The organism is Flavobacterium artemisiae (assembly GCF_042678225.1).
GTDB classification, from domain to species: Bacteria; Bacteroidota; Bacteroidia; order Flavobacteriales; family Flavobacteriaceae; genus Flavobacterium; species Flavobacterium artemisiae.
The window spans coordinates 70,610-158,242 of sequence record NZ_JBHUDZ010000017.1; the positions used below are offsets into that span (position 1 = coordinate 70,610).

Annotated in this window: 66 protein-coding genes (1 of these 66 running past the window's edge); 48 read left to right on the top strand and 18 right to left on the bottom strand. The window is 33.0% G+C overall.

Annotation, left to right across the window (positions count from 1 at the left end; genetic code table 11):
• Positions 1 to 514 carry the 5' portion of a hypothetical protein gene (locus ACFSC2_RS19265; RefSeq protein ID WP_379813925.1) on the bottom strand. It extends 14 nt beyond the left edge of the window, so only the first 514 of its 528 coding nucleotides appear in the window; it begins with the start codon at positions 512 to 514; its stop codon lies off the left edge, out of view.
• A gap of 287 nt (positions 515 to 801) precedes the next feature.
• Here ACFSC2_RS19265 and guaA point away from each other — a divergent pair, with 287 nt between their 5' ends.
• From guaA to ACFSC2_RS19330, 13 genes are all read left to right on the top strand, one after another.
• Positions 802 to 2,331, top strand: coding sequence for a glutamine-hydrolyzing GMP synthase (gene guaA, locus ACFSC2_RS19270; protein WP_179007369.1), 1,530 nt, complete (start codon positions 802 to 804; stop codon positions 2,329 to 2,331).
• A gap of 200 nt (positions 2,332 to 2,531) precedes the next feature.
• A complete protein-coding gene (locus ACFSC2_RS19275) occupies positions 2,532 to 4,439 on the top strand; it encodes a lytic transglycosylase (RefSeq protein ID WP_379813924.1) in 1,908 nt (635 codons plus the stop codon).
• Positions 4,440 to 4,533: 94 nt separating this feature from the next.
• Complete coding sequence (locus ACFSC2_RS19280; RefSeq protein WP_379813923.1) at positions 4,534 to 6,609, top strand: LysM peptidoglycan-binding domain-containing protein; 2,076 nt, start codon at positions 4,534 to 4,536, stop codon at positions 6,607 to 6,609.
• On the top strand, positions 6,609 to 7,010 hold the full coding sequence (locus ACFSC2_RS19285) for an OsmC family protein (RefSeq protein ID WP_379813922.1): 402 nt from the start codon (positions 6,609 to 6,611) through the stop codon (positions 7,008 to 7,010). The genes ACFSC2_RS19280 and ACFSC2_RS19285 overlap by 1 nt, the downstream gene beginning before the upstream one ends.
• Positions 7,011 to 7,427: 417 nt before the next feature.
• Positions 7,428 to 9,356, top strand: a complete 1,929-nt coding sequence (gene nagB, locus ACFSC2_RS19290; RefSeq protein WP_379813921.1) for a glucosamine-6-phosphate deaminase — start codon at positions 7,428 to 7,430, stop codon at positions 9,354 to 9,356.
• Between the two features lie 197 nt (positions 9,357 to 9,553).
• Positions 9,554 to 9,784, top strand: coding sequence for a DUF3820 family protein (locus ACFSC2_RS19295; RefSeq protein WP_379813920.1), 231 nt, complete (start codon positions 9,554 to 9,556; stop codon positions 9,782 to 9,784).
• Positions 9,785 to 9,860: 76 nt separating this feature from the next.
• The gene (locus ACFSC2_RS19300; RefSeq protein WP_379813919.1) at positions 9,861 to 10,157 is read left to right on the top strand and encodes a hypothetical protein; all 297 of its coding nucleotides are present in this window, start codon (positions 9,861 to 9,863) and stop codon (positions 10,155 to 10,157) included.
• 495 nt (positions 10,158 to 10,652) lie between these two features.
• Positions 10,653 to 10,943 carry a hypothetical protein gene (locus ACFSC2_RS19305; protein ID WP_379813918.1) on the top strand — a complete coding sequence of 97 codons (291 nt, stop codon included), beginning with the start codon at positions 10,653 to 10,655 and terminating at the stop codon, positions 10,941 to 10,943.
• A 198-nt stretch (positions 10,944 to 11,141) separates the two neighbouring features.
• The gene (locus ACFSC2_RS19310) at positions 11,142 to 11,534 is read left to right on the top strand and encodes a DUF4190 domain-containing protein (protein ID WP_379813917.1); all 393 of its coding nucleotides are present in this window, start codon (positions 11,142 to 11,144) and stop codon (positions 11,532 to 11,534) included.
• 652 nt (positions 11,535 to 12,186) lie between these two features.
• Positions 12,187 to 13,800 carry a CTP synthase gene (locus tag ACFSC2_RS19315; protein ID WP_379813916.1) on the top strand — a complete coding sequence of 538 codons (1,614 nt, stop codon included), beginning with the start codon at positions 12,187 to 12,189 and terminating at the stop codon, positions 13,798 to 13,800.
• Between the two features lie 81 nt (positions 13,801 to 13,881).
• Positions 13,882 to 15,792, top strand: a complete 1,911-nt coding sequence (gene yidC / locus ACFSC2_RS19320) for a membrane protein insertase YidC (RefSeq protein WP_379813915.1) — start codon at positions 13,882 to 13,884, stop codon at positions 15,790 to 15,792.
• A 92-nt stretch (positions 15,793 to 15,884) separates the two neighbouring features.
• Positions 15,885 to 16,604, top strand: coding sequence for a toxin-antitoxin system YwqK family antitoxin (locus ACFSC2_RS19325; protein WP_379813914.1), 720 nt, complete (start codon positions 15,885 to 15,887; stop codon positions 16,602 to 16,604).
• A gap of 109 nt (positions 16,605 to 16,713) precedes the next feature.
• Positions 16,714 to 17,271: a DUF4956 domain-containing protein gene (locus tag ACFSC2_RS19330; RefSeq protein ID WP_379813913.1), complete on the top strand. Its 558-nt coding sequence runs from the start codon at positions 16,714 to 16,716 to the stop codon at positions 17,269 to 17,271.
• Here the strand turns inward: ACFSC2_RS19330 and ACFSC2_RS19335 are convergent.
• Complete coding sequence (locus ACFSC2_RS19335) at positions 17,268 to 19,145, bottom strand: PEP/pyruvate-binding domain-containing protein (RefSeq protein ID WP_379813912.1); 1,878 nt, start codon at positions 19,143 to 19,145, stop codon at positions 17,268 to 17,270. The two genes, ACFSC2_RS19330 and ACFSC2_RS19335, sit on opposite strands and share 4 nt — an antisense overlap.
• A gap of 141 nt (positions 19,146 to 19,286) precedes the next feature.
• Between ACFSC2_RS19335 and mnmA the strand changes: the two genes are divergently transcribed.
• The 4 genes from mnmA to ACFSC2_RS19355 are packed head-to-tail and all read left to right on the top strand — an operon-like array spanning position 19,287 to position 23,505.
• The gene (mnmA, locus tag ACFSC2_RS19340) at positions 19,287 to 20,474 is read left to right on the top strand and encodes a tRNA 2-thiouridine(34) synthase MnmA (protein ID WP_379813911.1); all 1,188 of its coding nucleotides are present in this window, start codon (positions 19,287 to 19,289) and stop codon (positions 20,472 to 20,474) included.
• 41 nt (positions 20,475 to 20,515) lie between these two features.
• A complete protein-coding gene (locus ACFSC2_RS19345; protein WP_379813910.1) occupies positions 20,516 to 22,123 on the top strand; it encodes a S8 family serine peptidase in 1,608 nt (535 codons plus the stop codon).
• 8 nt (positions 22,124 to 22,131) lie between these two features.
• Positions 22,132 to 23,076 (top strand): NAD(P)H-dependent flavin oxidoreductase, encoded by a 945-nt coding sequence (locus tag ACFSC2_RS19350; RefSeq protein WP_379813909.1) that lies wholly within the window; start codon positions 22,132 to 22,134, stop codon positions 23,074 to 23,076.
• Positions 23,077 to 23,094: 18 nt separating this feature from the next.
• On the top strand, positions 23,095 to 23,505 hold the full coding sequence (locus ACFSC2_RS19355; protein WP_379813908.1) for a hypothetical protein: 411 nt from the start codon (positions 23,095 to 23,097) through the stop codon (positions 23,503 to 23,505).
• A gap of 89 nt (positions 23,506 to 23,594) precedes the next feature.
• On the opposite strand, the gene ACFSC2_RS19360 is transcribed toward ACFSC2_RS19355, so the two are convergent.
• From ACFSC2_RS19360 to ACFSC2_RS19375, 4 genes are all read right to left on the bottom strand, one after another.
• Entirely contained in the window at positions 23,595 to 25,565 is a 1,971-nt protein-coding gene (locus ACFSC2_RS19360) for a DUF3857 domain-containing protein (protein ID WP_379813907.1), read from the bottom strand.
• Positions 25,565 to 27,499, bottom strand: a complete 1,935-nt coding sequence (locus ACFSC2_RS19365; protein ID WP_379813906.1) for a DUF3857 domain-containing protein — start codon at positions 27,497 to 27,499, stop codon at positions 25,565 to 25,567. The genes ACFSC2_RS19360 and ACFSC2_RS19365 overlap by 1 nt, the downstream gene beginning before the upstream one ends.
• Positions 27,474 to 30,725, bottom strand: coding sequence for a hypothetical protein (locus ACFSC2_RS19370; protein WP_379813904.1), 3,252 nt, complete (start codon positions 30,723 to 30,725; stop codon positions 27,474 to 27,476). The genes ACFSC2_RS19365 and ACFSC2_RS19370 overlap by 26 nt, the downstream gene beginning before the upstream one ends.
• A 204-nt stretch (positions 30,726 to 30,929) precedes the next feature.
• Positions 30,930 to 31,364, bottom strand: a complete 435-nt coding sequence (locus ACFSC2_RS19375) for a DUF4268 domain-containing protein (protein ID WP_379813903.1) — start codon at positions 31,362 to 31,364, stop codon at positions 30,930 to 30,932.
• 92 nt (positions 31,365 to 31,456) lie between these two features.
• On the opposite strand from ACFSC2_RS19375, the gene ACFSC2_RS19380 reads away from it, so the two are divergent.
• Together ACFSC2_RS19380 and ACFSC2_RS19385 are read left to right on the top strand one after the other, a co-directional pair.
• Positions 31,457 to 32,107 (top strand): NUDIX hydrolase, encoded by a 651-nt coding sequence (locus ACFSC2_RS19380; RefSeq protein WP_379813902.1) that lies wholly within the window; start codon positions 31,457 to 31,459, stop codon positions 32,105 to 32,107.
• A 127-nt stretch (positions 32,108 to 32,234) separates the two neighbouring features.
• The gene (locus ACFSC2_RS19385; protein ID WP_379813901.1) at positions 32,235 to 33,044 is read left to right on the top strand and encodes a lysophospholipid acyltransferase family protein; all 810 of its coding nucleotides are present in this window, start codon (positions 32,235 to 32,237) and stop codon (positions 33,042 to 33,044) included.
• 91 nt (positions 33,045 to 33,135) lie between these two features.
• Here ACFSC2_RS19385 and ACFSC2_RS19390 read toward each other — a convergent pair whose 3' ends face one another.
• Together ACFSC2_RS19390 and ACFSC2_RS19395 are read right to left on the bottom strand one after the other, a co-directional pair.
• Positions 33,136 to 33,768, bottom strand: a complete 633-nt coding sequence (locus ACFSC2_RS19390; RefSeq protein ID WP_379813900.1) for a hypothetical protein — start codon at positions 33,766 to 33,768, stop codon at positions 33,136 to 33,138.
• A gap of 9 nt (positions 33,769 to 33,777) precedes the next feature.
• Positions 33,778 to 34,272 carry an RNA polymerase sigma factor gene (locus ACFSC2_RS19395; protein WP_379814306.1) on the bottom strand — a complete coding sequence of 165 codons (495 nt, stop codon included), beginning with the start codon at positions 34,270 to 34,272 and terminating at the stop codon, positions 33,778 to 33,780.
• A 149-nt stretch (positions 34,273 to 34,421) separates the two neighbouring features.
• Between ACFSC2_RS19395 and ACFSC2_RS19400 the strand changes: the two genes are divergently transcribed.
• Entirely contained in the window at positions 34,422 to 37,187 is a 2,766-nt protein-coding gene (locus ACFSC2_RS19400; protein WP_379813899.1) for a carboxypeptidase-like regulatory domain-containing protein, read from the top strand.
• A gap of 4 nt (positions 37,188 to 37,191) precedes the next feature.
• Complete coding sequence (locus ACFSC2_RS19405; protein WP_379813898.1) at positions 37,192 to 41,715, top strand: TonB-dependent receptor plug domain-containing protein; 4,524 nt, start codon at positions 37,192 to 37,194, stop codon at positions 41,713 to 41,715.
• 63 nt (positions 41,716 to 41,778) lie between these two features.
• On the opposite strand, the gene ACFSC2_RS19410 is transcribed toward ACFSC2_RS19405, so the two are convergent.
• Positions 41,779 to 42,840 carry a DUF3810 domain-containing protein gene (locus ACFSC2_RS19410; protein ID WP_379813897.1) on the bottom strand — a complete coding sequence of 354 codons (1,062 nt, stop codon included), beginning with the start codon at positions 42,838 to 42,840 and terminating at the stop codon, positions 41,779 to 41,781.
• Between the two features lie 189 nt (positions 42,841 to 43,029).
• Between ACFSC2_RS19410 and ACFSC2_RS19415 the strand changes: the two genes are divergently transcribed.
• Positions 43,030 to 44,490 carry an aminoacyl-histidine dipeptidase gene (locus ACFSC2_RS19415; protein ID WP_379813896.1) on the top strand — a complete coding sequence of 487 codons (1,461 nt, stop codon included), beginning with the start codon at positions 43,030 to 43,032 and terminating at the stop codon, positions 44,488 to 44,490.
• A 177-nt stretch (positions 44,491 to 44,667) separates the two neighbouring features.
• Here ACFSC2_RS19415 and ACFSC2_RS19420 read toward each other — a convergent pair whose 3' ends face one another.
• The 4 genes from ACFSC2_RS19420 to ACFSC2_RS19435 form a co-directional block, all read right to left on the bottom strand.
• On the bottom strand, positions 44,668 to 45,441 hold the full coding sequence (locus tag ACFSC2_RS19420; RefSeq protein WP_379813895.1) for a carboxypeptidase-like regulatory domain-containing protein: 774 nt from the start codon (positions 45,439 to 45,441) through the stop codon (positions 44,668 to 44,670).
• 205 nt (positions 45,442 to 45,646) lie between these two features.
• Complete coding sequence (locus ACFSC2_RS19425) at positions 45,647 to 47,560, bottom strand: DEAD/DEAH box helicase (RefSeq protein WP_379813894.1); 1,914 nt, start codon at positions 47,558 to 47,560, stop codon at positions 45,647 to 45,649.
• Positions 47,561 to 47,764: 204 nt separating this feature from the next.
• Positions 47,765 to 48,343 carry a non-canonical purine NTP diphosphatase gene (locus tag ACFSC2_RS19430; protein WP_379813893.1) on the bottom strand — a complete coding sequence of 193 codons (579 nt, stop codon included), beginning with the start codon at positions 48,341 to 48,343 and terminating at the stop codon, positions 47,765 to 47,767.
• A complete protein-coding gene (locus tag ACFSC2_RS19435) occupies positions 48,309 to 48,773 on the bottom strand; it encodes a ribosomal maturation YjgA family protein (RefSeq protein WP_379813892.1) in 465 nt (154 codons plus the stop codon). The genes ACFSC2_RS19430 and ACFSC2_RS19435 overlap by 35 nt, the downstream gene beginning before the upstream one ends.
• A 59-nt stretch (positions 48,774 to 48,832) precedes the next feature.
• On the opposite strand from ACFSC2_RS19435, the gene ACFSC2_RS19440 reads away from it, so the two are divergent.
• The 3 genes from ACFSC2_RS19440 (at position 48,833) to ACFSC2_RS19450 (ending at position 51,115) form a co-directional block, all read left to right on the top strand.
• The gene (locus tag ACFSC2_RS19440; RefSeq protein ID WP_379813891.1) at positions 48,833 to 50,011 is read left to right on the top strand and encodes a glycoside hydrolase family 88 protein; all 1,179 of its coding nucleotides are present in this window, start codon (positions 48,833 to 48,835) and stop codon (positions 50,009 to 50,011) included.
• Between the two features lie 11 nt (positions 50,012 to 50,022).
• Positions 50,023 to 50,424 (top strand): hypothetical protein, encoded by a 402-nt coding sequence (locus ACFSC2_RS19445; protein ID WP_379813890.1) that lies wholly within the window; start codon positions 50,023 to 50,025, stop codon positions 50,422 to 50,424.
• 256 nt (positions 50,425 to 50,680) lie between these two features.
• Positions 50,681 to 51,115 (top strand): hypothetical protein, encoded by a 435-nt coding sequence (locus ACFSC2_RS19450; RefSeq protein ID WP_379813888.1) that lies wholly within the window; start codon positions 50,681 to 50,683, stop codon positions 51,113 to 51,115.
• A 73-nt stretch (positions 51,116 to 51,188) separates the two neighbouring features.
• On the opposite strand, the gene ACFSC2_RS19455 is transcribed toward ACFSC2_RS19450, so the two are convergent.
• Both ACFSC2_RS19455 and ACFSC2_RS19460 read right to left on the bottom strand, forming a co-directional pair.
• Positions 51,189 to 52,703, bottom strand: a complete 1,515-nt coding sequence (locus ACFSC2_RS19455; protein ID WP_379813887.1) for an FMN-binding glutamate synthase family protein — start codon at positions 52,701 to 52,703, stop codon at positions 51,189 to 51,191.
• Positions 52,704 to 52,738: 35 nt separating this feature from the next.
• Complete coding sequence (locus tag ACFSC2_RS19460; RefSeq protein WP_379813886.1) at positions 52,739 to 53,515, bottom strand: NYN domain-containing protein; 777 nt, start codon at positions 53,513 to 53,515, stop codon at positions 52,739 to 52,741.
• A gap of 192 nt (positions 53,516 to 53,707) precedes the next feature.
• On the opposite strand from ACFSC2_RS19460, the gene ACFSC2_RS19465 reads away from it, so the two are divergent.
• The 6 genes from ACFSC2_RS19465 (at position 53,708) to ACFSC2_RS19490 (ending at position 58,962) form a co-directional block, all read left to right on the top strand.
• Positions 53,708 to 54,157, top strand: coding sequence for an RrF2 family transcriptional regulator (locus ACFSC2_RS19465; protein WP_379813885.1), 450 nt, complete (start codon positions 53,708 to 53,710; stop codon positions 54,155 to 54,157).
• An 18-nt stretch (positions 54,158 to 54,175) separates the two neighbouring features.
• Entirely contained in the window at positions 54,176 to 54,703 is a 528-nt protein-coding gene (gene azu / locus ACFSC2_RS19470) for an azurin (protein WP_379813884.1), read from the top strand.
• 100 nt (positions 54,704 to 54,803) lie between these two features.
• Positions 54,804 to 55,535: an iron-sulfur cluster repair di-iron protein gene (ric, locus tag ACFSC2_RS19475; RefSeq protein WP_379813883.1), complete on the top strand. Its 732-nt coding sequence runs from the start codon at positions 54,804 to 54,806 to the stop codon at positions 55,533 to 55,535.
• A gap of 200 nt (positions 55,536 to 55,735) precedes the next feature.
• Positions 55,736 to 56,962 carry a hypothetical protein gene (locus tag ACFSC2_RS19480; protein ID WP_379813881.1) on the top strand — a complete coding sequence of 409 codons (1,227 nt, stop codon included), beginning with the start codon at positions 55,736 to 55,738 and terminating at the stop codon, positions 56,960 to 56,962.
• 145 nt (positions 56,963 to 57,107) lie between these two features.
• Complete coding sequence (locus ACFSC2_RS19485; protein WP_379813879.1) at positions 57,108 to 58,367, top strand: aminotransferase class I/II-fold pyridoxal phosphate-dependent enzyme; 1,260 nt, start codon at positions 57,108 to 57,110, stop codon at positions 58,365 to 58,367.
• A gap of 121 nt (positions 58,368 to 58,488) precedes the next feature.
• The gene (locus ACFSC2_RS19490) at positions 58,489 to 58,962 is read left to right on the top strand and encodes a hypothetical protein (protein WP_379813877.1); all 474 of its coding nucleotides are present in this window, start codon (positions 58,489 to 58,491) and stop codon (positions 58,960 to 58,962) included.
• Between the two features lie 113 nt (positions 58,963 to 59,075).
• Here the strand turns inward: ACFSC2_RS19490 and ACFSC2_RS19495 are convergent, their stop codons facing one another.
• Both ACFSC2_RS19495 and ACFSC2_RS19500 read right to left on the bottom strand, forming a co-directional pair.
• Positions 59,076 to 60,194 carry a GTP cyclohydrolase gene (locus tag ACFSC2_RS19495; RefSeq protein ID WP_379813876.1) on the bottom strand — a complete coding sequence of 373 codons (1,119 nt, stop codon included), beginning with the start codon at positions 60,192 to 60,194 and terminating at the stop codon, positions 59,076 to 59,078.
• A 45-nt stretch (positions 60,195 to 60,239) separates the two neighbouring features.
• Positions 60,240 to 61,208 (bottom strand): transporter, encoded by a 969-nt coding sequence (locus tag ACFSC2_RS19500; RefSeq protein ID WP_379813875.1) that lies wholly within the window; start codon positions 61,206 to 61,208, stop codon positions 60,240 to 60,242.
• Between the two features lie 123 nt (positions 61,209 to 61,331).
• Between ACFSC2_RS19500 and ACFSC2_RS19505 the strand changes: the two genes are divergently transcribed.
• From ACFSC2_RS19505 to ACFSC2_RS19540, 8 genes are all read left to right on the top strand, one after another.
• On the top strand, positions 61,332 to 61,631 hold the full coding sequence (locus ACFSC2_RS19505; RefSeq protein WP_379813873.1) for a DUF4834 family protein: 300 nt from the start codon (positions 61,332 to 61,334) through the stop codon (positions 61,629 to 61,631).
• A gap of 49 nt (positions 61,632 to 61,680) precedes the next feature.
• Positions 61,681 to 64,140 carry a YfhO family protein gene (locus tag ACFSC2_RS19510; RefSeq protein WP_379813872.1) on the top strand — a complete coding sequence of 820 codons (2,460 nt, stop codon included), beginning with the start codon at positions 61,681 to 61,683 and terminating at the stop codon, positions 64,138 to 64,140.
• A 99-nt stretch (positions 64,141 to 64,239) separates the two neighbouring features.
• Complete coding sequence (locus ACFSC2_RS19515) at positions 64,240 to 64,407, top strand: hypothetical protein (protein ID WP_379813871.1); 168 nt, start codon at positions 64,240 to 64,242, stop codon at positions 64,405 to 64,407.
• On the top strand, positions 64,404 to 64,865 hold the full coding sequence (locus ACFSC2_RS19520) for a nucleotidyltransferase (RefSeq protein WP_379813870.1): 462 nt from the start codon (positions 64,404 to 64,406) through the stop codon (positions 64,863 to 64,865). Before ACFSC2_RS19515 ends, ACFSC2_RS19520 begins: the two co-directional genes overlap by 4 nt.
• Before the next feature lie 34 nt (positions 64,866 to 64,899).
• Positions 64,900 to 66,180 (top strand): glycosyltransferase family 4 protein, encoded by a 1,281-nt coding sequence (locus ACFSC2_RS19525; protein ID WP_379813869.1) that lies wholly within the window; start codon positions 64,900 to 64,902, stop codon positions 66,178 to 66,180.
• Between the two features lie 77 nt (positions 66,181 to 66,257).
• Positions 66,258 to 67,727, top strand: a complete 1,470-nt coding sequence (locus tag ACFSC2_RS19530; RefSeq protein WP_379813868.1) for an oligosaccharide flippase family protein — start codon at positions 66,258 to 66,260, stop codon at positions 67,725 to 67,727.
• Between the two features lie 94 nt (positions 67,728 to 67,821).
• A complete protein-coding gene (locus ACFSC2_RS19535; RefSeq protein ID WP_379813867.1) occupies positions 67,822 to 69,474 on the top strand; it encodes a mechanosensitive ion channel family protein in 1,653 nt (550 codons plus the stop codon).
• Between the two features lie 236 nt (positions 69,475 to 69,710).
• On the top strand, positions 69,711 to 70,010 hold the full coding sequence (locus ACFSC2_RS19540; RefSeq protein ID WP_379818693.1) for a hypothetical protein: 300 nt from the start codon (positions 69,711 to 69,713) through the stop codon (positions 70,008 to 70,010).
• A gap of 81 nt (positions 70,011 to 70,091) precedes the next feature.
• On the opposite strand, the gene uvrA is transcribed toward ACFSC2_RS19540, so the two are convergent.
• Positions 70,092 to 72,887, bottom strand: a complete 2,796-nt coding sequence (gene uvrA, locus ACFSC2_RS19545) for an excinuclease ABC subunit UvrA (RefSeq protein ID WP_379813864.1) — start codon at positions 72,885 to 72,887, stop codon at positions 70,092 to 70,094.
• A 192-nt stretch (positions 72,888 to 73,079) separates the two neighbouring features.
• Between uvrA and ACFSC2_RS19550 the strand changes: the two genes are divergently transcribed.
• From ACFSC2_RS19550 to ACFSC2_RS19590, 9 genes are all read left to right on the top strand, one after another.
• Positions 73,080 to 75,881, top strand: coding sequence for a triple tyrosine motif-containing protein (locus tag ACFSC2_RS19550; RefSeq protein ID WP_379813863.1), 2,802 nt, complete (start codon positions 73,080 to 73,082; stop codon positions 75,879 to 75,881).
• A gap of 241 nt (positions 75,882 to 76,122) precedes the next feature.
• Positions 76,123 to 79,185, top strand: a complete 3,063-nt coding sequence (locus ACFSC2_RS19555) for a SusC/RagA family TonB-linked outer membrane protein (RefSeq protein ID WP_379813861.1) — start codon at positions 76,123 to 76,125, stop codon at positions 79,183 to 79,185.
• Between the two features lie 11 nt (positions 79,186 to 79,196).
• Positions 79,197 to 80,693, top strand: a complete 1,497-nt coding sequence (locus ACFSC2_RS19560; RefSeq protein ID WP_379813860.1) for a RagB/SusD family nutrient uptake outer membrane protein — start codon at positions 79,197 to 79,199, stop codon at positions 80,691 to 80,693.
• Between the two features lie 12 nt (positions 80,694 to 80,705).
• Positions 80,706 to 82,307 carry a hypothetical protein gene (locus ACFSC2_RS19565; RefSeq protein ID WP_379813858.1) on the top strand — a complete coding sequence of 534 codons (1,602 nt, stop codon included), beginning with the start codon at positions 80,706 to 80,708 and terminating at the stop codon, positions 82,305 to 82,307.
• Between the two features lie 11 nt (positions 82,308 to 82,318).
• Positions 82,319 to 83,983 (top strand): family 16 glycosylhydrolase, encoded by a 1,665-nt coding sequence (locus ACFSC2_RS19570; protein ID WP_379813857.1) that lies wholly within the window; start codon positions 82,319 to 82,321, stop codon positions 83,981 to 83,983.
• A gap of 68 nt (positions 83,984 to 84,051) precedes the next feature.
• Positions 84,052 to 84,810, top strand: a complete 759-nt coding sequence (locus tag ACFSC2_RS19575) for a glycoside hydrolase family 16 protein (protein ID WP_379813856.1) — start codon at positions 84,052 to 84,054, stop codon at positions 84,808 to 84,810.
• A gap of 325 nt (positions 84,811 to 85,135) precedes the next feature.
• Positions 85,136 to 85,720, top strand: coding sequence for an RNA polymerase sigma factor (locus ACFSC2_RS19580; RefSeq protein ID WP_379813855.1), 585 nt, complete (start codon positions 85,136 to 85,138; stop codon positions 85,718 to 85,720).
• A 49-nt stretch (positions 85,721 to 85,769) separates the two neighbouring features.
• Complete coding sequence (locus ACFSC2_RS19585) at positions 85,770 to 85,913, top strand: hypothetical protein (protein ID WP_379813853.1); 144 nt, start codon at positions 85,770 to 85,772, stop codon at positions 85,911 to 85,913.
• 543 nt (positions 85,914 to 86,456) lie between these two features.
• The gene (locus ACFSC2_RS19590) at positions 86,457 to 87,521 is read left to right on the top strand and encodes a tetratricopeptide repeat protein (RefSeq protein WP_379813852.1); all 1,065 of its coding nucleotides are present in this window, start codon (positions 86,457 to 86,459) and stop codon (positions 87,519 to 87,521) included.
• Positions 87,522 to 87,633: the final 112 nt, after the last annotated feature.

The following is an 87,633-nucleotide window of genomic DNA, read 5'->3' on the forward strand; positions in this document are numbered from 1 at the left end:
CAGTAACCTTAAACTTCATATCAGCTTTTACAGTAACATCTTTAGTCAAAGTTTCTTTTAAAGTTACTTTAGTTCTAATTTTATAACTATTCGCTTTAATATATTCATCCAGTTTTTTATCCGTACAAATCAAATCAATAGAGTTTGAAGTTGAATTGATATTGTCTTGATAAGCCAATTCGATTTCATTAGAATCTGTGGTAGAAATATACAAATGAATTGATTTTAAAAACGTAAAAGTTTTATCAGAAGGATCAGAAATAGACAATTTTAGCGATCTGATTTTCACATCTTTTACCAGACTAGCCTTTGTTTTGTTATTTTCAAATTCAGAAGAAGAATTTGTAGTTACTTCAGGTGTAATAATCTCTGCAGGAAGATTGATTGGTGATGTACTTTTAATTTTGATCGAAGCATTATTCGAAATAGTAAAAGACAACAGATCATCAACAGCATCGCATGAAGTTAAAAACAGCGACAAAAACATCGTAAGGGCAATTAATTTTGATTTCATAGTTTTTTAATAGTTGCAAAGTTACAAAGGTTCAAATGTACAGAGTGAAAAATGAAACTTAGACTTTTAGGGTTAATTTAAATTTGTTTTCTCTAATTACGAAGTTTTCCAGAAAATGGTTTTTGTTTTTTAGGTACAAAGTTGCAAAGGCTCAAAGTGACAAAGTTTTTAAAACCTTTGAACCTTTGTAACTCAGTACCTTTGTGCCTAAAAATCGGAAATAGAAAAAAAATATTTTTTTTCTATTTCCGATTTTTCATTTTAAAATATAAAAAGTACTTTTGCGCATGCAACACAACGTACTTATTTTAGATTTCGGATCGCAATATACTCAGCTTATTGCGCGTAGAGTTCGCGAATTAAATATATTCTGCGAAATTTTTCCTTACAATCACATTCCAAGTGATTTATCAAGTTATAAAGCCGTAATTTTAGGAGGAAGCCCTTTCTCTGTTCGTGGAGAAGACGCACCGCATCCTGATTTATCGCAAATCAGAGGTAAAATGCCTTTACTTGCTGTTTGTTACGGAGCACAATATTTAGCACACTTTAGCGGTGGAGAAGTTGCTGCTTCAAACACAAGAGAATACGGTAGAGCAAATTTATCTTATATTAAAGAAGGTGAAACTTTCTTTGATGGAGTTTCAGAAAACAGCCAAGTTTGGATGTCTCACAGTGACAGTATCAAAGCTTTGCCAACAAATGCTGTAAAATTAGCAAGTACACATGATGTAGAATATGCAGCTTACAAAATTGAAGGCGAAACTACTTATGCAATCCAATACCATCCAGAAGTTTACCATTCAACAGACGGAAAAAAGATGTTGGAGAATTTCTTAGTAAAAATTGCAGAAGTTCCTCAAAACTTTACTCCAAATGCTTTCGTTGACGAAATGGTAGCAGAATTAAAAGAAAAACTAGGAAACGATAAAGTAGTCCTTGGTCTTTCTGGAGGAGTAGATTCTACTGTAGCAGCAGTTTTATTAAACAAAGCAATCGGACAAAATTTATATTGCATCTTCGTTAATAACGGACTTTTACGTAAAAACGAGTTCCAAAATGTATTAGATCAGTACAAAGGAATGGGATTAAACGTAAAGGGTGTAGATGCTGGAGATCGTTTCCTTGGCGAATTAGCTGGAATCAGTGATCCTGAAACAAAACGTAAAACTATCGGGCGTGTATTTATCGAAGTTTTTGATGATGAATCGCACCTTTTAGAAGACGTAAAATGGTTGGCACAAGGAACTATTTATCCAGACGTAATTGAGTCTGTTTCTGTAAAAGGACCTTCTGCTACAATTAAATCACACCATAACGTTGGTGGATTGCCAGATTATATGAAATTAAAAATTGTAGAACCGCTTAGAATGCTTTTCAAAGACGAAGTAAGACGAGTTGGGGCTACTTTAGGAATAGATCCAGAATTGTTAGGAAGACATCCTTTCCCGGGACCAGGATTATCAATCAGGATTTTAGGAGACATTACGCCGGAGAAAGTTCAGATTTTACAAGACGTAGATTCTGTTTTCATCGAAGGATTAAAATCTTGGGGATTATACGATAAAGTTTGGCAGGCTGGAGCAATTTTGCTTCCTGTAAACAGTGTTGGTGTAATGGGTGACGAGCGTACGTACGAAAAAGTGGTAGCGCTTAGAGCCGTAGAATCTACAGACGGTATGACTGCTGACTGGGTTCACTTACCATATGATTTCTTGATGAAAGTTTCTAATGATATCATCAATAAAGTAAAAGGGGTAAATCGTGTAGTTTACGATATTAGTTCAAAACCACCAGCAACAATTGAGTGGGAATAATTTTAATTATCCTTTGAAATATACCAAAAATGCCCATATTTTTATGGGCATTTTTTTGTTTATGAATGATAGAAATACACCATAACACTATAAAGTGAAATTTTTAATGTTCCAAGTTGTAACAAACATATAAGTAAGAATAGTGTCATTTTTAAAATTAAGTTACATTTGTAAGGCCTTAATTTTTTAACCTACTATTTATGAGAGAACTTTTAATGATTTCTCTTGTGTTTATTTTGCCTTTTAACAAAATAACTGCACAAGATTCAATTATTGAATACCAAATTCAAAAAGGAGAAACTGCTTATTTTATAGCCCAAAAGTATAAGGTTTCTGTAGATGAGATTTTTAAACTCAATCCCGAATCTCAAAATGGGATTAAGGAAAACCAGATTTTAAAAATTCCTGTTCACGCCCAAGCCAATCCAAATCCAAAAACGCAGGTAACGCATATTGTACAGCCAAAAGAAACACTCTTTGGACTTTCCAAGCACTATCATATTTCTGTTGAAGCGCTTCAGAATGCCAATCAGGAAATTCTTGCCGGCGGACTTCAGATTGGTCAAGAACTTGTAATTCCTCAAAATTCAGACAATACCACAAAAATAGTTTCGTCAAAAGTGACGCATCAGGTTGCGGCAAAAGAATCGTTGTTTGGTATTGCCAGACAGTACAATGTTTCTGTACAGGATTTAGAAACTTTGAATAAAGAAATTCTTCAAAATGGTTTACAAATTGGTCAGACAATTTCGATTCCAAATAAGAGAAAAACTTTAGACGGAAGAGTTCGTGTAATTAATCAGGAAACCGTTTTTCATATTGTAGAACCAAAAGAAACTAAATTTTCTATTGCAAAGAAATACGGAATTTCGATTGATCAGCTTGAATCTCAAAATCCAGAAATTGTAAACGGATTGATTGTTGGAAATAAATTAGCAATCAATACATCGGCAATAAAACCAGCAAACGAAAGTGAAGAATTAATGCTGGCTTTAGCAGAGAAACAAGTGGTGGTTGAAAAGACAAAAGCCAAAACAGTTGAAATTGAAGATTTGAAAGATCGTTTGGTGGTTCAGAAAGAAATGAACCAGAAAATCATAAAAATTAATGATTTGAAAGTGAATCTGAATAATATGAATGGTTCTAATGAAAACTCAGTCGAAAAACTTCGATTGGTTTTAGAAGCAAATAAAAATGTTCAGGATATTTTAATGGCAAAATTAGATTCGCTGGTTATTTCGATGAACAACGATTTGAAAGAATTAAAACGAATGGATATTTTAAATGTTGAGGAATCGAAAAGACTAGAAAAACAATCTTTTGAAGGAATTAATAAAACGAATGAATTGTCCTCTCAATTAAAAAAAGAACTGGCAGAAAACAGAAAAGCATATGCTGGTTTGATGAATAAAGTGGAAAGAATTGCAGTCGAAGAAAATCAGGAATACAAGAAAAAAATCCGCGAAAGCGAAAAAAATAAGAACACAACAACATTACAGCAGCGTTTATCTTTAGAAGAAATAAAGCGTTACAAAATCGAGCAGGAGCAAGGCGATGCGCAGAATCAGCTTTTAATTGCTAAAATTGACTCACTGGATATTCAGAAAAAAATTGAAGTAAAAAGACATATCAGTAAAGCGTCTTTTTATAGTATGGAAGCACGAAAATTTGATGATAAACTGGCTTTGGTTAAATTAAAAAAATACCAGGACGAAGCTGTGAAAAAACAAAAGAATACCCATTCTGTAGAAAATTCAAAAACACTTTCTTTAGAAGAAATGAGACAAGAACTGAAAGACAATCCGTTAAAGGCTGGCAAGACGGTTAAAGTAGAAGTTTATGATAATCTTAAAGAAGTTTCAAACGGGTATTACTTAGTTTTAGGTATATTTACAGCCGCGGTTGAGCGAGATCAGTTTATTATGAAACTCATTGATTCTGGCAATTTTAATGCTAGCTTCTTTTTTAATATTAACAGCCTTTCGTATTTTGTTTATTCAGATAAGTTCGAAAACATGGAAGAAGTGCTGTATGAATGCAAGAAAAAAGAAGAAGATGAGTTATATAAAGATATTATAATTGCCAAAGTCGAAATAGATTTGAGGTAATTTTTGCTTCAAAGCACAAACGGCTTGAATTTTGCTTTTGGTTAGAATATGAGTTGTTTTTAAATTAGAAATTAAATTGTTTTAAGTCCTATTTATGAAATATTATTTAACATTATTGTCTCTTGTTTTTTTTATGACTTCTAATGCTTTTTCGCAGGAAAAAGTCGTGAAGTATAGAGTGTCAAGCGGTGAAACTATTAACCAGATTGCACAAAAATTTAAGGTAACGCCTTTTGATATTTACCAATTAAATCCAGACGCAAGAACGAGTTTACCTCCAAATACAGTATTATTGATTCCGTCTAAAACGGGAGAAGCAAAAAAAGAAACTTCAGAAACCAAATCGGCAGTATCTTCTGGAAAAGAAATTATTCACGAAGTACAGCCAAAAGAAACTTTTTGGAGCATCGAGCATAAATACGGAATCTCTGATGAAGCATTAAAAGCAGCGAATCCATTTTTAGAGAAAGATGGCGTTCAAATAGGTCAGAAATTGGTAATTCCAGGAAAAGGAACTGCGTCGAAAACAACAGCGAAACCTGCCAAAGAAAAAGGTGCTGAAAAATATGTTTATCATGAAGTTCAGGCAAAAGAAACCAAATATTCTATTGCCAAACAATATAATACAACGGTCGAAGATTTAGAAAAAAGAAATCCAGAGATTGTTTCCAGTCTTCCTGTTGGTTACCGTGTCACTATAAAAGGAACAGCTCCTAAAACTGAAAACGCTCCAGCCGAATCTGCAAAACCAGTAGAAACTAAAAAAGCAGAGACTTCTAAAAAAGCGGTTACTTATATGGAGTATCAGGTAAAACCAAAAGAAACTTTGTACAGTCTGTCTAGAACTTTTCATTTGACACAAGACGAATTAACTGCATTAAATCCTTCACTTTCTACAGGAGTGAAAGAAGGAATGGTTTTAAAAGTTCCTGCGGGATATGTTGCGCCTGTTGCAATAGTTCCGGTACAGCAGCCAGCTGATAAAACGCCAGCAATTGCAAATGAAAAGCCTGCCGAAAACAAAGGCGGCGGTATCAAAATTGTGGAGCGAGTAGAGTCTGAAGAAAATGATGCTGAAGTTGCAGCATTAACTACATTGACTAAGAAAAAAACAAACGAACGTAAAAAAGTAGTTTTGTTACTGCCTTTCAATTTGTCAAAAATGCAAAGCGATACTACTAGTTTCGCGGCAAAATTAAAAACAGATAAGTTTTTAAACATGACATTAGATTTTTATTCTGGTGCGATGTTGGCAATTGATTCTGCTAAAACATTAAAACTGCCAATTGATGTTGCAATTTATGATTCTCAGGAAACCAAAACGACTTCGAATGTTTCTGGTATGATCAATAAACTTCAAGATGCTGATGCAGTTATTGGACCATTTTATCAAAATAATGCAGAAGCAACGGCAAATTCACTTCGTTTGTATAATGTTCCTGTTATTTCTCCATTATCAAAAGATGCTGCAAATCCGATTGATAATTTGTACCAATCTATACCGGCAAATGATGTGATCAGAAATTCGGTTTTTGATTATATGCGTTCTAAAAACGGAAATATCGTAGCAGTTGTAGACAAGAAAAAAGAATCGGTTATTAATTATATAAAACAAAATCAGCGAGGTGTTGCTTTTGCTTCTTTAACTGAAACCGGCGGATTGGATGTCGCTAATTTAAAAAGCTTGTTAATGCCAAACCGAATGAATTATGTAGTAATGGAAACCGCAAATACGGCAATGGTTAAAACTACGATTAAGGCATTATTAGATTCACAAAAAACATGTCAGGTGCAGTTGGTTATTTTAGAGCCAAACAGCACATTAGATACAGATGAAATCAGTTTTGAGAACTTGGTTAAATTAAAATTAATGTATCCTTCAATAACTCGTGAGAGTGAAGATCCGGCAGTTTTACTATATGACAAGCAATATCGTCTGAAAAACAAAATGAATCCGACGACGTATGCAACCAGAGGATTTGATGTTACATTTGATACCATGATGCGTTTGGTACAAGGCAAAACATTTCAGGAAACTGCTGATCTAATGACAACACAACAAGTTGATAATAAATTTCAATATTATAAAAAAGAAGACGGCGGTCATGCAAACAAAGGTGTTTACATCTTGTATTATGACAGCGATTTAACTTTAAAAGTAGCAAATTAATGACATCAAAAGTAACCTATTTAGGCGATTTAAGAACAAGTTCTATTCATGTGCAGTCAGGAAGCGAAATCATTTCTGATGCGCCATTAGATAATAACGGAAAAGGAGAAGCATTTTCTCCAACAGATACAGTGGCAAATGCTTTAGCAAGCTGCATGATGACTATTATGGGAATCAAAGCACGTGATTTGGAAGTTGATTTTGTAGGTTCAACTGCAGAAGTAACCAAAATTATGAATGCTGAACCAAGAAGAATTGGTGCTATAGAAATTGTTTTTCAGATGAAAAGCAACGCTGACGAAAAAGGCAGAACTATCTTAGAACGTGCTGCAATGACTTGTCCAGTATTTTTAAGTTTAAGCAGTGAAATTGAGAAAAAAATCACTTTTAACTGGAGTTAATATCTTAAAATTATACTTTATATAAAAACCATCAGGAAACTGGTGGTTTTTTTATGGAATATGTTTTTCTTGTTTGAGTAAAATTTGCAAAAAACCGATCTCGTTACAAATTTTTTGCAAAATTTAATATTTGTTTTGCAGTTCGGATTTCATTAAAGATTATATTTGCAAAAAAAATGCATGATAATGCTTGAAAATTGCAATAAGATTTTTGTGTAAAATGCTGAAGTTTAATCTGTCTGAGTAATTGTAGTTAGATAAAAATAAGCAACATCACTCAAAGGAATTATATTTAGGTTGTTGATTTTTAAATGTTTGTATTTTTTTTTGTAAATTAATGACTTTTATATTTCTTATTTCGTGATCGTTATTTTTATAAGAGATTGAAGTTTAAAACCAAATAAAAATTAAAATATCATGTTAAAAAGTAAAATCGATAAAGCAACTGGTTTCGAAAAACGCTTCGAAAACATAAATACGGTTGTTTTTGAAAACTCAACAGATGCTTCAAAAGAAGTAGCAAAAGAAATTGCAGCTTTAATTCAGGAAAAACAAAAAGAAAACAAGCCTTGTATTTTAGGATTAGCTACAGGATCTTCTCCAAAAGGTTTGTACGCAGAATTAGTACGTCTTCATAAAGAAGAAGGTTTGAGTTTTAAAAACGTAATCAGTTTTAATTTGGATGAATACTATCCGATGGAGCCAAACTCAATCAATAGTTATGTTCGTTTTATGAAAGAACTTTTGTTTGATCACGTTGATATTTTACCTGAAAATGCTCACGTGCCAGACGGACTTTTGACGAAAGAACAAATTGCAGATTATTGCCACGAATATGAAGCGAAAATTGAGGCTTTAGGAGGAATCGATCTTCAGATTCTTGGAATTGGAGGTAACGGACATATTGGTTTTAACGAATCGGGTTCACTTCAAAACTCAAAAACTCGTTTAGTAGCTTTAGATCACATTACTAGAGTTGCTGCAAGTAAAGATTTCTACGGTTTAAATAATACGCCAAGAACAGCAATTACACTTGGAGTAAAAAAAATCATGGAAGCTAAGAGAGTAATTTTATTAGCTTGGGGAGAAGGGAAAGCAAATGTTGTAAAAAGATCTGTTGAAGATGAAGTTACAAACAGAGTTCCTGCATCATTCTTGCAAGAGCATGACAATGCGGTTTTTATCTTAGATAAAGAAGCTTCTTCAAAATTAACGAGAATCAATAAACCTTGGTTGGTAGAGAAAATTGTTTGGACAGAAAAATTAACTCGTAAAGCAGTTTTAGGATTGGCATTAGATCTTAAAAAACCAATTTTAATGCTTACTGATGCAGACTATATCGAAAACGGTATGAGTGATTTGTTGGCAGATTCGGGTCCAGCGTATGATATCAATATTAAGATTTTCAATAAATTACAAAATACAATTACAGGTTGGCCAGGCGGAAAACCAAATGCTGACGATTCAAACCGTCCAGAAAGAGCAGAGCCGGCTAAAAAACGTGTATTAATTTTCTCTCCGCATCCAGATGACGATATTATTAGTATGGGAGGAACATTTATGCGTTTGCAAGAGCAGGGGCATGAGGTGCACGTTGCTTACCAAACTTCTGGAAATATTGCAGTCGCTGATGATGAAGCATTGCGTTTTGCAAGATTCGTGATTGATTACAATGAAAAATTCGGGATAAAAAGCCCAGAAGCAGATGATATTTATAAAAAAGCAGAAGCTTTCTTAGAGAATAAAAAGAACAGTGAAATTGATATTCCTGAGGTAAGATATATTAAAGGATTAATTAGAAAAGGAGAGGCAAGAGCAACAAGTTATTTTGTTGGATTGCCAGATGAGCAGATTCATTTTATGGAACTGCCTTTCTATGAAACAGGTACAATTGAGAAAAAACCAATCGGACCAGAAGATATTCAATTAACAGTTGATTTAATTGAGAAAATTAAACCGCACCAAATTTATGCGGCAGGAGATTTAGCAGATCCGCACGGAACACATAAAGTTTGTCTAGATGCTATTTTTGAAGCAGTAAAAGTTTTAAAACCAAAATCATTTATGGATGATTGCTGGTTGTGGTTGTACCGTGGTGCTTGGCAGGAATGGGGAATTGATGAAGTAGAAATGGCCGTGCCAATGAGTCCAGATCAGGTTTTGGCAAAACGTCATGGAATCTTCAAACATCAATCTCAAAAAGACGGTGTTGTTTTTCAAGGAACTGATGCTCGTGAATTCTGGCAGAGAGCCGAAGACAGAAATAGCGAAACGGCAGCTTTGTATCAGCAATTAGGTCTAGCGACTTATGCGGCAATGGAAGCTTTCGTGAGATGGCATTACTAAGTCGCTAAGTTTTTTTAGATGCTGAGATTCTAAGTTTTGAATTTAGAGTTTAGCAGATTAATAGATTAAAAGATTTTTTAAATAATCTGTGTAAATCATTTTAATCTGTGGTAAATAAATAATAGCTTTGCATATAATTGAAGCAAGAAGAGAGAATAAATCTATATTCTTTTTTCTTGCTTCTTTTTATTTTAAACATGGAATCAGACAAAAAACAACTCATAAAATTAGCCCACGCCAAAATGCCTTTCGGAAAATACGAAGGCCGATATTTAATTGATCTTCCAGAATATTATGTGGTTTGGTATCATAATAAAGGTTTTCCTAAAGGAGAATTAGGGCAGCAATTGCAATTGATTTATGAATTGAAATTGAATGGTTTGGAAGAATTGATTCGAAATATCAAGAAGCAATATCCTAAGCCTTAAAAAAAGTCTTAGTTTAGCATCGGCAAATTTAACTCTTTAAGGTTGTATTTTCCTCAAACTAATCACTAAAACCTAAATGGATACTAAAACAAATTCTTCAAACGCAGGAATAAGCTGGGGAACAGCATCTTTGATATTTGGAATTACAGCATTAATTCTCTCATTTATACCCTGTGTTGGTTTTCTAGCAGTGATTTTAGATACGCCTGCAATCATTTTTGCTGTAATTGGTATCACAAAGGCGAAAGCTGAAAATGCGCCGACTGGTTTGCTTAAAACAGCTTTAGTAGTTAGTCTAGTAGCATCAGTAGTAATTATGATTAATATAATATTGGTGTTTGGCCTTTACGGACTTTTAGTATTTTGGGATTAAAAGATTCATATAATTTAAGTGCATACAAAATGATCAATTTTGTATTTGCTATTCTAATTAGCAGCATTTTTATCTATTGCTATTTTTCCATTTTCTTGAATTTTGGATTCCGTTCAGCTTGCGAGGGAATGCCTTTGCAATACTGTAAAAGCCGTGGATTAACGCGTGCTTTTTCACAGATTCTTCGTTTTAATTTTCAACAAGCTCTAATTTTAAATCCTTACAGCATAAAGATTTTTTTATTCTTTCTTCTTCAGTTGTCTGTCCGTTTGATAATCAATAAAATTATTCAAATTTCAAATTTTAAAATAGTATTGAAAATTGATATTATGTTGAGTTCTGCTTTCTTTCTTTTTTCATTTTACAATCTGATATATACATTTTGATATTTAGGTGTTTGAGAAAATCGTTGTTTATTTTGAAGTAAATTCTGATAATTTTCGTGCAGAATAATTTTAAATTTTTATTTTTGAAAGAAAAAACTTAAAATTTTTTATGAAAAATAATTTACAACAATCAATTATTGCTCAAGGAATGGGTATTATTTCCTTAATATTAGGAATTGTAGATACTGTTATAACAGTAATTTTTGGCATTAGTTTAATCTCATTTTTTCTAGGAGTTCTTTCGATAACTATTGGTACAATTGGTTTCTTTCATGCAAAAAATGTAAATGGCTCAATCATAATACCTAGGATAGGTTTGATTTCAGGGATAGTTTCAATTGTCTTTCTAGTCATTTGGTTGTTTGCTATTGCAGGTGTTTATGCAATAGTCGGTATTTAAAACGAACTACATAAGAGTTTCATTTCTATTCTATAACTGTATTGTCTCGTTTATTAATAAAATTTATTAGTCCAAATTGTAAAATATGTGCATTTAAATAATTTACAAGAAGAAAACTTGTTAATAATTTAATTGTTTTGTAAGTTTAATATTGTTTTATTTTAATAATTTTGACAGTATTATCTTAAAATAATTAAAATGAATAATGAATTAAGTTCTTCGAGCGCAGGACAAGGAATGGGGATTTCGTCATTGGTGTTAGGGATTGTTGCGATAATTTGCGCATTTATACCTTGTTTTGGTTTAATTGCTGTTATTTTCGGAGTTCTCGCAATAATTTTTGGAGCAATTGGAATGTCTCAAGCAAAGAGAGGAAAGGCTCCTAATACAATGCCGAAAGCTGGATTAATTTTGGGTATAGTTGCAACTGCATTTGTTGTTATTTGGGTTTCGGTTGTAATAGGAAGTATTGGATCGTCAATTTTGACTCAAAAAGACGATTTTATTAAATCAGCAGATTCTATAAAGTTACAAGACTCTTTAAATAAGATTGAAATTGACTCGACTCGTGATAAAAAAATGGAGAAATAGTTTTTGTGGAAATTTATTCTTATAAAATTAAATCTTATAAAAAGATAAACGTAATTTTTATGGTACTAATTATGTTTATCTTTTTTTATAGCTATCTATCACAATATTTAAATTTTGGACTCCACTCTTCCTGTGAAGGATTACCTGTTTCATATTGTAAAAGCCGTGGACTTACAAGGGCTTTTTTACAAATTCTCCAACTTAATTTGAAGGTGGCACTTTTGTTAAATCCTTACAGCTTAAAGATTTTTTTATTTTTTTTGGTTCAATTTTTTGCACGTATAGTGATCAACAAGTATCTTCAAGTTTCTAATTTTAGAAAAGTATTAAATCTGGATATTACTTTGAGTATTGTTTTTTTTCTTTTTTCGTTTTATAATCTCATTTGTATCTTTTGAGATAGATAAAAATCTCTATAAATGTTATAGGTCTTTATTTTTAAATTATCACACTTATAATCTATTAGCTACGATTTTTTATCTAAAAATCTAAAAACGTTTCATTTTCTAAGCATAGATCTGCAAACCAGTATTTAAATTGAAATAACTCTAAAAATTTTAAAAATTATCTCATTCTGGAATTGATAAATTGTCTAATTAAATTTGTACTTTTGCCAAGTTTTTTACACAACTACTTACAAACAAACAACAGAATGAATCAAACAAAATATATTTTTGTTACAGGAGGTGTGACCTCTTCATTAGGAAAAGGGATTATCGCGGCATCTTTGGCAAAATTGTTACAAGGAAGAGGATACCGCACAACTATTCAGAAATTTGACCCATACATTAACGTAGATCCGGGGACACTAAACCCTTATGAGCATGGAGAGTGTTATGTGACAGATGATGGAGCTGAAACTGACTTAGACTTAGGACACTACGAGCGTTTCTTGAACGTTCCTACATCTCAGGCTAATAACGTTACTACAGGAAGAGTATATCTTTCGGTTATTGAAAAAGAAAGAAGAGGAGAATTTTTAGGAAAAACAGTTCAAGTTGTTCCTCATATTACAAACGAAATCAAAGACAGAATGCAATTGCTGGGTAAATCTGGCGATTATGATATTGTAATTACTGAAATTGGTGGAACTGTAGGTGATATCGAATCTTTACCTTATATAGAATCTGTTCGTCAGTTGGTTTGGGAGTTAGGTGAAAATAACGGAATTGTAATTCATTTGACATTAGTTCCATTTTTGGCTGCTGCAGGAGAGTTAAAAACAAAACCAACACAGCACTCTGTTAAAACTTTAATGGAGAGCGGTATTAAAGCCGATATATTAGTTTGTAGAACAGAGCATGAATTGTCTCAGGAATTACGCCAAAAATTAGCTTTATTCTGTAATGTGAAAAAAGAAGCTGTAATTCAATCAATTGATGCTTCTACGATATATGAAGTTCCAAATTTAATGCTTGAAGAAGGATTGGATGTTGTGGCTTTAAAGAAATTAGATTTGCCTAAAAAAGCATCTCCAGATCTTAAAAACTGGAATACTTTCTTAAAAAGATTAAAAAGTCCGAAACAAACTGTAAACATTGGTTTGGTTGGAAAATATGTAGAAATGCAGGATTGTTACAAATCTATTTTAGAGGCGTTTATTCATGCAGGTGCTGCAAACGAAACAAAAGTAAACGTAATTTCGATTCACTCAGAACATATCAATGCTGATAATGTTGAAGAGAAATTAGGAACTCTTGATGGAGTTTTAGTGGCACCAGGTTTTGGAGAAAGAGGTATCGAAGGAAAAATCGAGGCAGTTCGTTTTGTTCGTGAAAACAACATTCCGTTTTTCGGAATCTGTTTAGGAATGCAAATGTCTGTTATCGAATATTCTAGAAATATTTTAGGTTATGCTGAAGCAAATTCAACAGAGATGAACGAGAAAACGTCTCATCCGGTTGTAAGTTTAATGGAAGAGCAGAAAAACGTAACCGATAAAGGAGGAACAATGCGTCTAGGTGCTTGGAAATGTGATATTAAACCAGACACTTTAGCATACAAAATTTACGGTCAAAAAACTATTTCGGAGCGTCACCGCCACCGTTATGAGTATAACAATAAATATGCAGACGAATTGCAGAAAGCAGGTTTAAAAGCGTCTGGAGTTAACCCTGATACAGGATTAGTGGAGATTGTGGAGTTAGAAAATCACCCATTCTTTATCGGTGTTCAATACCACCCAGAATACAAAAGTACAGTTGCTAACCCGCACCCGATTTTTGTAAACTTTGTAGCCGCTGCGGTTAATGCGCATAAAAAATAATAATTATATTCTAAGAGGATGTAACATTTGAGAAGGTCTCACAACTAATAACCTCAAACGAATAACTTTTTTAAATTAATAATGGAAGAAAAAAAATTTGACTTTAATTCAATCATTGGTTTTGTATTGATATTTGGAATTTTGATTTGGATTATGTACCAAAATCAGCCTTCTGAAAAAGAAATTGCTGCTGAAAAAGCCAAGAAAGAATTAGTTGCTAAACAAGAAGCACAAGCAAAAGCTGATAAAGCTAAAACTGCGGCATTACCAGCTGCGACAACACCTGGAGATACAGTTCAACTAGCGAACTTGCAAAAAACTTTAGGTGGTTTTGCTTATTCTGCAACACTTCCTTCTGCAAAAGAAGCTTTTACAACAATCGAAAATGATAAATTAAGATTGAAAATCGCTAACAAAGGCGGTTACATTGCTGAAGCAACTTTAAAAGGATATGAAAAATTTAGAAAAGGTTCTGGTCAATTAGTTGAGTTGATTAAAAACAATAACTCTAATTTAAACATCCAATTACAAACTACAGACAATAGAACTTTAAACTCTAAAGATTTATTTTTTGAGCCGACTTTGACTAAAAACGGTACAGATCAAATTCTGACAATGCGTTTAAAAGCAGGTGCAAATGAATTCTTGGAATATAAATATGTTTTAAAAGCTGATGACTATTTAGTTGGTTTTGATATTCGTTCTCAAGGATTAAGCAGAGTTTTAAATGCTGCTAAACCTTTAGATTTACAATGGGATTTAAAAACGTACAGAAACGAGAAAAGTGTTTCGTATGAAAACCGTTATGCTCAGATCGATTACAAATACGAAGAGTCAAAATACAATAATGTAAGTCCAAACGGAGATGGTAAAGAAGAAACTCCTGCAAAAGTTAGCTTTGTAGCTTTTAAACAGCACTTTTTTGCTACAATCTTAGCGACAGAAAAGCCTTTTGAAACTTCAAAATTACAATCAGATAATTTAGTTAAAGACGATAAAATTGATACTGTTTTTACAAAGCAGTTTAGAGCAAATCTTCCTTTAGCGTTTTCAAATGGAGAGATCGATTACAAAATGAGTTTGTATATGGGGCCTGCAGATTACAAAACTCTAAAGGCATACGATAAAAATTTCGAGAAAATTATTCCACTAGGATGGGGGATCTTTGGATGGATTAACAAACTTATCTTTATTCCATTATTCGGATTTTTAAGTTCTACAATTGGACTTTCTTTAGGAATTGCGATTATTATTTTTACGATCATTATCAAATTGGCTATGTCGCCAATTACCTATAAATCATTCCTGTCTCAGGCTAAAATGAAAGTTTTAAGACCCGATATTACAGAGTTGGGGGAAAAATACAAAAAAGACCCAATGAAGAAACAGCAGGAAACAATGAAACTGTATAACAAAGCAGGAGTAAACCCGATGGCAGGATGTATCCCGGCATTGATTCAGCTTCCATTTATGTATGCGTCGTTCCAGTTTTTCCCTGCAGCATTTGAGTTAAGACAAAAAAGCTTCCTTTGGGCAGACGATTTATCATCTTTTGACTCTGTTGTAAAATTACCATTTCATATTCCATTGTATGGAGATCATATCAGTTTGTTCCCAATTTTGGCAGCAATTGCGATTTTCTTCTACATGAAAATGACTTCTGGAGATCAGCAAATGGCAGCGCCTCAGCAAGAAGGTATGCCAGATATGGCAAAAATGATGAAAATCATGATTTATGTTTCGCCATTAATGATGTTAATTTTCTTCAACAGCTACGGCGCAGGTTTGAGTTTGTATAACTTTATCTCAAACTTAATTACAATCGGAATTATGTTTGTGATTAAAAACTACATTGTAGACAGTGAAAAAATTCACGCTCAGATTCAAGAAAACAAATTAAAAGAGCCGAAAAAACCAAGCAAATTCCAACAGCGTCTTCAAGATGTAATGGAACAGCAAGAAGCGGCAAAAGCTCAGAATAAAAAGAAATAATTCTCAATAAAAAAAATCTCGATTTATCGGGATTTTTTTATATCAACATAATTTATAATTTAGATTTTCGTTTAGTTAAAAAATAGAAATATATGATCTCTAAAAAAATCATACTTGCATTACTGTTCTTAAATGCATTGGCTGTAAATGCTCAGACAGATATTAATAAGGTAGATGCCAATGGTAAAAAAGACGGGCCTTGGAAAGGTACTTACACAGAATCTAAACGTCCGCGTTATGAAGGAACTTTCAGCCACGGAAAAGAAACAGGTATTTTTAAATTTTTTGATGATACAAAAAAGGGCGATGTTGTGGCTACGAGAGATTTTAGTGCAAACGACGGCAGTTCGTACACTATTTTTTATGATCAGAAAAAAAATATAGTAAGCGAAGGAAAAGAAGTTGGAAAACTAAGAGAAGGACAATGGAAATATTATCATAAGGCTTCTAAAGTTTTAATGAGTGTGGAGAATTATAAGAATGGGAAATTAGAAGGTTTAAAAACAGTCTATTACCCAAATGCAAAAGTTGCTGAAGAAATGACCTATAAAAATGGTTTAAAAGAAGGCGCTTATAAAAAGATTGGGCAAGATGGAACACTTCAGGAAGAATCTAATTATAAAAATAACGAATATAGCGGCGACGCTGTTTTTTATGAATCTGACGGTACAGTTGCTTCAAAAGGAAAATTTGTGAACGGAAAAAAAGCAGGAATTTGGCAGTTTTATCAAAAAGGTAAATTACTGAAGGAAGTGAACATGAGTGATCCAAAAAGCAGTTATCAAGCCGATTCGAAACCAAAGAATAAATAAAAATTCCCATATATTTTTCAGACGCGAATTCACGAATTAATTTGACTTCTATTAATTTGTGAATTCGTGGCTGATTTTTTTACTTTTGAAAGTGCTAAAACTTTGACGAATGGATTTAAATGAACTGATTGGACGCTTTTTACTGCTGTTTTTTTCAATTTTAGTTTTGTATTTTTTCTCTAACCGAAAAGATAACGAAACCATAAATCCGTTAATGGTTATTGTCGGGCTTTGTACTTTTTCACTTTGTTATCTTTTTACAAAAATTGAAATCGGTGTTGGAATTGGTTTTGGTTTGTTTGCCATTTTTTCTATTCTGAGATTCAGAACGCAGTCTTTTACCGTAAATGCGATTATTTTTCTTTTCGCTACAATTACACTGTCTATTTTAGATATTATGTATCCGTTTGAGAAAATGGAATTACTGCTGTTTTTTCAATTGATAATCATTGGATTTTATGTTGTGGCATCGATGATTGTCAACAAAAAAGCTTCAAAATATATAAATACAGTAGATGTGAAAATGCTGCTAGACGGAAATTTTACTCTAAATCAAGAGTATATTCGAAAAACAATTCAGCACAAATTAAACATTCAAGACTTTGATTTCAAAATTATCCTGATTAATACATCAAGTAACGAAATAGATGTTCAGGTGTTTTATTAATCGTTAAATGGGCGAACTTGTTTGATATATAAATCGCGATTTTCATTCACAATTTTAAACTCAATATCTACAGGATTAAATGAGCTTTTTCGCCAGTAACGAGACATTTTCTTTTCGATAGTTTTACTGATTTTGTAAAGAAGTGTAATTTCTTTTTCGCTGAGAAGCGGTTGATTGTTGTTTAAATTAGAGTTAGAAGTATAATCAATATCCAGATCTAATTCTTTATTTTCTTCATCAATTTGGTACGCTGTAAATTGCTCGCATATTTCACCTTTTTCGGGTTTAACGACAGAGTTTTCACCTTTTTGAATGTTGACGGTAATTCCGGGGAAATTTTTTCTAAAAACATTCTTTGTAATCACAACTCCATTGGCTAATTCGTCTGGAAAAGAGCGATGAACCAAAACTCCCATTGCAATATTTTGCTGATCGATTCCGAAAAGCTCTCTTTCGTTATACGAAGCTTCATTCCAAACACTTGCCCAAACTTGTTTTATCGCTTTTTCAAAACTTTTAATGCTGTCGCCTAAAATTCCGGTTTTCGAATCATATAATCCAGCGCCATTGAAATCGTCTAAATCTTCGGCATTTGTAGAAGATCTGAATCTGAAATTTTTGAAAGAAGCATTTTTAAACGTCTGATTTAGTTTTGCAATGAGTTCAGGATCAATTTTTTCTTTTTTTATGGCATCGCGAATTTCTTTCAATTTTTTATTGATCCAAATTATAGAATCTTTATTCGGATTGGCTAATAATTCATTTATTAAAGGAGAAATTGATGGTTTCTGAATGTGTTTTGTATAAAAATAAAAGGGAATTGCATGCGCATTTTCTGGAGTTTTAAACGAAATCTCTTTCGATATCGCAATCAAATAGGCCATATTCTGCGCTTTAGAACCAATAAAATTGACGCCTTTTTTGGGAATTGAAGAAAGATCAACCAATTCTGTAACGCTGTTATCTATTGTTAGTTTTTTCTTTTTAGAGGATTTTTTTTCTGCAATTTTTTTAGTCGTTTCTTTGATGTAAAAAGAATCAATTTCGACTTTAAATTCTACTTTTTTAGAAAGCAGTTTTTTGATATTATTATCTTTATCAACAACGATATACGCCATTATTGGAATTTTTCGGTTTTTTCCGAGAAGCACCAAATGACTTAAAGGTGTTTGAAGTTCGTTTACGATTATTCCCTTAACATCTGGAAGAATATTTGGAGTTCCGTCCAGAATTATAATTTCATCAGAATTTGGTTTAATTTTGTCTAAATCCTTGATTTTATATTGTTTTAAAGTTCCAATTGCAGTGCCGGAAACAACTTGCTGGTATTTTATTTCATTAAAAATATAATCTGATTTTACACAGGGAATTTTAAACTTGTTCTGCTGAAACAATTCTAATTTTTCTGGATCGTTGAGATAAAACTTGAGATCATCACCAATAAAAGAAGTACTTTTTACTTGATTGTAAAACCATTCGATTTGAGAAGCCTGCATATGGTCTGAAGCGGCAAGTTCAAAAATCCATTTGTTAGTATCTTTTATATGATTTAGATTTCCGAGAAGAAAGTCACGGTCTTTTAAACTATTACTGTAGTTTTCAGTATTAAAAACTTCAACACCTTTGTCATAACCAAGATATTCCGTTGCGAAATCGTAATGATGCAGAATGATTCGGCTGTTGAAATAATACATTTTCTGTTTTCTTAAATCATACACAATTTTAACTGATTCGATATTCGAGAATTTATCAGACAAAGGTTTTCCTTTAAAGGCCTTAAACGCTTCATAATCTTTTAGAGATGGCAAAAATCTTTGAGCATTTAAAGTGCTAAACACGAATAATGAAAACAAGATGTAAATGTATTTTTTCATGTTTTAGAATTGGTGATTAAATGTACTTAAAAAAGCAATAAGTTTTATCTACTGCGGGATTACTTAAAGTAATGAAAACGAATGCTGAGAATTCTATTATTTGGCTTACCTTTGCAACCTTAAAAAATTAAACATTTCAAAATGAAACGAGTAGTTGTTGGACTTTCTGGCGGAGTAGATTCTAGTGTTGCGGCTTATTTATTGCAGCAGCAGGGATACGAAGTAATTGGCCTTTTTATGAAGAATTGGCACGATGATTCGGTTACTATTTCTAACGAATGTCCTTGGCTTGAGGACAGTAACGATGCTTTATTGGTTGCTGAAAAACTCGGAATCCCGTTTCAAACTGTTGATTTAAGCGAAGAATACAAAGAAAAAATCGTTGATTATATGTTTAACGAATATGAAAAAGGAAGAACTCCAAATCCTGACGTGCTTTGTAACCGCGAAATCAAATTTGATGTGTTTATGAAAATCGCTTTAAGTCTTGGTGCTGATTATGTTGCAACTGGACATTACTGTCAAAAAAGTGAAATTGAAGTTGACGGAAAACCTGTTTATCAATTAATTGCAGGAAATGATGTCAACAAAGATCAATCATATTTCTTATGTCAATTGTCACAAGATCAATTGTCTAAAGCTTTGTTTCCGATTGGTGCTTTAACGAAACCAGAAGTGCGTGAAATCGCTGCTGAAATGGAATTGGTAACGGCTGAAAAGAAAGATTCTCAAGGTTTGTGTTTTATTGGAAAAGTTCGTCTTCCAGAATTTTTACAGCAAAAACTACAGCCAAAAGACGGTAAAATTGTTCAGATTGATAAAAACGATCCGATTTATACTATTGAAAAAACTGCTGGAATTTCGTTAGAAGAAGAGCTAAAATTAGAAGCACGCAAATTAGATTATCTTCCAACAATGGGAAAAGTGGTTGGAAAACATCAAGGCGCGCATTATTTTACTGTAGGACAGCGAAAAGGCTTGAATGTTGGAGGAACAACAGATCCGTTATTTGTAATTGAAACAGATGTTGAAACCAATACCATTTACACAGGTTTATCTAGTAATCATCCTGGATTGTTTAAAAAAGCTTTGTTTGTAGGTAAATCCGAAGTACACTGGGTTAGAGAAGACTTAGCATTAAAAGCAGGCGAGAAGATGGAAGTGATGGCGAGAATTCGTTACCGTCAGCCATTGCAGAAAGCAATTCTACATCAGTTTGAAGACGGAATGTACGTTCAGTTTGAAGAACCACAGTCTGCTATTACAGAAGGACAATTTGTGGCTTGGTATTTAGGAAATGAATTAGCTGGTTCGGGAGTAATTTCTTAGCTTTATACTTTCTTAGGAAGAATTCCGCTAAAAAGTATAATATGAGATACAACTTTACTTTTCTTCTATTATTTATTTCGTTTGCTGTATTTTCTCAGGAAGATGCTTGGGTTTACTTTAGTGCTAAACCAAATTCACAGGCTTTTTTCAATAATCCGCTTGCAGAACTTTCTCAAAAAGCTTTAGACCGCAGGACAAATCAAAATATAGCTTTAGATTTTACAGATGTTCCTCTGGAAACCTCCTATGTAGATCAGGTAAAAACGAGTACTGGAATTACAGTTTTAGCGCAGTCAAAATGGCTCAATGCATTGCATATCCGTGGTACTCAAACCAATATAAATGCCTTAAAAACATTGTCTTTTGTTGCAAAAGTTGATTTTGCGAATAAGAGTTTAAATACCACTGCAAAGCGATTCTTAGAAACAAAAGAAAATCAGACAAAGGATAAGCTTAAAACTGCAATCGATTATTCTTACGGTACTTCTGCCAATCAGATTCAGATGCTTAATGGTCAGGTTTTGCACCAGCAGAATTTTACGGGAGAAGGAAAAACTATAGCAGTTCTAGATGCTGGATTTCCAGGTGTGAATACAGCGCAGCCTTTTGCAAATCTTAGAAATAACGGAAAAATTTTAGGCGGCTACGACTTTACGAATCGCAGCAGCAATTTTTATACAGGAGACAATCACGGCACATTGGTTCTTTCTACTATGGGCGGTTACAAAGAAAACGCTTTGGTTGGCACGGCTCCAAATGCTTCTTATTATCTTTTTATAACTGAAATTGCCGCTGTAGAAATTCCGTTAGAAGAATCTTTGTGGGTTGAAGCAGCAGAACAGGCAGATGCTTTAGGAGTAGATATTATTACAACTTCTCTGGGGTATTTTGGCGATCGAAATAATGCACTTTATAACCACACATACAGCGATATGGATGGAAAAACGACCTTTATTTCGCGTGCTGCGGAAATTGCATTTAACAAAGGTATTTTAGTTTTGGCTTCTGCGGGAAATGAAGGCAATCAAACCGAAAAACATATAGGTTCGCCGGCAGATGCAGTTTCTGTTTTGGCAATTGGTTCGGTTACAGCTTCTAAAGTAAAATCAACTTTCAGTTCTATTGGGCCAAGTTTTGATGGAAGAATTAAACCGGATATTATGGCGCAGGGAACTGCTTCTGTAATCTCTGATGAAAATGGAAATATTGGTATTGCAGACGGAACTTCGTTTTCATGCCCGATTATGGCAGGTATGGCAGCTTCTTTATGGCAGGCTTTTCCGTCTAAAACTAATAAAGAAATAAGACAAATGATTTTGGCTTCTGCTGACAGATATACCAATCCAGACAACAATTACGGCTACGGAATTCCGAATTTTGGATCGACTTTAAGCGTTGATAATTTTGTAACAGAAACCGCTTTTTCTGTTTATCCAAATCCAGTGGAGACTTCGGTTACTTTTTCTTTTTTGAATGAAAATAATACAGCTTTGGTTACTATTTATTCTGTTTTAGGACAAAAAGTAATCGAAACACAAATTGACAATACAAATCCAATTCTTTCTTTGCAGACTTTAGCGAGCGGCCTTTATTTCTATACTTTTGATGCTGGAAATCTGCATAAAACAGGAAAGATAATCAAGCAATAATTTTTTTGATGAACAAAATCACACAGCTTTTTAATATAAAATATCCAATCATCCAAGGCGGAATGATTTGGAACAGCGGTTATAAATTGGCTTCGGCAGTTAGCAATGCTGGAGGTTTAGGCCTTATTGGCGCTGGCTCAATGTATCCAGAAGTTTTAAGAGAGCATATTCAGAAATGTAAAAAAGCTACCGATAAACCTTTTGGGGTTAATATTCCGATGTTGTATCCAAATATTCAGGAAATAATGGATATTGTTGTAGAAGAAGGCGTAAAGATCGTTTTTACTTCTGCTGGAAATCCAAAGACATGGACTTTATTTTTAAAAGAAAAAGGTATTACTGTTGTTCATGTTGTGAGCAGCAGTGTTTTTGCATTAAAAGCACAAGAAGCCGGAGTAGACGCTGTTGTAGCAGAAGGTTTTGAAGCCGGCGGACACAACGGACGTGAAGAAACGACAACATTAACATTGATTCCGATGGTGAAAGAAAAGATTCAAATTCCGTTGATTGCTGCGGGAGGAATCGCAACAGGAAGAGGAATGCTAGCTGCCATGATTTTGGGAGCAGACGGCGTTCAGGTTGGAAGCCGTTTCGCCGCTTCGGTAGAATCATCGGCGCACAATAATTTTAAAGAAACGATAGTTAATACTAAAGAAGGAGGTACGCAATTGACATTGAAAGAATTAGCGCCTGTTCGTTTAGTAAAAAATAAGTTCTTCAATGATGTTCAGGAATTATATCAAAAATGTCCATCAAAAGAAGAGTTGGTACAGCTTTTAGGAAGAGCGCGTGCAAAGAAAGGAATGTTTGAGGGAGATTTGGAAGAAGGAGAACTTGAAATTGGACAAATTTCGGGTTTAATTCACGAAATTTTACCTGTAGAAAAAATTGTAGAAGAAATGATGGCAGAATTTAGAACTGCCCAAAAAGAAAAGACTACATTTGAGTTTTAATTATCGGCAAGAATTGTTATGAGCGTGGTACGTATTTTTATTATATTATTTTTTTTAAGTTTTGGATTGCAAGAGGTTCAAAGTCAGTCGTATCGTTTTAAAACTTCGGGTTTTAGTGTTTTACAGAAAAACGAAAGAGGAAAATGGGGCGAATGGTCTTCTCTTGATCTTGTAAATCTTTCGGTTGTTCTAGATACAGACAAACATAGAATTGTTGTTTATTCTCAGGAATTGCAGCTTTTTAATATTTTAGATTATATAGAAAGAGAAGAAAATGATACTGATATTGTTTATTCTTTTATGTGTAAAGACAATGACGGAATAGAATGCAAACTTTCTATCATAACAAGAAAAAAACAAGATTATAGAAAACAGTTATACATCAATTATGATGATCATATCATTGTTTATAATATTATTACTGTTTAGATTTTAATAAATATTCAAAATGAAAAATTCCAAATTCCAAGCACTAAAGCAATTGGAATTTGGAATTTTTTATTTGAAATTTAAAAAACTTATTGCGTTACAATAACTACAATTTTATTAAAATCAGCTGCAGCATTAATTACAGCTTTGTATTGATCGAAACTTGAAAGCGGATAGTTGATGATGTTATAAAACTCCGTATTCTCAACAATCACTTCATTTTTGTTCTGCGTGTATTTACTTGTAAAAGCAGCTTCTGTTTTACCGTCAAGATCGGTTTTAAAATCCATAACAAACTTATCTAAGTTTTTAATGGTCGCTCCGTCTGGAAGAAGGATTTTAATTTTTCTGGTGTAATAATGTGGATAATCAATTTCTATCGGAAGAAGACGCTTACTTTCCTGATAAAACTCCATTTGACGTCCGATTGTTTGTCCAACCGAAAACAAATAGTTGCCACCCGCTTTTTGAATCATGTCTTTACCGTCAAAAGTTAAATTTAACTGGTAAGGTTTCTTGCCGACAAATTCAGTACCGTCGTTTTCTGTAGTTAAGGTCTTATATTCGTTTTGCAGTGTATAATTTTCAGAAATAGACTTTAGCATCGTTTTGTATTGTTCTGCAGAAACAAAGTCTTTAATAGGCTGAAAATTCATACCAGAATAACCGCCGTAAGTCATTTTACTCGTAATTAACGGATTTTCTAAGTCCTTTGTAAAATCTACAGTAATATCCATAAAATCGTGTGTGATTTCTGTACCTGGAATTTCAATAAAATTAACCTCGCCAATTCCCATTGGTACGCCTGCAAAGATTTTTTCTTTTAAGAAAAGCCCGTTGTTGTTTCCTAAATAATTAGGGAAAAGCGGCAAACGATATTCAATTTCAGTAGGAGTAAGGTATTTTTTGATTGCTGGAAAGTAAAACAAAAACTCTGCTAAATTCTCATGACTTTCAAAATCTTTATCAAAAGGCACTTTATAACGGCTAGACGTAAAAACTAAGTTTTGCTCTATTTTAAAATATTTAAAAACAGCAATATACAGTTTTACAATATCGGGACTATTAGCTTGTTTTGTACTTAAAACTTCTGCAAGTGAAGATTTTGAATCAATATATTTATCGTAGATAATCGTTTTTTTGATTTTGTTCTCGATATTCCAAATCTGTTCCTGAGTGTCTTTTGACTGCGGAATACTGCTGCAAAAATTGGCAATAGCTTTTTCTTGTTTTTTGTCTAAAACAGGATTAACAATCTCGTACGTACTCGTCGCATATTCTTTAAAACTATTTAAATTTCTGGCACCGCTGTACAAGTTTGTATCTAGTTTGTAACGGAATAATTTTACGCGAACATCCCAATTAGAATATTGTTCGTCATCTTTTAATGCTGGCGTATCTTTTTCGCTTACACGAAGGATTCTTTTGTGTTCTAATGTTTTTTCATCCAATTCAGGTTCGCTTAAACCGTTGTATGATTTTGTTTTAAAAATCAAATGTTCCGGATAAATAAGTTCAAAACTAGAAGCGGCGATCGGAAATTCGTCTTGCAGTTTTACCGTATTTCCTTTTAAATTCGGCATTTCCTGTAAAACGTATAATTTCTCTATAACGGCACCTTTTTCAAGACCGTTTATAGCAAAATAGTTGTATTTCATTCCTTTTTCTTCATCGATCTCTTCTTTGATATCCTTTTTATCCAAAGTGATTATTTTACCGCTTTTTAAGATTACACGAAGCTTGTTTATAATGATATTAGCCTGATCGCCGATAGGAATGTAAACTTTATTATTTCTTTCGATCGCATCGTCAGAATTGATATATTTTTTCTCGTGAATTAAACGATATTGAACAGACGAATTTTTATCGACCGCAATTTCAATTTTAATTGTACGGTTTAAAATGAATTCTTTTTCATTTTCATAATTTTTCGGAACTTCTATTTTAGTGTCTTTAGCGTCCCAGTCGTAATTTTTAAAACTATAATCTTGTCCAAAAAAGACCGTAGAGCATAGTAATGCAATAAAAGTTAAAATACTTTTGAGGAAGTGTTTTTTCATTATTTTTCTAATAAAATTATGGTTTCGTTGTAGTTGGTTTTTAGTTTTTTGATGGTTTCATTCCAAGGCTCAAAATCATTTTGATTCAACATCATTTTCTTTAATGTTATGTTGGCTGTGAGCTGTAAATTATTGCCTTTCAATTCGTATGAAAATTTAATTTTTAAATAATCATTTTCTAAATCAAAGTTTTTAGGAAGATATTTAACTGAATAATTTGCCGGAATTTTTAAAGTATAGACGCTGTTAAACTGAGTCAGATATTCGAATTCGTATTGTGCCACACGATCTTTTTCGATCAATGCTTTTTCCAGAATTTTATCTAAAAACAAATTCAAATAAATCTCTTTATCAACCTTAACCAGATAATTATCAAGCTCAAAATTGTAATCTATGCTGTACGGAAGATCTTTATTATTTAGATTTTCTTCTTTAAAATCTTTAAGATTGAATTTGTTATTTCCTTTAATAACAAGCGCTCGTATCATATCTAAACGCGCTTTATTAACCGCGTCGCCGATCTGCATTAAAGTATGGCTTCTGTTATAACCATAACGATCTACTCTTGCAGTTCCTAATAATTTAGAACCAGAAATAGTCAATTGAATATTTTCTTCGATTTTGTTTTGATCGGCAGAAACCGTTGGAACAGGATAAATTTTATATTGATCGTTTTCACTAAATAATACTTCTTTGCCTTGAATAAAAGCCGTCGGGATTCCGTATCGGGTTTCTTTATCTGTTCCGTCTAGGAAAATATAATTTTCATCTTTTTTGTAAATGGCAATCATATGATTATCTACAGAAGGCGTGGCCAAATCTTTGTATGAATACGGAATAGATCGCGTACCAATCCAGGCAACCGTTACGTTTTTAATACCGGCGTATTGCGCCATGCACGAAATAATGCTCGACATATCTTTACAATCGCCAAACTTTCTATGAAAAACCAAACTTGCCTCACGCGGAATAAATCCTTCATAACCATTTTCAAAAGCAATGTATTTGATGTTTTCTTTTACCCAATAAAAAATGCTTTTTACTTTTTCTTCTTCGGTGTTTTTGTCTTTTGTAATTTCAAGCGTTAAAGCTTTTAAATCGGCATCTTCGGTCTTGTTCAGGTCTTTAACAAATTGTCTGTAATAATTAAACAATTCTGCCACATCTCCTAAAACAGGCGTTGTTTTATTGTTTACGGTATATTCTTTAATGTAAAAATCGATATGCGGTACTTGATACAAATATCCTGGTGCATTTTGTTCAAACTTAATTGGTTTTATATCAGATGATTCCCAACGATGAATCCATTTGCCTTTTTTTTCAGTTTTAGAATACGAAATAGTATTGTTTGGATCATTGAAGATTTTATAATCTATTACCACATTTTTATCTGTTTTTACTTCTAAAACACTCGATTGTACTGGCATATAACTGCCAAATATAAACTTGTGCAAAAGATGCGGATCTAAAAATTGTGTCTGATAATTGTACACCTTTTTGGCACCCGGCTCCATGTTCGGAAAAACCAGCTGACGCTCTTTTACATCATTATAAAAAATCGAACTCTGCTGTGATTGCTTCTCTAAAGATTGTGTAACTTTTATTTTTTTGTCTTTTCCATTTTCGTTTACAACCGTGTAGGCATCATAATTTTTTAATTGAACAAGATCCGAATACGAAAATGATTCTTTGTTATTTATGATGCCGTTTTGGCTTAAAATCATAGATTCAAAATGATTGTCCTGAATGATTTTTAAGCCATTACTTTCAATAGAAATATCATAAGATTCTGTATTAGAAACAATAATTTCATTGTAATCCGGATACAGGTTTTTAATATCTGAAAACGATTTTTGAGCTGTAACTAAAACAGTATTAAAAGCAATAAGCAATAAGTAAACAAAAGGTTTATTTGATAATACCGACCAATTCATCAGAATCATATTTTTTGGTTTCTACAAGTTTTCCGGCATTATAAAGTAAACTATCGCCATGTAATTCGTCTTTTTTGATTGAAATGCTCGCCCAAAGCTGACCATCTTCTTTAAAATATTCTTGTTTACCATCGTATTCATTGTTTACAAAATTTTCTTTTTTGTAAACTTTTCCACTAGGATAGTATTCAGTACGAGCTCCGTCAAGAACATCATCTTTATAAGAACATTCATAATCTGGTTTTCCTTCAGCATTATTGATCACAAATTTACCTTGTAAGTTTCCTTTGTTTACATTAAACTGAATAGCTGTTTTACCATTTGGATACATTGAAGAAATTGCCGCTGTCTGGTTCTCAATTATCACTTTTTCGTTCAATTCGCCCGTTTTGCTTTTTCTGATATAGAATTTAGGAGTATCATTTTCATAATTTACAATTAAAACTGGCTCTCCTTTTTGATTGTAATAAGTTGAATTTCCGTTATGAAGATCGTTTAAATATTCGCTTTCAACCATTTTGGTTTTATTGTTGTAATAACGAATTGTTTTACCATTTTCAACTCCAAAAGTATATTCTAAAGTAAGTCTTAGGTTTCCAACATAGTCATAATATTTATTTAGACCGTTAAGTTTTCCATTGTAATAATTAGTCTCCACTAAAATAGATCCTGTCGGGCTGAATTTCTTGTATACATTTTGAAGCACACCGCTTTTAAATTCATTTTCAAGCATTTTAGTTTTATACTTGTCCATAACATCTAGTTTGCCATGCAGCAGGCCATTTTTATAATTGCCATTTTTGGTATAAATCCCGTTACCATATGATATGCTGAATTGACCGTTTTTGTTTTTAAAATCGATATTGTTTTCCTGTTTTTCTGAAGTATCAAATGATTTCAATTTTGTTGGAACATTAGCGATAAAAGATTCAATTCTTAAAATTTTCCCATTTTGTCTGTAAGTGATTTTATCGTAGCCGACTTCGTTATCGATGACATAACCTTCAGAGTTTAAAGTTCCGTCAGAATAAAACGTTTTAAAAGGCCCATTCTGATCGCCTTTTTCGTAATTGTAAACCTGGCTTAATTTGTTATCTGTATACACTTCGTACAAACCATCTAGAACATCATTTTTTTCGTTGTAAATACTTGAAATTGTTCCGTTTGATTTATAATTTGTCGTAACACCATTTGTTTTTCCGTTAGCATAAAATTCTTTAAGACGAAGAATTCCAGAATCATATAAATAAGTCCATTCTCCAGCTTTTTTACCTTTTTCAAAAGCACCTTTAATTCTTTCGCTGCCGTCAAAGTTCTTTACTTCAAAAAACTTTTTCAAACTAGTTTCTGAACCTTTTGGATTCGCTGCAGTATATTGAAAACTAGTTTTTAATTCGCCTCCTTTATATTTTTCTACAAAATACTTGTTTCCGTCGTTATCAAAGCAGTCATAGCTTTCCATTTCCTCCTTATCATTGTAATTCGTTTCGTATTTTTTCTTGCCATTTTCGGCATAATCGATCGTTTTTACAATTTTTCCCGCATTATAAATACTTTCTCTTTTTAAAGTTTTATTGGGATAATATGATTTGTAACTTCCTTCGATTAAACCGTTTTTGTAAACAGCTTCAGATTTCGTTGTTTTTCCGTCAAAATACTCTACGTAATTACCTTCAATTTTGTCATTTGCACACATGTAATTTTCAGTAATATCACCAGCTTCATTATAGCGTATAAATTTTCCGCTCAGTTTATCATCTGTATAGTCAATTTCGTTTTTCTTACTGCCATCTTCATGCAGGCAGATTAATGTGCCGTTTCTTTTACCATTTGTAAAATTTGCTTCACATTGTTTACCGCCATTAGGGTAATAAGAAGTGCTCATACCGTCTAAAATATCCTCTTTATAATTTTCCGTCATCGAGATATTACCATTTGCATAATAAGTACTTCGAGTTCCGTTTACTTTTCCGGCTACGAAATTTTTCTCTTCAACAATTTCCCCTTTATCATTAAAATATTTTTGAGGTCCTTCTAAAAGCCCATTTTTAAAGTTTAATTCTCCTTTGAGATTTGCGTAATTGTCTAAGTATTTACATTTTCCTTCAAATGCGCCATTTATTTGTTTTCCTATAATATAAGGTCTTTCGTTGTCGATAGAAACAATAACTTCTTCGACTTTACCGAATAAATCCAGTTTTCTTTTTCCAAAAACAGACCAAAAATCTTTTTTAAGATAATCAGTTACAAAAGCGATTATTTTTTTCTTTTGTTTAGTTAACTCTTTACCAAGATTTTCTTCTAATGAAATTAAGCTGTAATAAGAATAAGCTTCAAGCTGATTTTGCTCAACCATTTGTTTTACCCACGGAATATAAGTCGTCTCAAAAAAGCCGTCGCCCATTTTATGTTCTAAGCTGTACTCGGCAATAGCTTGAATTTGTCTTGTGATTTTATCGTCAATGCTTGATTTAATTTTATATACCTTTTTTAAAGGAAGCTGATTTCTTAAAATAGTTTCAATTTCTTCAAAATTATCTCCCGATTTAGAGAATACTAATTTATTTTCAGACAAATAATTCTGACCATAATTAGCATTTAATGCACTAACAGCTTTAGTAGCATGCGGTCCAGTTGGAGCCAGCACCAAGTAAGTCATAAGAGCAAGAGTTCCCTCAGTAATTTTTCCATTTTCAAAAGCGGTTATTCCCAATAAATAATGAGAAGACGCGTGATTTGGATTATTGGTAATAATATTTTTTAAGATATCAACAGCTTTTTGAGGTTCGCCTTTTCGGATATAAAGCAAAGCGAAATTATATTGAAAAGGAGAGTAGTTAGGTAAGTATTTTTCTCCTTCTTTAAAAATCTTTTCAGAAGCTTCGTATTCTTTTTCGTCACTTAAGAAAACACCATATATCTGGAAAAGTTCCGGACTTTCGATCATTTTTCCTTTTGAATACAAATCTTCTAAGAAAGCTCGTAACTCTGTTTTCTTTTCCTGCGCACTAAGTGTAAGTGCAATCTCATATTGTGCATCGAGGTATTTTGGATCTATTTTACTGATTCTCTGATATTCTTTTAAAGCTTCGTCATATTTTTTTTCATTGTGAAGACGAATACCTTTTCTAATAATTGAATCGTTATTGTAAACGAAAGCATAATCAGTTTGGGAGTAGTTTTTTGAAAATGAAACTAGTAAAAACAGCAGTAAAATTTTTTTCATTGCAGCGATTTAGGTTTTTCCAAATATAGAAATTTTAACCAAATCCCCACTGCATATAGGTATTTCTTTATTAATTATTTTGAAAAAAATTACATAATTAACATTAATTGTTTTATAATTTCAATGTCATGTAAATTGATTTTGAAAGTGATTTAATGTTAATATTTTGTATTTCAGTAAGTTGTGTTGCTTGTTCGGCGAATGTTATTCTATATCTTTGATAAATTCATCATACTCTAAATAGAACATTTCGAGCGCATGCATTTTTTCATTGAAAAAATCAAAAATGGCATCCCAATTATTGCGATTGCTAAAACCAACACCTTGTTTTTCGACCCATATTCTGCTGATCGTTTTACCGCTTTCTAGGGTATAATTCTTTTCGAAAACCAAATCTTTAATAAATTCGTCTTCTAAAATGCCTTTTAAAGCTTCTAATTTTTCAAAATAAGCAAGACGTTTTTCTTCGCTTCGCTGTTCAATATCAATTAAAACCTGTGCTTTTTTATTGTCAACAAAAAACTTAAAGGAGAAATCTTTTATTTTGGTATCGTACAAAACCCATTTGCGTGGATATTTTTCTGCAAACGCAACCCAAAATTCTCTTTTAATTCGTTGTGATTCTTCTCTGCTGTACATTTTTTAAGGCTTTAATATCAGAAAACTTGCGGTACTGCGTTTTCTGGAGTATATTTATGTTTTATTTAAAAGTACAAAAATAAGCTTTGATTATGAATTTTCAAGACTTTTTACAATATGTTCCTGATATAATTCCTGTAGAATTGCCAGCCATTTCGTCTCATTTAAAAATGGCGCCTAAAGAACGTATCGAAGGATTAAAAAATCTTGATATAGGAGCCTTAAATGCGAGAATGGCGGGAGTAATGATGTTGTTCTACCCAAAAGAAGGCAAGACACATTTAGTTTTGATTGTTAGAAATACGTACAATGGCGTTCATTCGGCTCAAATTGCTTTTCCAGGCGGTAAGTTTGAAAATGATGATTTTAATCTTGAAAATACGGCGTTGAGAGAAACTCATGAAGAAATCGGAGTTGATCGGGAGAAAATAGAAGTTATAAGACATTTTACACCAATGTATATTCCGCCAAGTAATTTCTTGGTACATCCGTTTTTAGGAATTGCAAAAGAGGAACTTACTTTTTATCCCGACATACGAGAAGTTGCTGCGATTATCGAATTGCCTTTGAATGTTTTTTTAAATGACGAAATTATTATTGATGCCAGATTATCAACTTCTTACGGGCCAAATATTTTAGTGCCGGCTTTTAATATTCAAAATCATGTTGTTTGGGGAGCAACTGCAATGATTTTGAGCGAATTGCGCGATGTCTTGAAATTAGTATTGAATGAAAAATCGTAATGATAAAAATTTAACAATTTGATATTCATTTTGATAATCATTAATTAAGGAAATTGCATTATAGTATGGGTAAAAGAATAATTTTTGTATGTTTGCGAACTCACAAAAAAAATAAGATTAATTAGTTATGGGATTGTTTAAACGAAATCCTTTCGGTCATATATTATTCATCAAGAAATGGTTAATCCGTATTTTGGGTGCCATGACGCATAGAAGATATCGAGGTTTTAACGAATTACAGATTGAAGGATCTGAAATTATTAAAACACTTCCCGATACTAATGTTTTATTTATTTCCAATCATCAGACTTATTTTGCCGATGTTGTGGCAATGTTTCATGTCTTTAACGCAAGTTTATCAGGACGTCAAGATACTATTAAGAACATTGGTTATTTGTGGCAGCCAAAAATGAATATTTATTATGTAGCCGCTAAAGAAACAATGCAGGCAGGTTTACTGCCAAGAATTTTAGCTTATGTTGGTGCGATTACTGTAGAAAGAACTTGGCGTGCAAAAGGAGTTGACGTTACAGAAAAACGTGAAGTAAACCCAAATGATACCGAAAATATTAAAATTGCACTAGAAGACGGCTGGGTAATTACTTTTCCGCAGGGAACTACAAAATCGTTTAAACCAGTTCGTAAAGGAACGGCTCACATTATAAAACAGCATAAACCAATTGTAATTCCGATTGTTATTGACGGTTTCCGCCGTTCTTTTGATAAAAAAGGATTACGAATGAAAAAGAAAAATATCCTTCAATCGTTTATTATCAAAGAACCACTTCAAATTGATTATGAGAACGATACAATTGATGAAATTGTAGAAAAAGTAGAATACGCTATCGAACAGCACCCTTCATTCTTAAAAGTTATTCCAGCAGAAGAAATTAAAGTGCAGGAAGAACTTAATCAAATGAGACGCTGGGATTACTAGTTATTTCTGATTTTATATTTTAGAGTTTAGATTTTGTTTCAGGTTTGAAAACTTAGAGACTTAGTTTCTTAGTTGCTCAGAATCTTTTAAACTAAAAATCTATTTTCTTTAGTTCTTTATAATTTGCATATAATCTGCGTAATAAAGTTCCGTACACTAATCTGTAAATACACCAGAATAATCCAAAAAAGCCTAATATTATAATAATAAGTATTCCTACCGTAAAGAACATTGCTTTTCCATTTTCAGCAAGTTTATCTCTTAAAAATGCCATGTCTGGATTGTAAACAAAAGCAATAAAATAGGCTAAAATCGCAGTAACTACGATAATTCCTAAATTATACCACACATAATACTGAACAGTTTTACGGGTTCTTAAAATAGCGCTCATCAATGATTTTGTGGCAACTGTAGTAGAAATCGTTTTGTAATTTTTATAGAAAATGTACACAAAAATTAGAACGACAACATAATTAAAATAAGTTAATAAGTTAAGGGCAGTAACAATTTCAGGATGATTTATTTTCTGTAATACATCATCTGTATTGATAAACAAGTTTGAAAAAGTCCAAAAGGAAATCTCCAAAATGCTTATAATCAAAATCCATTTTACAATAGAAGATGATTTTCTGTGAATCATTTTGTAAATCTCCATTTCAGAAATCTGCGCAAAAGAATCCGAGTTCTTTTTCCAGTCTTTTTTTAGTAAATCCAGTTCTTTCATATATATCTTTTAGGGATTTAATATTTTTTTAAGTTTCCCTTTTATTCTGTTCATTTTTACGCGGGCATTTACTTCGCTGATTCCTAGGGTTTCGGCTATTTCCTGATAATCTTTGTCCTCAAGATACATAAATACCAATGCTTTTTCAATATCATTTAATTGATAAACCGCTTTGTACATCAATTTAATTTGTTCTTCCTCTTCATAATTGTAATCTACATCTTTTACAAAATACTGCTGGGTTTCATAATCTACGGTAGATATGGTTCTTTTGGTTTTACGGTATAAAGTAATTGCTGTATTTAGAGCGACACGGTATGTCCAAGTAGAAAATTTACTATCGCCGCGAAATTTTGGATAAGCTTTCCAGAGCTGAATAGTAATTTCTTGGAAAAGGTCTTTATGAGCATCTTCGCCAGCAGTATATAATCTACAAATCTTGTGGATTATATTCTGATTTGCCTGCAGCTGCGCAACAAATGACTGTTCTAGATTTTCGCTCATATAGGTATTAGTAGCCTCGTGATTGGTTTTGTTACATTTCAAAAATAAAAAAAATAAAATTTTCTTTCTTTATTAGTTTTCTGAATAATTTTTATTTTTCTTTCCAACCTTTTGTTTAAAATCAGACTCTATATAGAAAAACACGGCTTATGAAAAAACTATTACTTTTTCTTTTTATGTCTTCACTTGGTTTCTCGCAGACTTTGTATAAAGGTAATGTGAGTGAAAATGGAATTGGAATTCCTGGTGCGAGAATCTGTATATTGTACACACAACGCTGTACAACATCTGATTTTGATGGAAATTATTCTATCGAAGTAGTAAAAGGAGACCAGCTTGAGATTTCTTACATAGGTATGAAAACTAAAATAATAAAAATTACCGAAAGCGAATTGGTAAATAATAGCGAGCGAGTGGCTCCAATTGTAAGTGGTGATTATGTTAAAAAACTCAAGAAATATAATGATTCGATTAAGGTATCGAAGCCTTCAGGTTATTTTGAATTCAATCTTGTTAATGATTTACAGTATGAGGGGATAATCAATATAACCAAAAAAAATAATGGTCTCTATGAATTGAAAGACCGTTATCAATACGATAAATTATCATTTGAGATTAATCAGGAATACATTTACTCTACACCCATACGTCTTCCGGAATATCAAAAAACGCATGCGCAGGGAAGAAGTTTAAACGGAAATGTGAATTATCAATCTTCGGAGACAAATGAAATTTTCAGCTGGGGTCCAAATGTTAATACACTGCAATATGCTCAAAATTCCTCAGAATATTATCCGCAGGGCGATATAGAAAACAGAACTACTGCTGGAGCACCGCAATTACAACTATATAATCCGAATCGTTTTTTTAGAAATACGGAGAATTCAAAAACAGCATTTACGGCTCAGGCTGAAAGTTGGAAGGGAAATTATCTGAAAGTAAACTTTGCCTATAAAAGAGGGAATATCGCAATACCGAATTCCTTAAATCATGAAAGCAGCACTTCTTTAAAATATTTTAGAAGAGTTTCAGGCTTTGGCAAAATAGAAACACTTTTAACCTATAACGATTTTGAAAATAATTTTTCTAATGCCAATTTCGGAGTTAATAAAGTTGTTTTTGCCAATGCCGTAACACCGATTCATTTTGATAATAAAATAGCTTCTGTTTTGCAGAATGGTTCGCAGCGCAGTTTTTCTAGATTTGAAAATAATCCGTATTATCTTTCTCAGAATAATTTGGATAAAAATAAAAGTAAAACACTGTCTTTCAATTTTAATCATAAATATGAAAGAAATGAAAATTACAACAGCGTAAATGCTAGTTTTCAGTCCTCTGAAATAAAAAATGAAAGCGGTCAAAGCTTTTACACTGCCGGAATTATTGAACCCAATTTTAATAATAGAATTGAAAAATATAAAAGTTTTTCGGTTTCAGATGTTTATAAGCATACTTTTGAATATAATAAAAATGTCGAATCAAAGATTGATATGAGATATCAGCAAAGAGATTTATTTCGTCATTATTTTAGCGGGTTTGCATCTGTAGATGATTTTCCTAAAAATGCAGTGTCTCAGAATAAATTTGACGTTTCTCAGGATAGGTTCGAGGTTCTTTTTAATGTAAATGGTTCTTATTATATTGATCACGCACCCTTTTACGATAACGAAATTGTTCTTAAAGCAAGTTCAGATTTGAATTATTCATCAACTGTAAAAAACAATCTGATTCCGGGTTATTTGGTTTCGGCTGAATTTAGAAGGCTTTTGGATGAAGATCTTTCACTGAAAATCAGTAATACCTATACAGAAGCTGAGCCTTCGCTTCAAAATAATAATTTAAATTTCAATTCGCTTCAATATCGTTTAGATCAATTCAAACAGCTTCAGAATAATCTGGAACTTTTTGCATCCAAAAATGCGGTTACGACCAGTGAAAACAGTATAAATTTCGATCTGACATACAGAATAAACAGTGGTTGGAGTTTGTTTTTAAACTATTATTACAAGAAAGTTCAAAATTTATATGCCCCAGTTTATGCTTTAAATTCAGTAAACTGGTCGCCAAGCGTTGATTACAAACAAAAAGGAATCGAATTTACATTTGAGCATTTAGGCGGCTACTACAATGATTTTAAATATAATTTTAATCTAAATTTCACCTATTACAGAAATGAAGTTACAGCACTTTTGAACAACGAGTCCAGACTTCCGTTTGCAGGTTTTTCGGATATTAATAAAAATTATATTGTGGGACAGCCTTTGGGATTAATTGTTGGGAATGGTTATTTAAGAGATGCCAATCAAAATGTTGTTATTGATGAAGACGGTTTTCCTATAAAAGATTCGCAGCCAAAAATTTTAGGAAATCCAAATCCAGATTTTGTAGTGGGCTTTTTTAATACTTTTCAATACAAGAGTTTTACGCTGAACCTTTCTTTTGATTGGAGTCAGGGCGGTAAACTTTGGAACGGCACGCAGCAGACTTTAAATTATTATGGAAAATCGGCTGTTACAGGCGAACAGCGTAATACAATCAATTACGTTTTTGATGGAGTTACGCAATCGGGGCTTCAAAACACCAAAGCAGTTTCATTTTATGATGCCAATCTTCCTGTTGAGCAAAACAGATGGGCAAGATATGGAGTCGGCGGTGTTGCAGAAGATGCTATCGAAGACGCGACTTATTTCCGGTTGAACTCGGTTAATTTATCTTTTTTAAGCGGTTACAGTCGCTCAGACAAAAAGATAGAATTTAAGATTTCTTTATTTGTAAATAACGTTTTTGTTTTGGCTAAAAGTAAATCGGCTTTTGCTTCTAATGCAATGTTTAGTTCAGTAGATACAAGTGGTTTAGATTATTTCAATTCACCAATGATGCGCAGTTTTGGTTCAGCTTTAACAATTAAATTTTAAGATAATGAAAAAAATATACTTCTTGTTTTTAGTGGCTTTTCACATCTTATCGGCTCAAAATATAGAATCAGATTGGAATTCGGTTTATAAAAAATCGATTTCAGAAAAAGTCTATCTTCAATTGAATAGCGTGTTGTACGCACCTGGAGAAACCGTTTATTTTAATGCCTTTGTTACCGAAGCAGAAAATACTCCAAGTTTTTTAAGTAATTATCTGTATGTTGATCTATTTGATGGAAGCAATAAAAAAATAGCAAGCCAGATTTATACTATCGAAAATGGAACTGCCCCGGGAGCTTATGTTATTCCTGAAAGCAGTGTTTCTGGACTTTATACGATAAAGGCGTACACAAAAAATCAGAGTCAGGTTTTGGACCCTATTTTTGAAAAAACATTTTTTATACAAAAAGTAGTTTCTCCAAGAATTTTAATGACTTTGGATTTTAAGAAAAAAGCTTACGGAAAGGGAGAAATTTGTGAAGCCGCTTTTGAATTGAAAAACTTAGAAAGCCAGCCTATCAGGAATTATGTATTTGAATATGATGTTTTTGTTGAAGGGAAGAAAATAAAATCTCTAAAAGGAAAAACAGATGATTCAGGGAAAGCGTTGATTAGTTTTGCCCTTCCAATTGATTTAAAATCAAATGACGGAATTTTGAATGTAATGCTGGATTATGATAATTTCAAAGAATCGGTAACACGTTCTATACCAATCAATCTAAATTTTGTAGACCTTCAGTTTCTTCCTGAAAGCGGTAATATGGTTTTAAACGAAAAATCGTCTTTATTTTTTATTGCAAAAAATGAATTCGGATTGCCAATGGACATTTCCGGGTTTATTGAAGATGAAAAGGGCAGCAAAATTTCTGAATTTAAAAGCGATCATGACGGAATGGGAAATGTGGTTCTAAAAACAGAAAGCAATAAAAAATATTTTGCCGTTTTGACTTCTCCATTTCAATCTAAAGAAAAAATAGAACTGCTCGAAGCTCAAAATGATGTTTATGTAATAAATGCTGAAAAACATTCTGAAAAAGTTTCCTTAAACATTTATGCGCCTTTATCGATAAACGCTAAAATCTGGGTTAGAAACACTGTTAAAATCCATAAAAGTATGAATGTAGATTTAAGACAAGGCTGGAATACTTTTGACATAAGAACCAAAGAACTTCCTGTCGGAATACAGTCTTTTTCGTTAGTAATTGAGAATAAAATTATTGCTGAAAGATTGGTTTTTATCAATTATCAGGACGGATTGAAAATAGAAATCAAAACCGATAAACAAACTTATCTGCCAAGAGAAAAAGTAAAAGTTTCGATAGAAACCAAAGATAAAAATAATATGCCGATAGCGTCTAATCTTTCGGTTTCGGTCGTAGATTCAAAACTTTTGACTTATATAGATGATAAGCAGGATAATATTTTATCATGGCTTCTTCTGGGAACAGAACTAAAAGGTAAGATTCACGAACCAAGATTTTATTTTGATGAAAACAAAAAACAAGAAGAAAGAGAAAAAGCAATTGATTTGCTTTTAAATACGCACGGCTGGAGAAAATACAATCAGGAGAACCTTCAAAATTTAGTAAAACAGGCTAAAAATTTTAAACCAGAAAAAAGTAATGCTATTGAAGGATTTATTTTAAATCATAACGGAAAACCTGCTTCAGCAAGAGTGCTCTTGTTTACAGACAAAGGAAAAGTTTATGAAACCAAAAGTAATTCCAGCGGTTATTTTGAATTTAATCTAGTACATTTTTCTGATTTAGGATATTTGGCTGTAGAAGGCAGAAGCAAAGATGATTACATTATCAAAAATTCAATAATGCATCAGAAGGATTTTGCTGTTATGAAAGATACACTTTCTAATTCTGTTACTAGTTCTATAGATTATGATTACAAAACACAAAAGCAAACTACAAAAGAAAATGGAGTTATAAAAGGCAAATCAGTTTCTTTAAATGCTGAAAATAATTCTCTTAACGAAGTTTTGGTTGTGGGTTACGGCACAATGAACAAAAAAGATATTACGGCAAGCGTTGTTAGAATTACTGCTCAGGAAATTTCAAACACGCTTAACGGCAGAGCAGCAGGTTTACAGATTGGAGCGGCTTCTGGACAGGCTGGTATTGCTGATAAAGTTGTAATACGAGGTACAAGTTCTATCTATGGCAGCAGGTCTGGAGGCCAGCCTTTAATTGTCATAGATGGTATTCCGTATGTAAATAATGAGAATTCTTCTATTTTTGGAAGTCTTCCCTCAGACGCTATAGCCTCTGTCGTTATTTTAAAAGATGCCGCTGCAACTTCTATTTATGGTTCGTCTGCTGTAAATGGCGTAATTGTGGTCACAACAAGATATAAATTATACCAGGGAAGAATTTTCCTAGGCCCAAAATACCATTATACCTTTCAAAACATTAGTAAATCAGGATATAGAACTATAAATGAAGCAACGCGTTTTTATGCTCCAAAATATGAATCTACATACGTAGAAGAAAAAACAGATTTTAGAAGCTGTATTTATTGGAATTCTATTGTTCAAACCAATAATAGCGGAAAAGCAGATTTTGAGTTTTATACTTCTGATGATAACACTTCGTTTAAAATTATTGCAGAAGGAGCTTCATATAAAGGAGATTTAGGAAAATCAGAATCTGTATTTGCAGTAAAAGAATTAATTCAGAGTGATGTAAAAGTTCCCGTTTATGTTTCGCAGGAAGACCTTGTAATGATTCCCATTTGGCTCAAAAATAATTCCGCTCAAAATATAACATTAGATGGCAGTCTGCTTTTTCAGAAGCAGAAAATAGATTTTCAGGATTTAAAAATTGAATTGGGTCCAGAAGAGTCCAAAACGATTTATGTTCCGTTTATGGCAAATAAAAGGGGTAAAAATCTGCCTTTAGAAATTAATTTAACAGCAGAAAATTTCAAAACCAAAATCAAAAAAACAATCGATGTGTATGGTAAAGGTTTCCCTATGAATATTGATATTTCGGGGTCAAAATCACAGACAAAAGATTTTACAGTCACAGATCCATTGGCAGGTTCCATTGATACAGGTTTTAAATTATTTTATAATCCCTTGTCGTCTATTTTTGATAGTTTAGAAAGTATGATGAGAGAACCTTATGGCTGCTTTGAACAGGTTTCGTCAACAAATTATCCAAATATTATGGCTATGCAGTTATTAAAGTTTAAAAATGTTTCGCCAGAGTTTAAAATTAAAGCATTAAAATTTTTAGAAAGTGGTTATCAAAAACTAAAAAATTATGAATCTAAAGAAGGAGGATTTGAATGGTACGGTGGAAATCCTGGCAATGAAGCTTTGACCGCTTATGGATTATTGCAATTTACTGAAATGCAAGATTTTGTCAATGTTGATAAAAAACTCTTAGAACGTTCTATGGATTGGATGAATTCAAGAAAAGATGATAGAGGAGGTTTCAAACAAAATCCTGCAAAATATGGATTTTCGGGTGTAAAATACGAAGTCAATAACGCTTATATTGTATATGTTTTATCTGAAATAGGAGGGATTGATTTAGAAAAACAATATGAAACGGCTTTAAAGGAAGCTTTAATGAGTAACGATTTATATCGTCTGAATCTTATGGCGCTGGCATCTTTCAATTTGAAAAAAACGCCCGAATATAAAAGCTTAATGACTTTGGTTAAAGCTGAAATCAAAAAGCGTGGTTTAAAAAATCTGCAGGCAGAACAATCTGTAATACACAGTTATGGAAAATCGATGAATATTGAAATTGTATCGCTGTATGCATTGGCGATATTAAAAGAGCAGCAGCTTACAAAAGATTTGTCAGATGTTTTAGATTATCTTCAAAGCAATAAAACGTCTTACGGATATGGTTCTACGCAGGCAACGGCGCTTACACTGAAAGTAATCACAGAGTTTACCAAAATGAATGTAAATACTTTTTTAGATACTGCTCAAATGACTTTGAATAACACGGCAGTTGATGTGACCAAAAAAGATCTTAATGGAAATGTGGTTCTTCAAGACTTAAAAGTTAATTCGGGCAAGAATAGTATTTCAGTTGAGATTCCGAATGAAAGTGCAGTTCCGTATTTGTTTTATGTGCAGTATCAAACTTATAAACCAAATAATTCTGAAGCCTGTAAACTTGTACTGAAGACAAAATCAGAAATTAATAAATTAAAAATAAGTCAAACGGCAAGAGTTGAAATCGAAGTGCAGAATAAAAGCGAAAAACAAGTCTCTAACCCAATTGCCAGAATCGGAATCCCAGGCGGATTTACACCAGAACCTTGGCAGTTGAAAGAATTAATGGAGAAAAATGTGGTAGATTACTATGAAATTTTTGGAAGCGAATTGGTTCTTTATTTTAGAAAGCTAGACGCAAAAGAAACTAGAAAAGTCAACATTGATTTAAAGGCGATAATTCCTGGGAAATACAAAGCAATTGCATCGTGCGCTTACTTGTATTATGAAAATGAACACAGAAACTGGAATTCGGGAATTGAGATTGAAGTAACTCCGTAAAGCACCAAAATCCTAACAGGTTTTAGAATCTGTTAGGATTTTTAGTTTAGAATTTGAAAGAAATTAAAACTCTTTTTCTCGGTAATAATTAATCATCAAATCAATAAACTTGCTATAGCTTTCCATTCCATCCTTTTGATTGTTTGTTTTTAAGAAATTATCATAAAGAAAATGAAAACCTTTGTCAATAAAAGTGTCATACTTCTTCCAGAAATCTTGACTTTCCTGATAGTTTTTTAAAATTCCGGGATGAACTGTTTTCTTTAGTTCATTAAAAATCTTTTCATTTTTAAATTTCCAGATTCCGAGACAGTATCGAAGAGCAAAACTATATCCAGAATACTGAAAATATAAATCTTCATTTTTAATGGAAGCTAAAACACCAATAAAATTGCATTCGTTTTCGCTGGCAAACCCAATTTGATGGGCCATTTCATGAGCGCTGGTAAGCGGAAAATTATACATTGGCAACAAATCATTAACCTGAGCCTCATTTGTAAAAGGATTTAAATAACCGCCAAAACCCATATAAGTTAGCGGTACACTGAAAAGTGATTTTTTTACGCTTAAAATTTCATATTTAAAAAATGAATGCTCTTTTTCTAAGTTATGATAGCCATTCAGATTCATTTGGAAAGTTTTTTCCTGAGAGTATGGGAAAATTACTTTTGAAGAATCGTTTTTTGTAATTTGAAATTGAACTTCATTCGTTTTAATAATTAATCTTTTGGTGAAAGCCAGTAGATCAGAATCAGTATATTCTCTTTTGATTTCCATTTTCTCAAAAAGAGGTTTTCGATAATAATTGAATGCCCAAAGAAGATGAAAGAAAAAATAGAAGACCGAAATCTTGCCTAATATGGTTAGAATATGATCTTTCCACGCCAGTTTCCATGTTTTATGAATTCTCCAAAACCAGCTTATAATGGAGATAATTAAAAAAGCGTACATAAAATCTCCAAAAGAAAAAGGAAGATGACCTAAAACACCTCTTGAAAAATGGGAAATTCTAACATATAAATTGTTGCTGTAAAATCCTTCGACAAAATCAGGAAAATAGCGTAAGATTTTTAAAAAGATAATTTGAAGAAGAAGAAATAAAGGTAAAATGTATTTTGATTTCACAGTAATTTTTTTGGATAGGTAAATATAAAAAGAAGTTAGCCACGAATTGCACGAATTTTTACTAATTGATTAATTAGATAGAACTTTGGAACCATTATAATTTGCGCTAATTTGTAAAATTCGTGGCAAAAAAGCGTTTAAACTTTGTAACTTTGAGGCTCTTAATTGTTAAACATCAAACAAAATATAATGAGTCAAGAAATTAGAAATCTCGAACCAAAGGCACTTTGGAATAAATTCGCAGATCTAAATGCAGTTCCTCGCCCTTCAAAAAAAGAAGAGCGTGTAATTGAGTTTATGAAAAACTTTGGAAACAGTTTGGGATTAGAAACTTTTGAAGATGAAATCAGAAATGTGATCATCAGAAAACCAGCTACTCCAGGAATGGAAAATAGAAAAGCAATCGTAATGCAGGGACACTTAGATATGGTGCACCAAAAAAATGCAGATACAGTTTTTGATTTTGATACGCAGGGAATTGATATGTATGTTGATGGTGACTGGGTTCGCGCGCGCGGTACAACGCTTGGAGCAGACAATGGGCTAGGAGTTGCTACAATAATGGCAATTCTGGAAAGTAAAGATATTCCGCACCCAGCAATCGAAGCTTTGTTTACAATTGACGAAGAAACCGGAATGACAGGGGCTTTAAACCTAAAAGGCGGTATTCTTCAAGGTCAGATTCTTTTAAATCTAGATACAGAAGAAGATGATGAAATTGATATCGGATGTGCGGGAGGAATTGATGTTACAGCAACAAGAGGTTACAATGTTGAGGAAGTTCCAGAAGGTTCTGTTGGCTACACAATTACTGTAAAAGGGCTGAACGGAGGACACTCTGGAATGGATATTCATAAAGGTTTAGGAAATGCTAATAAAATCATGAATCGTCTTCTTTTTGATGGTTTTGAAAATTTTGGATTGCAGGTTTCTGAAATCAACGGTGGAAGTTTACGAAATGCGATTCCGAGGGAAAGTGTTGCAAAAGTGATTATTTCTGAAATGTTTGATGAAGCGTATCTTTTTGATATGCAGGAAATCATCAATGATATAAAAGCAGAATTTAAAACTACAGAACCAAACCTTGAAATAGAAATCGTAAAAGGCGATCTTCCAGCAAACGTAATGGATTTAGGAGTTCAGGAAGGAATTATCCGCGCTATTTATGCCGCTCACAACGGCGTTTACAGAATGAGTGCTGATATGGATGATTTGGTTGAAACGTCTAATAATATTGCAAGAGTAATCATTAAAGACGGAGAAATCTCAGTGGGATGTTTGACACGTTCTTCTGTAGAATCTTCAAAATTTGATTTAGCAAATGCACTTCGCTCTACTTTTGAATTGGTGGGTTGTGAAGTTGAACTTTCGGGTTCTTACCCAGGTTGGACTCCAAATGTAAATTCTGAAATATTAGAAGTCTTAAAAGCGATTTATGAAAAACAAAACGGAGAACAACCAAAAGTAGTGGCTTGTCACGCAGGTTTAGAATGCGGGATTTTAGGAACAAACTACCCAGGAATGGATATGATTTCTTTCGGACCAACAATTCATGGAGCGCACTCTCCAGATGAAAGAGCAAGTATCTCTTCAGCTCAAAAATATTGGAAATTTGTTTTAGAAATTCTTTCTAATATACCGTTGAAGTAGTATTCAGTGATCAGTTTTTTTAGTGTTCAGTTACTTTGCGTTGAAATAAAACGTTATTATAAAAAAAAGAAAAGCGATCTATTTGATCGCTTTTCTTTTTTTTATAATTGAGTGTGAGAAGTTATTTAAGAATGCAGGAAACTGAATACTAAAAAACTGATCACTGAATACTTAAAATTAATTTCGTTTCAATACCTTATATTGTTCGTAGCAAGCGCTTATCGCATCCATAATCTGTAAATCGTTTGCCGTTTGGATAAACGAATCAGAATAGTTGCAGCGGTGCATAATTTCAGGAATTTCGTCTTTGCTTATTCCTAACAAAACAGCAACAGTTTCTCGATCATATTTAGACTCTAAGAGATTTCTAACCGTATCGTCTTTTTTCATTTCCTTCAGCTTCTTGAGTTCCTTTCCGTTTTTCCCAAAGAAATTATACAACATATCGGCGGGATTAAAAATAGATCCAAGAACTTTTCCAAAGGCATTTGGCGCATATTCTCCAGCTTCATAACCTTGTGTAAGTCCAGAAATACTGTAGCGGTAATTTTCTTTGGTAGGGATTAATTTAGAGTCAATTTCAAGATATCCTGTAAGGCTGAATGGTGCAATAACAACCTCTTCAAGAGCAATTGCCTTTTCAGTAAGCTGAATTCTCGTTACTTTATTCTTGATCCAGTCATTGGTAACTCGAATTCTTAAAGATTGAAATCCTAGAATAGAGAAGTGCAGGGTGTCATTAACCTGAACATCGATTTCAAAATATCCCTTTTCATCAGATTTTGCACCTCGAACTTTATTGGTGTTGATAATGTTTACACCAGAAAGAGGTTGTTTACTATCATCATTAATTACATAACCTGAAACTCTTTGCGGAACTGTTGATGGTGTTTCTTGTGCGAAACCCAAGTTGGCGAGAAGTGTAAAAAAGAAAACTGCGAAATATTTCATATCCTGATTTAAAGCACTAAAAGTAGTAAATCGGGATTAAATATCTTGTAGTCTTGGAATTTAATTATAAGAAAATTAACAAAGGCAGGAGTATTGCTTTTTTGAATTGCAAAACTCATTTAAAGAGAATGAAATTCTCATAAAAAAAATCCCAAGTTCCAGATATGTTTGGAATTTGGGATTTTATATTTAAGAAATTGAATTATTAATCTCTTCTTGATCTTCTTGGTCTTGAGCTGTCACCGAAGTTATCAGAACGTCTTGGTGCTCTATCAGAACCACCTTCGCTTCTTGGAGCAGAGCTTCTAAAACCGCCCTCTCTTCTTGGAGAAGATGAATTTCTGTCGCTTCTAAAACCACCTTCACGTGATCCTCCATCTCTTGAGCCAGAGTTTCTGTCGCTTCTAAAACCGCCTTCGCGTCTTGGAGCAAAGTTTCCTTCTCTTTTTGATCCAGAATCTCTTCTTCCGCCACGGTTATTATGGTCTCTTCTTCCGCCGCCGTCATTTTTAGAAATTTCAACATTAATACGACGTCCTTCTAATTGAACGTTGTTTAAAATATCCATTACTTTATCAGTATGTTGAGGATCAGTATTAAAGAAAGAGAAACCTTCTTTTACATCAACTTTAAATACGTCATCACGACCTAAGTCAAGAGTTTCTTTTAAGTAATCTTTTAATGACATCCAGTCAAAGTTATCTCTTGAACCGATGTTTACGAAATAACGAACAGCACCATTATTACTAAATTCTCTTCCTTCAGAATCACCTCTTTCTCTTCTTTCTCCTGAAGATTGAGTAGAGATATCTCTGTTCTTTTTGTAATAAGTAATGAAACGGTTAAACTCTACTGAAACCATTTTCTTAATCAATTCTTCTTTAGATAAATCTTCAAGAACATTGTTGATTGCTGGTAAATAGTTGTCAATTTCGTGATCTACCTCAGTATCTTTAATTTTGTTTGCTAAGTGTAATAACTGAATTTCGCAGATTTCGATTCCAGAAGGAATAGATTTTTCTTCGAATTTCTGTTTGATAATTCTTTCAATAGAAGAAATTTTACGCAATTCGCTTTTAGTAACGATTACGATAGAAGTTCCTAATTTTCCAGCTCTACCAGTTCTTCCAGAACGGTGGTTGTACGTTTCGATCTCATCAGGCAATTGGTAATTCACAACGTGCGTTACGTTGTCAACGTCAATACCACGTGCAGCAACGTCAGTAGCAACAAGCATTTGGATTTGTCTTCCACGGAAAGATTTCATAACCCCATCACGTTGTGCTTGAGATAAATCTCCGTGTAATGCAGCAGCGCTGTAACCATCTTCGATTAATTTCTCAGCGATAGCTTGTGTATCTCTTTTTGTACGACAGAAAACTACAGAGAAAATGTCTGGATTAGCATCTGCTAAACGTTTTAGAGCTTCGTAACGATCACGTGCATTCACCAAATAAAATTCGTGAGAAACTGTTGATGAACCTGAGTTTTTAGTACCTACAGTAATTTCTAATGGCTCGCTCATGAATTGTTTTGCAATTCTAGCAACCTCCTGCGGCATAGTTGCAGAGAACAACCATGTGCTTTTTTCGTCTGGAGTATCTGATAAGATAGATACGATGTCGTCATAGAATCCCATGTTTAACATTTCGTCAGCCTCATCAAGAACACAGTAATCTATGTTTTTAATGTTAACCAAACCTCTGTTAATCATGTCTTGCATTCTTCCAGGAGTTGCTACAATAATTTGTGCGCCCCTTTTTATTTCTCTTGCCTGCTCTGTAATACTAGCTCCTCCGTAAACTGCTACTACATTAATACCTTTTTCGTATTTAGAGTAGTTTTTAAGTTCGTTAGTAATCTGTAAACAAAGCTCGCGTGTTGGCGATAAAACTAATGCCTGTGTATTTCTGTTGTCAGCATCAATTTTTTGGATTAGCGGAAAACCGAAAGCTGCTGTTTTCCCTGTCCCTGTTTGAGCCAACGCAACCATATCTGTGTCTTTTTCCAATAATAGGGGAATCGCCTTTTCCTGTACCTCTGACGGATTTTCAAATCCTAGATCTAAAATCGCCTTCAGTAACGATTCATTCAATCCTAATTGTTCAAATTTGTTCATATGTATTTTTAAAATAGGGTGCAAAATTACTGTTAATTATTCACATAAACTAATGCTTATTTAAGAATTATGTATTTGTTAAAATTTGATTATCAAAAAGTTACACTTTTGGTAAAATCATTTTTTAAACGAAGTCAATAAATTCAACGAAAAAACCGTCGTGAAATCTAAAATTTACGACTTAAAATGTTGTATTTTAAACAATTATTTTGTGGTGCTCAGAAAATCAATTAGTTGCTGAACGGCTTTTCCGCGGTGTCCAATTTTATTTTTTGTCTCTAATGGCAGTTGGGCAAAGGTCTCGCTGTAATTTTCAGGTTGAAAAATCGGATCATATCCAAAACCATTTGTACCAGTTTTAGTTAACGTGATAGTACCTTTTGCAATCCCAGTAAATAAATGTTGTTTTTCTTTTAAGTTCAAAGTAATAACGGTCTTGAACTGTGCACTGCGATTTTCTTCGTTTTCTAAAGCTTTCAAAAGTTTATTCATATTATCATCAGCATTTTTTTGTTCGCCGGCATATCGTGCAGAATAAACCCCTGGTTCCCCGTTTAATGCATTTACTTCCAATCCCGTATCATCAGCAAAACAATCGTAACCGTATTTTTGAGTTACATAATCGGCTTTTAAAATTGCATTTCCTTCAATAGTATCTGCCGTTTCTGGAATGTCTTCATGACATCCAATCTCTTCCAGACTCAGGATTTTAATGCTTTCTGGAAGCATACTTTGAATTTCTGCAATTTTATTTTTGTTGTTTGATGCGAAAACGAGATTCATATTGATAGTATTTTAAAAATGATTTTTCAGTGAAAAAAGCAAATGCAATTCCGAAAGTGTAAGCAATAATATCTGACCATAAAAAACCTTGTCCGAGAACATATCTGCCGAAAAGTGTTTTTCTAAGAGTAATAATCCATTCTGCTTGATAGAGTTGTAAAAACTCAATACAATAACAAACAAAAAGAGAAAGTAGTATAACGAACAAAAAATTTTTTGAGGGAAAGAATATTCGAGCCAAAAAATAAATCATAACAGCGTACAGAAAATCACCCATCCATAAAGGAATAAAAGATATTTTTCTAGAAGTTATTCCAAGAATAATAACACTTAGAAAAGCTAAGAAATAATAGGCTCTGGATTTGTTCAAAATTGATTTTTGCTGTAACAATTGTACATTTTTGGTTAAACAAAAATACAAAGATTCCATTACATTTAGTTTATTTCCTAAATTTATCGGTTCAATTCATTAACTATCAAAATAACCGCATGAAGTCAAAATTTTTTACTTTGATTGCAGCTTTATTTCTTTTCGGAAATCAAAGTTATGCTCAAAAAAACAGTTCATTAAATATTAAAAAGCAATTAGAATATTGTGCAGCACAGGCTGAACAAACTTTAAAAGTGATTCCGAATGACGGAACTTCACCAAGAACAATTCCGAGCGGAAGTAAGGAATGGAAGTTTGTTGGTTATAAAGACTGGACGAGCGGATTTTGGCCAGGTGAACTTTGGTATTTGTATGAAGCAACAGGTGATAAAAAATGGGAAAAAGAAGCAGATAAATTTAGTCGTTTCTTAACACCTTTGTCAGTAAGTAAAGCCGGAGATCATGATTTAGGATTTCAGGTTTTTAATAGTTTCGGAAACGGATATCGTTTGACAAAAAATCCAGAATACAAAGAAATTATCTTAAAAACTGCCGATACTCTGGCCACACTTTTTAATCCGAAAGTGGGAACAATCCAATCTTGGCCTCATAACAAAATGGGCGGGCATAATACGATTATAGATAATATGATGAACTTAGAACTTTTGTTCTGGGCTTCAAAAAACGGAGGCAGTAAAGAGCTGTACGATATTGCTGTAAAACATGCCGAAACTACAATGGCAAATCATTTTAGACCAGATAATACTTCTTATCATGTTATTATTTACGATTATGAAACGGGTAAAAAGATAAAAGGCAGAACAGCGCAAGGTTACAGTGATGATAGTATGTGGGCGAGAGGTCAAGCGTGGGCGATATACGGTTTTACAATGACGTACAGAGAAACAAAAGATTCTAAATTTTTAGATTTTGCTCACAAATTAGCGCGAGTATATTTAGATAAATTAACAACAGAGGACTTAATTCCGTATTGGGATTTTAATGCACCAAATATTCCAAACGAACCAAGAGATGCCTCGGCAGCTGCAATTGTTTCTTCGGCTTTAATGGAATTAAGCGGTTATACAAAAGACAAAAAAATGAAGGAAGAATATTTGACAAAAGCTAAGAAAATGGTAACTTCGTTATCAGACCATTATCAGAGTCGTGACGTTAACTCGGCATTTTTACTGCATTCAACTGGTCATAAACCTGCCGGAAGCGAAATTGACTGCTCTATTAATTATGCTGATTATTACTATTTAGAAGCTCTTTTGAGGCTTCAGAAACTAAAATAAATTTAGAACTCATGAAAAAATTTAGCCGAATTCTATTTTGTGTCGCTTTTGCTGTGATGCTTATAAGTTGTAAAAATACGAAACAGAAACTGCAGGAATATGTAACTACTTATAATAGTAACGCAGCAGGTTTTAGTGCCAAAGATGTTACACTTACTACAGCCAGAGGTTACATTAATGATAATAAAATAGAATTGCGTTTTGAAACTAGTCTAGAACCAACAGATCAAAACAAAGCGGCTGCTGCGACATCATTTCCTGAATTATTGAAAACAATGATTCATAAAGATCAGATTCCGCAGGATTTAATCGTAGAAGGAGTTCGTTTTGATGTTTATTTTTTAGCGAATGATAATACAGTTTTAGATAAAGAAATTCTAGATAATGAATCGATTAAAGAATTTTTGAAGTAAAAAATATACTTTTAGTTTATTTTTATTCCTACATAATAGTAAGTCTTTTTAATTCTAAATTAGAGAGACTTTTTTTATGGTCATTACAATTTTAAGCAGAGGACCGCTTGTTTTTATTCTTACAAAACGAGGTCTTTTTTGGTATAATTAGTTTGTATTCAAATAATTATCCTTTTGTTTTTGATGGATTTTTATTGTTTTTATGTTCTAATTTTATTATGTTTGAGTTAAAAAGTAACTATAAAACCAAAAATTTATGAAAAAAATTACCCAAATCGCATTTGCTTTAGCATTTGCACTATTTTTAGTGAGCTGTAAAAATACAAAGCAAAAAATTCAAGAACATGTAAGTACCTACAACAATTCATCTTCTATTAAAGGGCACGGAATTACAAGTACAGCCGCCAAAGCCTTTTTAAATGACAATAAAATTGAAATTAGAATAGAAACCAATTTGGAAGAAAATGAAGCTAACATGGCAGCTTATAAAGAATCTTTTCCACAACTTTTACAGGAAATGATTAAGAATAATCAGATTTCTACAGAGTTAATTAACGAGGGAGTTTCTTTTGATGTTTACTTTTTAGCTTACAATAATGCTATTTTAGCACAGCAATTGGTAGATAAACAAGAATTAGCTGTTTTAGAAAAAGGCGGCGCAGTAGATAACAAAGAAACAGCAAAGCTTTAAGCCTATTGAGAAAAAATACACTTTTAGATAAAAAAACAAAGCCTCTTTATGTTCTAAAGAGGCTTTGTTTTTTTTATGAAAACTGAGTTACGTTTTTAAGATTATCTGGAAAATAACCATCAGATAAATGAGCAAATTCGTCTCCACGCATAAAGATGTTAATGTCAACTTCTGCAAAACTATTTTTTCCTGCAGCAGCTAATAATTCATTTGCAGCGTGTAGTGTATTTTTATGAAAATGATACACACGGTCGGATTTATCGGTAACAACCAAACCTTTCATCAGCATTTTGTTTTGCGTGGCAACTCCAGTCGGGCATTCATTATTATGGCAACGAAGCGCTTGAATGCAGCCAAGCGAAAACATAAATCCTCGTGCGCTGTTGCACATATCTGCGCCAAGTGCTACGGCATGTAAAATAGAATACCCAGAAATGATTTTACCGCTTCCAATAATTCGCATTTTATCGCGGATTCCTAAACGAACAAGTGTTTTATTAACGAAGATCAAAGCAGGTTCAAAAGGCATTCCTACACCATCGGCAAATTCTAAAGGAGCAGCGCCCGTTCCGCCTTCGGCACCGTCAACCGTAATAAAATCTGGATAGGTATCTTCTGCGATCATCTCTTGGCAGATTTCTTCAAATTCGGCCGTGTTACCAATACATAATTTAAATCCGATTGGTTTTCCGTTAGATAAATCGCGCAGTTGCTTAATGAAACGAATCAATCCTTTTGCATCCGAAAAAGCATGATGCCCTGGAGGCGAAAGAATCATCGTATGAGGAACAACACCTCTAATTTTTGCAATTTGCTCTGTGTTTTTAGCAGCGGGAAGCACACCTCCGTGTCCAGGTTTTGCACCTTGCGAAAGCTTAATTTCGATCATTTTTACGTTCGGAAGATTGGCCTTTTCAGAGAATTTTTCTGGACTAAAATTTCCTTCAGCATCTCGGCATCCAAAATATCCTGTTCCAATCTGCCAGGTAATATCGCCTCCTCCGGCAAGATGAAATTCAGTCAAACCGCCTTCGCCTGTATTTTGGTAGAAATTACCTTTTTTTGCACCTAGATTTATGGCACGAACGGCGTGTTCGCTTAAAGAACCAAAACTCATTGCCGAAACATTAAAAAGAGAAGCCGAGTAAGGTTGCTTACAATCTTTTCCGCCCACGATAACACGCGGTAATTCTTCGTTTACTTTTGCTGGAAAAATAGAATGTTTAATTCCTTCGTAACTATCATTATTAAGATTTAATTGCGTTCCAAAAGGCGTACTTGAATCAATATTTTTAGCTCTTTGATATACTAAAGAGCGCTGATTTCTAGAAAAAGGTTTTCCGTCAGTAGATCTTTCAATAAAATACTGCTGAATTTCTGGTGCGATCATTTCAAATAAATATCTGAAATAACCCAAAACCGGAAAGTTTCGTAAAATGGCATGTTTGGTTTGAATAGCGTTGTAAACTCCAACTATTAATAATATAGGTAATAGTACAAGGAGTAAAAGACCAACTTTGAACTGGTAATAAATTGCGGCAACAATTAGAAACAATAAGAATCCGTAAATAAAGAATTTTTTTCTCATGTTTTTAAAAAATTAAAAGGTAATAAATGTGATAATTAGTTGAATCTTAAACGTACGTAAACGTGTTTGATTCCTTTTTTGTCTGATTCTCTTTCGTCAATTTCGAGAATATCGGTTAGTGATTTCAGCATCGGAGTAAGTTTAGAAAAACCATAATTTCGAGGGTCAAATTCAGGTTTTTTCTTCACAATAAGATTTCCGACATCACCGAGAAATGCCCATCCATCGTCATCTTCAATATCAGTAATAGTGTCTTCTATAAGTTCAATAGTTTGTTTGTCTATTTTGTGAAGTGCTTTGTCAGAAGGTTTTTCTACAGGTTTTTTAACATCAGTAATAGTTTTGGTTTTCTTTTTCTGAATTGCGCCATCCAAAACCTCAATGTAAATAAATCTGTCACAGGCAGCAATAAACGAATTTGGTGTTTTCTTTTCTCCAATTCCGATCACTTTCATTCCCGATTCACGTAGTCTTACAGCAAGTCTCGTAAAATCGCTGTCGCTGGAAACAATGCAGAAACCGTCTAATTTACCCGAATAAAGCAAATCCATAGCATCGATAATCAAAGCAGAATCTGAAGAATTTTTTCCAACTGTATAACTGTATTGCTGAATAGGAGTAATGGCATGTTCCAGCAAAACACCTTTCCAGCCGTTTGCATTGGGTTTAGTCCAATCTGCATAAATGCGTTTGGTTGTTGGAGTTCCTAATTTGGCTATTTCCTCCATCATACCTTTTACGTTGCTGTACGGAACATTATCAGCATCGATAAGAACAGCCAGTTTTAGATCTTTTGTGTTATTTAAAGGCATTTTTGTGTGTTTACAAAATTATCATCTATCAAAGATAAAACTAAAATAGAATAAAATCCGAGTTCGACTTTTAATAAATCCCTAAATTATTATGGTTATAAATAAGAAAAACATTTCAAAAAAAATAATTAAAGATAATTTTGTCTTTTATTGTAGTTTTGAATACATTTGTATAAAAATAATTGATCTATTATGTTTTCAAAGGCGTGTGAGTACGGAATTAGAGCTTCCATTTTTATTGCTTCCAAATCCGCAAAAGGGATTAGGGTTGGAATAAAAGATGTTGCCAAAGAAATTGATTCGCCTGAGCCTTTTACGGCCAAGATTATGCAGATTTTAACCAAGAATAAAATTATTCATTCGGCAAAAGGCGTCGGCGGCGGTTTTGAAGTTTCTAATGAAATTCAAAAATCAATAAAACTCATTCAAATTGTAGACGCTATAGACGGTGACAGAATTTATAAGGGCTGTGGAATCGGACTTAAGGAATGCTCAGAAGAACATCCTTGCCCTGTTCATGATGATTTTAAAAAAATTCGCGGTCTTTTGTTCGAAATGCTCACACAGACAACATTAGAACAACTTGCATCTGGCGTAAAATCGGGAGATTTCTTTTTAAAAACCTTAAATACAAATAATTAATATTATAAATACTTAAAAATGAACACAAAAACCAAGTTCTCAATAATGATCCTTATGGGATTTTTAGCAGTAACATCTTGCGGAAAAAAAGAAACAGCTCCAACTGACCAGACAGAAACTACCGAAACTTCTACAGAAGGAGAGGCGGCGCCTGTAACGCAAACAGGAGAAGAAAATGTTTTGGTTATTGAAGGAAATGACCAAATGCAGTTTAATACCAACGAATTAAAAGCAACAGCTGGAAAACCAATCAAATTGACTTTAAAACATGTTGGAAAAATTCCTAAAGAAGCAATGGGACATAATTTAGTGATTTTGCAAGAAGGAACAGATCAAGGTGCTTTTGCGTTAAAAGCCAATGATGCCAAAGCAACAGATTATATTCCAGAATCTGAAAAAGCTTCAATTATCGCGCATACTAAATTATTAGGAGGCGGAGAAGAAGATACTATCGAATTTACAATTGATAAAAAAGGATCATATCCGTTTATCTGCTCTTTCCCTGGCCACGTGGCTATGATGAAAGGAGTATTAGTTGTAGAATAAATAACAAACTCTAAATCCTTAAAAAAGATTTGGAGTTTTTTTAAAAACAAATAAAAGATAAAAATGTCTTTTATTGAAATATCAATTAAAACAAATTATCATGGAAAATTTAAAAAACAAAACAATTGGGTCTTTTGTGGCTCAAGATTATAGAACAGCGGCAGTATTTTCTAAATATAAAATTGATTTTTGCTGTAAAGGAAACAGAACGGTTACAGAAGTCTGCGATAAGCAAGATATAAATGCTGATATGCTTTTAGAAAATGTTTATGAGGTTTTAAACTCGGAAAATAACGGAAATATTGATTTTAATTCCTGGCCGTTAGATCTAATGGTAGATTATATTGAAAAAACGCATCATAAATATGTAGAAGAAAAAACAAATGTATTACTTCCGTTTTTAGATAAATTATGTAAAGTTCACGGAGCGGGCCATCCTGAATTATTCAGAATCAATGAATTGTTTATTGATTGCGCTGGCGAATTATCGCAGCACATGAAAAAAGAAGAACTGATATTGTTTCCATTTGTGAAAAGAATGGTAAAAACTAAAGATGCTGACGGAATTTTATCGCAGCCTTCTTTTGGAACTGTTTCAAATCCAATCGCGATGATGATGCATGAGCATGATAACGAAGGAGATCGGTTTAGAGAAATTGCTGCATTGACAAATAATTATACGCCGCCGGCAGATGCTTGTACAACATACAGGGTAACTTTTGCTATGTTGAAAGAATTTGAAGAAGATCTGCATAAACACATTCATTTGGAAAATAATATCTTATTTCCAAAAGCAGTTCTTTTAGAAAAAGATTTTGCTGAAGTAGAATAAAGGGTAATTTTAATAATTCGAAAACGCCGATAAAATGTCTAAACATGATAATTATCGGTGTTTTTGATTTCAAGAAATCTTATTTTTAACAGATTGAAATCAAGATTAAACATATAGGAACATAGCTATTTTTATTAATGCAAGTGAAACGCCTTTTTGCGATTACACAATCTATGTTTCTAAATAAAATTTATTCATTTATGAATTCACAAAAAACATGGATTATCTGCTGTTTTTTTAATTTCCTGATTGCTTGTCTTTTTGGGCTGTTAATGCGATTCATGTATCTGTTTCCTATTGATGTTTTAAATTACAGTTTTCTGCTTCATGCGCATTCGCACACCGCAATGTTAGGCTGGGTGTATTTAATGATTTATGTATTAATTGTATATTTTTTTATTCCAAAAGAAAAAAGCCAGAAACCAATCTACAATCGGTTATTTTGGCTGACAGAGTTTTCGGTTATCGGAATGATGATTTCTTTTCCCGTTCAAGGTTACGCATTGTTTTCGATTGTGTTTTCGACCATGCATATTTTACTGAGTTATGTTTTTTGTAGTTTGGTTTGGAAGGATAGTCTAAGAGATAAATCTCCAGCGCATCGACTTTTATTGGTTTCTCTTTTGTTTATGGTTTTGTCGACTTTTGGCGTTTGGTGTCTAGGACCAGCTGTAAGTACATTGGGTAAACAAAGTGTTTTTTATCAATCTGCTATTCAGTTTTTTCTTCATTTTCAATTTAATGGCTGGTTTATATTGGCAGTTTTAGCTTTGTTTTTAAAGCAGTTTCAAGAAAAAATCGCTCCAATAAAGTTTAAAAAGTGCTATTTACTTTTAATTTTTTCGACATTGCTGACAGTTTGTTTTCCGATTCGGTTGTTTGTCGAAAGAGACTTTTTAAGTTATATAAATACTCTTGGGGTTTTGATGCAATTTGCGGGCTTTATGTATTTCTATAAAATGCTGCAGCCTCAAATAAGCAGTTTCAAAAAACAATTAAATTCAACAACCCAATTGGTTTACGGTTTGTCAGTATGTTCTTTATTTTTGAAAATCGCAATTCAGTTGATAACGATTTTCCCAAATATTGGACTTGTTTCGCATCAAATCCGAAATTTTGTCATCGGATTTATTCATTTAACTACTTTAGGAATTATTACGGGCTTTATATTAGGAATATTGCTTCAGAATAAAATGCTTTGTGCAAGATCTTCTGCAGTAAAAAGCGGTATAAAATGTTTTGTATTAGGATATATATTAACTGAAATACTTTTGTTTCTTCAAGGAATTTATTTCTATTCAACAGGACAAACCATCATTATGTATTATCAAAATATAATATTAAGCAGTATAATTATGGTTTTTGGTTTAGTTTTTATTTTAATTTCACTTTTAAAATCAAGTTTTAACAAGTTTGATATCTTATAATTTCAAATAAAAAAGGCATATTCCTGTTTTTAATTGATTTTCAGAATATTTTTTGAATAAAAATAAAAGACAAAACTATTCCTTTACATAATTATGATTATTTTTGCTCGCGGTTTACATTAAAATTATTACTACACTATATATTATGGTAAAAGATTTATTCGAAAGAATTCAAGAAAATAAAGGACCTTTAGGGAAATGGGCTTCTCAAGCTGAGGGATATTATGTTTTCCCAAAATTAGAAGGTGAATTAGGTCCTAGAATGCAATTTCATGGAAAAAACATCCTTAACTGGAGTTTGAATGACTATTTAGGTTTGGCAAATCACCCAGAAGTACGTAAAGCAGATACAGAGGCGGCAGCACAATTTGGTGCAGCTTACCCAATGGGAGCTCGTATGATGTCTGGACATACTACTTACCACGAGCAGTTAGAAAATGAATTGGCTTCTTTTGTAATGAAAGAATCTGCTTACTTATTGAATTTTGGATACCAAGGAATGGTTTCTATCATTGATGCGTTAGTAACTAAAAATGATATTATCGTTTACGATGTTGATTCTCATGCTTGTATTATTGATGGTGTGCGTCTTCACATGGGAAAACGTTTTACCTACAAGCATAATGACCTTGAAAGTATGGAGAAAAACCTTCAGAGAGCTACAAAAATGGCTGAAGAAACTGGAGGCGGAATCTTATTTATTACTGAAGGTGTTTTCGGAATGCGTGGTCAGCAAGGTAAATTGAAAGAAATTGCTGCTTTAAAGAAAAAATACAACTTTAGATTATTAGTTGATGATGCACACGGTTTTGGTACTCTTGGTAAAACAGGAGCTGGAGCAGGTGAGGAGCAGGGAGTTCAAGACGAAATTGATGTTTACTTCTCTACGTTTGCAAAATCAATGGCTAATATCGGAGCTTTCGTAGCGGCAGATAAATCAGTTATTGATTATTTAAAATACAATTTACGTTCTCAAATGTTCGCAAAAGCGTTACCAATGATTCAGACAATTGGATCTTTGAAACGTTTAGAATTGCTTCGTAATTCTTCTGAAATTAAAGATAAACTTTGGGAGAACGTAAATGCATTACAAAGCGGCTTAAAAGAAAAAGGTTTCAATATCGGTGATACTAACACTTGTATTACTCCAGTTTACTTAGAAGGAAGTATTCCAGAAGCGATGGTAATGGTAAACGATCTAAGAGAAAATTACGGTATTTTCCTTTCTATTGTAGTTTATCCAGTAATTCCAAAAGGAATTATCTTGTTGAGAATGATCCCGACTGCTTCTCATACATTAGAAGATATCAAAGAAACTTTAACAGCTTTTGAAGCAATCCGTGAAAAATTAGTAAACGGAACTTACAAAGAAATCGCTGAAAAAACTACAGTTGACGTTTCTTAACTTCATATAAAATAGTTTTTCTCCTTTGTGGGAATTATATAAAAGAATCCATTTGTTATACGAATGGATTTTTTTTATTTGAAGTAAATTTATAATTCGAAAACACTAAAACTAAAGGATTATGAAAAAAGTATTCGCACTAACGATAATGATTTTGGCTGCCATGACAGCCTGTAAAAAACAAGATCCGGTGACAGGAGAAATTGCTCCAAGCGCACCTAAAGAAGCAACAATTGTTGAACCATCTGGAAAACAATGTTATAGTTATTCAGGCAATAATGATTTTGTCGATTTAAGCTTCAATGTAAACTCGCATCAAGAAGTAAATGGAACGCTGAGCTACAACTATTCTGAAAAAGATAAAAACGAAGGAATTTTGGTTGGAAACATGAAAGGAGATACGCTTATTGCCGAATATACTTTTACATCTGAAGGAGTTTCTTCTGTTCGTGAAGTAGCTTTTCTAAACAGAGACGCTACGTTTATAGAAGGCTACGGAGAAACTGTAGAAGCCAATAATAAAATTACTTTTAAAGATAAATCGAAATTAAAATTCGATCAAAAAAATGTGCTTAGCAAAGTAGATTGTAAATAAGTAAGAATAGATTATAATGGAAAAATCCATTCGTTTTGGGGGCGAATGGATTTTTTTTTATTTTTTAGTTAAGGGTTAGATATAAATAAACTCATAACTCATAACACTCTCGCTTAAAGATTCTTTAAATACGTTTTTCTTTGGCAGTGAATTGTTGGATCAAAGTTTTTCCAAAGTAAATGAATCGCATTGTTTTCTAATAATTCTGGAGTTCTAATACAAGTCTGAATTCCTTTTGCAGAAAAAGTCTTGTAATATTCGTCAAAAATAATCGCAGTAACACCTTTATTTTGATATTCAGGATGTACTCCAATCAGGTAGAAAACAACATCTTTACTGTGTTTTCTTGCTTTTAAAAGATGTAGAAATCCAAACGGAAATAATTTTCCTCTTATTTTTTGTAAAGCTTCCGTAAAACTTGGCATTACAATACTAAAAGCAATCAGTTTATCATCTTTATCGACTACAAATTTGATGTATTCTGGATTGATAAAACTGATATATTTTTTCTTAAAGTATTCTTTTTGAACATCAGAAATAGCAACGAATGAAGCCAGTTTTTCATAAGATTCATTAAACAAATCGAACATTTTGTCTACATGAGGCATAATGTCTTTTGTTTTGGTAAAAGTCAAAGATCTTAATTCGTAACGTTTTTTTATCAAAGCCTGAGCTTTTTGAAAAAACTCCGGTTTTACGTTAGAAAAAGGAAATATACTTTCGATATATTGCTTTTCAACTTGGAAGCCTAACTGTTCCAAATGCGTTACATAATAAGGATGATTGTACCATGTAATCATAGTTCCAACTTGATCATAACCTTCTGTAAGCAAGCCTACTTTGTCTAAGTTTGAGAATCCCATCGGACCTTCTGCGTGCTCAAGATTGTGTTTTCTTCCTAATTCAAAAACTTTTTCTAACAACGCTTTAGTAACCTCAATATCATCAATTACATCAAACCATCCAAAACGCACTTTTCTTTTATGTTGATTATTTACTTCAGACCAATTGATGATTGCCGTAATGCGTCCGACTACTTTATTGTCTTTGTAAGCCATATAGAAATACGCCTCGGCATTATCAAAAGCAGGATTTTTTGTTTTATCAAAAGACTCTAACTCGTCTGAAATAATAGGCGGTACCCAATATGGATTACCTTCGTACAGAGAGAAAGGGAATTTGATATATTCAGTTAATTCTTTTTTGCTTTTGGCTTCTTTAATTGTAATCATTAAATAGGTATTTGCTCTTAGATTAGAGATATTTGATTGTTTGTATTATTCGTATTTAGCTTTACGTTTTCTTTCTTTTTCCTGATAATCAGTTGGCTTTTTGTTATCATCATTCTTTTTAGCTCTTTCTTTGTTCTTGTACTCAATCACTTTCTCTTTGTACCATTTGTCGTAACGCCAAGAAAATCCAACTCCACCATATAAAACAGAAGGAGTATTCTTAAAATTAGTACTTACAGAAGCATCAACCTGCATGTTTGGTGATAAAAGAAAGGCTGCACCGCCGCGCACAATTGCATCGCTGTAAAAATCGCTTTTAAATCCTTGGTTTTCTACAAAACCAGACCATCTGTCATTGAATCCGTGTGTTAATGTTAAAATATAGCCATAGCTAGGATAATCTGTAGAGATATAATCAGCAATAAAATTGGTTACAAAAACCCATGATCCTCCTCCTAGTAAGTTTTGTGTTATTACAGAGACTTTTGGAGAAACAGCGCCGTCTCGAGAAAAATAATACGGATTGTCAGCTCCAACAAAATTGGCCCCAGCATAAACTGAAACCGCAGGGATCAATTCGCGCCACTGAAAATTACGATTGGCTTTATAACTGTAGATATTTACTTCTCTTTTGTAATTTTTATAAGGATCATAAATAAGATATTTAGCTCCTAAAGTAGTTTGTTTGAAATTGTTTTTTTTGTAGCTGGTATAAGGCGTGTCAAAGTTTTCCATTTGATATTGAAGATCAAGAGAAAATTCCAGCTGCTCAAGAAAAGCGCCGTATCTAATGCTTAAATCGGTACCAAAACCAGTAGCGTCATAATCTAGCAAATTGTGTTTTTCTTTAATGCCGTAAACACCGATTTCACCTTGAATGACCGTTTTTCCAACTGCATACGCAGACATGCTTTTTCCGGGGCGGTTAGAATTAATAACGTCAGTATATTGCGCAAAAAACAGTTGTGGAATAAAAAAAAGTACCGGGGCAAGTAAGTTTTTAATTTTGAACATAAATTTTTTTTTGGGTTAAAAAGTAATAACGCATTTCAAATGTACATATTTTATTATTTATTTAAGATTGATATTTTATTTTTAAAGAACGGATTTATTAATTTTGGAAAAAATTATATAATTATGCAAGAAGCATCAATGTCAGGTTTAAGATGGATATTAGGTATTATTGCCTTTTATTATATTTTCAAATTTTTAGCCAGAATCTTTTTGCCAGTTTTGGTAAAAAAAGCGGTTGAGAATGCAAGTGAAAATTTTCAGAGACAACAACAGCAATATCAACAAAACTATAATCAAGCAAATTCTTGGCAGAATACGCAGACCAATAATAATGATGAAATAATCATTAATACAGCAAATGCTAAAAAACCGCGTGAGACCAAGAAAATTGGAGATTATGTTGATTACGAAGAAATAGATTAGATTTGCATCCTGAAAATATAGGATTCATTTTAACCCAAACCAACCAAAATTGAAAATAGTAAATAAGTTCTACCCGCACGCCCTTGCAATCTTGGGCTTTATTTTTGTTTCGTTAATTTATTTTTATCCTGTTCTACAGGGAAAACAGATTTTCCAGTCCGATATTGCTCAATATACCGGAATGGCAAAAGAGCAGAATGATTTTAGAGCTACGGAACATGCAGAACCTTATTGGACCAATTCTGCCTTTGGCGGTATGCCTACTTATCAGCTTGGAGCCAATTATCCAAATGATTTTGTGGGTAAAATTGATGATTTACTGCGTTTTCTTCCAAGACCAGCAGATTACTTATTTCTTTACTTTTTAGGTTTTTACGGATTACTGTTGGTTTTAAAAACAGATCCGCTTAAAGCTTTTATAGGCGCCGTTGCGTTTGGTTTTTCTACCTATTTAATAATCATTTTAGGTGTCGGACACAATGCAAAAGCACATGCCATTGCTTACATGCCTTTGGTTATTGCTGGATTTATACTCGTTTTTCAGAAAAAATACATTTGGGGAGGTTTGCTCACCATGTTTGCGGTTGCATTAGAAGTGAATGCCAACCACTTCCAAATGACCTATTATTTATTGATTTTCTTATTGATACTTTCGGGTTATTTTGCTTTCAATTTTATTAAAGACAAAGAATTCAAGCCGCTTTTAATTTCTACAGGAGTTTTACTTACTGCAGGAATTTTTGCTATTGGAGCCAATGCTGGAAATTTACTTGCAACAAGTGAATATGCTAAATTCAGTACAAGAAGTAATAGTGAGTTAACTTATAATCCTGATGGATCAAAGAAAGAAAATGAAAACGCTCTAAGCCGAGAATACATTACAGAATACAGTTACGGAATAGCAGAAAGTTTTAATCTAATTGCACCAAGACTTTTTGGAGGTTCAAATCATGAAAATGTTGGCCCAGACAGCAGTATGTACCAGTTTATGATTGGGCAGGGAGTTCCAGAATCTAATGCGAAAGATTTTGTTTCCGGAATGCCAACGTATTGGGGCGATCAGCCAATTGTTGCTGCGCCAGCTTATATTGGAGTAGTGGTTTTCTTTTTAGGAGTTTTAGCATTATTTATAGATGACAGAAAAATAAAATATGTTTTTCTTGGAGGCGCATTAGTTTCGTTGATTTTATCTTGGGGAAAAAATTTCTCACTGCTGACAGATTTTTTTATCGATTACGTTCCGATGTATGATAAATTTAGAGCTGTTTCTTCTATTCAGGTTATTTTAGAATTATGCTTTCCAGTTTTAGCTGTTATGGGATTACAGTCCTTTTTTAAAGCAAAAGAGGAACCAAAATTACAACAGAAAGCACTTTTACAAACGGGAGTTTTTGGTTTAGGAGTACTAGTGATTTTGGTAATTGCAAAAAGCTTTTTCCATTTTACAGGATCAAATGATCAATATTTCTTAGAAAGCTACGGACCAGGTTTTGTAGACGCATTAAAAGAAGATAGAATGACCATGTATTATGCAGATTTACTGCGTTCTGGATTCTTTATTGTGATCACTTTCGGAATCTTATGGTTGTTTATAAAAAACAAATTCTCTCAAACTACAACATTAATCATTGTTGGTATTTTAATGATTTTTGATTTGTTCTTTGTAGATAAAAAATATGTTTCTGCTAAAGATTTTGTAAGCCCAGTTCAGATTGCGGCACCATTTCAGGAAACACCTGCAGATGCTCAGATTTTACAAGATACGACTCACTACAGAGTTTTTGAAATAAACGGAAATATGTCTAGTGCAAGAGCTTCTTATTTCCATCATTCAATTGGAGGTTACCATGCGGCAAAACCAAGAAGAATGCAACAATTGTTTGATTACCAAATTGCTAAAAACAATTTAGAAATACTTAATATGTTAAATGTTAAGTATGTAATACAAACAGATAAAGAAGGAAAAGAAATTCCGACTGTAAATCCAGATGCCAACGGAAATGCTTGGTTTGTAAGTGCTCTTAAATTGGTAAATAAGCCAGACGATGTAATGAAAGCATTAAATACGCTTGATACTAAAAAAGTAGCTGTTTTTAATGTTCACGAGTACGAAAGTAAATTTGAAAACGCACGTTCGAAGAAAGCTTGGGATACAACTGGGACAATTAAAGTCGTACAATACAAGCCAAACTACATCAAATATAAATCAGACAATGAGAAAGACGGTTTAGCAGTGTTCTCTGAAGTATATTATAAAAACGGTTGGAACGCTTATATAGATGGAAAATTGACAAATCATTTCCCTGTAGATTATGTTTTAAGAGCAATGGAAATTCCGGGCGGAAAACATACAATTGAATTTAAATTTGAGCCACAGGTAATTAAAACAGGTGGGACAATTACTTTGGTAAGCTCGATCGTAATGTTATTGCTTTTGGCTGCGGGAATTTATTTTGAAAAATTCTATCGCAAAGATTCACAAAGAAATCACGGAGATACTCAAAAATAATTTTTAAACTCTTTGTGATCTTCAGTGGAAACTTTGTGAATCTCTGAGGCGAAAAAAGAATTTGTATCTTTATAATTATATTTTTTAATCTTTAATCGGATGGAAGAGAGTGTTTTAAGATATGGAACTCCAGAGGAATTGGAAGCTAAAAGAATTGCTGAAATTAAAGCGCTTTCTTATTTAGAAAGGTTGGAGCGTTTAATGGCAATTATAGAAGTTTCTTATACACTCAAAAAAGCTAAAATAATTCAAAGTAAAAAACGATGAATGAGCAAATTATTGCTATCTGGAATAGTTTTTTTGAAAACAAAGTGAAGTATGTCACCATTGGAGGTTTTGCTGTAAATATTTATGGCTATAATAGAAATACTGGAGATGTTGATATTTATCTCGAGGATACGATAGAAAACAGGATTAATCTTAGAAAGGCTTTAAAATCTATTAATTTGGGTGATTTTGAAACTATAGAAACCATGCAGTTTATTCCTGGATGGACAGATTTTACTTTGAGTTATGGACTTCGGTTGGATATTATGACTACAGTAAAAGGATTAGAAGATAAATCTTTTGCTAGTCTCTTAGAAGAAGCTACTGTCGTTCAAATTGATAATACTCCTGTTTATTTTATCGATTATGATAATTTGATCATTGCAAAGAAAGCTGCAAATAGGCCAAAAGATATTTTGGATATTGAGGAGCTTGAAAAAATTAACACAGATAAATAAAAAGGCATAAAAAGCCGCTTTTTAAAACTATAAGTTGGAACAAAAACTCTTAATTATTACCTATTATTTCCCGCCTGCGGGAGGCCCTGGTGTACAACGCTGGTTGAAATTTGTAAAGTACCTGCCAGAATTTGGTGTACAGCCTATTGTTTATGTTCCAGAAAATCCAACTTATCCAATTGTTGATGAAGGTTTGGTTGGTGAAATATCAGACAAAGTTATTGTTTTAAAGAATAAAATTTGGGAGCCTTATCAGCTGGCTTCTGTTTTTTCAAAAAATAAAACCAAAAAAATCAGTTCTGGAATTTTTCCGCAGAAGAAAAAACAAACTTTTTTAGACAAAACCTTTCTTTGGGTTCGCGGTAATCTTTTTATTCCAGACGCACGAGTTTTTTGGGTAAAACCTTCTGTTTCTTATTTAGAAAAGTATATTCAGGAGAATAATATTGATACGATTGTAACTTCTGGACCGCCGCACAGTCTGCATTTGATTGGTTTAGAATTACAAAAGAAATTAAAAGTAAAATGGTTTGCCGATTTTCGCGATCCCTGGACAACGATTGGTTATCATAAAGCACTTCGATTGTCTTCTTACGCAGCAAAAAAACACAAATCTTTAGAACATAAAGTTTTAAATGCTGCCGATGAAATTATTGTTACCAGTAAAACTACAAAAACAGAGTTTGAAGTTATTACAAGTAAACCAATTACAGTAATCACAAACGGTTACGATGTAGAAACTGTCGAGAAACAGACTTTGGACAGTAAATTTACTTTGGCACATATTGGTTCTTTTCTATCCGATAGAAATCCGCCATTTTTATGGGAAGTATTGGTAGAACTTTTGCAAGAAGTTCCAGAATTTAAATCACATTTAGAAATTAAATTAATTGGCGCAGTAAGTCAGGAAGTGTTAGATGCAATTGAAGAACATCAATTAAAAGATTATTTAAACCTTTTAGGGTATGTTTCTCACCAAGAAGCCGTTGCGCATCAGAGAAAATCACAGGTTTTGCTTTTGATCGAAATAAATTCTGAAGATACTAAGAGCATTATTCCTGGAAAATTGTTTGAATATATGGTGTCAAATCGGCCAATAATTGCAATAGGTCCGCAGGGTTCTGATTTTGCCGATATTGTAACGCAGACAAATACAGGAGTATTTTTTGATTATTCTGAAAAAGCAAGATTAAAAAGTGTAATTTTGGACTTTTTTAATCAGTTTTTGGAAGGGAAATTACAAGCACATGGCGTTGGTTTACAACAATATTCACGTAAAAACCTAACCAAACAATTAGCACAGCTGATTCATTAAAATAATAATATTAAAATAAAAAAGAGAGTAGAAAATCAAAAATCTAAACTCTACAATCTTAACGCTGCGATCAAGAAATGGGCATTGTCTTAAATCAGTCTTTTAAAAATACTATAATTACTTACATTGGTTTTGCAATCGGCGCCATTAATACCTTGTATTTATACCCCGTTTTCTTAGGAGCGACTTATTACGCTTTAACAAATTATATTACTTCTGCAGCAAATGTCATCATGCCTTTGTTCGCGATCGGGATGCAGAATACTCTAGTCAAATTCTATTCGCAATACGAAACAGAAGAACAACGAGAACAATTCCTGTCTTTTACAGCTTTATTTCCAATTTTGATGTGTATTCCTCTGGGATTGATCGGAATCTTTTTCTATGATGATATAACAGATTTTGTTTCGAAAGAAAACCCTGTAGTGCGTGAGTTTATGCTTTTAATTCCTTTTATCGGAATTTGTATGGCATATTTCGAAATATTTTATGCTTGGGCGAGAGTGCATATGCATTCGGTTTTTGGAAATTTTATTAAAGAAGTGGGATTGAGACTCCTTTCAACATTCGCTTTATTAGGATTGTATTTTAATTGGATTTCTCTGGTACAGTTTGTTTATGTAACGGCTGCCATTTATTTTATAGCTTTTCTGGTTACAATGTTTTATGCGTTTTATATCAAAAAGCCGAACTTTCAGATTACAATTCCAGAAAACGTAAAAAGCGTTATGGAATATACTTTCTATATTATTCTGTCAGGAAGTGTTGCCAATTTACTTTTGGACGGCGATAAATTGATGCTAAATCAATATATGAAGATTGAGAACATTGCTTATTATTCAGTTGCAACATATATCGCTTTGGTAATTTCGGTTCCGAGTCGCGCGATGCACCAAATTGTGTATCCGATTACGGCAAAATTAATGCACGAAAACAAACACGAAGAATTAAATCGATTGTATAAAAAAACATCTATCAATCTTCAGATGGTAGGCGGGTTTGTAATGCTTTGTATTTTTGTAAATATCAGGCAATTGTACGAATTGGTTCCAAAGGAATACAGCGGCGGTATATCAGTTGTATTCATGATTGGCCTTTCAAAGTATTTTGATTTGATTTTAGGGAACAACAATGCCATTATTTTCAATACAAAATATTACAGAATGGTATTGTATTTAGGATTAATGCTGGTAGTTTTGACAGTAATTCTAAACATGATTTTTATTCCAATTTTCGGAATTTTCGGTTCTGCCTTTGCCACACTTTTATCTATTACTTTATATAGTTTAGCAAAGTTGTTATTTGTGGTTAAAAAACTGCATTTATACCCATTTACCAAACAGACGATTTATTCAATACTGTTGACATTTGCATTATTTTTATTGTTTTATTTCTGGGAATTTCCCTTTTTCCAATTGATAAGTATTGCTTTAAAATCGTTTTTGGTAACCATTTTATACCTTTATTTAAATTACAGGTTTAAAATTTCACCTGACATTAATAATGTAATTGATTCTCTTTTAAAGAAAATAGGAATTAATATTTAATACTTATTTATCTAAAAATCAACACGTTTTGAAAACGTAAGAATTTTGTTTTTATATTTGTTAGAAAGTATAACTAATTTATTTCTAGCTGTATATGAAAAAAGAATTACTTAGTTTATTCGCTTTCTTCCTGTTTTTAAATTCTTTAGAAACTGCTGCTCAAAACAGTATTCGACAAGATTCTGTTAAAACAACTAGTGTTGTAAAATTAAAAGGATATCCGGTTAGTCCCTTCAAAGACACACTTTTTTATGTTTACAGTAAAGTAGGTTCTTTTTCGGCCAAAGAAAGAGCACAATATATTACAGATAAAGTAAAGAGACTTTACAGTGAATCTTTTTTTGAGAAAGATTCAATCAAAATTGTTCCTTCAGATGTATCGTTGGATATTGTTTACAAAAACGATCTTGTAGTTATGTCTATTTTAGATTCTGATGCCAAAGCCGAAAATCTAACTGTTACTGCTCTGGCCAATCGTAATCTTGCTAAAATCAAAAATGCTATTATATACCAAAACGAGAATTATTCGCAATTGCCCAAACGTTTTGCTTATACGGCTTTGCTTGTTCTTATTATTAGCGTTGTATTGTTTTTGGTTGGAAAAATTTTCAATTCCATTAAAAAGTATATTATCAAAAACAACGAGCGTTATTTTAAAGGGGTTAATTACGGAGCAATAAAACTTTTATCGCCAGAAAAACAGCAGTTTCTCTTTCTTAAATTCTTCGGATTCATTAAAATTATTACTCTCATAGAAGTCGTTTATCTGTCGCTTCCTATTTTATTCAGCATATTTCCTGCTACAAAAGAATATACAACCATGCTTCTTCGGTGGATTCTGACACCGGCAAAATTGGCTCTCATGGGATTTGTCGGATTTCTGCCGAGTCTATTTACTATAATTGTCATCATTATCATTTTTAAATATTCGCTGAAAGTCATTAAGTTTTTCTTCGAAGAAATAAAATCAGAAAATATAAAAATCGATGGTTTTTACAGTGATTGGGCACTTCCGACCTTTAATATTATTCGGCTTTTAATGTATGCTTTTATGCTGGTGATTATTTTTCCGTATTTGTCGGGATCTGATTCAGCTATATTTAAAGGAGTTTCTGTATTTGTGGGTGTTTTGTTTTCACTCGGATCTTCCAATGCCATTGCGAATATGGTGGCGGGTTTGGTTATAACCTATATGCGTCCGTTTAAAGTTGGCGATTATATTAAAATTGGGGATGCCAGTGGCGAAGTAGTTGAGAAGACCGCCTTAGTAACTCGAATTCGAACTCCAAAATTTGAAGACATTACAATCCCAAATGCGACTGTTTTATCTAGTACATCAACAAATTATTCATCAAATACAAAACAATCAACAAACGGTCTTTTAATTCATACTACAGTTACAATTGGCTATGATGTACCTTGGAAAGATATTCATAATGCTCTTATAGAAGCAGCCTTAAAAACAGATTTGACAGAGAAAGAACCAAAACCTTTTGTGCTTCAGACCAGTTTAGAAGATTTTTATGTTTCGTACCAAATCAATGTTTACACTATGGAGCCTACCAAACAGCCAAGAATTTATTCTTTGTTGCATCAAAATATTCAAGATTCGTTTAATGCTGCCGGAATAGAAATTATGTCGCCGCACTACACAGCGCTCCGTGAAGGAAATACTACAACAATTCCGCCAGATTATTTAAAAGAAGACTACGAAGCACCTGCATTTAATATTAAATCAAAAAGTTAAATTATTGGTATTGAGAGGTTAAGTGTACAAAATTAACAGTTAAATATTTTGTAATTAATTAGATTAAATTTAACTTTAGAGTGAAAATTTTGCAGCGCTCTTTTAAAATACCTGAAAAAAACTAACAAAATACCTAAATGTAGGTATTGTATTGTTTTTACTTAGGGGATAATTTTGCACCAAAATTGAATTGAAATAAGAATTGTAGAATGTGGATTAATTTTAGAGGAATTATTATGAAAAGCAATCAGCTCAACCAGGAACAAAGCATGCAGGTATTTTCTAAGATGATATCGAATAAAGTGAGTAATGGATTTACGCTTGAGGAGCGAAATGATGAATTACTTTTTGCTGTCCTTTCTAAAGGAGGAAAAGTAGTAAACCACAGTTTGAATTTTATGATTTTTTGTTTGACTTTAGGACTATGGTCATTTGCATGGCTGTATTTAACTTTTGAAGCTTCAAAACAAAAAAAGGTTTTAGTAGCTATAGATGAAGATGGTTTTCCGTTTGAAGAAAGATGTCTTGTAGCTTAGATTTGAAAAATTAGAAAATAAAAAAAGCCATAAATTGCACACCCCCGTATGTAATTTATGGCTTTACTTTTTTTAGTAGAATTATAATTTGTCTTTTAAATAAATTCCTGTAACAGATTCTTTTACTTTTACAATATCTTCTGGAGTTCCTGAGGCAAGAAGATGTCCTCCATTTTCACCGCCTTCTGGTCCTAAATCCAAAATCCAATCGGCACATTTTATTAAATCTAAATTGTGTTCGATTACAATGATAGAATGTCCTTTTTCTATTAAAGCATCAAATGAAGCCAATAATTTTTTAATATCATGAAAATGAAGTCCCGTTGTTGGTTCATCAAAAACAAATAATGCTTTGTCTTTTGTCGCTCCTTTTACGAGGAAGGATGCCAATTTAATACGTTGTGCTTCTCCGCCAGAAAGAGTAGAAGAAGATTGCCCTAATTGAACATATCCTAGACCAACATCTTGTAAAGGCTGTAATTTTTGGGTGATTTTAGTTTGTTTGTTTTTTTCGAAAAATGCAATCGCATCATCAATCGTCATCGTTAAAATGTCATTGATGTTTTGGTTGTCGAATGTAACTTCTAAAATCTCTTTTTTGAAACGTTTTCCGCCACAGGTTTCACACGGTAGCGAAACATCGGCCATAAATACCATTTCGACGTTTATAGAGCCTTCTCCTTTGCAAGTTTCGCATCGGCCGCCATCAACATTAAAAGAAAAATGTTTAGCTTGATAACCTCTTATTTTCGATAGTTTTTCTTTGGCATACAAATCACGGATATCGTCATAAGCTTTGATATAAGTCACCGGATTGGAACGAGAGCTTCTCCCAATCGGATTTTGATCTACGTATTCAATATGTTTAATCTGCGAAAATGAACCTTTTATTTCAGTAAACTGACCTGCTTTTTCAGATGCACTTTCTAGTTTTTTCTGCATGGCAGGAAACAAAATCTTTTTGATCAAAGTACTTTTTCCACTTCCAGAAACTCCCGTAACAACCGTCAGAACGTCTAGAGGGAAAGTAACATCGATATTTTTTAGATTGTTTTCTCTTGCACCAACAATGTCAATGTGATTTTTGAATTTTCGTCTTTTCTTCGGAACCGAAATTTCTAAATCCCCATTTAAGTATTTTGCCGTTAACGAATCTGATTGCAAGATTTCATCATAAGTACCTTGAGCCACTAGTTTTCCACCAAAAGTTCCTGCTTCGGGACCAATATCGATAATCATGTCGGCTGCTTTCATGATATCTTCATCATGTTCAACCACAATAACCGTATTTCCTAAATCGCGAAGCGAAAGAAGCACTTTTATCAATCTTTCAGAATCTTTTGGATGAAGTCCAATACTTGGTTCGTCCAAAATATACATCGAACCAACTAAGCTTGAACCCAGTGATGTTGCTAGATTAATACGCTGTGATTCTCCTCCAGAAAGTGTGGCAGAATTTCTATTTAAAGTAAGATAATCTAAACCAACTTCGGTTAAAAACGATAAACGATTATTGATTTCGACCATCAAACGTTTTGCAATCTGTTGTTCGTAAACGTTTAATTCGATATTTTTAAAGAAAGTAACCAAATGTTTAATTGGAAGATCGACTAAATCGGAAACCGTTTTTCCGTTTATTTTTACGTAAGATGCTTCTTCGCGCAGACGCTTTCCTTTGCACACATGACATTTTGTTTTGCCACGATAACGAGAAAGCATTACACGGTTCTGAATCTTATAATTTTTTTCTTCTAATTCTCTAAAGAAATCATTTAGACCTTGAAAATACTTGTTTCCCGTCCATAGAACATCTTTTTGTTCATCAGTAAGCTGAAAATAAGGTTTATGAATAGGGAAATCAAATTTATAAGCGTGTTTGACCAATTCGTCTTTGTACCAGCTCATGCTTTCCCCGCGCCAAGGATAAATGGCACTTTCAAAAACAGAAAGAGAAGTATTAGGAACAACCAAATCGGCATCAATACCAATAATGTTTCCGTAACCTTCGCAGACAGGGCACGCGCCATACGGATTATTAAAACTAAACAAATGAACGTTTGGTTCTAAGAATGTAATTCCGTCAAGCTCAAAATTATTAGAATAAGAAAATCTTTTCTCTGCATTTAATTCCTGTAAATAACAAATTCCTTTTCCTTCAAAAAAAGCAGTTTGTACAGCATCCGCTAGACGGTTATAAAACTCTTCTTCCTCTTTTACAACAATACGGTCAATAATCAATAATATGTCTTTATTGTCTAATTGATGCATATCTGAAGCCGTAAAATCGTCTAAACGAACCATTTCGTTATCAACCAAAATACGCGCAAAACCTTGCTGTAAAAGTACTTTTAGTTTGTCTTCTAAAAGTCTTCCTTCTTCTAAATGAATAGGAGCTAATAAAAGCCATTTACTTTCTAAAGGAAGCGTTTTAACATCGGCAACGACATCGGTAACCGTATTTTTTTTGACTTCTTGTCCAGAAACAGGAGAATAGGTACGACCAATTCTGGCGTACAGCAGTTTCATATAATCGTAAATTTCTGTTGAAGTCCCGACAGTAGAACGTGCATTCGTCGTATTTACCTTTTGCTCAATGGCAATTGCAGGTGCAATACCTTTTATATATTCTACTTTTGGTTTATCAAGACGTCCTAAAAACTGACGAGCGTAAGACGAAAGACTTTCGACGTAACGTCTTTGTCCTTCAGCATATAAAGTGTCAAAAGCTAAACTCGATTTACCAGAACCAGAAAGTCCGGTAATGACAACAAGTTTATTTCTAGGAATGGCAACATCTACATTTTTTAAATTATGTACCTGCGCACCTTTAATGATAATATTTGATTTTGGGTCTAGTGTAGAAAGATCAATCTGCATACAAAAAGTCAATTTTTACAAAAGTAATCAATTTTGAATTGAGTTCTGTTAATGAAAATGTTCCAAATTTTAACTAAATGATGTTTAAATATGGTAAATCTGATTCTGTATTTTTTTAATAAAAACATATGGTATCTACTTAAATTAAGTTATTTTAGAACTGTATTACTAATAAACTAACCTTGAACCAATTTGAAAACTAAACTTTCTATACTGTTTTATTTATATTGTTTTGTTGTTTTTTCGCAGGAATTTCCGCCGATCATTAAATATGCTTCCTCGATTTATGGAGCGGGAAATCAAAATTGGATGGTGTCTCAGGACGAGCAGAATTTTCTATATTTTGCAAATGATGAAGGTCTTCTAGAATTTAACGGAACCAATTGGGAGCTTTATCCGGCGCCAAACGAAACCATTATTCGATCTGTAAAAGTAATTGGAGATAAAATTTATACGGGCTGTTATATGAATTTTGGCTATTGGTCGAGACAATCTAATGGAAAACTGCTTTATACTTCATTAAGTGACACTATAAAACATAAAATTTTAGATGACGAACAGTTTTGGAATATTCTAAAATACGATCAATGGGTTTTGTTTCAATCCTTAAACCGAATTTATATCTATGATACCAAAACAAAAAAGTTTACCATTATTGCGCCTAAAAACGGTGTTGTAAAATCGTTTGCGACCAAAAATGCGATTTATTTTCAGACGCTTAAAGAAGGTCTTTTTGAAATTGAAAGCGGGAAAGCGAAGCTGATTTCGGATCATCCGACACTTAAAAAGTTTACGATGGTAAATGTGTTTCCGATAAACGATAAGCTTTTGATTCAGACGCAGCTTGACGGAATGTACACTTTATTAGGAAACAATCTGACTCGTTTTGTTACCGAAGCAGATGATGCGTTAAAATCTAGTTTTGTTTACAGCAGTCAAAAACTTCAAGACGGGAGTTTTGCACTCGGAACAGTGTCAAATGGTGTTTTTATTTTGAATGCTGACGGGAAAATAAAATACCATATTACGCAGAGTAAAGGTTTGAGCAATAATACGGTTTTGTCGCTTTTTGAAGATAAGGACCAAAACTTATGGACAGGACTTGATAACGGAATCAATTGTATTAATGTACAATCGCCGGTGCATAGTTTTACAGATGATTCTGGTGTACTCGGAACGGTTTATGCTTCGGCCTTTTTTGACGATATGCTTTATATCGGAACGAATCAAGGTCTTTTTTGCAGAAAGCAGCATAGTAATGAGGAATTTAAATTTATAAGCGGTACAAAAGGCCAAGTGTGGTCATTGTTTGTTTACGATAATACGATTTTCTGCGGTCACGATTCTGGGACTTTTGTAATAAAAGGAAATTCGGCTAAAAGTATTTTTTTGAATTCTGGAACTTGGAAGTTTGAGACTATTCCGAATTCTAAAAATCAGCTGCTTCAAGGAAACTATTATGGACTTTCGATTTTAGAAAAAGTAAACGGAGAATGGATTTTCAAAAATAAAATCGCAGGTTTTGAATATTCGTCCCGTTATTTTGAAATCGGTGATAATCTTGATGTGTATGTAAGCCACGAATACAAAGGAATTTTTAGAATAAAACTAAATCAAGACTTAACCAAAACAACCGATTTTTTTACTTATAAATCGCCACAAAAAGGGAATAATGCGAGTTTGACGAAATTCAACCAATCGATTTATTATGCTTATAAAGGCGGAATCTTTAAACTCAACAGAAAATCAAGACAGTTTGAAAAAGACAGTGTTTTGAGTTCTATTTTTGAAAAAGACGAATATACTTCTGGTAAATTAATCGTTGACAATTCTAACAAAATCTGGCTTTTTTCTAAAAACTATATTCATTATTTCTCCGCCAGTAAATTGAGCAGTCAATTGAAACAAAATATTATTCCGATTCCATCTTCTTTAACCAATTCGATGCTTGGCTATGAAAATATTACGCAGATCTCAAAATCGGTTTATTTAATAGGAACGACTGACGGTTATTATACTTTGAATATTGATGATTTGAGTTTTAAAAATTACAACGTCTTTATTACAGATATTGCGATTAATAAACAAAATGAAAATTTGAAAAATGTACCACTTTTGTCTGAAGGCGATTTCGCGTCAAGCGAAAATAATATCACATTTAATTATACCGTTCCCGAATACAATAAATATATTAATTCGGAGTACCAATATCTTTTAGAAGGTTTTCAGAACGAATGGAGTGAGTGGAGTAATAAAGCGACAATCAATTTTAAAAACCTGCCGCCTGGAAAATATACTTTTAAGGTACGAGCTAAATATGCTAATACCATTTTGGAGAATGCAGCCGTATATACTTTTGTAATTTTAAAACCATGGTATTTGACTCATTTTGCTTGGTTTATTTATATTTTATTGATGTTAACGGCTGGTTATTTTATCAATAAAGCCTATCAAAACTTTTATCGAAAACAAGAGGCTAAGCTTATAGAAGAGAATAATCTTTTGCTGGAAATTCAAGAATTGGAAAATGAACAGCTTTTGATGAAACTTCGAAACGAACAATTGTCACAAGATGTGGATAATAAAAATCGAGAATTGGCGGTTTCGACGATGAGTCTTCACAGCAAAAACGAACTTTTGGCATTCATTAAAGAAGATTTAAAGAAAACGACACCAGATGATAATAAAAACATCAAATCGGTTATTAGAACCATTAATGACAATATTACTGAAGAAGATTCGTGGAAAGTTTTTAAAGAAGCTTTTGATAATGCCGACAAAGATTTCTTAAAACGCATTAAACAGCTTCATCCGTTGTTAACGCCAAATGACCTGCGCCTCTGTGCCTATCTCAGGCTTAATCTTTCATCAAAAGAGATTGCGCCGTTATTTAACATTTCAGTAAGAAGTGTAGAGATAAAAAGATACCGTTTGCGCAAAAAAATGGATTTAAAGCATGAAATTGGTTTGGTTGAGTACATTTTGGCTGTATAGCCGCTCAAAAATCGGTTCAAAAAAACTATACATTACCACAACATTAAGGTTTTCGTAAGGGATTTTCTGGAAAAGTGTTAATAAAATTAACATTTGGAATTTATCGTTTTTAAAGGCATTTTTTTATCACATATTGAATTTTAGCTTATATTTTTTATGATGTATGTTTTTTGTTGAGGTTAATTTTAAAGCATTCTGAAATAGAACAAATAAATTAGACTTCAATAAAAACTAACTAATTATGAAATCTAAATTATTACTAACAGTACTGCTGCTGTTTACATCTTTTGCATTTGCGCAGAATCTAGATGTGACAGGAACAGTATTAGACGCGTCAGGATTATCTTTACCTGGGGTAAATGTAAAAGTTAAAAATTCATCAAAAAGCACAACCACTGACTTTGATGGAACTTTTAAATTAACAGATGTTCCTAAAGGAACCACAATCGTATTCAGTTATATAGGTTTTCGAACGCAGGAAGTTGTTGTTTCTGGAACCAAAGTAACTGTTAAAATGGTAGACGACGCCAAATCACTTGATGAAGTTGTGGTGATTGGTTACGGTAGCCAAAAGAAAAGAGAAGTTACCGGAGCAGTTGCGGTCTTGGACAGTAAAACTATTGATCTCTTGAAACCAGCAAGAATCGAACAAGCTTTACAAGGAACAATTGCAGGGGTAAATGTTACAACACAATCGGGTGCGCCGGGTGCACCTTTGGACATTCGTATTCGTGGGATAGCCACAAATGGTGAAAACAAGCCTACGGTTATTATTGACGGTTATGTTGGGGATTTAGGAATTTTAAATCCAAATGATATTGAGACCATTATCGTTCTTAAAGATGCGCAGGCAGCAATCTACGGAACTATTGGAGCAAACGGAATTATTTTAGTGACAACTAAAATGGGTAAAAAGAATTCTAAAACAAGAGTTTCTTTTAACAGTTATGCTGGTTTTCAAGAAACTTCTAGAAAACTTCCAACTTTAAATGCTACAGAATATGCTCTTTTATTGAATGAAAGTTATGCTAACGGCGGAAGAGCATTGCCTTATCCTAATGTAAGTAGTTTAGGAAACGGAACAAATTGGCAGGACGAAGTGTTTCAGATGGCGCCAATTATTAGTAATGATTTGACTATTTCTGGAGGATCAGAAAAAATCACTTATTCTGTTAGTGGTTCTCATTTAGATCAAGAAGGTATTGTTGGAGGAGATAAATCGGGGTATTTAAGAAATACGGCGAGAATTGCTCTTGGTGCAGATTTAAGTGATAAAATCAAATTAAAATCAAATGTAATTTACACTTATTTCACTAGAAATACTTTAAACGAAAATGGTTTAGGTTCGGTTCTTTTTAATGCTTTAAACGTACCAGCAACTTTAAATCCTTATGATGCAAACGGAAATTACACCTTGGTTCCAAGTACAACTGGATTAGGAACAGAAATTATAAATCCGCTGGCACAAATTGAAAATACGTATAACGATTACAATTATAAAAAACTGAACGGTAATTTTGGTTTAGATTATAAAATCTTTAAAGGATTTACGCTTTCGGGATCTATCGGTTTTAATACTGCAAACAGCGAATCTAAAGAGTTTGCAAAACAAATCAGTTATGGCGGAAAAGTATTCGACGTACAGAGAAGTTCTGTAACACAAAAAGCGGTAAATGATAACGATTATTCATTTGACCTTTTTGCTACTTATAATACAAAAATTGCAGATAAACACAATATCACAGGAACTGTAGGAACAACCATTTACAAACAATGGGGTAACGGACTTACAGCAACTGGTTTTGATGTGCCAAATAATACTTGGGAAAACGCTGATATCTCATTAACAAAAGGAATTTCAGAAACATTGACTAACAGTTCTTATGTATATGATCAAAGAAGACTTTCTTATTTCGGAAGACTTCAATACGATTATAAAGGACGTTATTTACTTTCTGCAATGATAAGACGTGATGCTTCGACTAGATTTGGTCCTGGAAATACAACAGGTTATTTTCCTTCATTTACAGCAGGATGGGTTGTTTCTGACGAAAGTTTCTTTGGAGAACCTAAATTCATTAATTTCTTAAAATTAAGAGCAAGTTACGGTACTTTAGGAAACGACCAGATTCCGAATTATGGCTATTTAGGTTTACTTAATGGAGAAGCAACTTATGTTTTTAACGGAACATTGGTTAATGGTGCAGCACAAGGACAAGTACCGAATCCAGATGTTAAATGGGAAGAGGCTCAAAAATTTGATGTCGGTTTAGATATGAAATTCTTAAACGATAAAATATCTTTTGTAGCAGATTATTTTATTGATACTAGAAAAGATTTATTAATTCCTAATATTCCAGTTTCTGCAATCACTGGTATTGGTGCTCCAGGAGCAAGTGCTCCAACGGTTAACGCTGGTACAGTTAAAAATTCAGGTTTTGAATTTGCTATAGATTACAAAGAAAAATTATCAGACTCTTTTACTTTGAGTTTAGGTTATAATGTTACTTTCCTTAAAAATGAAGTTACAGAAGTTAAAAACGGAACAGGTTTTATAGAAGGAGGAGCTTTTGGAGTAGGTCAGCCGGCACCTTCAAGAATGGAGGTAGGTAAACCAATTGGATATTTCTACGGATATAAAACGGATGGAATTTTTCAGAACCAAGCAGAAATTGATGCGCACCCTTCTCAAATAGCATTAGGAGCAAATGCTTCGCCTGGAGATATTCGTTATGTAGATGTTAACAATGACGGAGTAATCAATTCTAATGACAGAACAGATATTGGAAAACCAATTCCAGATGCTACAATGGGCTTTAATTTACAATTAAACTATAAAGCAGTTGATTTTGCAGTGTTTACATATGCTTCTATCGGAAATGATATGGCACGCAATTACGAAAGAACACTTTCTGATGCCAACCGTTTAGATTATGTTTTGGACAGATGGACGGGAGTTGGAACTTCTAATTCAACGCCAAGAGTTACAACAGGAGCAACATCCAATAATGTTTTCTCTGATTATTTTATAGAAGATGCTTCTTACGTTAGAATTCAAAATGTTCAATTAGGATACACTTTAAATCCGAATATTTCTCAAAAAGCAGGTATTACAAAATTGAGACTTTATGCACAGGTAAACAACCTTTACACTTTTACAAAATATAAAGGTTTTGACCCAGGAGCTTCATTCGGTCCAGGAAATAGAGACAATGTTTCTCAATCTCCTATTGGAGCAGGAATTGATTATGGTTTCTATCCAGTCCCAAGAACCTATTTATTGGGGTTAAACATTAATTTTTAATTTGAGTTAAAATGAAAAAATATTTCTTTACAACCATTATAACGCTGACACTATTTTCGACATTGATTTCTTGTTCGGATGAGTTTGTTGCCGAAAAACCAGCGTATTCTATAGATTCTGAAAATTATTTCAATTCTAAAGAAGAATATGATAACGCTTTGGTTGCTGCTTATGATTTGCTTCAATCTACTTACGTAAATGTACTTTTGGGCGAAATTGCTTCAGACAATACATTGTGCGGTGGTGAAAGCCCAACAGACGTAATCGGGTTTCAACAGATCGATGATATGATTCACACACCAGTAAACAGCAATTTGAAAGATGTCTGGGGCTGGATGTTTGCAGGAGTTCAAAGAGCCAATTATATTCTTGAATTTAAAGATAAAACAGATTTCACAGGGAAAACCCAAGTTATTGCTGAAGCTCGTTTTTTAAGAGCGTATTATCAGTTTGAGTTAGTAAAATGGTTTGGCGGGATCCCTATGAAAGGAGATGCGAGATTTAAAATTGGAGACGAAAAAATTATCGGACGTGCTTCTGTTGCAGATGTTTACGCTTCGATCGAAGCAGATTTAACTTTTGCAGCGGCTAATTTGTCTCCAAATGCATCTCAAACAGGAAGAGCTACAAAAGGTGCAGCGCTTGCATTACTTGGGAAAGCTTATTTATTTCAAGGTAAATTTTCACAGGCAGCAACCGCTCTTGACGGTGTAATTACTTCTGGAAAATACAGCTTGGTTACCGATTATAATGCCATGTTTGAAGCTGAAGGAGAAAACGGTCCTGAATCTGTTTTTGAAGTACAATACACCGATATTGAAGGTGCAGGTTTTGGATGTCTTCAATGTAGTGAAGGAAACGTAGCAGTTGGTTTTAACGGAATTAGAAATTATTCTGGCCCGCTTTTCTCTTCAGGATATAGTTTTAATATTCCGACTCAAGAATCAGCCGATGCTTTTGAAACTGGAGATAAACGTAAAGCAGTTGCCATTTTAGATATAAATGCGTGGGCATCAGCAAATGCTTCTTATGACAACGGAAATGGAGTTACGTTTGGTAAAGGAAATGAAGACACAGGTTACTTCAACAGAAAATACCTGCCAAGAAAAAGAAGTTCTGCTGCACAGGGAGATTTGAATTTAACAAATCCAAACAACTACAGAGCCATTCGTTATGCTGATGTTTTATTAATGGCGGCAGAAGCTTACAATAGAGGCGGTATTAATGATGTTAAAGCAAAAGAATATCTAAATCAGGTAAGAAGACGTGCTTTTGGAGATAATACACACGATATTACAACCGGAGGCGCACAATTAACAGAAGATATTTTAACAGAAAGAAGAGTAGAACTTTTAGGCGAAGGACATCGTTTCTTTGATTTGGTAAGAACTGGAAAGGCAGTGAGCAAAATTCCAGGTTTTAAAGCGAATAAAAACGAATTATTTCCGCTTCCGATTGAAGAAATTCAATTTGCTGCTGGAAACTGGGCACAAAATCCTGGCTACTAAAAAACATCAATTATGAAAAAAATACATTTTATTATAAATCTTTTCGTTTTTGCACTCTTAATTGCCTGCTCAAACGATAGTGGCGATATTGATTTGGATGGAATTGCAAGTCCAGCAAACGTTTCGGCCTTGGCTACGGTAACACAAGATAATACTGGAAAAGTAACTTTTATTCCAAAAGGAGAAGGAGCAACACAGTATAAAATTAGTTTTGGAGATGGAAGCACAGATTCTGATTACGTTGGCGTAGGAGGAACGGTGTCTCACGTTTATAAAGAAGGAGTTTACAAATCCAAAATTATAGCAATGGGACTTAACGGAAAAACCACTGAAGTGGAGAAAGAAGTGGTAGTTTCTTTTAGAGCTCCAGAAAATCTGAAAGTTGTAATTACTAATGATTTATCAGTTTCTAAAAAAATCACCGTTACAGCAACAGCAGATTTCGCTTTGTTTTATGATGTTTATTTTGGAGAAACAGGAAAACCAGATCCAATTTCGGCAAATAACGGTGAGCCGATATCTTATACTTATAAAGAAGCTGGTACCTATACCATTAGAGTAGTTTCTAAAAGTGCGGCTGTTAAAACAACAGAACATACAGAAGAAGTTACAGCAAAATTAATTTTGGCACCAACAACTGCAGCGCCGGCACCTCCTAACAGACAAGCTGGTGACGTCATCTCTATTTACAGTTCTAAATATACAGATATTGGAGGTACTAATTTTAATCCGAATTGGGGACAATCAGGTTCATTTGCAGAATTTGATTTAAACGGAGACAAAATATTGAATTATATCAAATTAAGTTATCAAGGAATTGCTTTAGCAGACAACGTAACAATTGATGTTTCTGGAATGGAATACCTTCACATGGATGTTTGGACAGCCGACCTAGAAAAATTGGAAACTTCTTTGATCAAACCAGGACCAGACGAAAGAGCGGTAACAAAAGATCTTACTGCTAATCAATGGACAAGTTTAGATATTCCTATCTCAGCATTTACAAGCCAAGGATTAACGGTTAATAATATATTCCAGCTAAAATTGGTTGCAAAACCAAACGCAGGCGGAACAGTATTTATTGATAATATTTATTTCTACAAAACTCCGGCAGAAGCGGTAGCATTACCATTAGATTTTGAATCAACTACATTGAGTTATGCTTGGGGCGGATTTGGAAATGTAGATGCTTCTGTAGTAACAAATCCAAACAAAACTGGATTGAATGTTTCTAATAAAGTAGTAAAATTGGATAAAAAGAATGGAGCAGAAACTTGGGGAGGAGCCAGTTTAAATTTTGAAAGCCCATTTGATGCTGCAAAAGGAACTAAAGTGAAAGTAGCAGTTTGGTCGCCAAAAGTGGGAGCGGCAATTCTCTATAAAATGGAACTTTCGACTTCTCCAAAAGACGGAAACGGAAACCCAAGTGTTAATCTGGAAGTGCAGGCGCTTACAACAGTTGCCAATGCTTGGGAAGTGCTGACATTCGATCTTACAAGCGCAGCTTCTTTTAACAGCAGTATTAAATATGACAGAGTAATTTTGTTTCCAGATTTTGGAAAAAATGGGCTAGGAGAAACCTATTACTTTGATGATATCAAACAATCCAATTAAATTAAGAAATCATGAGCAAAAAAATAATTTTAAAGATAGTATTCCTATTTACGATTCTCTTGATGACGGGTTGTCAAAAAGATGATTATACATTCGGATCAATAGATGCGCCTACTAATCTTAAAGTAACAGCTGAGATAGTAGGAAAAACGACAGACACTCCATACGGTGACGGTTCTGGAACTGTAAAATTTACAGCCACAGCAGATGATGTTATTTCGTATAAATATGTATACAGTGACGGAAGTTCTGATAATGCACCAAACGGAAAAATAACCAAGAGATTTACTAAAACGGGAGTTAATACCTATACCGTAACTGTTATCGCTTTCGGAAAAGGTGGTTCTGCATCAAACACAACAATAGATGTTGAGGTACAAAGTGATTTCAGCGATGATCAAGCAGTTCAATTGTTAACCGGCGGTACTTCTAAAAAATGGTATTGGGCAGCAGGAGAACCAGGACATTTAGGAGTAGGGCAAAATGATGGAGATGCGGAGAAAAACTTCTATGCAAACTATTATCAAGCAGGAGCATTTGAAAAAGCAGCTTCACCAACAAGCAGTTGTCTTTATGATAACGTACTGACATTCTCTTTAGACGGAGAGCAATTGAAATTCCAATTAGACAATGGCGGTGCCACTTTCTTCAACAAAGATTTTGCAAGTGTTGCAGGAACGGCTTTAACAGAAGATACATGTGTGTCGTATAATCCTGGAGGTGCTAAAAACGTTTCGTTAAGTCCATCAGAATCGGTTATTATGTCTAATCCTAAACATGCTGAACAAACCAGAGGTACAACAATGAACTTTGCTGACGGCGGCTTCATGGGGTATTATATAGGACAAAGTTCTTACGAAATCATATCTATTACAGCGACTAGAATGGTTGTAAGAGCCGTAATGGGCGGAAACCCAGCGTTGGCTTGGTATCATATCTTTTCAACGACACCTCCAAATCAAAATCCAAGCGGTCCAGATTATACTAATTTAGTTTGGTCTGATGAATTTAATACAGACGGAGCACCAGATGCTACAAAATGGACTTACGATTTAGGTCGTGGAGATAACGGCTGGGGAAATAACGAAAAACAAAATTATACTAACTCAGCATCAAATATTGTTGTACAAGGCGGATTTTTGAAAATCACAGCTAAAAAAGAAAATTCCGGCGGTGCAGAATATTCATCTGCAAGATTAAAATCCGATGGAAAATATTCTTTTAAATACGGAAAAGTTGAGGTTCGTGCCAAATTGCCGTCAGGCGGAGGAACTTGGCCTGCAATTTGGATGCTTGGACAAAATTATGCAACTAAAACATGGCCAGAATGCGGTGAAATCGACATCATGGAGCATGTTGGAAACAGCCAGAATCTGGTTCACGGAACTTTCCATTATCCTGGTCGTTCAGGTGGAAATGCCAATACAGCTTCTAAAACCATTCCGAATGTTGCAACAGAATTTCATGTTTATAAAGCAGTTTGGAGTGCAGAAACCATACAAATTTACGCAGATGATGTGTTGATTCATACTTTAGCAAATACAGCATCATTACCTTTTAACAGCGACTTTTTCATGATTTTGAATATTGCAATGGGAGGTAATATGGGAGGTAATATTGATCCAGCTTTCACTCAGTCTACTATGGAGATTGATTATGTTAGAGTGTATCAATAGGTTGATTAATTAGTAATTTAGAAGGCCAGTTTTGGTTACTGGCCTTCTTTTTTTAATACAAGAATTCTATGAAGAAAATAATTTTGGTAGTACTTATAACCAGTTTTGGTTTTGCCCAAGAGGTAAAAAGAAAGCTCGTTTGGGAAGAAAATTTTAATAAAAAAAGCTTAAACGAATCTGTTTGGAATTTTGAACTGGGAGACGGCTGTCCAAATTTATGCGGTTACGGAAATAATGAAAGACAGATTTATACCAAAAAAAACCACGAATTTAAAGACGGAAATTTGGTTATTGAAGCCAGAAAAGAAGGCGATAAATACACGTCTACTAAAATAACCACAAAAGGGAAAAAAGAATTTCTATACGGGCGTATAGAAGCAAGGGCAAAACTGCCAATCGGTCACGGATTATGGCCGGCCTTCTGGATGTTAGGAGCAAATATTGACGAAGTAAAATGGCCAAAAACAGGCGAAATAGATATCTTAGAATACATAGGGCGCGATCCGCATATGGTGTACACTACGCTTCACACGCAAGACAGCCACGGAAATACCATCAATACCAAAAGAACACCATTCCCTAATATTGAAGAAGGTTTTCACGTTTACGCCATCGAATGGGATAAAGATAAAATTGATTTTTTTGTTGATAAAGAATTGGTCTATACCTTTAACCCACAGCCAAAAAATGAAGATACCTGGCCATTTGATAAGCCATTTTACATCATTTTAAACCTGGCTATTGGAGGTAATTTTGGCGGACCAGATGTAGATGATAAAGTATTACCCCAAAAATATTATATTGATTATGTTCGCGTATATCAATAAAAAATTGTAATTTAAATTCAGATTTAGAAATAAACGTAAAGTCTTATTGCTTTAGTTGTAAGTTATTTACGTTTATTTTTATCTCTAAAATGCCTGATTAAGACATAGAATGATTTTATCATTTCTAATGTAAAATTTAAGTTTAATTTATATCAATTAGTCATTAAGTTGTAATTAATATATTTTTTGTTTGCTTTTATAAATAAAAAATTGTTAAATTTGGTCACAATATTAACATAACTCAAAAATAGATCGCCTATATAAAAAAACTACTTTTTAGAAAATTTACTCCAAATTTTAATACAGAAACTAAAAAAGTAGTACTATGGCTGATCTGCATACTCCAGACGCTCTATTAGTTAAAAATTATGTTGAAGGCAGTGAAGCTGCTTTAGCAACATTAATTAAAAGGCACGAATCGAAGATATATGGTTTCATATATTCTAAGATAGCTGATAGAGATATTTCAAATGATATTTTTCAAGATACTTTTATTAAAGTAATCAAAACTTTAAAAAGCAATTCTTATAACGAAGAAGGTAAATTCCTGCCTTGGGTTATGCGTATTTCTCACAATTTAATTGTAGATCATTTCCGCAAAACCAAAAAAATGCCAATGCATAGAGAAACAGAAGAATTTTCTATCTTTTCTATCATGTCAGACGATACTTTAACAATAGAAAGTAAAATGATTCTGGATCAAGTAGAATTAGACCTTAAAAAGTTGATTCAAGAACTTCCAGAAGATCAAAAAGAAGTACTTGTAATGCGTATGTATCAGGATATGAGCTTCAAAGAAATATCTGAACTTACAGGCGTAAGCATCAATACAGCATTGGGTAGAATGCGTTATGCATTAATGAATTTGAGAAAAATAATTGAAAAACATCAAATTATTTTAACCAACTAATACTATTTTGATAATAAGCCCGTTATAGTACTATAATCATTTTTATAGTATGGCAAAAATTTACTCAAAAAAAGCATTAGCTTCTCAAAATCTTAAACCTAAAAAAGAAGTTGTTTCTTTTATACTAAATTATTCACAAGCCTTGACGGTAGTCAAAGTGAATGAAAAAAGTTTTGAAATAATAGCTAATTAAGCAGCCCACTATTTTTGTCGGATGTTTATTAAGAAAAACCAAATGGTCGTTTTGGTTATCGAGCTCACTATTTGCATTAAAAATGCGAATAGTGAGCTTTTTTTATGGTTTTAAAGTAAAAATCTTTCTATCTGTCTCAAAGTAAGTGATTTAGATTTAAATTTCTTCAGTAAAAATTATAAGGTTTTTAGTGTGATTTTGGATTAATTTGTTAAAATTTAATATTTTTAGAGATATTTTTGTGTTTATTTACAATTTAATTCTATTTTAGTTAAAAAGTAAATTTTTATTCATGTAAAATGCTTCAATCGGAAGTTTTTCGTATAAGAATGATTAATTTTCTAAAAAAATATAACCAGTTTAAAATTTCAACCAAAAACCAAAATTTATGAAGAAAAACTACTCTCAATTATTTCTCTTTTAGTTGTCGTGTACTTAGTGTTTAAATACTAAGTATTTAAAAAGTTATTTGGCCAATTCACAAAAAGTCAAAAGCTTTCTCTATATACCAAATCTATATTAACAACTAAACCTAATTGAAAAATGAAAAAGAATTTAAAAATAATAGCGCTTTTATTATTTATAAATAGTGGAGCTTTTGCTCAAAAAGAACAAATTAAAGAGGCATTGTCTTTATATGATAAAGGGAAAAGCCAAGAATCTTTGGCAATTTTGACAAAAGCACAATATTTAATCCTCAATGCCAGTGATGAGGACAAGTCAGATTATTATTATTTGACAGGAAATGTATATAAAGATCTAGCATCCAAAAATATAGACGCTGCTAATAATTTTACTTTGGCATCACAATCTTATCAGGATGTATTTTTATACGAAAACGAATCTGGAAAATTCAAATTTACAGTAAAAGCCAATGCCGCTTTAAAAGAAATGAAATCAAGCCTTGTAAACGGTGCGATGGCTGACTTTACTGCAGGTAGATTTAAAGAAAGCGCAGAGAAAAGTTATAAAGTATATTTGTTTGATAAAAAAGATACGCTGAATTTATTTAATGCAGCATCATCATCTATCAATGCAAAAGATTATGACAAAGCCATTCAATATTACGAAGCCTTAAAAAAACTGAATTATTCTGGAAAAGGAGTATTATACTTGGCTACAAATAAAAAAACAAAAGAAGAAGACGTTTTTATTTCGCCAAAAGCTAGAGAAAATGCTATACAGCAAGGGCTTTATGAGAAACCTAGAACAGAATCTGTTCCTTCAAAAAAACTTGAAGTAAATAGTAATCTTGCCTATTCTTATATGGAGAAAAAACTATATGCTAAGGCAGAAGAAGGTTATAATTATGTTTTAGAATTAAATCCTAATTACGTTGATGCTTACATTAATATGGCATATTTAAAACTGCAGATGAAAAAAGATTTGATGGATGAAATTTCAAATTTAGGTACAAGTGCAGCAGAAATGCAGAAATACGATAAATTGAATGCCAGAAAAGATGATGTTACTCGCAGTGCAATTCCGTATCTTAAAAAAGCAATTAATTTAGAACCTAAAAATACAGATGCAACCAAAACACTTCTAGGAGTTTACAGAGCTCTAGATATGACAAATGAATACAATGCCTTGAAAGCGACAATGTAAGGTTTAAGGTTCTGAGGTTCTCAGATGCTAAGGTTCTAAGTTTTTTAAACTTTATAAATAAAAAAAATGGATGAGTTTACTCATCCATTTTTTTTATCTAAAATCTAAAATC

Excerpts from the sequence above, each read along its gene's own strand:
- guaA (WP_179007369.1), top strand. The coding sequence starts at position 802 with ATGCAACACAACGTACTTATTTTAGATTTCGGATCGCAATATACTCAG.
- ACFSC2_RS19275 (WP_379813924.1), top strand. The coding sequence starts at position 2,532 with ATGAGAGAACTTTTAATGATTTCTCTTGTGTTTATTTTGCCTTTTAAC.
- ACFSC2_RS19280 (WP_379813923.1), top strand. The coding sequence starts at position 4,534 with ATGAAATATTATTTAACATTATTGTCTCTTGTTTTTTTTATGACTTCT.
- ACFSC2_RS19285 (WP_379813922.1), top strand. The coding sequence starts at position 6,609 with ATGACATCAAAAGTAACCTATTTAGGCGATTTAAGAACAAGTTCTATT.
- nagB (WP_379813921.1), top strand. The coding sequence starts at position 7,428 with ATGTTAAAAAGTAAAATCGATAAAGCAACTGGTTTCGAAAAACGCTTC.
- ACFSC2_RS19295 (WP_379813920.1), top strand. The coding sequence starts at position 9,554 with ATGGAATCAGACAAAAAACAACTCATAAAATTAGCCCACGCCAAAATG.
- ACFSC2_RS19300 (WP_379813919.1), top strand. The coding sequence starts at position 9,861 with ATGGATACTAAAACAAATTCTTCAAACGCAGGAATAAGCTGGGGAACA.
- ACFSC2_RS19305 (WP_379813918.1), top strand. The coding sequence starts at position 10,653 with ATGAAAAATAATTTACAACAATCAATTATTGCTCAAGGAATGGGTATT.
- ACFSC2_RS19310 (WP_379813917.1), top strand. The coding sequence starts at position 11,142 with ATGAATAATGAATTAAGTTCTTCGAGCGCAGGACAAGGAATGGGGATT.
- ACFSC2_RS19315 (WP_379813916.1), top strand. The coding sequence starts at position 12,187 with ATGAATCAAACAAAATATATTTTTGTTACAGGAGGTGTGACCTCTTCA.
- yidC (WP_379813915.1), top strand. The coding sequence starts at position 13,882 with ATGGAAGAAAAAAAATTTGACTTTAATTCAATCATTGGTTTTGTATTG.
- ACFSC2_RS19325 (WP_379813914.1), top strand. The coding sequence starts at position 15,885 with ATGATCTCTAAAAAAATCATACTTGCATTACTGTTCTTAAATGCATTG.
- ACFSC2_RS19330 (WP_379813913.1), top strand. The coding sequence starts at position 16,714 with ATGGATTTAAATGAACTGATTGGACGCTTTTTACTGCTGTTTTTTTCA.
- ACFSC2_RS19335 (WP_379813912.1), bottom strand. The coding sequence starts at position 19,145 with ATGAAAAAATACATTTACATCTTGTTTTCATTATTCGTGTTTAGCACT.
- mnmA (WP_379813911.1), top strand. The coding sequence starts at position 19,287 with ATGAAACGAGTAGTTGTTGGACTTTCTGGCGGAGTAGATTCTAGTGTT.
- ACFSC2_RS19345 (WP_379813910.1), top strand. The coding sequence starts at position 20,516 with ATGAGATACAACTTTACTTTTCTTCTATTATTTATTTCGTTTGCTGTA.
- ACFSC2_RS19350 (WP_379813909.1), top strand. The coding sequence starts at position 22,132 with ATGAACAAAATCACACAGCTTTTTAATATAAAATATCCAATCATCCAA.
- ACFSC2_RS19355 (WP_379813908.1), top strand. The coding sequence starts at position 23,095 with ATGAGCGTGGTACGTATTTTTATTATATTATTTTTTTTAAGTTTTGGA.
- ACFSC2_RS19360 (WP_379813907.1), bottom strand. The coding sequence starts at position 25,565 with ATGAAAAAACACTTCCTCAAAAGTATTTTAACTTTTATTGCATTACTA.
- ACFSC2_RS19365 (WP_379813906.1), bottom strand. The coding sequence starts at position 27,499 with ATGAATTGGTCGGTATTATCAAATAAACCTTTTGTTTACTTATTGCTT.
- ACFSC2_RS19370 (WP_379813904.1), bottom strand. The coding sequence starts at position 30,725 with ATGAAAAAAATTTTACTGCTGTTTTTACTAGTTTCATTTTCAAAAAAC.
- ACFSC2_RS19375 (WP_379813903.1), bottom strand. The coding sequence starts at position 31,364 with ATGTACAGCAGAGAAGAATCACAACGAATTAAAAGAGAATTTTGGGTT.
- ACFSC2_RS19380 (WP_379813902.1), top strand. The coding sequence starts at position 31,457 with ATGAATTTTCAAGACTTTTTACAATATGTTCCTGATATAATTCCTGTA.
- ACFSC2_RS19385 (WP_379813901.1), top strand. The coding sequence starts at position 32,235 with ATGGGATTGTTTAAACGAAATCCTTTCGGTCATATATTATTCATCAAG.
- ACFSC2_RS19390 (WP_379813900.1), bottom strand. The coding sequence starts at position 33,768 with ATGAAAGAACTGGATTTACTAAAAAAAGACTGGAAAAAGAACTCGGAT.
- ACFSC2_RS19395 (WP_379814306.1), bottom strand. The coding sequence starts at position 34,272 with ATGAGCGAAAATCTAGAACAGTCATTTGTTGCGCAGCTGCAGGCAAAT.
- ACFSC2_RS19400 (WP_379813899.1), top strand. The coding sequence starts at position 34,422 with ATGAAAAAACTATTACTTTTTCTTTTTATGTCTTCACTTGGTTTCTCG.
- ACFSC2_RS19405 (WP_379813898.1), top strand. The coding sequence starts at position 37,192 with ATGAAAAAAATATACTTCTTGTTTTTAGTGGCTTTTCACATCTTATCG.
- ACFSC2_RS19415 (WP_379813896.1), top strand. The coding sequence starts at position 43,030 with ATGAGTCAAGAAATTAGAAATCTCGAACCAAAGGCACTTTGGAATAAA.
- ACFSC2_RS19420 (WP_379813895.1), bottom strand. The coding sequence starts at position 45,441 with ATGAAATATTTCGCAGTTTTCTTTTTTACACTTCTCGCCAACTTGGGT.
- ACFSC2_RS19425 (WP_379813894.1), bottom strand. The coding sequence starts at position 47,560 with ATGAACAAATTTGAACAATTAGGATTGAATGAATCGTTACTGAAGGCG.
- ACFSC2_RS19430 (WP_379813893.1), bottom strand. The coding sequence starts at position 48,343 with ATGAATCTCGTTTTCGCATCAAACAACAAAAATAAAATTGCAGAAATT.
- ACFSC2_RS19435 (WP_379813892.1), bottom strand. The coding sequence starts at position 48,773 with ATGGAATCTTTGTATTTTTGTTTAACCAAAAATGTACAATTGTTACAG.
- ACFSC2_RS19440 (WP_379813891.1), top strand. The coding sequence starts at position 48,833 with ATGAAGTCAAAATTTTTTACTTTGATTGCAGCTTTATTTCTTTTCGGA.
- ACFSC2_RS19445 (WP_379813890.1), top strand. The coding sequence starts at position 50,023 with ATGAAAAAATTTAGCCGAATTCTATTTTGTGTCGCTTTTGCTGTGATG.
- ACFSC2_RS19450 (WP_379813888.1), top strand. The coding sequence starts at position 50,681 with ATGAAAAAAATTACCCAAATCGCATTTGCTTTAGCATTTGCACTATTT.
- ACFSC2_RS19455 (WP_379813887.1), bottom strand. The coding sequence starts at position 52,703 with ATGAGAAAAAAATTCTTTATTTACGGATTCTTATTGTTTCTAATTGTT.
- ACFSC2_RS19460 (WP_379813886.1), bottom strand. The coding sequence starts at position 53,515 with ATGCCTTTAAATAACACAAAAGATCTAAAACTGGCTGTTCTTATCGAT.
- ACFSC2_RS19465 (WP_379813885.1), top strand. The coding sequence starts at position 53,708 with ATGTTTTCAAAGGCGTGTGAGTACGGAATTAGAGCTTCCATTTTTATT.
- azu (WP_379813884.1), top strand. The coding sequence starts at position 54,176 with ATGAACACAAAAACCAAGTTCTCAATAATGATCCTTATGGGATTTTTA.
- ric (WP_379813883.1), top strand. The coding sequence starts at position 54,804 with ATGGAAAATTTAAAAAACAAAACAATTGGGTCTTTTGTGGCTCAAGAT.
- ACFSC2_RS19480 (WP_379813881.1), top strand. The coding sequence starts at position 55,736 with ATGAATTCACAAAAAACATGGATTATCTGCTGTTTTTTTAATTTCCTG.
- ACFSC2_RS19485 (WP_379813879.1), top strand. The coding sequence starts at position 57,108 with ATGGTAAAAGATTTATTCGAAAGAATTCAAGAAAATAAAGGACCTTTA.
- ACFSC2_RS19490 (WP_379813877.1), top strand. The coding sequence starts at position 58,489 with ATGAAAAAAGTATTCGCACTAACGATAATGATTTTGGCTGCCATGACA.
- ACFSC2_RS19495 (WP_379813876.1), bottom strand. The coding sequence starts at position 60,194 with ATGATTACAATTAAAGAAGCCAAAAGCAAAAAAGAATTAACTGAATAT.
- ACFSC2_RS19500 (WP_379813875.1), bottom strand. The coding sequence starts at position 61,208 with ATGTTCAAAATTAAAAACTTACTTGCCCCGGTACTTTTTTTTATTCCA.
- ACFSC2_RS19505 (WP_379813873.1), top strand. The coding sequence starts at position 61,332 with ATGCAAGAAGCATCAATGTCAGGTTTAAGATGGATATTAGGTATTATT.
- ACFSC2_RS19515 (WP_379813871.1), top strand. The coding sequence starts at position 64,240 with ATGGAAGAGAGTGTTTTAAGATATGGAACTCCAGAGGAATTGGAAGCT.
- ACFSC2_RS19520 (WP_379813870.1), top strand. The coding sequence starts at position 64,404 with ATGAATGAGCAAATTATTGCTATCTGGAATAGTTTTTTTGAAAACAAA.
- ACFSC2_RS19530 (WP_379813868.1), top strand. The coding sequence starts at position 66,258 with ATGGGCATTGTCTTAAATCAGTCTTTTAAAAATACTATAATTACTTAC.
- ACFSC2_RS19535 (WP_379813867.1), top strand. The coding sequence starts at position 67,822 with ATGAAAAAAGAATTACTTAGTTTATTCGCTTTCTTCCTGTTTTTAAAT.
- ACFSC2_RS19540 (WP_379818693.1), top strand. The coding sequence starts at position 69,711 with ATGAAAAGCAATCAGCTCAACCAGGAACAAAGCATGCAGGTATTTTCT.
- uvrA (WP_379813864.1), bottom strand. The coding sequence starts at position 72,887 with ATGCAGATTGATCTTTCTACACTAGACCCAAAATCAAATATTATCATT.
- ACFSC2_RS19555 (WP_379813861.1), top strand. The coding sequence starts at position 76,123 with ATGAAATCTAAATTATTACTAACAGTACTGCTGCTGTTTACATCTTTT.
- ACFSC2_RS19560 (WP_379813860.1), top strand. The coding sequence starts at position 79,197 with ATGAAAAAATATTTCTTTACAACCATTATAACGCTGACACTATTTTCG.
- ACFSC2_RS19565 (WP_379813858.1), top strand. The coding sequence starts at position 80,706 with ATGAAAAAAATACATTTTATTATAAATCTTTTCGTTTTTGCACTCTTA.
- ACFSC2_RS19570 (WP_379813857.1), top strand. The coding sequence starts at position 82,319 with ATGAGCAAAAAAATAATTTTAAAGATAGTATTCCTATTTACGATTCTC.
- ACFSC2_RS19575 (WP_379813856.1), top strand. The coding sequence starts at position 84,052 with ATGAAGAAAATAATTTTGGTAGTACTTATAACCAGTTTTGGTTTTGCC.
- ACFSC2_RS19580 (WP_379813855.1), top strand. The coding sequence starts at position 85,136 with ATGGCTGATCTGCATACTCCAGACGCTCTATTAGTTAAAAATTATGTT.
- ACFSC2_RS19585 (WP_379813853.1), top strand. The coding sequence starts at position 85,770 with ATGGCAAAAATTTACTCAAAAAAAGCATTAGCTTCTCAAAATCTTAAA.
- ACFSC2_RS19590 (WP_379813852.1), top strand. The coding sequence starts at position 86,457 with ATGAAAAAGAATTTAAAAATAATAGCGCTTTTATTATTTATAAATAGT.